Annotated in this window: 116 protein-coding genes, 1 tRNA gene and 2 pseudogenes (2 of these 119 cut by a window edge); 15 read left to right on the forward strand and 104 right to left on the reverse strand. The window is 36.3% G+C overall.

From position 1 onward, the window contains the following. Together AC4BC3_RS08125 and AC4BC3_RS08130 are read left to right on the forward strand one after the other, a co-directional pair. Positions 1-905: the end of an ATP-dependent Clp protease ATP-binding subunit gene (locus tag AC4BC3_RS08125; RefSeq protein WP_206909303.1), read on the forward strand. It extends 1,333 nt beyond the left edge of the window; 905 of the gene's 2,238 nt are visible here — the last part of the coding sequence; its start codon lies off the left edge, out of view; it ends in the stop codon at positions 903-905. A 213-nt stretch (positions 906-1,118) separates the two neighbouring features. Then, a complete protein-coding gene (locus AC4BC3_RS08130) occupies positions 1,119-1,442 on the forward strand; it encodes a DUF1827 family protein (RefSeq protein ID WP_206909125.1) in 324 nt (107 codons plus the stop codon). Between the two features lie 142 nt (positions 1,443-1,584). Here AC4BC3_RS08130 and AC4BC3_RS08135 read toward each other — a convergent pair whose 3' ends face one another. The 12 genes from AC4BC3_RS08135 to AC4BC3_RS08190 all read right to left on the reverse strand — a co-directional run bounded on the left by AC4BC3_RS08135 (position 1,585) and on the right by AC4BC3_RS08190 (position 10,682). Then, positions 1,585-1,839, reverse strand: a complete 255-nt coding sequence (locus AC4BC3_RS08135; RefSeq protein WP_242589911.1) for a flagellar motor switch protein — start codon at positions 1,837-1,839, stop codon at positions 1,585-1,587. A gap of 305 nt (positions 1,840-2,144) precedes the next feature. Then, positions 2,145-2,345 (reverse strand): hypothetical protein, encoded by a 201-nt coding sequence (locus tag AC4BC3_RS08140; RefSeq protein ID WP_490466233.1) that lies wholly within the window; start codon positions 2,343-2,345, stop codon positions 2,145-2,147. Between the two features lie 26 nt (positions 2,346-2,371). Next, entirely contained in the window at positions 2,372-2,623 is a 252-nt protein-coding gene (locus AC4BC3_RS08145) for a helix-turn-helix domain-containing protein (RefSeq protein WP_490467307.1), read from the reverse strand. Between the two features lie 311 nt (positions 2,624-2,934). Then, positions 2,935-3,477 carry a ClbS/DfsB family four-helix bundle protein gene (locus AC4BC3_RS08150; protein ID WP_490466234.1) on the reverse strand — a complete coding sequence of 181 codons (543 nt, stop codon included), beginning with the start codon at positions 3,475-3,477 and terminating at the stop codon, positions 2,935-2,937. Positions 3,478-3,650: 173 nt separating this feature from the next. Next, positions 3,651-4,028: an HsmA family protein gene (locus AC4BC3_RS08155; protein WP_206909121.1), complete on the reverse strand. Its 378-nt coding sequence runs from the start codon at positions 4,026-4,028 to the stop codon at positions 3,651-3,653. Between the two features lie 18 nt (positions 4,029-4,046). After that, entirely contained in the window at positions 4,047-4,466 is a 420-nt protein-coding gene (locus AC4BC3_RS08160; RefSeq protein ID WP_206909119.1) for a DUF2871 domain-containing protein, read from the reverse strand. 9 nt (positions 4,467-4,475) lie between these two features. Next, positions 4,476-4,886 (reverse strand): hypothetical protein, encoded by a 411-nt coding sequence (locus AC4BC3_RS08165; protein ID WP_490466235.1) that lies wholly within the window; start codon positions 4,884-4,886, stop codon positions 4,476-4,478. A 44-nt stretch (positions 4,887-4,930) separates the two neighbouring features. Next, complete coding sequence (locus AC4BC3_RS08170) at positions 4,931-5,485, reverse strand: TetR/AcrR family transcriptional regulator (protein ID WP_490466236.1); 555 nt, start codon at positions 5,483-5,485, stop codon at positions 4,931-4,933. 252 nt (positions 5,486-5,737) lie between these two features. Continuing rightward, positions 5,738-6,064 carry a hypothetical protein gene (locus tag AC4BC3_RS08175; protein ID WP_490466237.1) on the reverse strand — a complete coding sequence of 109 codons (327 nt, stop codon included), beginning with the start codon at positions 6,062-6,064 and terminating at the stop codon, positions 5,738-5,740. Positions 6,065-6,318: 254 nt separating this feature from the next. Continuing rightward, the gene (locus AC4BC3_RS08180; protein WP_206909111.1) at positions 6,319-7,896 is read right to left on the reverse strand and encodes a peptide chain release factor 3; all 1,578 of its coding nucleotides are present in this window, start codon (positions 7,894-7,896) and stop codon (positions 6,319-6,321) included. Positions 7,897-8,058: 162 nt separating this feature from the next. Further along, positions 8,059-9,435, reverse strand: coding sequence for a hemolysin family protein (locus AC4BC3_RS08185; protein WP_206909109.1), 1,377 nt, complete (start codon positions 9,433-9,435; stop codon positions 8,059-8,061). A gap of 128 nt (positions 9,436-9,563) precedes the next feature. Continuing rightward, positions 9,564-10,682, reverse strand: a complete 1,119-nt coding sequence (locus tag AC4BC3_RS08190) for an AI-2E family transporter (protein WP_490466238.1) — start codon at positions 10,680-10,682, stop codon at positions 9,564-9,566. 148 nt (positions 10,683-10,830) lie between these two features. Here AC4BC3_RS08190 and AC4BC3_RS08195 point away from each other — a divergent pair, with 148 nt between their 5' ends. Then, positions 10,831-11,274 (forward strand): GNAT family N-acetyltransferase, encoded by a 444-nt coding sequence (locus AC4BC3_RS08195; protein ID WP_206909107.1) that lies wholly within the window; start codon positions 10,831-10,833, stop codon positions 11,272-11,274. A 51-nt stretch (positions 11,275-11,325) separates the two neighbouring features. Here AC4BC3_RS08195 and ntdP read toward each other — a convergent pair whose 3' ends face one another. The 3 genes from ntdP to recX all read right to left on the reverse strand — a co-directional run bounded on the left by ntdP (position 11,326) and on the right by recX (position 13,933). Continuing rightward, on the reverse strand, positions 11,326-11,859 hold the full coding sequence (gene ntdP / locus AC4BC3_RS08200; RefSeq protein WP_206899103.1) for a nucleoside tri-diphosphate phosphatase: 534 nt from the start codon (positions 11,857-11,859) through the stop codon (positions 11,326-11,328). A 93-nt stretch (positions 11,860-11,952) separates the two neighbouring features. Continuing rightward, positions 11,953-13,140 carry an A/G-specific adenine glycosylase gene (mutY, locus tag AC4BC3_RS08205; protein ID WP_490466239.1) on the reverse strand — a complete coding sequence of 396 codons (1,188 nt, stop codon included), beginning with the start codon at positions 13,138-13,140 and terminating at the stop codon, positions 11,953-11,955. Next, positions 13,133-13,933 (reverse strand): recombination regulator RecX, encoded by an 801-nt coding sequence (gene recX / locus AC4BC3_RS08210; RefSeq protein WP_490466240.1) that lies wholly within the window; start codon positions 13,931-13,933, stop codon positions 13,133-13,135. The genes mutY and recX overlap by 8 nt, the downstream gene beginning before the upstream one ends. Positions 13,934-14,040: 107 nt before the next feature. Between recX and rlmD the strand changes: the two genes are divergently transcribed. Further along, positions 14,041-15,417, forward strand: a complete 1,377-nt coding sequence (gene rlmD, locus AC4BC3_RS08215; protein ID WP_490466241.1) for a 23S rRNA (uracil(1939)-C(5))-methyltransferase RlmD — start codon at positions 14,041-14,043, stop codon at positions 15,415-15,417. A gap of 92 nt (positions 15,418-15,509) precedes the next feature. Here the strand turns inward: rlmD and AC4BC3_RS08220 are convergent, their stop codons facing one another. The 8 genes from AC4BC3_RS08220 to AC4BC3_RS08255 form a co-directional block, all read right to left on the reverse strand. After that, positions 15,510-16,754: an LCP family glycopolymer transferase gene (locus AC4BC3_RS08220; RefSeq protein ID WP_490466242.1), complete on the reverse strand. Its 1,245-nt coding sequence runs from the start codon at positions 16,752-16,754 to the stop codon at positions 15,510-15,512. Positions 16,755-17,150: 396 nt separating this feature from the next. Then, on the reverse strand, positions 17,151-18,152 hold the full coding sequence (locus tag AC4BC3_RS08225; protein WP_490466243.1) for a WxLIP family cell surface protein: 1,002 nt from the start codon (positions 18,150-18,152) through the stop codon (positions 17,151-17,153). A 33-nt stretch (positions 18,153-18,185) separates the two neighbouring features. Next, a complete protein-coding gene (locus AC4BC3_RS08230) occupies positions 18,186-18,794 on the reverse strand; it encodes a WxL domain-containing protein (RefSeq protein WP_490466244.1) in 609 nt (202 codons plus the stop codon). A 24-nt stretch (positions 18,795-18,818) separates the two neighbouring features. After that, on the reverse strand, positions 18,819-20,183 hold the full coding sequence (locus AC4BC3_RS08235) for an adhesive domain-containing protein (RefSeq protein ID WP_490466245.1): 1,365 nt from the start codon (positions 20,181-20,183) through the stop codon (positions 18,819-18,821). 33 nt (positions 20,184-20,216) lie between these two features. After that, on the reverse strand, positions 20,217-21,704 hold the full coding sequence (locus AC4BC3_RS08240) for a Mur ligase family protein (RefSeq protein WP_490466246.1): 1,488 nt from the start codon (positions 21,702-21,704) through the stop codon (positions 20,217-20,219). Between the two features lie 29 nt (positions 21,705-21,733). Then, entirely contained in the window at positions 21,734-21,973 is a 240-nt protein-coding gene (locus tag AC4BC3_RS08245) for a hypothetical protein (RefSeq protein WP_490466247.1), read from the reverse strand. Beyond that, complete coding sequence (locus AC4BC3_RS08250) at positions 21,973-23,658, reverse strand: hypothetical protein (protein ID WP_490466248.1); 1,686 nt, start codon at positions 23,656-23,658, stop codon at positions 21,973-21,975. The genes AC4BC3_RS08245 and AC4BC3_RS08250 overlap by 1 nt, the downstream gene beginning before the upstream one ends. A gap of 72 nt (positions 23,659-23,730) precedes the next feature. Beyond that, positions 23,731-26,649, reverse strand: coding sequence for an adhesive domain-containing protein (locus AC4BC3_RS08255; protein WP_490466249.1), 2,919 nt, complete (start codon positions 26,647-26,649; stop codon positions 23,731-23,733). Positions 26,650-27,131: 482 nt separating this feature from the next. On the opposite strand from AC4BC3_RS08255, the gene AC4BC3_RS08260 reads away from it, so the two are divergent. Next, positions 27,132-28,580, forward strand: a complete 1,449-nt coding sequence (locus AC4BC3_RS08260) for a helix-turn-helix domain-containing protein (RefSeq protein ID WP_490466250.1) — start codon at positions 27,132-27,134, stop codon at positions 28,578-28,580. Positions 28,581-28,712: 132 nt separating this feature from the next. Here the strand turns inward: AC4BC3_RS08260 and AC4BC3_RS08265 are convergent, their stop codons facing one another. From AC4BC3_RS08265 to AC4BC3_RS08275, 3 genes are all read right to left on the reverse strand, one after another. Next, positions 28,713-28,913 (reverse strand): cold-shock protein, encoded by a 201-nt coding sequence (locus AC4BC3_RS08265; protein WP_067480755.1) that lies wholly within the window; start codon positions 28,911-28,913, stop codon positions 28,713-28,715. Between the two features lie 136 nt (positions 28,914-29,049). Further along, the gene (locus tag AC4BC3_RS08270; RefSeq protein WP_206909089.1) at positions 29,050-29,658 is read right to left on the reverse strand and encodes a superoxide dismutase; all 609 of its coding nucleotides are present in this window, start codon (positions 29,656-29,658) and stop codon (positions 29,050-29,052) included. Positions 29,659-29,772: 114 nt separating this feature from the next. Next, entirely contained in the window at positions 29,773-30,231 is a 459-nt protein-coding gene (locus AC4BC3_RS08275; protein WP_206909088.1) for a GtrA family protein, read from the reverse strand. 246 nt (positions 30,232-30,477) lie between these two features. Here AC4BC3_RS08275 and AC4BC3_RS08280 point away from each other — a divergent pair, with 246 nt between their 5' ends. Together AC4BC3_RS08280 and AC4BC3_RS08285 are read left to right on the forward strand one after the other, a co-directional pair. Beyond that, positions 30,478-31,287: a DUF1189 domain-containing protein gene (locus tag AC4BC3_RS08280; RefSeq protein ID WP_490466251.1), complete on the forward strand. Its 810-nt coding sequence runs from the start codon at positions 30,478-30,480 to the stop codon at positions 31,285-31,287. A 123-nt stretch (positions 31,288-31,410) separates the two neighbouring features. Beyond that, positions 31,411-32,358, forward strand: a complete 948-nt coding sequence (locus tag AC4BC3_RS08285; RefSeq protein WP_490466252.1) for a phosphoglycerate dehydrogenase — start codon at positions 31,411-31,413, stop codon at positions 32,356-32,358. 132 nt (positions 32,359-32,490) lie between these two features. Here the strand turns inward: AC4BC3_RS08285 and AC4BC3_RS08290 are convergent, their stop codons facing one another. From AC4BC3_RS08290 to mltG, 7 genes are all read right to left on the reverse strand, one after another. Next, on the reverse strand, positions 32,491-32,790 hold the full coding sequence (locus AC4BC3_RS08290) for a HesB/YadR/YfhF family protein (RefSeq protein ID WP_067480740.1): 300 nt from the start codon (positions 32,788-32,790) through the stop codon (positions 32,491-32,493). 18 nt (positions 32,791-32,808) lie between these two features. Further along, positions 32,809-33,474, reverse strand: a complete 666-nt coding sequence (locus AC4BC3_RS08295) for a potassium channel family protein (protein ID WP_206909083.1) — start codon at positions 33,472-33,474, stop codon at positions 32,809-32,811. A 217-nt stretch (positions 33,475-33,691) separates the two neighbouring features. Next, the gene (locus tag AC4BC3_RS08300) at positions 33,692-34,324 is read right to left on the reverse strand and encodes a response regulator transcription factor (RefSeq protein ID WP_206909082.1); all 633 of its coding nucleotides are present in this window, start codon (positions 34,322-34,324) and stop codon (positions 33,692-33,694) included. A gap of 6 nt (positions 34,325-34,330) precedes the next feature. Beyond that, positions 34,331-35,398 carry a sensor histidine kinase gene (locus AC4BC3_RS08305; protein WP_490466253.1) on the reverse strand — a complete coding sequence of 356 codons (1,068 nt, stop codon included), beginning with the start codon at positions 35,396-35,398 and terminating at the stop codon, positions 34,331-34,333. Next, positions 35,395-36,126, reverse strand: a complete 732-nt coding sequence (gene liaF, locus AC4BC3_RS08310) for a cell wall-active antibiotics response protein LiaF (RefSeq protein WP_206909080.1) — start codon at positions 36,124-36,126, stop codon at positions 35,395-35,397. The genes AC4BC3_RS08305 and liaF overlap by 4 nt, the downstream gene beginning before the upstream one ends. A 155-nt stretch (positions 36,127-36,281) precedes the next feature. Beyond that, entirely contained in the window at positions 36,282-36,761 is a 480-nt protein-coding gene (gene greA, locus AC4BC3_RS08315; protein ID WP_206909079.1) for a transcription elongation factor GreA, read from the reverse strand. Between the two features lie 134 nt (positions 36,762-36,895). Continuing rightward, positions 36,896-38,068 carry an endolytic transglycosylase MltG gene (mltG, locus tag AC4BC3_RS08320; RefSeq protein WP_490466254.1) on the reverse strand — a complete coding sequence of 391 codons (1,173 nt, stop codon included), beginning with the start codon at positions 38,066-38,068 and terminating at the stop codon, positions 36,896-36,898. A gap of 168 nt (positions 38,069-38,236) precedes the next feature. Here mltG and AC4BC3_RS08325 point away from each other — a divergent pair, with 168 nt between their 5' ends. Beyond that, a complete protein-coding gene (locus AC4BC3_RS08325; protein ID WP_490466255.1) occupies positions 38,237-39,394 on the forward strand; it encodes a serine hydrolase domain-containing protein in 1,158 nt (385 codons plus the stop codon). Positions 39,395-39,466: 72 nt separating this feature from the next. Here the strand turns inward: AC4BC3_RS08325 and AC4BC3_RS08330 are convergent, their stop codons facing one another. From AC4BC3_RS08330 to map, 26 genes are all read right to left on the reverse strand, one after another. Then, complete coding sequence (locus AC4BC3_RS08330) at positions 39,467-40,417, reverse strand: NAD-dependent epimerase/dehydratase family protein (RefSeq protein WP_490466256.1); 951 nt, start codon at positions 40,415-40,417, stop codon at positions 39,467-39,469. Positions 40,418-40,553: 136 nt separating this feature from the next. After that, positions 40,554-41,972 (reverse strand): lipopolysaccharide biosynthesis protein, encoded by a 1,419-nt coding sequence (locus AC4BC3_RS08335; RefSeq protein ID WP_490466257.1) that lies wholly within the window; start codon positions 41,970-41,972, stop codon positions 40,554-40,556. A gap of 78 nt (positions 41,973-42,050) precedes the next feature. Continuing rightward, complete coding sequence (locus AC4BC3_RS08340) at positions 42,051-43,436, reverse strand: O-antigen ligase family protein (protein WP_490466258.1); 1,386 nt, start codon at positions 43,434-43,436, stop codon at positions 42,051-42,053. 66 nt (positions 43,437-43,502) lie between these two features. After that, positions 43,503-44,558, reverse strand: coding sequence for an NAD-dependent epimerase/dehydratase family protein (locus AC4BC3_RS08345; protein ID WP_490466259.1), 1,056 nt, complete (start codon positions 44,556-44,558; stop codon positions 43,503-43,505). An 8-nt stretch (positions 44,559-44,566) separates the two neighbouring features. Then, positions 44,567-45,268, reverse strand: a complete 702-nt coding sequence (locus tag AC4BC3_RS08350; protein WP_490466260.1) for an IspD/TarI family cytidylyltransferase — start codon at positions 45,266-45,268, stop codon at positions 44,567-44,569. Between the two features lies 1 nt (position 45,269). Next, a complete protein-coding gene (locus tag AC4BC3_RS08355; protein ID WP_490466261.1) occupies positions 45,270-46,235 on the reverse strand; it encodes a glycosyltransferase in 966 nt (321 codons plus the stop codon). Continuing rightward, positions 46,228-47,061 (reverse strand): LicD family protein, encoded by an 834-nt coding sequence (locus AC4BC3_RS08360; RefSeq protein ID WP_490466262.1) that lies wholly within the window; start codon positions 47,059-47,061, stop codon positions 46,228-46,230. The genes AC4BC3_RS08355 and AC4BC3_RS08360 overlap by 8 nt, the downstream gene beginning before the upstream one ends. A gap of 20 nt (positions 47,062-47,081) precedes the next feature. Next, the gene (locus AC4BC3_RS08365; protein WP_490466263.1) at positions 47,082-48,164 is read right to left on the reverse strand and encodes a glycosyltransferase family 1 protein; all 1,083 of its coding nucleotides are present in this window, start codon (positions 48,162-48,164) and stop codon (positions 47,082-47,084) included. A gap of 15 nt (positions 48,165-48,179) precedes the next feature. After that, a complete protein-coding gene (locus AC4BC3_RS08370; RefSeq protein WP_490466264.1) occupies positions 48,180-49,220 on the reverse strand; it encodes a glycosyltransferase family 2 protein in 1,041 nt (346 codons plus the stop codon). Positions 49,221-49,241: 21 nt separating this feature from the next. Then, positions 49,242-50,630, reverse strand: a complete 1,389-nt coding sequence (locus AC4BC3_RS08375; RefSeq protein WP_206909065.1) for a sugar transferase — start codon at positions 50,628-50,630, stop codon at positions 49,242-49,244. 236 nt (positions 50,631-50,866) lie between these two features. After that, complete coding sequence (locus AC4BC3_RS08380) at positions 50,867-53,005, reverse strand: glycosyltransferase (RefSeq protein WP_206909062.1); 2,139 nt, start codon at positions 53,003-53,005, stop codon at positions 50,867-50,869. Between the two features lie 36 nt (positions 53,006-53,041). Beyond that, positions 53,042-54,622, reverse strand: a complete 1,581-nt coding sequence (locus AC4BC3_RS08385; RefSeq protein WP_490466265.1) for a class I SAM-dependent methyltransferase — start codon at positions 54,620-54,622, stop codon at positions 53,042-53,044. Continuing rightward, the gene (locus AC4BC3_RS08390; RefSeq protein WP_206909059.1) at positions 54,612-55,832 is read right to left on the reverse strand and encodes an ABC transporter ATP-binding protein; all 1,221 of its coding nucleotides are present in this window, start codon (positions 55,830-55,832) and stop codon (positions 54,612-54,614) included. The genes AC4BC3_RS08385 and AC4BC3_RS08390 overlap by 11 nt, the downstream gene beginning before the upstream one ends. Positions 55,833-55,843: 11 nt before the next feature. Beyond that, entirely contained in the window at positions 55,844-56,650 is an 807-nt protein-coding gene (locus tag AC4BC3_RS08395) for an ABC transporter permease (RefSeq protein ID WP_206899868.1), read from the reverse strand. Positions 56,651-56,896: 246 nt separating this feature from the next. Next, positions 56,897-58,159, reverse strand: coding sequence for an EpaQ family protein (locus AC4BC3_RS08400; protein ID WP_206909056.1), 1,263 nt, complete (start codon positions 58,157-58,159; stop codon positions 56,897-56,899). Between the two features lie 52 nt (positions 58,160-58,211). After that, positions 58,212-60,212, reverse strand: a complete 2,001-nt coding sequence (locus AC4BC3_RS08405) for a DUF7657 domain-containing protein (protein ID WP_490466266.1) — start codon at positions 60,210-60,212, stop codon at positions 58,212-58,214. A gap of 45 nt (positions 60,213-60,257) precedes the next feature. Beyond that, complete coding sequence (gene rfbD / locus AC4BC3_RS08410) at positions 60,258-61,109, reverse strand: dTDP-4-dehydrorhamnose reductase (RefSeq protein WP_490466267.1); 852 nt, start codon at positions 61,107-61,109, stop codon at positions 60,258-60,260. 78 nt (positions 61,110-61,187) lie between these two features. Then, positions 61,188-62,216, reverse strand: a complete 1,029-nt coding sequence (gene rfbB, locus AC4BC3_RS08415; protein WP_206909049.1) for a dTDP-glucose 4,6-dehydratase — start codon at positions 62,214-62,216, stop codon at positions 61,188-61,190. Positions 62,217-62,238: 22 nt separating this feature from the next. Next, complete coding sequence (gene rfbC / locus AC4BC3_RS08420) at positions 62,239-62,811, reverse strand: dTDP-4-dehydrorhamnose 3,5-epimerase (RefSeq protein ID WP_490466268.1); 573 nt, start codon at positions 62,809-62,811, stop codon at positions 62,239-62,241. 13 nt (positions 62,812-62,824) lie between these two features. Next, positions 62,825-63,691 carry a glucose-1-phosphate thymidylyltransferase RfbA gene (rfbA, locus tag AC4BC3_RS08425; RefSeq protein WP_206909046.1) on the reverse strand — a complete coding sequence of 289 codons (867 nt, stop codon included), beginning with the start codon at positions 63,689-63,691 and terminating at the stop codon, positions 62,825-62,827. 95 nt (positions 63,692-63,786) lie between these two features. Further along, a complete protein-coding gene (locus AC4BC3_RS08430; RefSeq protein ID WP_206909044.1) occupies positions 63,787-64,500 on the reverse strand; it encodes a glycosyltransferase family 2 protein in 714 nt (237 codons plus the stop codon). Positions 64,501-64,504: 4 nt separating this feature from the next. Next, entirely contained in the window at positions 64,505-65,332 is an 828-nt protein-coding gene (locus AC4BC3_RS08435; protein ID WP_490466269.1) for a glycosyltransferase, read from the reverse strand. Further along, the gene (locus tag AC4BC3_RS08440) at positions 65,332-66,132 is read right to left on the reverse strand and encodes a glycosyltransferase (protein WP_206909040.1); all 801 of its coding nucleotides are present in this window, start codon (positions 66,130-66,132) and stop codon (positions 65,332-65,334) included. The genes AC4BC3_RS08435 and AC4BC3_RS08440 overlap by 1 nt, the downstream gene beginning before the upstream one ends. Beyond that, complete coding sequence (locus AC4BC3_RS08445; RefSeq protein WP_206909038.1) at positions 66,133-67,263, reverse strand: glycosyltransferase family 4 protein; 1,131 nt, start codon at positions 67,261-67,263, stop codon at positions 66,133-66,135. 89 nt (positions 67,264-67,352) lie between these two features. After that, positions 67,353-68,276 carry a YihY/virulence factor BrkB family protein gene (locus AC4BC3_RS08450; RefSeq protein WP_490466270.1) on the reverse strand — a complete coding sequence of 308 codons (924 nt, stop codon included), beginning with the start codon at positions 68,274-68,276 and terminating at the stop codon, positions 67,353-67,355. 23 nt (positions 68,277-68,299) lie between these two features. Continuing rightward, a complete protein-coding gene (gene map, locus AC4BC3_RS08455) occupies positions 68,300-69,064 on the reverse strand; it encodes a type I methionyl aminopeptidase (RefSeq protein WP_206909034.1) in 765 nt (254 codons plus the stop codon). Between the two features lie 163 nt (positions 69,065-69,227). Between map and AC4BC3_RS08460 the strand changes: the two genes are divergently transcribed. Then, positions 69,228-69,677: a flavodoxin gene (locus AC4BC3_RS08460; RefSeq protein WP_490466271.1), complete on the forward strand. Its 450-nt coding sequence runs from the start codon at positions 69,228-69,230 to the stop codon at positions 69,675-69,677. Positions 69,678-69,864: 187 nt separating this feature from the next. Here the strand turns inward: AC4BC3_RS08460 and AC4BC3_RS08465 are convergent, their stop codons facing one another. Then, positions 69,865-70,437, reverse strand: a complete 573-nt coding sequence (locus AC4BC3_RS08465) for a TetR/AcrR family transcriptional regulator (RefSeq protein WP_206910389.1) — start codon at positions 70,435-70,437, stop codon at positions 69,865-69,867. 259 nt (positions 70,438-70,696) lie between these two features. Here AC4BC3_RS08465 and AC4BC3_RS08470 point away from each other — a divergent pair, with 259 nt between their 5' ends. Further along, entirely contained in the window at positions 70,697-71,929 is a 1,233-nt protein-coding gene (locus AC4BC3_RS08470; protein WP_490466272.1) for an aminopeptidase, read from the forward strand. Positions 71,930-72,139: 210 nt separating this feature from the next. On the opposite strand, the gene AC4BC3_RS08475 is transcribed toward AC4BC3_RS08470, so the two are convergent. Further along, positions 72,140-72,211, reverse strand: a tRNA-Arg gene (locus tag AC4BC3_RS08475). 213 nt (positions 72,212-72,424) lie between these two features. On the opposite strand from AC4BC3_RS08475, the gene AC4BC3_RS08480 reads away from it, so the two are divergent. Further along, a complete protein-coding gene (locus AC4BC3_RS08480) occupies positions 72,425-72,583 on the forward strand; it encodes a hypothetical protein (protein ID WP_490466273.1) in 159 nt (52 codons plus the stop codon). Positions 72,584-72,691: 108 nt separating this feature from the next. On the opposite strand, the gene AC4BC3_RS08485 is transcribed toward AC4BC3_RS08480, so the two are convergent. The 11 genes from AC4BC3_RS08485 to sfsA form a co-directional block, all read right to left on the reverse strand. Further along, entirely contained in the window at positions 72,692-73,873 is a 1,182-nt protein-coding gene (locus tag AC4BC3_RS08485) for a GNAT family N-acetyltransferase (RefSeq protein ID WP_490466274.1), read from the reverse strand. Positions 73,874-73,998: 125 nt separating this feature from the next. Beyond that, positions 73,999-74,412 carry a DUF3284 domain-containing protein gene (locus tag AC4BC3_RS08490; RefSeq protein WP_206910393.1) on the reverse strand — a complete coding sequence of 138 codons (414 nt, stop codon included), beginning with the start codon at positions 74,410-74,412 and terminating at the stop codon, positions 73,999-74,001. Further along, positions 74,412-74,591 carry a DUF3188 domain-containing protein gene (locus tag AC4BC3_RS08495; RefSeq protein WP_067480612.1) on the reverse strand — a complete coding sequence of 60 codons (180 nt, stop codon included), beginning with the start codon at positions 74,589-74,591 and terminating at the stop codon, positions 74,412-74,414. The genes AC4BC3_RS08490 and AC4BC3_RS08495 overlap by 1 nt, the downstream gene beginning before the upstream one ends. A 30-nt stretch (positions 74,592-74,621) precedes the next feature. Beyond that, the gene (locus AC4BC3_RS08500) at positions 74,622-74,843 is read right to left on the reverse strand and encodes a hypothetical protein (protein WP_206910395.1); all 222 of its coding nucleotides are present in this window, start codon (positions 74,841-74,843) and stop codon (positions 74,622-74,624) included. Between the two features lie 76 nt (positions 74,844-74,919). Further along, complete coding sequence (locus AC4BC3_RS08505; protein ID WP_206910396.1) at positions 74,920-76,380, reverse strand: PTS sugar transporter subunit IIC; 1,461 nt, start codon at positions 76,378-76,380, stop codon at positions 74,920-74,922. Positions 76,381-76,521: 141 nt separating this feature from the next. Next, positions 76,522-76,842 (reverse strand): PTS lactose/cellobiose transporter subunit IIA, encoded by a 321-nt coding sequence (locus tag AC4BC3_RS08510; protein WP_206899996.1) that lies wholly within the window; start codon positions 76,840-76,842, stop codon positions 76,522-76,524. Between the two features lie 29 nt (positions 76,843-76,871). Continuing rightward, a complete protein-coding gene (locus AC4BC3_RS08515; RefSeq protein ID WP_067480601.1) occupies positions 76,872-77,189 on the reverse strand; it encodes a PTS sugar transporter subunit IIB in 318 nt (105 codons plus the stop codon). 165 nt (positions 77,190-77,354) lie between these two features. Next, complete coding sequence (locus AC4BC3_RS08520; protein ID WP_206910398.1) at positions 77,355-80,054, reverse strand: sigma-54-dependent transcriptional regulator; 2,700 nt, start codon at positions 80,052-80,054, stop codon at positions 77,355-77,357. Positions 80,055-80,117: 63 nt separating this feature from the next. Continuing rightward, positions 80,118-81,398, reverse strand: coding sequence for a DEAD/DEAH box helicase (locus tag AC4BC3_RS08525; RefSeq protein ID WP_490466275.1), 1,281 nt, complete (start codon positions 81,396-81,398; stop codon positions 80,118-80,120). Further along, complete coding sequence (locus AC4BC3_RS08530) at positions 81,398-82,411, reverse strand: Gfo/Idh/MocA family protein (RefSeq protein ID WP_206910400.1); 1,014 nt, start codon at positions 82,409-82,411, stop codon at positions 81,398-81,400. The genes AC4BC3_RS08525 and AC4BC3_RS08530 overlap by 1 nt, the downstream gene beginning before the upstream one ends. An 18-nt stretch (positions 82,412-82,429) precedes the next feature. Next, positions 82,430-83,167 (reverse strand): DNA/RNA nuclease SfsA, encoded by a 738-nt coding sequence (gene sfsA / locus AC4BC3_RS08535; RefSeq protein ID WP_490466276.1) that lies wholly within the window; start codon positions 83,165-83,167, stop codon positions 82,430-82,432. Between the two features lie 170 nt (positions 83,168-83,337). On the opposite strand from sfsA, the gene AC4BC3_RS08540 reads away from it, so the two are divergent. From AC4BC3_RS08540 to zwf, 3 genes are all read left to right on the forward strand, one after another. Beyond that, entirely contained in the window at positions 83,338-83,694 is a 357-nt protein-coding gene (locus AC4BC3_RS08540; RefSeq protein ID WP_490466277.1) for a DUF4828 domain-containing protein, read from the forward strand. Between the two features lie 219 nt (positions 83,695-83,913). Then, entirely contained in the window at positions 83,914-84,561 is a 648-nt protein-coding gene (gene efaR, locus AC4BC3_RS08545) for a transcriptional regulator EfaR (protein WP_206910406.1), read from the forward strand. A 14-nt stretch (positions 84,562-84,575) separates the two neighbouring features. Further along, the gene (gene zwf / locus AC4BC3_RS08550) at positions 84,576-86,099 is read left to right on the forward strand and encodes a glucose-6-phosphate dehydrogenase (RefSeq protein ID WP_490466278.1); all 1,524 of its coding nucleotides are present in this window, start codon (positions 84,576-84,578) and stop codon (positions 86,097-86,099) included. A gap of 110 nt (positions 86,100-86,209) precedes the next feature. On the opposite strand, the gene ileS is transcribed toward zwf, so the two are convergent. From ileS to AC4BC3_RS08640, 18 genes and pseudogenes are all read right to left on the reverse strand, one after another. Continuing rightward, the gene (gene ileS / locus AC4BC3_RS08555; RefSeq protein ID WP_490466279.1) at positions 86,210-89,002 is read right to left on the reverse strand and encodes an isoleucine--tRNA ligase; all 2,793 of its coding nucleotides are present in this window, start codon (positions 89,000-89,002) and stop codon (positions 86,210-86,212) included. Positions 89,003-89,257: 255 nt separating this feature from the next. After that, a complete protein-coding gene (locus AC4BC3_RS08560; protein ID WP_206910412.1) occupies positions 89,258-89,962 on the reverse strand; it encodes a DivIVA domain-containing protein in 705 nt (234 codons plus the stop codon). A gap of 20 nt (positions 89,963-89,982) precedes the next feature. Then, complete coding sequence (locus AC4BC3_RS08565) at positions 89,983-90,765, reverse strand: YlmH family RNA-binding protein (protein WP_067480574.1); 783 nt, start codon at positions 90,763-90,765, stop codon at positions 89,983-89,985. A gap of 19 nt (positions 90,766-90,784) precedes the next feature. Further along, positions 90,785-91,048, reverse strand: coding sequence for a YggT family protein (locus tag AC4BC3_RS08570; RefSeq protein WP_430733290.1), 264 nt, complete (start codon positions 91,046-91,048; stop codon positions 90,785-90,787). Between the two features lie 20 nt (positions 91,049-91,068). After that, positions 91,069-91,443 (reverse strand): annotated as a pseudogene (locus tag AC4BC3_RS08575) (cell division protein SepF); the annotation flags it as partial. Between the two features lie 122 nt (positions 91,444-91,565). After that, a pseudogene (locus AC4BC3_RS08580) lies at positions 91,566-91,662 on the reverse strand (cell division protein SepF); the annotation flags it as partial. 13 nt (positions 91,663-91,675) lie between these two features. Further along, positions 91,676-92,353 (reverse strand): YggS family pyridoxal phosphate-dependent enzyme, encoded by a 678-nt coding sequence (locus AC4BC3_RS08585; RefSeq protein WP_490466280.1) that lies wholly within the window; start codon positions 92,351-92,353, stop codon positions 91,676-91,678. A gap of 17 nt (positions 92,354-92,370) precedes the next feature. Continuing rightward, on the reverse strand, positions 92,371-93,609 hold the full coding sequence (ftsZ, locus tag AC4BC3_RS08590; RefSeq protein ID WP_206910418.1) for a cell division protein FtsZ: 1,239 nt from the start codon (positions 93,607-93,609) through the stop codon (positions 92,371-92,373). A 22-nt stretch (positions 93,610-93,631) separates the two neighbouring features. Further along, positions 93,632-94,954 (reverse strand): cell division protein FtsA, encoded by a 1,323-nt coding sequence (gene ftsA, locus AC4BC3_RS08595; RefSeq protein ID WP_206910420.1) that lies wholly within the window; start codon positions 94,952-94,954, stop codon positions 93,632-93,634. Positions 94,955-95,104: 150 nt separating this feature from the next. After that, positions 95,105-96,244 carry a cell division protein FtsQ/DivIB gene (locus AC4BC3_RS08600; protein ID WP_490466281.1) on the reverse strand — a complete coding sequence of 380 codons (1,140 nt, stop codon included), beginning with the start codon at positions 96,242-96,244 and terminating at the stop codon, positions 95,105-95,107. A gap of 15 nt (positions 96,245-96,259) precedes the next feature. Further along, positions 96,260-97,351 (reverse strand): undecaprenyldiphospho-muramoylpentapeptide beta-N-acetylglucosaminyltransferase, encoded by a 1,092-nt coding sequence (gene murG / locus AC4BC3_RS08605; protein ID WP_490466282.1) that lies wholly within the window; start codon positions 97,349-97,351, stop codon positions 96,260-96,262. 20 nt (positions 97,352-97,371) lie between these two features. Then, entirely contained in the window at positions 97,372-98,733 is a 1,362-nt protein-coding gene (murD, locus tag AC4BC3_RS08610) for a UDP-N-acetylmuramoyl-L-alanine--D-glutamate ligase (protein ID WP_490466283.1), read from the reverse strand. A gap of 13 nt (positions 98,734-98,746) precedes the next feature. Continuing rightward, positions 98,747-99,709, reverse strand: coding sequence for a phospho-N-acetylmuramoyl-pentapeptide-transferase (gene mraY, locus AC4BC3_RS08615; protein ID WP_206910429.1), 963 nt, complete (start codon positions 99,707-99,709; stop codon positions 98,747-98,749). A 25-nt stretch (positions 99,710-99,734) separates the two neighbouring features. Then, positions 99,735-101,930, reverse strand: a complete 2,196-nt coding sequence (locus AC4BC3_RS08620; RefSeq protein ID WP_490466284.1) for a penicillin-binding transpeptidase domain-containing protein — start codon at positions 101,928-101,930, stop codon at positions 99,735-99,737. Next, a complete protein-coding gene (gene ftsL / locus AC4BC3_RS08625; RefSeq protein ID WP_206910433.1) occupies positions 101,931-102,323 on the reverse strand; it encodes a cell division protein FtsL in 393 nt (130 codons plus the stop codon). A 4-nt stretch (positions 102,324-102,327) separates the two neighbouring features. Beyond that, on the reverse strand, positions 102,328-103,290 hold the full coding sequence (gene rsmH / locus AC4BC3_RS08630; RefSeq protein ID WP_206900047.1) for a 16S rRNA (cytosine(1402)-N(4))-methyltransferase RsmH: 963 nt from the start codon (positions 103,288-103,290) through the stop codon (positions 102,328-102,330). Positions 103,291-103,309: 19 nt separating this feature from the next. Further along, complete coding sequence (gene mraZ / locus AC4BC3_RS08635; RefSeq protein WP_206910434.1) at positions 103,310-103,741, reverse strand: division/cell wall cluster transcriptional repressor MraZ; 432 nt, start codon at positions 103,739-103,741, stop codon at positions 103,310-103,312. 166 nt (positions 103,742-103,907) lie between these two features. After that, the gene (locus tag AC4BC3_RS08640) at positions 103,908-104,276 is read right to left on the reverse strand and encodes a DUF3397 domain-containing protein (protein ID WP_206900049.1); all 369 of its coding nucleotides are present in this window, start codon (positions 104,274-104,276) and stop codon (positions 103,908-103,910) included. Between the two features lie 345 nt (positions 104,277-104,621). Here AC4BC3_RS08640 and AC4BC3_RS08645 point away from each other — a divergent pair, with 345 nt between their 5' ends. Beyond that, the gene (locus AC4BC3_RS08645; RefSeq protein ID WP_067480532.1) at positions 104,622-104,738 is read left to right on the forward strand and encodes a DUF4044 domain-containing protein; all 117 of its coding nucleotides are present in this window, start codon (positions 104,622-104,624) and stop codon (positions 104,736-104,738) included. Positions 104,739-104,784: 46 nt separating this feature from the next. On the opposite strand, the gene recN is transcribed toward AC4BC3_RS08645, so the two are convergent. The 14 genes from recN to AC4BC3_RS08715 all read right to left on the reverse strand — a co-directional run. Next, a complete protein-coding gene (gene recN, locus AC4BC3_RS08650; RefSeq protein ID WP_206911042.1) occupies positions 104,785-106,470 on the reverse strand; it encodes a DNA repair protein RecN in 1,686 nt (561 codons plus the stop codon). Positions 106,471-106,486: 16 nt separating this feature from the next. Beyond that, positions 106,487-106,936: an arginine repressor gene (gene argR / locus AC4BC3_RS08655; protein ID WP_067480526.1), complete on the reverse strand. Its 450-nt coding sequence runs from the start codon at positions 106,934-106,936 to the stop codon at positions 106,487-106,489. An 81-nt stretch (positions 106,937-107,017) separates the two neighbouring features. Next, complete coding sequence (locus tag AC4BC3_RS08660; protein WP_490466285.1) at positions 107,018-107,836, reverse strand: TlyA family RNA methyltransferase; 819 nt, start codon at positions 107,834-107,836, stop codon at positions 107,018-107,020. Between the two features lie 8 nt (positions 107,837-107,844). Then, positions 107,845-108,735, reverse strand: coding sequence for a polyprenyl synthetase family protein (locus AC4BC3_RS08665; protein WP_490466286.1), 891 nt, complete (start codon positions 108,733-108,735; stop codon positions 107,845-107,847). Next, a complete protein-coding gene (locus AC4BC3_RS08670; RefSeq protein WP_206911037.1) occupies positions 108,735-108,959 on the reverse strand; it encodes an exodeoxyribonuclease VII small subunit in 225 nt (74 codons plus the stop codon). Before AC4BC3_RS08670 ends, AC4BC3_RS08665 begins: the two co-directional genes overlap by 1 nt. 3 nt (positions 108,960-108,962) lie before the next feature. After that, entirely contained in the window at positions 108,963-110,303 is a 1,341-nt protein-coding gene (gene xseA / locus AC4BC3_RS08675) for an exodeoxyribonuclease VII large subunit (protein ID WP_490466287.1), read from the reverse strand. Then, a complete protein-coding gene (locus AC4BC3_RS08680; protein WP_490466288.1) occupies positions 110,304-111,158 on the reverse strand; it encodes a bifunctional methylenetetrahydrofolate dehydrogenase/methenyltetrahydrofolate cyclohydrolase in 855 nt (284 codons plus the stop codon). 94 nt (positions 111,159-111,252) lie between these two features. Next, entirely contained in the window at positions 111,253-111,702 is a 450-nt protein-coding gene (gene nusB, locus AC4BC3_RS08685; protein WP_206911033.1) for a transcription antitermination factor NusB, read from the reverse strand. Continuing rightward, positions 111,695-112,120 (reverse strand): Asp23/Gls24 family envelope stress response protein, encoded by a 426-nt coding sequence (locus tag AC4BC3_RS08690; protein ID WP_206911032.1) that lies wholly within the window; start codon positions 112,118-112,120, stop codon positions 111,695-111,697. The genes nusB and AC4BC3_RS08690 overlap by 8 nt, the downstream gene beginning before the upstream one ends. 18 nt (positions 112,121-112,138) lie before the next feature. Next, positions 112,139-112,696, reverse strand: coding sequence for an elongation factor P (efp, locus tag AC4BC3_RS08695; RefSeq protein WP_206911031.1), 558 nt, complete (start codon positions 112,694-112,696; stop codon positions 112,139-112,141). Positions 112,697-112,853: 157 nt separating this feature from the next. Next, complete coding sequence (locus AC4BC3_RS08700) at positions 112,854-113,918, reverse strand: M24 family metallopeptidase (RefSeq protein WP_206911030.1); 1,065 nt, start codon at positions 113,916-113,918, stop codon at positions 112,854-112,856. Positions 113,919-114,113: 195 nt separating this feature from the next. Continuing rightward, positions 114,114-114,359: a GlsB/YeaQ/YmgE family stress response membrane protein gene (locus AC4BC3_RS08705; protein ID WP_490466289.1), complete on the reverse strand. Its 246-nt coding sequence runs from the start codon at positions 114,357-114,359 to the stop codon at positions 114,114-114,116. 130 nt (positions 114,360-114,489) lie between these two features. Further along, positions 114,490-114,864, reverse strand: a complete 375-nt coding sequence (locus AC4BC3_RS08710; protein WP_206909914.1) for a DUF956 family protein — start codon at positions 114,862-114,864, stop codon at positions 114,490-114,492. Between the two features lie 121 nt (positions 114,865-114,985). Beyond that, on the reverse strand, positions 114,986-115,343 hold the 3' portion of the coding sequence (locus AC4BC3_RS08715) for a 4'-phosphopantetheinyl transferase family protein (RefSeq protein ID WP_206909915.1). The gene runs 299 nt beyond the window's last position; only the last 358 of its 657 coding nucleotides appear in the window; its start codon lies off the right edge, out of view; the stop codon is at positions 114,986-114,988.

Genomic DNA, 115,343 nt, shown 5'->3' on the forward strand with positions numbered 1-115,343 from the left:
GTCAAGACAATGCGGTTGAACGCGTTGCAAAAGCCATTCGACGTAACCGTGTCGGCTTAAGTAAAAAAGACCGCCCAATTGGTTCATTCTTATTTGTTGGACCTACTGGTGTTGGAAAAACAGAACTTGCTAAACAGTTAGCTTTCGAGTTATTTGGTTCTGAGGATTCAATGATTCGTTTCGACATGTCTGAATACATGGAAAAACACAGCGTATCAAAATTGATTGGTTCCCCTCCTGGCTATATTGGTTATGAAGAAGCAGGTCAACTAACTGAAAAAGTCCGCCGCAATCCATATAGCCTAATCTTGCTTGATGAAGTTGAAAAGGCACATCCAGATGTCTTACACATGTTCTTGCAAATTTTGGATGATGGTCGTTTGACAGATGCACAAGGTCGGACAGTCAGCTTCAAAGATACGATCATCATTATGACAAGTAATGCTGGCACAGGTAAAGTGGAAGCAAATGTTGGTTTTGGTGCGGCGAGAGAAGGCGTTACTCGTTCTGTCTTGAATCAATTAAACAATTATTTCACACCAGAATTCTTGAACCGTTTTGACGGTATCATTGAATTCAGTGCTTTATCAAAAGAAGATTTGATGTCAATCGTTACTTTAATGCTGAACGATGTGAATGATATGTTAGCAGTACAACAACTTCATATTGAAGTACCAGAAAATGTCAAAGAAAAATTAGTTGATCTAGGATATGATCCATCCATGGGCGCACGTCCACTTCGTCGCACAATCCAAGAACAAATTGAAGACGGAATCGCGGAATTTTATCTAGATCATCCAACCATTCATGACTTGAAAGCCAAACTAGATAAAGAAAACCGAATCGTTATTACATCGAAACCTGAACGTTTGGCAAAAGAATCAAACTCTGAAACTGCCGAATAGTCAGCAACTAAAAATTTTTGCAGTATTCACTCGAAAAAGAAGTCGAGCTTTCTTCCATTTGTTTTACAAATTTCTTAGAAAGTTCGGCTTTTCTTCTTCATTTATTTTCAAATAACAATGCAAATTACTTTTCATTTTATGAGAAAAAAATTATAATTAGGTAAATAATTCTGTTACTTATGTACTTATGCGTAAAGAAGAGAGGTGAGCGCCATGAAATTAGTAAACGTGACGAATAGCCATTCACGCCTTGTATTAAATCAATTAGAAAATACCGACGCACATATGGTCAAAGTTTATAGCATGGGAAATACCACAGTTGTCTATACTGAAGCACCTGGACACAATGAAATTTTGCTAGTGAATCATAAGCGAAATATCCGCCAAAATGAAATTCAAGAAGTACAAAAATACTTCTTGAATAAACTCCATGACGCAGACTATCGCAAAGAAGACATCACAGTTATCGAACTTGAAGGTATGGTTGAGATTTCTATTCCAAAACAACCATTGGGACAAGAATTAGCATATAATTAAAAAATAAGCCTGATCTACTTGAATTGTTCATCAATTCTTGTTGATCAGGCTTATTTTTTCTGTTTTTCTTAATTTGAGATAATCATGTTTTTCTATATTACCATTCATGTATACATATAATGGTAGCTAGTCGATTCTTTTCTCACTGATTTTCTTTTACAACATTCGGCTTATCTCTTGATTTTTTTGTTTCTTTGAAGCTTTGTTCTTTTTGACTTTTCATATCCTTTTGATTGTTAACTTCTGGCTTTCGAGTTACTCCGCTAACTATTTTTTTGATTTCGCTACTGATTGCCTGATTTTGATCCCAATTTTCAATATCCAATAGTCGGCACAGTCTTAACATCTCCGTTTTTTTCTTCAATTTTCGTTCTCGTTTTTGCCACTCTGTCTCCATTATTTTCCACCTCACTTTCCTTTTTTAAGTTTATATACGCAAAAAAGAAAAAATTTTTTTCTTTTTAAATTTTTTTTTGAGAAATCGTATAAAAAAATCAATACTCTTATTCCTAGTAAAAAATCAAGAAATATTTTTTACTATTGTGATTGTGTGAGTTCCAATTTATTTTATAGTAATTGATTCTATCTCGTCGGTTTATTCGATTAAACCAAAATAAAAAGGTTGGAATTTAAATTCATCCCAACCTTGTGTAACAAAATTTTAATGTCCTTGGTATCAATCTCACACTTATTAATCATTGCTTATTTTTTGGTAACTACTAGCCAGATTTCACTAGCCAAATTCTCTTGATCATTTGTCCAGCCAATCATAGGGGCCAACCTTCTTGTTTCTGCTAATCTTCCCTCATCAAAATGATAAGAAGCATTTACTACTTGGTGAGAATATAGGTCACCTAATTGGTCCATCTCTTCCCGCTGTTTTTTGGTGATTGATTGTGCCAATTCAACAATTCTTTGGTTTTTCTCCCTCAAAACTGGATGGATACACGCTTAGACACACCTACCAGTTGAAATGCTACTTTCTTTTCAATTTTGAATTCCATCGAAATTCCTCCTCTTACTTCAATATAAAATGAAAGTTTAGGAAAAGATTTTTGGATTTCTATTTTTCTAATCTCTGAAGGCAAATAACCACTCCACTTTCGAAAAGCTCTTGAAAAACCTTCAACTGTCTGATACCCATAACAAAATGCAACTTCAGTAACTCTCCCCCCTGAAATTAAGTCTTGATTTGCTCATGCCAGTCTTCGATTTTTGATGTATTCCGCTAAAGTCATGCCAACAACAAATGAAAAAGTTCGTTTTAAATGAGAGTCAGAAACCTCATCTGTTGAGCAATTTCAGTCAACAAAAGTTCGCCTATTAAGTTTTCTTCGATATAATCAATTAGTTTGTTTAAGTTTTGAAACATCTTTTCCTCCTAACTTCATTAACAGGTTACTCTTTTGTCAGTGACTATACTTGATTTTAGCTAGACATTTTTAGTCGATTTTTCATGAATGAAGTAGTTTAATACATTTAAATATCAAATTTATTGCTTATTTTTGATATGTTGCTTGATTTTTTTTATTGCCCACTCATAGTGACTAGAAGTCGAAGAGATGCAATAACTACCTAATGTCGAATTTCCTGTCCAGCTTAACTGATTTTTTACAAATAATTCTTCATTTGTAAAAGAATTGATTACCGTCATCACTTCATGATGACTCTGCTTCAACAAATCTTTTGCTTGCTCCAGAGAAGTGGTTTGGTGCTTTTCAACAAATGCCTCATTCATTTCGCCATACGTTCGCCAGTTATACGGTGATGGTAGAAATGAAACTTCTTGACCAGCTTGATTTTTTTTCACCCAATTTACGAGTAATTGATGCCATTCATATAAATGAATAAAAACGTCTCGGATATTTTTATCTCGACGCCAATGTTTTTCTTTTTTCTTGGACAAAAATGCTTCGTCAAAAGTAAATGGTGCCTTCTGTTCCTCTTCGGTCAACGTATTTACCAACTCCATCAATGCAACAAATTGTTCCTCCGCAAGGAACATCAGATCTGTCTTCTTTTTCGGCCTCGCCATTCTTAATCACTCCTTGAAGTCTATTCTTGATAAAATCATAACAAAAAAGTGCGCTATTTGTCGCTTGTTAACTAATGAATTCAACCTTTAAAGAATAGAAAAAGAGAAGGAGATTTTTTTATCTCCTCCTCTAATACTGTTTTTTATTTCTTACACTTTTTTGACAAAACTCCTTATTGATTCATCCCAATAAAAATACCTAAAACAAAGGGAACTAACCATGCAATCCAGACAAATAAACTAAATCGATGAAATGTCTGCTTGGCTTTGTCGTCTTTTTTGATCAAAATAATTGTTGCCCAAATTGCATGGAAAGCCATTAATAATAATGCAATTAATCCTGTTACGCTATGTAAGTTAAAAGTAAAACCACGACCAAAAATTTTACTCATAATCGTTGTTCCAGCAGTATCAAAAACAAAACCAAACCAGAAAATCAATGCGTGCCAGTTCAACAATATACCTGTTTTTCTTTCGGCAAATACTCCAATCGTATAAAATGTTAAGGCTAAAACCATACAACTAATTGCGGCAATTAATAAAGTTGACATCTACATTTCTCCTTCTTCCTACATTTCATTAAGTATTTCTTTTTTTATTGCTAATAACACCATCAACAATGCCACTGCGACTCCAATATGCGATAAGCCTGCAACTCCAGAAATCATTGCATCCATACTCGTAGAAATCACTCGTTGCTGAACTTGGAGCATCCCTCTAACAACCATCATTACAATCATCAAAGGAAAAGAAATGTTATACAATAGATAGAACTTTTTGTACAGTTTGTTTTCTTCCATATGTGTCAGTTTTAAAAAAACTGCCATCAATAAAAAGAGTCCTGTTCCCAAAGCAAATAAATGAGTATGGACAACTGCCAAAACAGTTTGCCCCGTAAAATCATTCAACTTGGTAATTTCTCGATAAAAAACACCGCTACTCATTGCTAGAACAAAATAAACAATTGCTGTATTCATCACTTTTTTCATATTTTCTGCTCACTTTCTATTTGTATTAAAGTAGTTATACCCAAAAACGATACCTGCCAAAAACAATGCAGATCCCAGACCACTATAAAAAATAGCAATAAATTGCTCAGGTAATAGCTGAAACTTTCGGATACCAAGGCCTCCAAGAATCATGATTGCCATGATACTAAATGATTTGGCATCAAAAAAATTTAAAAAGAACTGCTTTTCTTCGTTCAGTTCGCTGATTCTTTGGGTATGTTTTTTTACCAAAGGTCCAAATACCATGAACCAAAAGATCAAAAAAACACAAGTGGATACACTTATATTCACTATTTCAACATAACTTTGATAAGCATCTATTCCAATCTTTGCGACATTAAAACCTGCAAATAGCCAAACTAAACTTGCAATTAATAATAATTGTGTTTTTTTTACCATAAGTACTCCTTGTGAACAACGTTCATTTTGCTTTAAATTTTTTACTAATAAATTGAGTTGCGAATGAGTTGTAATAAATTTTCGTGTTGTTTTTCGCTAATCATCGTATAAAGAAATAGCTCAAATATATAATCAACATATTCTTCCATCGATAAGTGATGATTGAACACATTGCCTCGAACCTGTGAATCTTTTTGTAATGCCTGGAGCATGCCTTGCTTGATATGGTTCCAATAAGTTTCCATCAATTCTGAACCCATTGCTTGATCTTCCACGGGCATAACTAACGCATGTGCCGTAAAAAAATTGGGATACGTTTTTTTTCCTTCTTCGATACTTTTTAACAAAGCTGCTAAACAGTCAAGAAAGTTATCAAAGTCGAAAGATGTTTCAGACAAATGAAAGATTTCCGCCCAAATACTTCCAATTGTTGCAGACAGTAAATGACTTTTTGAAGGGAAATAATTATAAACAGCGCCAACAGAGATGCCGCTTTTTTTTGCTAAAGAACGGATATTGACCGCCTGAATTCCTTGCTCTTTCACAATTTTTTTGCAGTAGCTGATCAGTGCTTCTTTTGAGCTAACAGCATTATTCATTACTCTTCCTCCTTCAACATGAACAACGTTCACATTGATGATACTAGAATTTCTTTTAGACGTCAACTACAAAAAGTTGAATCATAAGCGAAAGTTGTTTTTCATTTGCTCATTTTATATTCTAAAAAAAAGATTGCTTGTGACCATTTCAATTACACAAAAAAAGCCCATCATAATTGGACTTTTTTATAACAACTTTTAGTTAAATATTTCTTTTGATCCATTAAGTTAAGGCTTTTTCAATCACTTATATTAGCGGTGTCCCCGACTTTTGATTTCTACTGCACCAATCGTTACGATCGTTGCTATCAACAGAGTGATTCCACCAATGACCATGAAAGAAGTATAGTCAACATAACTATGATCGAAAAACATTTCAATACTAAAAATACTAAAGAAAATCAAATAGACCAAGATAAACAGTAGCCAGTTTGGCAAACGGAGTTTTGAAACAAGCGACATCCCTGCATAGAGCAATAAAAATGTGTATGTTGTTCGCATGTTACGAAATAAAAAGCGATGATTAATCAGGTTGAACAAAGCTTCACCTGCTGCGACTATCGTAACAACTACGATCATTCTATAAATTGGCGATTTCTAAAAAAAATGATCTATTTTCCGAATCATATTTGAACACCTCACACATTTTTATTCTGTGTATCCAATCCCAATCAAAACGCAGTTCTTTTATACTTTGATTATTTATTTCATTATAGCACGGGAATGTTTCGGTTAGTTCAAACAAAAAAGTCCTTCTTCATCAAAACATGATGAAGAAGGACTTTTTATTGGTGTAGCATTTCTATTATTTAAAGCTGATTTATCAGCAATTTTTATAGTAAACTTTTCAGTTCAACATCTGGATATTTATCACTGAACCAACGCATCGCAAATTGATTTTCGAACAAGAATAACGGTTGATCAAAACGATCACGTGCTAAAATATTTCGACTGGAACTCATCTTTTCATCCAAATCTTCTGGATTGATCCAACGAGCAATTTTGTTCCCCATAGGTGTCATGATAACTTCTGAATTGTATTCATTCATCATCCGGTATTGGAAAACCTCAAATTGAAGTTGTCCTACAGCTCCAATAATATATTCTTCAGTCAAATAAGTTTTGTATAACTGGATCGCACCTTCTTGAACCAATTGTTGGATTCCTTTGTGGAAAGATTTTTGTTTCATCACATTTTTCGCTGTGACTTTCATAAACAATTCTGGTGTAAATGAAGGTAGTTCTTCATAAGCAACTTTCAATTTTCCTTCATACAAAGTATCTCCAATTTGGTAATTTCCGGTGTCGTAAACCCCAATGATATCACCTGCTACTGCATTTTCGACGTTTTCCCGTGCATCTGCCATAAACTGGGTAACATTACTTAATTTTAGTTTTTTACTTGTACGTTCTAAAAAAACATCCATCCCACGTTCAAATGTTCCTGAACAAATTCGCACAAAAGCAATTCTATCACGATGTGCAGGATTCATATTTGCTTGAATCTTAAAGACAAACCCTGAAAATTCTTCTTCATAGGGACTAATGACTTGTTCATCCCGAGTTTTGTGTCCATGGGGTGAGGGTGCTAAGTCTACAAATGTTTCCAAAAATGTCTGCACACCGAAGTTCGTTAACGCTGAACCAAAGAAGACAGGTGTTTGATCACCACGTGCAATTTTTTCCGCATTGAAAGCATCGCCAGCTTCTTTAACTAACTCGACTTCTTCTAATACTTGTGAATAGATTGAATTTTGAGTCAATGGATGATTGTCTGGCAATAAGCCGTCTTCATCTAGTTCAACTAAACGCTCATCGTTATAGTTTTCAGGACGGTAAAATTCTACACGATTATGGTAGATATCATACAAGCCTTCCAATCCTTTTCCCATCCCAATTGGCCAGTTCATTGGGTAAGACTCGATATCTAATAATTCTTCTAGTTCCTCAAGTAGTTCAAGTGGTTCGCGACCATCACGATCGAGTTTATTGATAAAAGTAAAAATCGGAATACCACGTTTTTTGACAACTTTAAATAATTTTTTTGTTTGTGCTTCGATCCCCTTTGCACTATCGATTACCATCACTGCACTATCGACAGCCATCAATGTTCGATAAGTATCTTCAGAGAAGTCTTCGTGTCCCGGTGTATCCAAAATATTGACACGTTTTCCTTTGTAATCCAGCTGCATCACTGAACTGGTAACTGAGATCCCACGTTGCTTTTCGATTTCCATCCAGTCAGATTTAGCAAAGTTCCCTGTTTTTTTCCCTTTGACCGTACCGGCTTGGCGAATTGCACCACCAAACAAAAGTAATTGTTCAGTGATCGTCGTTTTCCCCGCATCCGGATGGGAAATAATCGCAAATGTTCGGCGATTATCAACTTGTTGTTTTAATTCCTTGTTCATAGATTAACTCCGTTTCTTCATCATTTATTTACTGTTTCTGCGAATACCTAATAGTCTCGTCTTACAACTAGATTAGTATATCATGTATTTCTTGAATGAAACAGTCAGTGAGTGGATAAATTCAAAAAGAAGCCGTGACTTTCATCACAGCTTCCCTTCATTTTATCTTCTAAGCTCGTCATCTTCGAACTCTTTTCTAAAATAACGACGTTCCTCTTCTGGCTCTATTTCGACTTCTTCTGGATCATGGAATTGCACACGAATTTTTAAAATTCTTGATCCTTCCATTTCTTCTGAAATCAAAGTCACGTTATCCACATCAAATGAAAGCTTTTCACCTTCATCAGGAATCAATCCTAACGCTGTAATCAAGTAACCAGCCATCGTGTCGACATCGCTCATGTGAAGATCTGTGTCAAACGCTTCATTGAATTCGTCGATCAGCATCCGTCCTTGAATGATATATTCATGTTCTGCTACTTTTTCATAAAGGTTTTCGACTTCATCTGATTCATCATCGATTTCACCGACGATTTCTTCTAGCAAGTCTTCTAAAGTTGCTAAACCTACTACGCCACCATATTCGTCAAGTAAAATGGCCATTTGATTTTGTGTTTTCTTCAATTCATACAACAAATCATCAATAAAAATCGTTTCCGGAACAAACAATGGTTCTTGCATGATTTTACGAATCTCTAAGTTAGCAAAGCCAAATCTATGAGCAGCTTTTAATAAGTTTTTCGTATGAAGAATCCCGATTACTTTATCCTTATCTTCGTTGTAGACAGGTATTCGAGAATAGTTTTCAGACAAAACTTCATTGATATTATCTTCAACGGAATCATTGATGTCGATCATAAAAGCATCCGTTCGAGGTACCATCACTTCTCGCGCAACTTTCGTATCTAAAGAAAAAACACCTTGCAACATTTCTAGCTCTTCATTATCCAAGACACCTTCTGTTTCCAACATATAACGCATTTCGTCTCGAGTCATCTTTGAGTCTTCGTCGTCAAATGTCATCGGAGTGATTCGGGCTAACAAACTAGTTGAAGCAGACAACAACCACACAAATGGTTTTGCTACCACACCGATTGCTCGAATAAAACCAGAAGTTAATTGTGCCACTTCTTCAGATTTATTCAAAGCGATTCGTTTTGGATAAAGTTCACCAAAAACAATCGATACATAAGTTAAAATTGCCAAAACAATCACACTAGCAAGATTTTTTGCTGCTGCACTGCCACCCAATACTGGTGCAAGTTTCTCAGACAACGTATTGGCCAAAGAAGCACCAGATAAAATGTTGACCAACGTGATCCCAACTTGGATCGTAGATAAAAAGTTGGTAGGGTCTTGCAATATTTTCAAAAGTTTTTGTGATTTTGTATCTCCTTCTTCAGCTTTTTGTTCAACCCGGTTTTTATTGATAGATACAACCGCAATCTCTGAAGCAGCTAAAAAAGCATTGATCAATGTCAAAACGATCAATAATAAAATCTGCGCTAACAGCGACTGACTCTCAGGGTCAGCATTCATAATCGCATTCTCTCCTTGTTAAGTTAAATTTTTTTTTAGTTTACGATAGAAAAAAACGTGGCTAGGTAGCCACGTTAAAATGGTATCACAAAGCAATTTTCTTTGCAATAAAAACAGTAGTGCAGGTCTTATGGTGTCGTTGCGATTTTCTTCGTACTTTCGTTTCGCTGATCTTCCTTAACGATTTTGATAACATAAGAAATAATTGTTTTACAAATCGCGTAAAAAGGTACACCTAAGAAGATTCCTAGTAGTCCAGCAATATTTCCGGCAACTAACAAAACGATAATAATTGTTAATGGATGAATCTTCAATGATTTTCCAATAACGTTTGGATAAATGATATTTCCATCTAGTTGTTGAACGACGAGCACAACAATACAACAAAGCAATGCTTTAAATGGTTCATTGAAAACCGTCACTAAGAAGGCCGGAGCTAATCCTAAATAAGGACCCAAGTAAGGAATCAAATTGGTCAAACCTGCAATCACCCCGAATAAAAAGGCATAATCAATACCCAAAATAAAATATCCTAGGAAGGTAAACGTACCAACAAATAAACATTCTATTGCTTGACCACTAATATAGTTGGCTAATGTCTGGTTCAATTGACCTAGTAACTCGACGATTTGACTTCTCCGTTTGTCTGGGAAAAAGCGCTCAATATTGGGTACTAGTTTTTCGCCATCTTTTAGCATATAGAACAAAATAAATGGTGCCGTCACGATCACAATCGTTGCTGAAGCAATTGTTCCAACAATCGAGCCTAGGCTAGAAGAAATTCCACTTAAAAATTGTTGAATGATCTGACCATAAGAAATATCTAACTGGTCTAAATATTTGCTGATATTCACTTCTTTAAAAATCGGCCATTCTGCCATTTCTCTTAACCAGCTTTCAACTTGTTTGATGAAGTCAGGCATGTTTGAAGCCAATGAAGAAATTTGTTGTACCAGATTTGGGATCACACTCAGTAAAATCCAAATAATTGCTGTCAGTAGCATCAGCAATACAAGCACGACTGCCCAGGTTCGTTTGATTTTTATTCGCATCAGCAGTTTAACAATGGGATTCAAAATATAATACAAGAATCCAGCAATTAAAACTGGCGCAAATAAAGTTGAAAAAAATGTCCCAATGGGTTCAAATATAAAATTGATTTTTGAAGAAACCAAAATCAATGTAGCCAAGATCAATAATTCAAAAGACCAAAACATCAATTTGGAATTTCTCAGTTTTTCAAACAATCGATTTCCTCCTTTTCTCTTTTTTATAGTATAGCGCATCTCGTTTGAAAATTCTTCTCTAACTTTTCTTTTTTCTGGAATGATTATTACGACTTTTCATTTCAGAAGCTTTCCAGTATACTAAAAAACAATAAGAGGTGATTGTAGAATGAAAATCGTACAAACAAGAGATACGTTAAGTGGGATTTATTTAGATGCTGTTCGCATTCGACATCAGGTATTTGTCGTTGAGCAAGGCGTTCCGCTTGAACGAGAAATCGATAAAGATGAGGCAAGATGTATTCATTTTGTCCTTTATTCTGAAAAAAAAGAACCATGTGGGACAGTTCGTTTACTGCCATTAGACAATGGAAAAATGAAGTTGCAACGAATGGCGATCCTTCAAAATTTTCGCCAACAAGGTCTAGGAAATTACTTAGTGAAGGAAGCAGAAGAATTCACTAAAAATCAAGGCTACAACACCATTCTTTTAGGTGCTCAAGAAACTGCTGTGAATTTTTATTCCAAGCTAGGCTATGAAATTTATGGCGAACCATTTGAAGATGCAGGAATGCCTCATCTACATATGCGAAAGAAAATGTCACAGCAATAAAAAAACAGCGGGCTTAAGAATTTTTTCTCTAGCCTGCTGTTCTTTTTTGTTTTACTTTCGCGACAATTGCTTATAACGATCATACCAAATATCAATATAGCCTTCAGAAAAAGGTCCTTGTTCATTATTGATCCAGTCAACTAAAATCTTCACATTCTCTTTTAAAATGAAGTCGATGTCATTAGGATAATGCATGATTTTACTGTGCATTTCATATTCATCAACATCTAACAAACGTTTTTCTCCATCAGGAAATACCTTGATATCTAAATCATAGTCGATATACTTCAAGGCTTCATCGTCTAATAAAAAAGGTGAAGCTAGATTACAATAATAGGAAACCCCCTTTTCACGAATCATTGCTATTACATTAAACCAGTATTTTTTGTGGAAATACACAATTGCTGGTTCTCGCGTTACCCAACGCCGACCGTCAGACTCGGTAACTAAAGTGTGATCGTTCACGCCAATCATTGAGTGTTCGCTTGTTTTTAATACCATGGTATCACGCCACGTTCGATGCAATTTGCCGTCGTGTTTGTAACTTTGGATCGTGACAAACTCTCCTTCTTTTGGAACTCCCATAGCAACCCTTCCTTAAGCAGCATCTTGTGCTTTGTGTTTGGGTGTTCATTACACCGACATCGTAATTATTATATCAATAAACTTTCTCTTTGCCTAGGAAGGATTACTATTGTTTCGATTTTTCTCAAGTTGGTCTACCAATTTCATTTGAACTTTTGGAAAAACAAATTGAGCAAACTTTGCTTCCTCGATCCACAAAGTGGCTTCTGATTCTGGCAACAGTTGAGTGGTCACGTTTGTTGCTCGTCCGTAAAACAAAAGGACATGCCATTTTAAGTGACTAAACACATGAACTACCTCACCTAAATGTCGCGTTTGCCAAACAACTGTCTCCTGGTGAGCAAAAGGTAAATTCCTCTGTTCTTCTGCAATCAGCAACTCATCAAATAAACTCGGTTGATTGTCAATGGCTGATGCCCATTCCTGCTGAAGTTCCTGATACCGTTCAAGTGTGACTTCAACTAACGGAAACGTCCACATGTCTGCCAATAACTTTTGGCTTGTCCGTTTTTCCAAATAAAAACTTCCTGCTTGATCTTGAATTGCTGCTGCCACGTAATACACATCTTTTGGCTTAGCTTTTTTTGTTTTCACAGGAAAGTTAGTTTGAATTCCACGCTCATTTGCTAAACAAAAAGATTGGATGGGGCAACTCTCACATTTTGGAGAAGTTGGTGTACAAATAGCTGAACCTAAATCCATGAATGCCTGATTGAATTCTCCCGGATGTTCTTCGTCAATAATACTTCGAACTGCTTCATCGAAAACTTTTCTACTAGACGCCTTTGCAATGTCGTCTTCAATACAAAACAAACGACTCACAACTCGCATCACATTGCCATCAATTGCGGGCTCAGGCAAATCGAAGGCAATACTAGCAATCGCTCCCGTCGTATAAGGACCAATTCCTTTTAAAGAGCTGATTTCAGCAACTGTTTGCGGCATTTCCCCGCCAAATTCACTCATGATTTGTTTCGCTGCTGCTTGAATATTTCGAGTACGAGAATAATACCCTAGTCCTTCCCAAGCCTTCAATAATTTTTCTTCTGGTGCATTAGCTAGCGCTTCAATTGTTGGAAACCACTCCATAAACCGATAAAAATAATCGATGACTGTATCGACGCGCGTTTGCTGTAACATAATCTCTGAGATCCAGATACGGTATGGGTCGCGATTATAGCGCCAAGGTAAATTTCTTTTTTCTCTTTCATACCACTCAATAAATTTTTTCTGAAATTCTTTTGTCTGTTCTGTTGACCAGTTTTCCCACTCTTTATTCACTGATTTCTGCTTCCTTTTCTGAAATAAATCGTTGAATCAAGTCCATATTAAATCCCTTTTGATAAAGACTCTGTTTGACTTTCATCCTACGTTTTGTTAAATCAAAACGTGCATTCTTTCGCCATAATTTTTCGCCTTGGTTTACCAACAATTCATACTCTGCTTCCTCATCCACTTCTTGTGGCAATTGGGCAATTGCCTGCTGGATCACTTCTGAGTTGAAGCCTTTGGTCATTAAATTTTGTTGAATTTTTCGTAAGAGCTCTTTCTGGCTTTTTCCATGATTTTTTTTGTATGCTTTTTGTGCGGCGATACTGGCAACTTCCACTTGGTCTTCAAAAAGATATTGGCTCAATGCTTGCTCGATGATTTCTGGTTTTAGCCCTTTTTGCTGTAGCTGCTGGTTCAACTTTCTGGGTCCTTTGTCACTCAGACGCATCTGCGTTCGGACGTAGCTTTCCCCATAAACAAGATCATTGATCAAATCTAATTCTTTCAATCGTGCAACGATTTTATTTCGATCTTCTTGAACGATTTCTTTTTCTTTTAAATAAGTACGAATTTCTTTTTCTGAGCGTAATTGGTAACTCAAATAATTCAATGCTTGCTGAAAACCAAAGTCTTCTCCACTACTTTTTTTGATTTCTTTGATTAGTTCCTCATCTAACTCTCGTCCTTTTAGTAAACGATAACGAATTAAAACATCTTCTGAAACATGTAGTGGCTCGCCAACAGATAAATCGACTTGGTAAAAAGGGCCCTTGCCTTTGCTGATCCTCGTCACTGTTATCATGAAACTCCTCCTCGAACATATATTCTCTATCATATCATAGAAACTCCCCGCCGACAGCGATTTTGTGATAGAATAGACCCACATCAAACGAAAAAAAGGAGATACCTATGACAGAAACAATTGTCAAAACCGGACAAACAGTTCCTTTAAAAATTAAACGACTTGGTATCAATGGTGAAGGCATTGGCTACTTCAAACGATTGATTATTTTTGTTCCCTATGCTTTACCAAAGGAAGAAGTACTTGTGAAAATCACCAAGGCGACATCTCGTTATGCAGAAGCAGAACTTGTGAAAGTAAAAAAATCAAGTAGCCAACGCGTCGTCGCTCCCTGTCCTGTTTATTACGAGTGTGGTGGTTGTCAATTACAACATTTAGCCTACCATGCACAACTCGATTTCAAAAAAGATTTGCTTTTACAAGCACTTGAAAAATTCAAACCTGCTGGCTTCCGTCATTTTCCTTTATTACCAACGATTGGCATGGAAGACCCTTGGCGCTATCGGAATAAAGCTCAATTTCAGTTAAGAAAAAACAAAAAAACCAACCAAATCGAGGCTGGTTTATATCAAGCGAATTCACATAATTTAGTTCCACTGACTGATTGTTTGGTTCAAGAACCTCGAACACAAAAAGTGATGAATACAGTCGTTCGCTTGTTAAATAAATATGATCTACCTATTTATGATGAACGAACAAATAGCGGTATTTTTCGGACAATCATGGTTCGTGTTGGGATCCAGACAGGAGAACTGCAAGTTGTTTTTATTACTCGAAGTCAAAAGTTTCCACAAAAAAATGCACTGATTCGTGAAATCAACGAACGGTTGCCTGAAGTAGTTTCCATTATGCAAAATGTTCAACCTCAAAAAACTTCTTTAGTAATGGGTGACGAAACGATTCATCTTTGGGGAAAAGAAGCAATCGAAGAACGAATCAACGAAGTCACTTTTGATTTATCACCGCGCGCCTTTTTCCAACTGAATCCAGAACAAACAAAAATTCTTTATCAAGAAGGAATCAAAGCGTTAGCCATCGAAAAAGATGAAACAGTTGTGGATGCGTATTGTGGTGTAGGAACAATTGGGTTAAGCGTTGCAAAATATGCAAAAGAAGTTCGCGGAATGGATGTTGTTCCCCAAGCAATTGAGGATGCGAAAAAAAATGCAACACGTTTGGGCTACGACAATACTCGTTATGAAGTCGGAACGGCAGAAGAACTTTTACCTAAATGGCTCGAAGAAGGATTTACTCCTGATGGAATTATCGTTGATCCACCCCGAACTGGTTTGGATGCTAAATTAATTCAATCTTTATTGAAACATCCAGCCAAAAAATTAGTTTATATCTCTTGTAATGTTTCAACCTTGGCTCGTGACTTAGTTGAATTAACCAAATGTTATGAAGTCGACTACTTGCAATCAGTCGACATGTTTCCACAAACTGCTCGCTGTGAAGTCGTTGTCAAATTAACTAAAAAATAAACAGATAAAAATTGTCTCATTTACGATCTATTAATAAAAATCGCCCCACTAAAAATCGGCTGACGACTTTTAGTGGGGCGATTCATTTTTATTTAATAATTTCCATTATAATTGTATTGATTCGTATCTTCCGGTGTATATTGTTCATAATTTTCTTGATTATTGTTTTGATCGTAGTTATTTTCAGTACCATATCCATTGTCTTGATTGTAGTCTTGGTTATAATCCCCATTACCATCTGAGTAGGTGGATGAATAATTGTCTGAATAACTGTTGGAATAGTCATTTGAATAATTATTTGAATATTCATTACCATCGGTGACAGTGCTACTTGAAGTTAGACCCGTCCCATCTTCTGAGTCATCATAGAACATTTGATACGCATTATCATTTTTCAAATTAGGCAACGTGCTACTTGTTTTCAAATCTAATTGTTTTTTCAATTTGTTTTGAACTTTCAATAACTCATTTTGACCAAGAATTTGATAATAAATTTCATTAATTGTTGTGCTTTCCCCTTGTAGCTGTCCTTGGTCGATTTTATTGAATGCTGCAGTATAATTCGTTGCAACATCTAACATATCGTCCCATTCCAAATCCGTCTTCACATTGTTTTCAACTGCTTTTAAAATCTTTTGATAATTGCTCACACCATCTAGACTTAGAACTTTATTGACGATTTTCGTGACAACTTCACGTTGACGGCGTTGACGACCGATGTCCCCTTCTGGATCTTCATGGCGCATTCTGGCATAGGCTAATCCTGTCTCACCGTCTAGCTTTTGTTTGCCAACAGGTACGTGGACTCCATCTAGTGTGAAGTCAATTTTATTATTAACTTCAATCCCACCAACTGCATCAATCAAATCTTTCATTCCATCCAAGTTGATCGTCACATAATGATCAAGTGGTATATCCAACAATTGCTCAATCGAATCCATTGCCATTTCGACCCCACCAAATGCATAGGCGTGATTTAATTTGTCCACTGTTCCATAACCAACGATATTCGTATAAATATCACGATCCAAGCTGACAATTGTTGAAGTTTTCTTTTCTGGATTAACTGTTACAACCATCATGGTATCTGAACGACCTTGTTCTGTCCGTCCTAAGCCACCAGTGTCTAGTCCGAGTAATAAAACGGAAAATGGTTCTCGATCGTCAATACTGACTTTGTCCGATCGTTTAGTTGAAACTCGATTTAAATCCTTTGAAATTTTGTTGACTGTTTGATTTGCTTCACCCATAAATTTGATTCCATATGCCGAAAGTCCGACAATCAAAAGAACAAAAACTCCGAGAAAAGCTAAAACTACTTTTTGCCACCGCTTCATAGTACACCTCTGTTTCACATTTTCTAAAATATTTTCTCATACAACAATTTATTCAGCAATTCCCCACTTTAATCATAATAAAACTTTAAAGAACAGATCAGAAATTATGTAAATTTTCAAAATTCTTCATTATCATACCATAGCACTACTTTCGAGAAAAGGCAGAATTGTGTATAAATGAGTGATAAATTGCATAAAATGAAAAATTTATGCTTTTTTTGAATAAAAGTTATAGTGCCAAGTAGTCAGCTTCTACTAAATGCGCACTATCATACAAAACACTTTCTCTTTTTATCCTATCTTAAGCAAGAACACTTTTATTTTAAAGAACTTTCTAAACGCCACACAAAAAAACTGGAACACCACACTGTCCCAGCTTTCTGATTCAAACTTTATTCATTTTGTTTGTTTATTTCGTAACTTGTTTAACAACCAGACAATTACTGCAATCAATCCGAAAATTATTCCAATCCCTAGCCACATCAACCATGGAAACGGATTTTTGGGTTCTTCGATTGAAACATCTTTTCTATTGTAAGAGTCAGATGTCTTCTTAGTCACCCTAAATAATGTTTCCTCACTCCAATGAAACTCTTCTTTACTAACCGTTGTTTTTAAGCGGTATGTTCCCTCCTCGAACTTTTGCCCCTCTAAAAAGATCAAGTATGTCATACCGCTATTAGGAGCAAATCCAATCGCTTGATTTCCACTTAATCGAGGAGTTTCTTCTTTTTCTTTAAATAACTCATACTGAATATCTGCTGTTGATAAATACGTTGCCTTCGTATTTTGTAACCCTACTTTCACAGCATTTCTACCGTTAACTTGAGTTGGGGAAGCTTCCTTCATTTCCAGAACAGGCGCCATTTTTTCTCGTTCATTTTGTAGCAAAACAGCGATTTCTCGAGAAAAAACATTTTGAATGTTACCTTCTGCTTTTTCTCGTGGCTTTTCTTGAAGATAAATTCCACCAGCAAGCACACCTTCAAATGGTTTATTTGGCATTTTGACAGTTAACACAAGAATTTTTTGCTCATGTCCTTTTAAAAGAAATTCTTTTTGTGACAATTGGACTACTTGTTCAATATCGGCTGGTAACGCTTGTGTTGTATCCTGATTTTTTCCAGAATACTCGACAACACCAAGTTGATTCGTTCTTGCGCGATTAAAAGAAGAAATAATTGTGACTGGTGTCTCTTTTAAATTCGTCACAACTACTTTTAACTGTACTTCTTGTTCAGGTGCTAGTTGTAAATCAAAATAAGCATCATTTTGGGTAGTTATTTCTTGATTCGGTTGAATTTGCGCATCAAAACTTTGTAGTGATTCTCCCTGAATCGGCACCACAAATCCCAATCCTAATCCGACTATTCCCAATATTCCAATCAACCATTTCACAATTATCCCTCCTTTTTTCATCTACTCAACTTTTTATGGTTCGGGTGTTGAAGAAAATGTCCAATTCAAGGTTGTCATATACTCTGCTGCAACTTTATTCGTATTAGCTGGTATCGCTAAAGAAAACTGATTGATTGCCAAGGAAGTATCTCCAGAATTCTCCCCAGCCGTTGCACTTAAGACCGTAAATTCCTGGTTAAATACCTGAATAGCTAATTCATCATTTTCATATGTGCTCGTTGGGCTTAAAGATAAGTTATTTGTAACTGAGCCAAACGACAAACTTAACACTGCATCTGTCAATTCTACTTCGTCACTCGTTTGAAATTGTTCGACTTGTGCTACTTTCACCAACCAAGTTCCCGTAAGATTTCCTCGGTTATCTCGGACGTCGACCGCTCCAGTTGTCGCTGGTGCTGCCTGTTCACCTGTTGTCGTTGCAATCCAATTTTCTGCCGTTACAGTTTGAATTGGGTGTTCACCAAAATTTAAATCAGTCGGAATCTCACTCGTATAATCAAATTCTAATGTCCCCGGAAGATAATTCACTTCTCCTTGTGTCTGTGCGTCTGCAAAAACAAATTGACTAGAAAGTAAGCACAGACCTAACATCGTTAAGCTTGTAAATATTTTCTTTTTCATAACCATTCTTCCTCCTTTAGCAATCTAACTAGGTGTATCTGACAACACCCACTCCAAAACGGTTTGGTAAGTTCCCGTCGATTTCACAGCCTCTTTCGGAACAAATAATTGAAATTCACTAAGATTTAACAAAACATCACCTGGTTGCGTCGTTCCATTTAACTGGATAAGGGGTTGTTGAACACCAACATTTAATCCAACAATCTGGTTGGCGGTGCTACTAACTGAACCTGCAGGAAAAGTTGAAATCAGGTCAGCGTTCTTAATTTGTAATTGTGCCAAAAGTTCATTCGTACCTTGGTTCCATGAAGTTAACTGCTCCACTTTTAACTGCCAAAATTTTTCTACCAATCGCGTATCACTGATTTGAACAACACCTGTCGTTACTTGTTGATTTTCTTTAGCAATCAGTAACTCATCCATTTGCGTTTGAATAACATGTTCACCAAAATCCAAGTTACTTGGAAGAAATGTCGTTTCCATAGCCAACGCTCCTGCAGAAAAATAAATTACCGTCTGCGCAACAGATTCTCCTAGCTGAATCAATGCTTCATCTGTCTGCATAAACATTCCTGTAAAATTTGCAACATAATCACTTGTGGTTGCAGGCGAAGAAACTAGAAAAGGGAATGATGCTTGCGTGTTTCCTAAAATTGAGCCAGCTACCAAGGCACGACTATCAGCTGAAGTTGATGAATTTAAATTATTGATTAATTGATTTAAGGCCGTTGTAAAGGGAGTCAATAACACACCCAAAATCGTTCCAATTAAAGGAATAGACGTAACAACGGTTAATAGATTTTGAACACGATTTTTTAGCGTTGTGGCTAAAATAGGGAATAAACCTTGACTAATGGCTACTTCAAATTGTGTGTTCGTTCTCGGCGTAATCGCAAGAGACAGGTTTTGACTACCAAAATTTTCCGAGGTTAGTTCCGTTAATGCTTGATTCGCAGCTGTTTTATTTGCTGCGGAGACCAGTGGTGAATGAACAATCAAAGAGATGACTGAACTGATTGTCGGCATCAACGCTTGCAATGGGGATTGGCTTAAAGGAACAGTCACCGTCGTCTGTACAATTGCAGATCCATTAACTTGAACATAACCAACCATCTCCATTGGAATTTCAAGTATTCCATATTTTTCACCCGTCGTAATCGCTCCGACTCCTACGCCATTTTCTCCCGTGAGCACAAAAGTAACTGGCGTATTTTCCACATGTAAAAATGGTTTTTCGGCAGTGGTTTCGCTGTTATTTGAAAGTGTTGTTGTCCCAAATAATTCTAGAGAAAGTGCTTGAACGACATGGGTCTGGCTTAAAATAATCCAGATCAAACAGAAAGTCATTCCAAATGCCTGCCAAACTTTTTTTCTTTGAAAAGAACGCATCTAACCCCCTCCCTCACATCCATTTGAATTTAATCAATGAACCATTTGACCGTTGAAACTTCTTCCTAATTTACGGATATACTGATCAATTTGCTGGAAATCGCTTCCTGTTACTGAGCCTTTAGCTAAAATCAAACTATCGTCACTCAATAGCGTTTCCAATTGTTCTGATAATTCTTTTAACGTAGCAAACCAGTGAAACCTCGAATCATTTTGTTGCTCCAAAGCAAAGATTTCTTTGAACTGTTCACCATAACCAAAGATATAATCAGCCTCGGCATCTTCCATATCTTGTTTGATTGCAAGATGAACAGATTTCGCTGCCTCTCCTAAATCAGCAATTTGTCCTAAAATGAGAAAACTTTTTCCTAAATAATAAGGACGTACATCATTAAAGTAGCTAATCGCATTTCTCATAGCCGGTAATGAAGCGTTGTGGGTATCATCAATAAACGTAAATGTTTTTTCTGGTGCAATCATTATTGATGATTTTTCTAAAATTTTGTGCAGTGGTCTAAATGTCTCGAATTTTCTAAGATAAGGTTCGATTGTCCCCTCCATTTCATAAACCACCAGTAACGTTGCTAACGCATTGGAAATCATCCCAGCAGAAGAAACGGTTAGCTTGACAGTCCTCTCTTCATCTAAAAAAGAAATTACTAACTCACAGTACTCTCTTTTTTGTTGCCAGTGCTTAACATAAACATCTGTTAGTGTATCTTGTAATGAATAAGTGTAGATTTTCGCCTCTCTTTTTCTGGCAGCATCAACTAAAATAGTGAACTCTTCTTGCCCCATATCTTTGTTGATAATCGCCGTTCCACCTTTTTTTAACCCCTCAAAAATCTTGGCTTTGTGAATTGCCACACCTTTTGTATCCTTCAATGAACTAAGATGTGCTTCACCAATTGAGGTCACCAATGCAATATCCGGTTCAATCAATTTTGACATAGAACCAGTATCATAGGAATTCAACGCATTTACCGAAACTTCTAAATTAAAGACTTCTGGATCAGTTAATAACTTGCTCATGTACAGTGGAATTGCAAAACGTACATTGTGATTTCCTCGGTTCTCTAACACTTTCTTATCTTTAAATAAATGAGAAATCATCATTCGCGTCGATGTTTTTCCCGCAGAACCAGTAATAGCAATCACGGGTTTAATAAACTCTGCTCGAAGCTTAGCTGACAAATTCAAGAGAAATTCCCAGCTATTCGGAACGATAAACTGTGGTACCTGAACTAAATCATCTGTGATTGGACGTTCTGTTACAATCAAACCAAACTCATTTTCTCTTCCGGCAATTTGTTCATTGCCATCTAGCCATTTAACCGGTTTTCGATTAATATAATTTCTTCTTTCTGACGTGATACAAACAAAAATCGTTGAAGAATAATCACGGTGTTTCTTTAAGTGTCCTGAAAAATATTCTAAATCAGTTATTTCTTGATCCAAATTTTCATACTCTCTGAAATAATTCCCTTCGATTTCCGTTAACACTGTTCGAATGGTCTTCATTTTTTCACCCCGCCTTCTTCATTTATCGATTACCAGCGACCACGTCTTGGACGTGCTTGATTCACGTATCTGGTAGCTGTTTTTTTGATTCTCTCGGGCGAATCATTCCGGTCATTTTCCCAAGGATACAAACCATTTTCATCTTTCTCATACCCAGTTAAATCTTCTGGAGGTTGCTGGTCTTTCCACCCTTTTTTCCGACGTACTTTAAAAATAAAATAAGATAAACCAATCAAAGATAACGCAATGAAACGAATCGTTCCAACCATTAGAATTCCTCCTCTTTATTGGTATGCATTCGATAATTGATCAAGCCTGACAGAAAATGCTCCGCATCGTCAATCCGCATACGAAAACGATCATGTCGGGCAAAGAAGCCATAACAAACAATAGCGGGCTGTTTAAAAAATTGTGCAAATTCCGGGAACATCACACCTGTTGTTATTTCATGTAACACTCTTTTTTCCATCACATGATTGATTCTAGTTTTTGCTTGAAAAAAATCTTTATCCAGTGGAAAGATTTCTTTTCTAAACGGACTCACTTCTAATTTAGTCATCATTTTTGATGCCGCAACTAATAATTCCAGCATTGTTGGATAAGCAGTATCACGTTTATCAATGAAATTGATGTTTTCCAGAGCATTTTTTAATCCAAATTGGTAATATTCCTTTTTCTGTTGATACTTCAGTAATTCATTTGTCGCATAACTTAACCAATGATCGTGATATTTTTGATAATTATTGGCAACGAACTGTGTCATTAGACCTTCACAGATTGTCAAAATTTCTCGCTGCTTCAAAATCTCATAAGCACGCAATAATGCAAATAAAATTTCACCGTCATAGTAAACGATTCTGAACTGTTCTTTCACTTGCAACTGACCATCTAACACATGAATGGTTTTCTTTTCTGCAGTCAGAAATTTATCTTCAACTACTCGGATCAGCTCTTGTAAGAATGAATGAAAGTACTCATCTTGAGTTAACTCGACGTACTTGGCAACAGCGAGTATTGCCGTTGCTTGTGCGCCTAATTTATACTCCACATCTTTTGCTAGTTGCTCTTTGACCAAGAGATACTCATCTAGTTCATCTGTTAAGTGTTTCATTCCCCAAATCAATCCATCTTTTACTGATGTCAACATCTTTTGATCAGAAAAGTATTCAGCTGCTTCTGCTAACGCATATAAGGAAGAAAAATGTCGAACTGAATTGTAGCCTTTAATTGGTTGGTCATAGCAGGGATAATAACCATAAATAAATTTCCCAGTAGAAGTCAGCTGATTTTCTAAATAACTACTTCCTTTATCAATAACTAAATCTGTCATTTGCACTAAATTTTCTCGAGAGATTTCTCGTATTCGATTTCCATTCCCATAGTCCTTAATTGGTAACAGTTGCCCCTTTTCAAAGTAATATGACTTCGTTTCAAACAAATAAAAATCTGAGCGTTGTAAGTAACTTAAATCTTGTTCATTTCTCCCGTATTTTCGTTTGACATAGCCACGATAATTTTGTTCATCGATTTGTAAATCTGGAAGATTTTTTCCCACTTTATGTGCTTTACTTGGCTTCAAAATTGCATTAGCCACAAGTTCTTCCATTAAGAAGCTTCGTTTTCGTAAACCATCGATCCTGACATTAAAATCAACGTAGTTATTTCGACGAACTTTTTTTAAACCTGTTAGGAACTGGGCAAAATCGATTCTCGTTTCTTTTGTCAAAATATCAATTCTTAAATAAGGGGCTTGATTGAATTGATTGATTTTATATGCGGATAAAAAGTTGTTCCAGATCGTCTTGAAATTGTTGCCATAAAATTCAATGACCCGTCCGCGTTCACTAAAATCACCGGTACTAACAATCAACAGTTTATTAGTTGCATTCGTTTCAACTTGATCAATGATTTCTTTTATTGAAGCCAAAACATTTTCGGTCGTCTGAACAAACATATCCTCACCTCATGAAAGATTGATGAAGAGAATGCTCCTCTTCATCAATCTATTTTATTTTGCTACTTAGCTTTATTTATTCTTTTTTCCTTTGCGAATTCTCCAAATTCCTAGCCCAGAAATGAACGCTGTTATTGCTCCTAACAATGAGGTTGAAGCACTTGTTTGATCAGATGTTTTTGGATAATTTTTTGGACTTGTCTTCTGCGTCATGTTAATTCCAGTCCCACCTTTACCACTTGGTGGATAACGGTCATTACCAAGTTGAAGTGGTAATTTTGGCGTCGGTCCTGTTTGTTTAACTGGCGTAGGATCATCTGAATCAGAATCAGAATCTGCATCGGCGTCGGCATCCGCATCGGCATCCGCATCGGCATCCGCATCGGCGTCGGCGTCAGCGTCGGCATCGGCGTCGGCATCTGAATCAGCATCTGAATCTGCATCCGCATCAGCATCCGCATCCGCGTCTGAATCTGCATCTGAATCGGCGTCGGCGTCTGAATCGGCATCTGCGTCTGAATCGGCATCCGCATCCGCATCGGCATCCGCGTCGGCATCCGCATCAGCGTCGGCATCCGCATCCGCGTCAGAATCCGCATCGGCGTCTGAATCGGCATCCGCATCAGCATCCGCATCGGCATCCGCGTCGGCATCTGAATCCGCGTCGGCGTCGGCGTCTGAATCTGCATCTGCGTCGGCGTCAGCATCGGCGTCAGAATCTGCATCGGCATCTGCATCGGCATCCGCGTCAGCATCTGCATCCGCGTCGGCATCCGCATCAGCATCGGCATCCGCATCGGCATCCGCGTCTGAATCTGAATCGGCATCGGCATCCGCGTCAGCATCTGCATCGGCATCCGCGTCTGAATCAGCGTCGGCATCTGAATCGGCATCGGCATCTGCATCAGCATCAGCATCTGAATCTGCATCGGCGTCGGCATCCGCATCGGCATCGGCATCCGCATCGGCGTCGGCATCAGCATCTGAATCGGCATCTGCATCCGCATCGGCGTCGGCGTCTGAATCTGAATCTGCATCTGCATCGGCATCGGCATCAGCATCGGCGTCTGAATCGGCATCAGCATCTGAATCCGCGTCAGCGTCAGCGTCTGAATCGGCATCAGCATCTGCATCCGCGTCGGCATCTGCATCCGCGTCAGAATCGGCATCTGCATCCGCATCGGCATCCGCGTCTGAATCTGAATCGGCATCGGCATCCGCGTCGGCATCTGAATCCGCGTCGGCATCCGCGTCGGCGTCGGCGTCTGAATCTGCATCTGCGTCTGCGTCAGCATCGGCGTCAGAATCTGCATCGGCATCTGCATCGGCATCCGCGTCGGCATCTGCATCCGCGTCGGCATCCGCATCCGCATCTGCATCCGCATCGGCATCCGCGTCTGAATCTGAATCGGCATCGGCATCCGCGTCAGCATCTGCATCGGCATCCGCGTCTGAATCAGCGTCTGCATCTGCATCTGCATCGGCATCTGCATCAGCATCTGAATCTGCATCGGCGTCGGCATCCGCATCGGCATCAGCATCGGCGTCGGCATCCGCATCTGAATCGGCATCTGCATCCGCATCCGCGTCAGAATCGGCATCAGCATCTGAATCCGCGTCAGCGTCAGCGTCGGCATCTGCATCATCGTCATCTTCATCCGGAATAAATGCTTGCGTTGGTAAACTTGGAATATCATTTTCATCGTAAGCGATCAACTGAATTTCATCTAATGGATTAACATCATCTGAAGAAATGGGAATAGTAAAGCTTCCTGTTACTTCATCTGCCGATCCTTCACCAATTAATACACCATCTTTATAAATTCGTACTGTAGCACCAGGATCAGCCATCCCCGTGACTTCATAGCCATCAGCTACATTTCCAGTTACCACAACATTGTAAGGAGCAGTTACATTACTTGCCTCATAGAACACCGGTGTGTACCCGTCATAATTTGAAGCGATGTCAATCGACAACAGATTTGTTTTAATCATCGTTGCTAAAAAACCTGCTTCATATGGATTAGAGATGTCTACTCCTGCTGTCAATAAATCTTGATATGTTGGATCTTGGATCATCGTTGGAATGGTCACAGTTGTTTGACCAAGCACACTGCCATCCACCAAATTACCAATCAACGAAGAGCCTACGTTAACTAGAGCCAAGGCTGTATTGAAAGTAAGAGTAAAAGCTGGTTTAAGTGTAGTATTCAGAGTTGTATTAACTGCGGCTGCCGCGAACGTACCTCCTAGTCCTGAACCAGCAGTCGGAACAGCATCAATAGATTGTACCGCGTTATTCAAATCTGTTAAAATATCCGTCAGTGATTCACGAATGATTACTTCAAGAATCCCTTCTAGTTCAGCATAGATGTACTCATCACCTTGTGCTTCGAGCTGTAGCGCGACATCAGCAGCGGTTAGATTAGTTAAATTATTCAATAAATCTAACTGCGTATAAACTTGTGATAAATCTATTGTTGCTAACGGATTAAGGGCTATCGCTGCATTTATTCCATTTACTAACGTAGTTACTGCACCATTTACAACTGTTAGCAACGGATCTAAGGCATTCGTAGGCAATAGGATTTCAGTTGAGAATGTTCCATCACCGTTTGGCGTTACTAGCCCTTGCATTTCTTCTGGAATTGCTAGAACTGCTAGACGATTTCCTGGTAAAACACTTAAATCAATTCCACTATCCGCTGAAATGATAAAATCAACAGCACGACTGACATTTTCTAAAGGAAAAGGGGCAGAGCTGGTAGTTCCACTTGTGTTAGATGAAGTTAAATTACTGAATAGCTGTCCGTTAATCAAATCTGCATAAACTTCGTTCGTTTCAAGAGTAAAAAGTGGCGTAGCAATTGAAATTGGGGCTAACCCTAACAACATACCTGTTGCCAACGACGTTCCCACAAGCAAGTATTTTTTTGATCGGCGCTTAGTACTTGCTTTTTGGTCCATTAATCTTCGGTAGTCCTTTTTCATGTTTATCCTCCTTTTTGAGACACATCTCCTAACTGTCCAGTCCTCCAACAAAAGAATAAATATGTGAAGCAGCTAACGACCTCCCCTTTATACCCGATTTTTATACCTAAAAGGCGCCTTTTCAGGTATTTTTATTCACTAGCAACTTAAGTTATTCGGAGTTTATCAAGGGTGTATCATAAAATCTATTTTTTTGCTCGTTAGTCAATAAAATAACCACCATTAAACGAAATCGTTACTTTAAAATTAAAAAATAATCAAAAATGTATTATAATATTCACCATAAACAGATAAGAACTCTCATAAAACAAATAAATCTATAACATAAAAAAAAGATAAAATATCATAAGATATTCCATCTTTTTATAGTTCTATGTTATTTCTTCTTATTTTTTGTGTTTATTTATCGACTAAAAATGAGAATTTTTGATAAGTTTTACTAGTCTTATCTAATTTAAATACTTTTTGAAGGAGTAACTTGTATGAATCAATTTTTTAGTTTAGAACGTCCAATCCAGATGCAGTTAGCTATTCTTGAAACACTTTACTTTTCAGAAAAGCCTTATTCTTTGGAGAAACTTGCTCGTTCACTCTCCTCTGACAAACGATCAGTTGCCCAATATTGTCAAAAAATTCAAGAATTACCAAATGCGATTCATTTTGCCAAAACTTCATCTCATTATCATTTCACAGGTGATTCAAAAGAATATCAACTTCTATATGCAGATATATTAGCTTTATCTCCTATTTTTCAATTAATTTATCAATTGATATTCGTCTCAAAAATCCAAATAAAGGACTTTTTGGTTTCAATTGAGATCAGTGAATTTATTTTACGTAGACATATTACACAATTAAATAAAAAATTTGCTCCTTATGATATACAAATAAAAACCAAAAATGGTGACATTTATCTAACAGGAAAGGAGACACAAATTCGTTATTTTAGTTATTTAGTTTTGTGGGAGACTTATCGTGGAGTAATTTGGCCTTTTGCAACCATTGACTTCGCACAGACACTATCTGATGTAGAAAACCTTTTCAAAGCTGTAGGCCAGCAACCAAATAAAATAAAAGTTCTCCAATGGTGCTACATTTCTGCTATTAATTTTTTACGGTCTTCTCAAGGACATTTAATTGACAACAATATTTTACCCACGTTTACCACACAAATCTGGAAAGAATTTTCGGAAGAAGCACAGATTTTTCAGGAGGTAATCGGCGATAAGCTTTCAGAAACAGAATTACGTTTTTCCTTTCTTTGGATGCAGTCGAAAACAAATTTTTATTTAGCAAAAAACTTTTTGGAAAGAGCATTAAAACTTCATTTAGCAAAACAAACCTCTGCAAGATTATTTTTGATCAAATTTTTCTCTTATTTAAATACATTAAAACGAAATCAATTTAATCATATCAAAAAACGTAAACTGTTAAATGCAACCTTATTAGCGAACTCAATGCACGCAATTTTATTTCCGAATTTTTTAACGTTAAACAAAGAATTTATTTTTGATATAGAAGAAAAACATCCGGAGCTTTTGGGAGAAATGTCTCGAGTCTGTACTGAATTCAAGCATCAAGAGGAAGCGCTTTATTGGTTACGTCCTTGGATCTTAACGGAAGCATTTTTGATTATCGCTCCTCCAACGTATTTTGACAAGCAGCTCAATGTCAAATTTGAAAGTGACCTTCCGCATTCGCTAGAACTAGCAGCCATGAAAAAGATCAATGATTCTTTACGTCCTTACATCAATCTATTTATGACCAATGACCTTTCCATTCAACCAGATTTGATCATCCGAACAACCGATACGTTACTTACTATGCCCACATTTGAGGAAGAACCTATAGTTGTCACAATTTCCATCCAAGATATTGAAAAACAAATCCATTCACTGGTTCACTTTATTAAAGAACATTTCCTTCTGTAACTCATTCATTTATACAAACTAAAAAAGGAGTCGTAGCACAAGCCACAACTCCTTTTTTGTATAATCTCGTGAAACAAATCTAACTTTTTTCAAAGGGATTTATTTTTGATAAGATCGTTTATTCAACAAATATTATAATTTAGTCACTTCAGCAGCTTGAGGTCCGCGTGAACCTTCAACAATTGTGAATTCAACTTCTTGACCTTCTTCTAAGCTCTTAAAGCCATCTCCTTGAATTGCTGAGAAGTGTACGAATACGTCATCTCCGCCATCTACTGTAATAAACCCAAATCCTTTTTCATTGTTGAACCATTTAACTGTTCCGTGTTCCATAAGTGTATAGCCTCCAAAAAATGTTCTTGTAAGAATTCCTCTTACAAAAATATTATACCGAATTTAGAAAACGCTCGCAAGGCTGTTTTTTACTTTTTCCGGAAACAACTAAAGATGGAACTAACATATGAACACGTTATTTTGCTTGTTCAAACTGTTTATTTACTTCATCCCAGTTCACAAGATTCCAGAACGCTTCGATGTAATCAGGACGTACATTTTTATATTTCAAATAATAGGCATGTTCCCACACGTCTAAACCTAATACAGGCGTTTGACCTTCCATCAAAGGTGAATCTTGATTAGCAGTTGAAGTAATAACTAATTTACCATTATCAACAGCCAGCCAAGCCCAACCAGAACCAAAACGACCAGTTGCTGCAGTTTTGAATTCTGATTTAAATGAAGCAAAGTCACCAAAAGCAGCATCAATTGCTTCTTTGATTGCTCCTGTTGGTTCGCCACCAGCATTTGGTGCCATGATCTTCCAGAAGAATGAATGGTTTGCATGTCCGCCACCATTATTGCGAACTGCAGTTTTGATATCTTCAGGAATAGCATCCATATCAGAAATTAATTCTTCTATTGATTTTTCTCCGAGTTCTGGATGTTTTTCGATTGCTGCATTTAGATTAGTCACGTAAGTGTGATGGTGCTTGTCATGATGAAGGTGCATTGTTTCTTCATCGATATAAGGTTCCAAAGCATCATATGCATATGGTAAATCAGGTAATGTGTAAGTCATTGAAAATCTTCCTCCTCAATAATCCTGTTAGTCTTTACACTCAAAAGAGTAACAAAGAGTTGAGAATTCTTCAAAAGTTATGCCTACGATTTTTGTTATTGTTTTTCGATTCGATTATTTGGTTTCTTTGATTTCATCAATTACCTCAGTTTTTTTGAAAATAAATAACTTGCTGAATATATAGTTAGCCAAAACAACTAAGATTTGTGTAATGATTTTAGCCACATACTCGTTACTATTTAACCCCTGAATGAGTAAAATCATAGCGCCCATGTCCAGTCCATAGGAAACAATTCGATAGAAAAGAAATTTTGCAAATTCTCCTACCATATGCCAAAAACTTGGTGATTTAGAATGAAAAACCCAAATTTTATTTGTTACAAAAGCAAACAACACCGAACAAATCCAGGAAATCGTATTTGAAACGACCATGCTTAAACCAAATACTTGTAATGCTAACGCAAAGGTCACAAAGTTTACCACTGTTGCTAACCCACCAAAAAAAATATACACAAAAATTTCCCAGTACCCTTTTTCTTCTAAAAATTCTTTGATTTGCAAATATACTTTCATTTTTGAACCTACCCTTATTAAAATTCTTATTTATCATACGCTATTTTCAAAAAACTTTCAGCCAGATTATTAAAAAATTAGTAAACAGTTTTGTTGATCCATAAAAAAACAAACAATTACTTTCTGTAAGGATAACATTTTTCCGATTAACAGCCAATCAATCTTGTAATTTTGCCTCCTTCTCTTGTATTTCCAGCTATACTTCGCTAGAATTGCTGTTGAAGACAATACTAAAGAGGAGCTATTATGACAACAAAACAATTAATATTCAATTCATTTACAAAATTCAAAAATCTCAAAGAGGCACGACAAACTCCTTTTTGGAAATCGATTCTTTATCTCTTAGTGCTAAGTGTGATCATGGCATTACCAATTTCATTCCAAGTCTTTCAAGTTTTGGATAACATCAAGACTGACGGACAACAAATCGCCAAAAAGATCCCTGATTTTGAAATCAAAGATGGGCAATTAGATGCCCATGACGCTAAAGGTTTCATTTATCAGACAAATTCCATCATTTTTACTTTTGATCCTGATGGGAAACGTTCTGAACATGATATTTCTACTGATTTGATGGGGAATTTTATCAGTGTTGGCATGCTGAAAGATCAGATGGTTATTGCCTTACCAAATACTGGTACGACTACTTCTTTGTTAGGTAGCAATGAGATGGTCTTAAGTTATTCAAATGAGGCATTAGCTAACTTGAATGGGCAACAAATGCGCGAAGTTTTGGCAAACTCAACGATTCCATTCTGGATTAAAGCAGTGACTTTTATTATCACAATTTATCCAAGTTTTCTTAATCTACTGATTACATTGATCATTGCGAGCTTTGCAGGCTATATCTATGCTCGTCTACGTTTAACTAGGGCAACATTCCTTGACTGTTTAAAAACAATGATTTATGCGATTACGTTACCAACCCTACTTTCCACTGTCATTTTAATTTTTGTTCCAACATTTGATACAAGCATCTTCATCACATTAGTCGGCTTATTTATTTTCATTCAGGCATGTAAAGGTTGGCCAAGATTTCAATTACCAAAACAATAATTCACTTTAAGCCATGACAGCTGTCATGGCTCTTTTTTTATTTGCTGTTCTCCTTCCTCATCAACTTACTTCAAACTTTGCGCACTTTGCGCTACACTTAAGACAAGAAAGGTGGTCAAATCTATGAAACAGCCAATCATTTACTCCACTCGTCCTTTTCGTGAAGAATTTATCGAAAGAATCGAGACGCTTGCACCAAATTATCAATTCAAAACAGAGCTAACCACTGCTGAACTTTCACAAGTTGAAATCAGCTTGGGCTGGAATCGTGAATTTCAACCCGAACTACTAGCAAGCAATAATTTGAAATGGGTTCAATCCATTTCTGCAGGTGTCGACACCTTGCCCTTAGAAGAATTTTCAAAACATGATATCTTACTTTCGAATGGTAGTGGTATCCATAGTGAATCAATTGCTGAACATTTGATGGGTGTCATTTTTGGGTATTCTCGTGGTCTTTTTCAGGCACAAAAAGCACAAGTTGCTCAAAAATGGCTTGGTTCTGACATTCACTATCAAGCGATCCAAAAGAAAAAGTTACTGATTATCGGTACTGGGCATATCGGTAAAATGGTCGCTCAAAGAGCAGAAGTTTTTGGAATGGAAATCTATGGTATCAATACGACCGGTCGACCAGTAGAACATATTAAAGAGACCTTTCCGTTAGCAAAACTTAAAGAGGTCTTACCAACGATGGATATCGTAATCAACATCTTGCCGCTGACCGAACAAACCAATGGCCTATTTGATCAAGAAATGTTCACTTTCTTTTCACCAACAGCGCTCTTTATAAATGTTGGTCGTGGACCATCTGTTAAGACCGACGAATTGATTGACGCGCTGAATCAAAAGAAACTAGCTTTTGCAGCGCTAGATGTTTTTGAAGAGGAACCATTACCAGAAAACAGTCCGCTTTGGTCAATGGAAAATGTGCTGATCACACCACATATTGCTGGATTGACTCCCCATTTCCAAACTAAATTTATGGACATTTTTCTCAAGAATCTTGAAAGTTATCTTTCAGATCAAGCTCTTACAGTTAATCAAGTACAGTTACTTTCTGGTTATTAAAATAAAAATTCATTGACTTCCTAAAATCCAGTAATCATATAATTTTTATTTTGCGAACGAAACAGATTAGAGTCATTCATCCAAAAAAACGGCGAAACCAATCAATGATTTCGCCGTTTTTTTGTTCTATTTTTAATCATTTTTTTCAAAATGATAGGCCGGTTCATCTTTTTTGGCATCATAGTCGACAACCAAATCATATCCTTTGAAAAACCATTCATCTGCTTCTTCAATAAAAAATTTCATGCCATCAATCAATTCTTCTTCAATCACATTTTCTGGTTCTTCAACTGATAATCCAATCGAAAATCCTTCGTGTACCTCTGTTTTACCATAAACTTTTCCGAAAAAGCGAATACCAAGATTTTCAGGTGGATTCACTTCTTTTTTGAACCATTCTTGTGCTGCAGGTGTTACTGTTAATTTAGTCAAAATCATTCACCCCTATAATTATTGATTCATTTTATCGTCAAGCATCTCTACATCTTCTGTTTCTCCGATTACTAATAAATTGTCATTTTGGCGGACAAATTCATCCGCTGCTGGAGAAACAACGACTGTTCGATCAACTCGACGAATTGCTACAACAGTTAAATCAAACCGTTGTCGGAAATTTAGTTCACCAAGTGTTTTATTGAAAAATTTAGGATTGGATACTCGAATCTCAGCTAAGGAGTAAGCATCCGTCAACTCTAAATAATCTAAAATATTTTTTGAAACTAAATTATGCGCAATACGAACCCCCATGTCTCTTTCCGGATGTACTACGCGATCTGCGCCAATTTTTTCTAAAACGCGTGCATGATATTCATTTTGTGCCTTCACCAGTATATTTGGCACACCCATCTCCTTGACCATTAGTGTTACTAAAATGCTGGCTTGGATATCTTCACCAATTGCCACAATCACATGATCAAAGTTACGAATGCCTAACGAACGTAAAGTCATTTCATCTTGTGCATTTGCCACCACTGCATGCGTAGCAATATTCATATATTCATTTACACGATCTTCATTGCTGTCAATTGCCAAAACTTCTTGTCCTGATTCAATCAACGTGCGACAGATGCTGCCACCAAATCGACCAAGACCGATGATTGCAAAATTCTGTTTCAAGTCATTACTCCTCTTCATTCTTATTTCTTTTCAAGTATAGCAAAGCCTTTTCAAAAACAAAAGAGGCGAGACTTATTCAAAGCCTTATCCTCCGAAACTTTCTGATCTCACTTCACAAAAACAAAAAAGCAGGACAAAACACAATTAGTCTTGCCCTACATTCTTTTTGATTTTAAGCAGTTGTTTATGATCAGCTGTCTTTTTATTTATCGATTCGTTATTTGATCAAACCATGTTTGAATGCATAAATTGCTGCTTGAGTACGATCCTCAACCTCAAGTTTTGCTAAAATATTTGAAACATGGGTTTTGACTGTTTTTAAAGTGATAAATAACTCATCTGCAATTTCTTGATTACTCTTTCCTTCAGAAATCAACATCAAGATTTCATTTTCTCGTTTCGTCAGGTCTTCATGCAAAATAGGTTCGTTTCGCCGACTCATCTTTTCCATCATTTTCGTTGTTACTTCTGGTTCTAACACTCGCTCGCCACGTTGCGTTGCACGAATCGCATCTGCGATCTCATGTGCAGTCGAAGTTTTTAATAAATAACCTGCAGCGCCAGCCTCAATCGCAGGATATACTTTTTCATCATCAATAAAGCTGGTGACAATAATAATTTTTGCCTCTGGCCAATCTTTTAAGATCGCTTTTGTTGACTCGATTCCATCCATTTCTTCCATCACTAGATCCATTAGAATAACATCTGGTCGCAATTCCATTGCTTTTTCATAGCCAATTAAGCCATTCTCAGCCTCTCCAACTACTTCGATGTCGTCTTGAATAGATAAGTAAGAAGAAACACCTAAACGCACCATCTCGTGGTCATCTACGAGCATTACTTTTATCATCCGTCGTTATACCTCCTTAATTAAAGGAACTTTGATCTCGACACTCGTTCCCTGTCCTTTAAAGCTAATAATCTTCACTGTGCCACCAATTCCTGCCACACGTTCTTTGATATTTACTAGACCGTAACTTCCCGTTTTCGTTTCGTTCATATTGAATCCCGTTCCATCATCAATAACACGTAGTAATAAATTATTATCGATCCGATGTAAATAGACCTCTAATTCATTTGCTTTTGCATGGCGTAGTGTATTTGAAAGCAGCTCTTGCACAATTCGGAAAAGGTGGTCTTCAATTGAACTGGATAATTGAACGTCTTCAATCTCCCACTTCAACGAAATTTGAATTTTGTTTTGTAACTCTTTTAATAATTGTTCAATTCCTTGTTTCAAGCTTTTCTCTTCCAAATTAACAGGACGTAAGTGTAACAATAACGCGCGCATCTCGGATTGAGAAGCATTGATGATATCCGCGACCATACGTAATTGTTTACGAAAAACTTCTGGGGTGTCACTTTTTTCTGCTTGTTCGGTCAAAGCAGACATCATCATCATGGCAGCAAATAACTGTTGTGAAACAGAATCATGCAACTCACGGGCTAACCGGTGTCTCTCTAATTCTAAGATTTCTTCTTTTGTTTGTCCATTTACATACTGTGGTCGACTTGTTAAGATCTGAAGCTCACTTGAAACTTCAATCATTTTTTCTTTGATTTTAATGATTTCTTGGTCAATATCTTTGATGTATTCATTATCGGTTGGTGTTACGATTGGCTGATCCAAAATTTTCGCATCATAGTTGCCGGAAGAAACTGCTCGTAACTTTTCTTCGATTTTACCATATCTTGCTTTTTGAACAACTGATACGATCAAAAAAGTCAATAAACCTACACCTAAGGAAAGAGCAAATAAATGAAAAATCAGTGGTACATAAAGCAATCTTGCTTGCAATAATTCCGCCCACCAATGCGTCTGTTTGCTTGCATAAAAATAGGTGAACATAGCGAATAAAATAACCATAAATGTGCCTAGTGAAGCATAAAAAGCAATCATTGATCGGGAGATTTTTCCAATCATACACGAATCACCTCAACATCACCAAGCAACGTATTCGTAATGATTTTCAACCGCCGAGGGTTTTCATCATAATCATTACTATAGATTTTGATTGACTCATTTTTCAATGAAAATTGTTCCTCTTCAAAATAAACATTTCCAAATAATGTCGCGTGCTCAAGACTAATGGCTATCCCTAATGGAACAAGAATTCTTGTTCGGCCTACACCTTTTCGGACAATCACAATATTATCATCCTTAGGTAACAAGGTATTTCCTAAATCAATGATTGTGTCACCTGAGGCAATTGCAATATTGATGTCATCCCATTCATACACATCTGAACCAATTCTTTGATTTCCAATTAGTTGTTGTTTAGTACGTTCGTTGTTATGAGATTTCAGCTGTTCCGTTTGAATCATCATCATTTGTTTTTTTCGCCAAAAAGCATTTTTGGTTAAATCAATACCAGAGATTTCAACACCTTTTAATCCAATAAACAACACGGCAAAAATCAGCATCAACCAAAGTGCTGGACTACTAATCAAACTGAAAAAGAGGATCAAGCTCCCTAAAATCAATTGAAATTTTTGAAATTTTTTGCGTGGTTTCTTGCGCAGTGCCAAATAAATATTGAGTATACCAAAAACCACGAAGATCAAGATTTCTGTATTATTAACAATTTGCCAAACAGCAAATAATAGCAATAAGGTTTCGACTACGAAAAAAAATCGTAAAGAACTATTCATCAGCTTGCTCCTTTCCTACTCACTTTCTTCATCATACCTATTTTTTTGAGGCTTTACTATAGGTCTCTGGTTGTAAAATTTATTTTTCTATCAAATAAACCAAAAAGAAAGACCTAGACGAATCAACTGATTACGCTCTAGGTCTGTTAACAAAATTAAGCTTGTTCAACTTTAACGATTTTAACTAACATATCTCCACCCGGTGTAGTGATTGTTACTTCATCGCCTTTTGACTTTCCAATCAACGCTTGTGCAATTGGAGAGTCATTTGAAATCTTACCAGAAAATGGATCAGCTTCAGCACTACCAACAATAGTATATTCTTCTTCGTCCCCGTCCGGAAGTTCAACAAATGTAACTGTTTTTCCGATTGAAACTTCGTCAGAATCAACGCCGTTATTATCAATGATCTGTGCAAAACGAATCATTGTTTCAATCGTCGTGATACGTCCTTCTACAAAAGCTTGTTCGTCTTTTGCTGATTCATACTCTGAGTTTTCTGACAAATCGCCAAAGCTTCGAGCAATTTTGATACGCTCAATAATTTCTCCGCGTTTAACTGTTTTTAATTCTTCCAATTCTTGTTCTAGCTTTTCTTTTCCTTCTAGCGTCATTGGGTAAACTTTCTCTACCATTCGTAACGTCTCCTTCATCTCAATAGACTACCACAAAAGGTAACCCTTTATGGACTATAGTCCAAAAAAGATTACCATGCTTTTTCTAAAATGTAAATGTTTTTCTAAAAATGAATCAATAACACTAATTTATTTTATGATTTATTGACATATTTTTCAACTAATTCTAAGTGTTCTTCATATGTTTTAGCAAAGTATACATTTCCTGTACTGATATCTGCTACAAAATAGTAATAATCATTATCTGCAGGAGACAAGACTGCTTTGATGGATTCCTCACTAGGACTATCAAATGGTCCAGGACCAAAACCTGTATTTGTATATAAGTTATATGGAGAGTCAACTGCAGTATCTGTATAACTAACGGTTTCTTTGTGTTCGCCAAGCGCATATAAAACGGAAATATCCGTTTGCAACGGCATATCTGACTCAATTCGGTTGTAGAAAACTCGTGCAATATTCTTGCGGTCGTTCTCTTTGACACCTTCTTTTTCAACTAAAGAAGCTAATGTCAACACCTCTTGAACAGTATGATTTTGTTGTTTGATTGTCGTATAGTAATCTTGCATAACTGAGTCTGTTTTTTCAACCATTTGGATAACTAAATCTTTCAATGACGTATCCTTGTAATAATCATAAGTAGCTGGGAATAAATAACCTTCTAAATGATACTTTACATCTTTAGCTTGAGACGTGCTTTCCAATAGTTCTGGGAATTTTTGATACAACTCTTTTAAGAAAGCTTCATCCGTCATTAAATCTAGAAATTCTTGCTTATCTTTCCCAGTTATTTTAGCCACTCGACTCGCTATCTGGTCTATATCATAACCTTCAGGAATCGTGATTTTCCCATCGGCAACTGCTTTTGCTTCAGCAGTTCCGCCTTCTTGCAATAATTTACCAATCTCATCTAAAGTCATGTCTGGAGACATTTGATAAAATCCTGCTTGAAAACCAGTTAAATTTTTAAATTTCGTATAATAATTAAAAACGATACCGCTTTTGATAACATGATTCTTTTCGAGGATTTCGCCAATTTGTTTATTCGAAGAACCAGTTGGAACTTCTACTTGAACTAATTGACTATCCGATTTATCTAACGGTTGCAAGCCACTTTCAACATATTTGTAAGTAGTAAAGCCAAATACGCCTACAATTGCCAATAAAGTAATCACAATCACTAAAATGATCTTGCCGACGATCTTATCTTCTTTTTTACGCAAATTTTTACGTTTGACTATAACTTCTTGCGTTGTCGTGTGTCCATTCTTATTATTTTCTTCTGGATGTTGTTTGTTTTCTGACAAAACAACTCCTCCTTACTCTCAAGTTCATAACTCCATCTATTATACATGAAATTTCTTTCAGAGTGAATTCTTTTCATAAAATATTATATTGCAAAATTGTTAGTAGGAATCTCCTTTACTCACGTATTAAAATAAAAGTGTTTTAAAAATATCAGAAAGGATAATCCTATGCACACTATAAAACATCAAAAAAAGCAAGCTAGGAAGAAAACAATTCTTCTTTCTATCTTAACTCTTCTTCTGGGATTAGGCGTAGCCACAAGTTGGTATCTGCTCCTACTTTCTGACACAATCAAGCCAGTTACGGATTCAGAGCCAACAACTGTCGTAAAATTGACCGATTCCGAAGAAAAAACAGTAACACAAATGGATCAATTCTTAAAAAAGTCAGATTACATTGGCACAATCTACGTTCGAAAAAATAATCGAATTATCTTAGAAAAAACTTATGGTTATGCGAACAAAGAAACAAATCAATTAAATTCTTTATCACTTGACTATCAGATTGGTTCAATCCAAAAAGCGATGACTGCTCTGCTCATCCTAAAGCAAATCGAACAGAAAAAAATTAGTTTTACCACACCTCTAGCTACCTTTTATCCACAGATTCCAGGTAGTCAAACAATCACGATTCATGACTTGTTGGTGATGCGATCTGGTCTGCATAAAACCGAACAGCCTTCTATCCCACTGAATGATCGTGACATCGTTCAATTCACCGTAGAGCATTTAAAATGGACTGATTATCAAACCTACCATTATGAACCACTAAACTTTACTTTATTGGCAGGAATTCTAATGCAGTTAACGAACAAAAGTTATGAAGAATTGTTATCGGAATCATTAATTCAGCCTCTACAATTACACCATACTGATTTTTATGAAAATGTCAAAAATTCTCCTCAGCACGCTAAATCTTATCAAATGACAGCTGATGATGACTACTGGAAAGCATTAGATGAAAATGAAACTGCGATTCATAATGAACTAGGAACAGGAAATATCAGTATGAATACGTATGATCTAGCAGCCTTTTTCACGAAGGTGCTGTCTGGAGAACTTATTTCAAAAAAACTACTCTTTTCACTTTGGCAAAACAATCAGTTAAAGAATCCCTATAGTGGTGGTGTTTACAGTGGAGAAGATTACATTCTAGCACAAGGAAACATCAATCGGTTTCACTCTGTTGTTGCAATGACAAAAGATACAAAAAACGCTATTGTTATGCAAAGTAATATCCAATCTGACACAAAAATAAAACCCGGTGCAGTCGCTATTAGAAATCAACTTTATGAAATGCTGACAGGAAAAAAACTTCCTTCATAATTTTAACTACAAAAAAATAGCAAGGTGGTATTTTTATTTACCACTTTGCTATTTTTTTAGAATATAAAAGCTTTATTCATTAAACTCACTTTCAATGTAACGTTGCATACCATCCAAAATATCAAACTTTGGTTGATAACCTAACGTTTTGATTTTTGAAATATCTGCCAATGAATCATGAATATCACCTGAACGCTCTTCTTCAAATTTTAGCGCTAACTTCACATTCAAAATCTTGTCAATTGCCTGAATAAGTTCAAGTAATGTTGTACTATTACCTGTTCCTACATTAAACTGTTTTCCTAAGGCTTCGTCTTTCGTTGCCACCAGCAACAACGCTTGAATCACGTCTTCAATATAAACGAAGTCCCTTGATTGGCTCCCATCACCGAACAAAGTGAAAACAGCTGGTTCGCCCGCTAACTGTTTCTTGTAGCGATCGATTAAAATCGAGATAACCCCGCTATAGGGTGAGTTAGGGTTTTGATTTGGCCCAAAAACATTGAAGAAACGAACCGCACTAGTTGGTATATCGTACAAATGGTAGTAATCCAAAGCATACTGTTCCGCAGCAAATTTATCTACGGCATAAGGTGTCAACGGACGAATCACTGACTCTTCTTGTTTTGGCAAAGTCAATTCATCTCCATAGACAGCAGCCGAAGAACTGAAGACTAAACGTTTTAGATTAGGCTGATACTGACGAATCAATTCCAATAATATTAGTACACTTTCAAAATTCACACGGTGTGTTGCAACAGGACGTTCCACAGAATCAGCCACACTTGCAACCGCAGCTAAATGAAAAATATAAGCAAATGAATATTCAGAAAGCAACTGTTCCATTAACACTTTATCTGCTACATCGCCTTCTACGAACTTAATATTGTTTGATGAAATCAAATTTTCTTGTTTTCCCATGGATAAATCATCTACAACAATGATTTTATTTTCTTTACTTAAATAATTTGCTAGCGTAGAACCAATAAATCCGGCTCCGCCAGTGATTAATATGTTGTCCACTTTTTCACCTCAATTAAATGATCCTTTGATTATCCACGTTAAGTTTAACATTAAAAAAAAAATAAAACTATGTAAATTTATTTCGCAATATAAAAATGAACGCAATTATCAATTGCGTTCATTAAAAAAATCTATATCAATTCTTTATCAAATAAATAAATTTATTTTTATTATCCATGATTTTTTTCCAAGAAATAGCAATATAAACTATAAAAACAATAATATACAAAATAACGCTGTTCCAAAGAGATAGATATAAGTTTCCTGTAACAAATGCAATTGTTACAAAAGTTTCAAGTATCTCATTTTTCCACAAACTGATTTTCATGTATCTACTTAACAATAGCTCAGCTACAATACATCTAAAGGCCAAACTACACATGATAAGAACCACTGCTAAAGTCAAATTTCCCATCACAAAAATAATAATTAAAGATGCTATTAAAGTTGTAATAAGGGTTAGGACATTAACAAATAAAATCGTTTTTTCCTGACGTAAAGTTTTCAAATAGGTATTTATTAACAGTGACATTCTTCCTTCATAAATGACGATTGGAAACAAAATACCCATAAATTTTAAACTTTCTGCATATTCTGGAAGCCACATGCTAAGGATATACCTTGCAGGTCCATAAAAAATGAGAATTGAATAAGTCATAGGAACAAATAATCCTCTTAATATTTCATAAAGACTAGGTAATTTCTTTTCATTTGTTCTCCTTAAGAGTGGGAACATGACTACACCTACTGCATTGATAAACGTTAGAAACATATTCGAAATACTCAAGGTAAAGGATAATTTACCAAATACTTCAATAGTCCAGCGACGTTCCACAAAAAAACGAATTGAACCAATAATAAACATACTCGCAATATTAGATAACATTAATTTACTACCCACATTTATATTATCTAATATTTCGGTAAAAATCATCTTATGAGTGATTAGTTTCACCGAAATCATATCTCTAATATGATACATTCCCCATAAAGTCATAATTAATTTCGATAGAATATCCATGATAATCAGCCAATAAAAATTTCTGCCACCTAACAAAAAATAAAAACCGATCATGCAAATATAAATATATCTATCACTTCTTGATAATTGAGCATATTCTTTTATTCTGTTTGTCGATTGTAAAATATACTGTATGAATGTTTTAGCAATCGTAATGACAGAAACAATAGCAGTTAGAAGTAAAATTACTTTTTTGTTCGAACTAGGAACCATTATCATTGTTGCGATAATTACACAACAAGAGATAATCACTTCCATACATATAAGATACCAGTACTGAGAACCTAGGTTCCTTTTGTCTAATTCATCATAATTTTCTCCACCAATTTTCAGATAAATACCATCAACCCAACCAAAATGTAAAAAACCAACGTAAGAGGAATAAAATACATATAATTGCCAATAACTATATTCTTTAACTCCCAATAATTTAGGAACAAATAGATTAAGCAATACAGAAATAGCTAAAGTAACAAAATTGGCTGCCACGGTATAATAGAGATTTTTTATGATCATTTTAGCTTTATTATTCACATATGAAGCTCCTTTAAATATAAAATAGAAAATTTCTACTTTAGCTGTAATTTACCAATTCAACAACCCAATAAATAGTCATTCTTCCTCATTATCCATAACATTATTCACTCCACCCAAGAAGACCCAGAAGACTAGTGGAGAGCTTGTTGTCATAAAGAAAATTTCATTGTGGAATAAGCCAGACAAAGCAAGTGCTAGTACTGCCAGTGCATAGTACAGAAACTCAGTTTGCCTAATATTATTTTTAAATGCATATCTTAACATTCGTATTACATTCTTAAGAAGAAAATACCCTGCTAATACTGCTCCAATAATTCCGGTACAAACAAGAACATTCAAATAAGCATTATGGACTGCTAAATTAGTTTTTGCAAGATACGTATTAGGGAGTTCTTTCTTTGCATAATCATGAATAGATTTTGGTGCTACTCCAAAGAGAGGTCGTGTTTTAAAAATCTCAAATCCACTTTTCCATAGAGTAAATCTCATATTTGAAATATCACCGCTCTGTGCGACGTCCTCTCGTGACAAATTAACTTCATCTTTATTATTTACTTTAGTATGGTTCTTCTTAATACTAATTTCTTGAGTTAATTCTGGTAGTTTACTCATTCCATTTTTTGAAACATCTACTAGAAGAAACATTGCAGAACTCACGACAGCGGCAACTAGAAAACCATAGAATATATTTTTAAATTTTGAAAGTTTTTTATACTTGCCGTAAAAGACTTGAAAAAATGTATAAACTGACGTAAGAGCTAAAAGAACAATTAAACCATTTCTAGAACCCGATAAACCAATATATAAAATTTGTATAATCATATTAATGATTAATAACAAACGCGTAATCCAACTTTTACAAATTTTATTAAACAAGTATACAGAGAATAATATTACTATCGTTGACATTACAGCCGCATAGTTTGGATCAGCATATGCTCCGAACAATCGATTTTCAACAAATCCTAGTCTTAAAGGGTTAGTTTTATTTACTAATGGTGCTATATATGAAAAATTGAATACAAACATCAGTAATGAAACAAATGACATAATGAACCCAAAAGCTACTAAAATTACTTGGAATTTAATAAAAAAACTTTTCCTTACCTCTGAATTTTTTGCTAGACTAAATATTGTTAATAAAAATAACGCTTCCCAACAAAAATTCTTAATATTAGCAAAAAATGCATATTGATAGTTTAACAAAATCGAAATTAAAAAAGCAATTAAAAACAAAACCAAAGAAATATCATAATCGAATTTTTTCTTTTTAGTAATGATTTCAAAAAACTCAGCTAATAAAATCAGACCTCCTACTAATCCAATAACATTAAATAACAAAGAGTCAATAGAGTTAGGCATTAGACTCCAAGCTCCAATTGATCTTAATAAGGTAATTGAATATAGGATTAAAACATATAATTCTTTATGAAAAATTTTTTTATTCACTTGGTTCTCCACTTTAAAATAATCCTCCTCATTTTAAAACAAATAATTTATTAGTCTACTTTTAAATCAAAGATAGATTTATACTTTTTGAAGGATTTCAACGGTATGTTCCAATGACTCTTCTAAATCAAATAAGGGCATCCAGCCCACGTTTTTTATTTTCGTATTATCCAAAATAGCTGTATTTGCTTTCGAAAAGCCTTTGCTTTCAACTTCGTCTGGTAGTTCAAAAATAACCGTTTTCCCACTGATATTTGCTATTTTTTTGGCTAAGTCTTTCAAATACAAATCAAATTTCTCACTTGAAACATTATAAGCTTGGCCACTTTCACCATGTAACAGTAAATATAAAATTGCAGAAACCGCATCTGCTACATACACATATGAAAAATATTGATTTCCTTCACTTTTTAATACAATATCTTCATGATTCACTGCATTTAGAATGAATTGAGAAGAAGCTTTTGTGTCAGAAGCCAACATAGTTGGACCAAATGTTCGACATAAGCGTGGAATGACAATGTCTAAGTCGTATTTTGTAATATATGCTTGGCAAAGTGACTCGCTCACTCGTTTCCCTTCTGGATAGCCAGCGCGTAATGTATTGCAATCAATATAACCACAATATTCTTCATTAAATTTTTCAACGTCTCCACGATTTTCACCATAAATTTCAACCGTCGACAAAAAGAGTGTTCTTTTAACATTGGTTGCTGCTGCATGCTTTAACACCTGATCTGTTCCAGACAGATTCGTCATGATTGTCCCAATTGGATCTGTTGCATATGCCTTTGGATGCGTATTACTTGCCCCATGAATCATATAATCAACCATAAGATCTTCTGGTAAAGGTTCCGTTACGTCACCTTCCACAATCTCAAAAAATGATGAATCCAGATACATTGAAAAGCGAGTCTCAAGTTTTTTACGATTTCTTCCCATTGCAAATATTTTGATTTTCAATCCTAATTGCTGGTTTGCCAACATCAGAGTATCAATTAAAAATGAACCAATCATTCCAGAAGCGCCAATCATTAAAATTGATTGACCATCCAGTTTTTTCAATTCAGGTAAATTGTCAACTACCTTGGCCAAATCAACTTGATACATAGGCTGTTCAACTAATGTCATCATACTCTCTCCTAATCCTTCATTTTTAAATAAGCCTTAAATAACTCCAAGTCATCGGTTGTTGTTAGCTTGATATTTTTATCAGAACCAGCTGCAAAATACAATGTTTCACCAAGATCAACCATCATTGTATTTGTGTATGAGGAATCAGACATTCCAATATTTTCTTCTACTGCACGATTATAAGCTGCTAGCAGTTTACCATATTGATAAGCTTGTGGAGTTGATACTCTTCGTAATGTATTACGGTCCACATATTCAACCGTTGTGTCCTCAGTTTTTTTAATAAAAATTTGTTCATTGTATGGTAATGAAGTCACGCCGTTTCCATATTCCTTACATTTCACAATGACATCAGATAATACAAGTTCATCAACCAGTGGACGGATACCATCGTGAATAATGATCGTATCATCTTCATCAGAATAATCTTTCAAAAACTGCACACCATTGTTGATTGATTCTTGTCCTTTTGAACCACCTGTTATTACCCATTGAACTTTGCTTATATTAAATTCTTTAATATAAGCCCACATCGTTTCTTCCCATCCTGATTTACAAACTACTAAAATGCGATCGATTTGTGGATGCTTCTGAAAAGATTCAAGTGTATAAATAATGATTGGCTTACCTTCAATATTTATAAATTGTTTCGGGATATCTTGTCCCATTCGTTTACCGACTCCGCCGGCAATAATAATTGCTGTAATCATGTCAGTGTTCTCCTTTATTTTTTAATAGGAAATAAGTATCTGCAATAATTGGATGTAAAGAAGTATATTGAGGTAAATTCAAGACGATTAGAGATAAGCTTCCTTCTTCAATTGCTACAATTCTTCTATCATATTCATTTATCAAAGCATTTAATTGCTCAATTTTAGTTTCTTTATCTTTAATGCTTTGCTTTGTATTTTTAATATATAGAATATCTGAAATAGTTATTTCTTTTAGCCTATTCAGTTTTGCTAATCTAATTTGTTTTTTATTAAATACACTCTCTTTCCCATTCTCTTCTCGAATAGCACTCTCTCCATGCTTTCGCCAAGTTCCAGTTACTTGATTTAAATAGTAAAGACTATCGGTTAATACTGCTGTCGACCACATTGTTATATCATGAACTGGAGTAATTGCTGTCTCTTTGTACAAATTGATTTCTGCCATAAAACTTTTTCTAATACCGTAAACCCATCCAGGACGATTAAGATAAACATTTTTCTTGGTAAAAAGAACTTGCATATCTTTAACGTTCCTTATTCTTCTCTTACTGCAAGGATAGGATATACCTCCCTCTTCAATCAGCTCATCGTAATTAGAGATTACAACATTTGCTTTAGGAAATTTTTTAAAAAACTGAACCATATTTTTTATTTTATCTTTCTCCCAAATGTCATCCTGATCTGATGGAAATATTAGCTCGCCACTCGCTTGATTTAATCCTACAAAGAAATTTTCTCTCCATCCAAGATTTCTTTGATTTTTCTCTATTTTCCAATTTTTTAAGGAATATTTACTAATATATTCTTGAACAATTTGTACCGTATTATCGGTAGAACCATCATCTTTCATTATTACTTCATAAAGTGGGTAGCTTTGAACTCTCAATGATTCTAACTGTTCAATAATGTTTCTTTCGCCATTATAAGTAGGCATAATAATTGAGACTTTTGTAATCTCATTCATTGCTAGAATTCACCCCATTAATGTTTTTGTAAATTTTATAATGTGCAGGCACTTGTTGTTCAATTGGTGGCAATTCCATATAGTTGCCGTATAGATTTACTAAATAATTTTCATAGCCTTTTGGCATGTAAGTTTTTTCTCCTTCAAATTCCACTTCTATTTTCTCAGAAAAAGCAGCTTTAGGTAGGAATTCTTTTGTTCCGTGGGTAGACACAACCATCACTCCAGCTGTATTTGAATCACTATACTCACGATTGATTTTTTTAGCATATTTATCTATTTTTTTAGCATAGTAATTTGGTCCACGAAAATCAGCATAGGGCTTAATCATTTTCTTTATTCCTAAATGTTGTTCAGATGGCCTGAATTTTTTCTTTGTTCCCGAGCCTCTAAGCAAGTCTAAAAATTTAATTTTTCTTGTTATTTTTTTTTGTTCTTTTTCATCATCAGGTAGCATATCTATAGGAAAAATATCCAGGAATAATCCATGTTGAACTACTCGAAATTCATCCTTAATAAATGTAGTAGGCAGGTCAATTTTGGCAAATGGATACTGCCAATCTGGTGTTAATTCAAGACAGTTCATTCTGTATTTTTGATTTAGCTCTGAGACGTTAGCGATCAATTTTTCGTAATCTTTTCTCATCATCATCAAATCTAGATCATCATCCCAAGGAATAAAACCTTTATGTCTAACTGCACCTATCATAGATCCACCAGATAAATAGTAAGTAATTCCCAATGTTTCACAAACTCTATTGAACTCCTCTAAGAGTAAAAGAAGTTCTTGATGCACTTCTTCCAATTCCAAAACTTTCTCTTTCATTTGTTAACACGATTCCCTTCTCAATTCAAATATATCTGTTCCATTTGTTTCACTGTATAAGATACGTCATAGGTCTCCAATTCAGAAGTTAATTTGTTATCAAATGGAGATTTCAGAATCTCATCCACCCATTCATGATTGCTTGCAGATAGAGGTACAAATTTAACGTTTGGCGTTACCTTAGTATCCTTCGAAATTTCACTAGACAATACTAATTTTTTTCCAGAGGCTTGTGCTTCTAAACCAACCATTGGTAATCCTTCATATAAAGAGGTCATAACAAAAACATCCATTAAAGATAATAATTCTGGAATGTCATTTCTCTCACCAGTCATAACTACAGAATCTTCAATTTCAAGCTCGTTTATTTTATTCTCCAGTATATTTCTTAGACTTCCTTCACCAATTAATAGTAATTTTGCATTTCTTTTTTCATGCTTGACATCTTTAAAAATATCTAACAAACGTGATTGGTTTTTTTGTTCTTCCAAGCGTCCAATATTTCCAATAATAAAATCAGTTGCTTCAAAACCCATTTGCTTTTTCTTATTTTTTTTTTGCTCGTCAGTAAATCTGTAATCAGAAATTTTTATTCCGTTGTGAATAATGACAAATTTAGAACTACCGAATAAGCTTTCACCTGCTTCTTCACTCACAGCAAGTAAATCAGTAGCATTATTTTTTAACATTTTATCAAGAATAACTCGCAACCCTTTCATAAGAAAATTATTAGATTTTCCATCACTAGTTGCATGACTATGTGCAATTCTTTTTTTTATACCATGAAGTTTTGCTAGTTTCAGATTAATGCCGCCTCCAAAGTATACTTCGTTATGTGCAATATCAAATTTTTCTGTCTTTAAAAGTTTATTAACTTCAAAAAGATATTTAATAATATTTTTTTTAGGATTGGTGACAATAAATATTCTGCCACCAAGTTGTTCAATCTCTTTATTGTAATCAGTTACGCTCTTATAATCATCGTAGATTAAGAAATCGAACTGAATCTTCGAGCGGTCAATCTCACGGTACATATTCATCATAAATGACTCTGCTCCGCCTTTGCCCATCCTCCCTTGAAAATGCAATACTCTTTTACTCATTATGCCTCTCCTTATTTAATAGACCCTCTTCAAAAATGACATCAACCCAGGTAGTTTTACTTCAACAAAGGCACCTATTTTTATAGTCAATAAAAAAAGCGTTATTGGCATATTATATAAAAATTTAGTAACCTTTTTTGCTGTGGAATCTGTCAAAGCAATTGCTTTCGCTTCAATGATCACTGGATCATGCAAGATTTCAACCGCTTCTTGTTTCTTTTCCTGTTTTGTTAAGGTTTCAGTTTCATAAATCGAGAAGATGACCGATGTTGCACCTTTTAGCAACAAAGCAGCCATTCCAGATTTATCTTGATTCTTGGTAATAAAATTAGTTAACTCATAAAATTCTTTGAATGTTGCGAATTTATTTTCTTTATACTGATTAGTGATTCCCTTACCACCTTCAAAATCATACGTATATACAAGCGAAGAATTCATAACCACTTGTTGACAATATTGATAATAATCCAAATTAAATATCCGATCTTCACAACTACTATAATTTTTAAAACGAATTTGATGTTGTTCTAGTATCTCTCGTTTATAACATTTGTTCCAAACAACATACATCAACTGCTTACTCATCAATTCATACATATCATTTAAAAAGCATTGATTATCTTGATAAACAAAATCAGAAACTAGGTATTCTTTTTCAGAAATAATTTCAGTTCCATTCAGTGTTCGAAAAACAAATGAGCTGATAATCAAATCAGTTGCTGGATGAGTAGAAAGTATTTGTTCATAGTTTTTTAGTACATCTTTTTTAGGTGTATCATCTGCATCAAAAAATAGAACATATTCTCCGCGAGCATATACAAGGCCTTCATTGCGAGCAGCTCCAGGGCCTTGATTTTCAGTCGTAATAAAATGAAAATAATCATTGCCTTGAACTAGCTCGCTAATCACTTGTTCAGTAGCGTCTGTTGATCCATCGTTAACAATAATCACTTCATAATCGTTAAATTCCAGTTCCATCAATAAAGAAATGGTATGAGAAATGGTTTTTTCAGCATTATAAACAGGTATGATAATACTAAACTTAGGAGTCTTCATCTTTCCTACACCTTTCACCTTTTATCCATAAATCTTATCTTCTGGAAAATGCAGTTCTGCTAAAGAACAAACAGCTTCTTCATCCACACCTTGAGAAGACATTTTATCGAATAAGATTTTAATTGTTTGTAATAAGATTTTCAAATCCAACAATAATGAGTACTTTTTGATATATAACAAATCAAATCGTAACTTACTATTGTAGTCAGAAACATACTTACCATAGACCTGCGCATAACCAGTGATACCAGCGCGAACATTATGACGTAAATAATAATAAGGATTTTCTTCATTAAATTGATCAACAAAGAATGGTCGTTCTGGGCGTGGTCCCACAATTGACATATCTCCTTTTAAAACATTAAAGATTTGTGGTAACTCATCAAATCTTACGGCACGAATGAATTTACCAACTGGAGTTACACGTGCATCATTGCTTTTAGCAAGGACTGGACCCGATTTGGATTCAGCAGTCACACTCATTGAGCGGAACTTATAAATTGAAAATTCTTTTTGATTTTTTGTGATACGTACTTGTTTATAGATAACAGGACCTGGTGAAGTCACTTTTACCAAAATCGCTGTTAATAACATAAATGGTGACGCTAAAATCAATAAAACCAGTGAAACAACAATATCAAATAATCGTTTGAAAAGTTCATCTTCTGAAGGGATTCTAAAACCAGACGATTCAATAATGCTTTCATCCTCAAAATTCATGATATTTGGATTGATCATGATCAAATTTTCAAATGTTGTATTTAAAAATAATTTTTTCTCTTTTTTTGTCACTAATTGGTAGATTTTAATTTTTTCTTGTTCATCAATTTCGGAAGCCAAGTACACAATATCAATTTCATCAATCAGTTGTTTCGCATGTTCATAGAAATGATCTACAATAACTGCTTCGACTTTATGTTTATTATTTTTCTTTGATTGAAAATTTTGGATAGCTGGTGCAACATCTTTTTCTAAACCAACAATGATCACCTTTTTATCATTGCTGAATTTTAGATAAAGCTTATAAATAAAAATACGATACATACTGATTAAAATGGTTCCGATTATAAAAGAAAGTAAGATGACTAGACGTGGAAAAGCAAACCAGCGTCCAGCAAAAGTGACAATCATAATCCCAAAAGTCATCAATACTTGACCAATAACTGTCACAAAAATAATGTCACTGATCATTCGATTATAAAAGACATAGGCTCCTAATAAAATATTAAGAACGATAAAGATGATCGAAATAAAAATTGCTGAATTTTCAAAGGTTTCAAAGTTACGCATCGGTATTTCTCCTTGAAACTTCAATAAAAAGCTTAAATAAATTGCAACGTTATAAACAATAACATCCATCAAAATAATAAATATTCTGCGAGCGGCGCTCCACTCCCCATTTTTATTCATATATACACTCCTAACCTCAGAATAATGCCTTTATCATCTTACCATAGCAAGGCTTAAAAGCCTAGCGAGTAACCAAAATGTAAAAGAAATTAAAATATTCTAGACAATAAATTATTCTACTTTATATTCTTATTTTTATTTCTAAAATCTATATTCAATGTTTTTATTTTTATAGACATGATAAATAACAAAAAGTGATCAAAGTATTCCATTTCAATACTTTGATCACTTTTAATTTAATCTGGTCTTAAAGAAAAATCACCAATACCTTCTTTAGTCAAATTATCATTATAAAAAGGGTCATGGGCAATGTAAGTTGGCCATTTATCTTGCATTTTTTTGATTTCACCAGCAAACCGTTTTTGTTTTTCCGGTGTATCTTCGTATCCTCTAGATTTCGATTCAAAATGATAAAGTTCTACTTGATGTGCATACACGTTATTACGTCCTAATTCATAGACTTTCAAGCATAAATCGACATCATTAAACGCAACTTCTAATGTTTCATCAAATCCTGAAACGGCATGAAAATCAGTCGCTTTAACCATCATACAAGCCGCAGTAACTGCTAGATAATCAACATCAATCACTAAGCGGCCAAAATAGCCACAGTGTGTTTTATCATAATTATTCAATGCATGACCTGCCACACCACCAATGCCGACGAGGACACCAGCATGTTGTGTTGTTTCATCTGGATAATACAATTTTGCTCCAACACAGCCAATTCGATCAAATTGTGCGTAAGAAACCATTGTCGTCATCCAATCTGGCGCAATAACTTCAGTATCATTATTCAAAAACAAGAAATACTTTCCACTAGCTTTTTCAGCCGCCAGATTATTAATTCGTGAGTAATTAAAAGGAATATCAATTAACTCAACGATGAATCGATCGTTTAAGCGTTCTTTATAGTCTGCAAATAATTCTTGCATTTTTGGATCTGTGCTGCCATTATCAGCAATAATAATTTCATAGTTGGGATACGTTGTCTTCTCAATAATGGAATCAACACAAACTTTTAAATCTTCATAACCATTTTTAGTCGGAATAATTACACTCACTAAGTCTTCATCAATTACGTCATACATGATTTCATAAAAACCTGAGATTCTTCCTGGGCGCACATGTCCTTTGATTCCCCGACGATTCAGTGCATCGGTCAGAGCCTTTACACCAGAATCATAAATATAACTTTTCGCTTCGCCATTGCTTGCTGTAGAACCGGGAATTGTTCGCCAATGATAAAGAATTTTATCAATATGATAAATGTGATCTGCTGGGATTTTTTCTGTCACGCGTAAAACAAGATCATAATCTTGTGAGCCTTCATACCCTTTACGAAAGCCACCTAATTCTTTCACGATACTTGTGCGATAAACACCTAGATGAGAGATATAATTGTTTCCCATCAGTGTATCTGGTGACCAATCAGCTTTAAAATGAGGATCAAAACGATTGCCATCAGAATCGATTTTATCTTCATCACTATAAATCAGATCAAGCTCAGGTCGTTCATTCAACACCTTGGCTACTTCGTAAAGTGCTGAAGGCGGCAATTCATCATCATTATCCAACAAAGCTAAGAATTCCCCAGATGCTAATTCTAAAGCAGAATTAGTGGCTAAGCTGATATGGCCATTTTCTTGTCGAAAGACGACTTTTATTCGCTCGTCTTTTGCTTGATAAGCTTCCAGACATTTACGAATAGCCGGATCTGTTGAAGCGTCATCACTAATGCACAGCTCCCAGTTTTCATAAGTTTGTCCTAGGACGGAATCGATACATTTTTCTAACCATTTGATTTCAACATTATAAACAGGCATAGCAATCGAAATCAACGGACGATATTCTAAGTCAGTAGCAGCTTTGCGTTGTCCTGCTAAATCTACTTTTTCGTGACGAGTAATCCATTCAGCATAATCAACTGAACCAGGTTTTAATTCTAGCTTAACGCGACGGATGGCTTTTTTTAAACCATGTGTTCTTGTGTAATTGATCCCTTTTTTAAGCAAACGTTTTTGTTTTTGCCAAGAGGTCTCAAAACCATCATCAAAAGGATAGTGCCCGTTTAACTTCACTGCGATGCCATTTTGGTGAGCAGTCGTTTGAAAATCTAAAATAGCTCTTCCTTTTAATTTTCCAGATAGTCGAATTTTAAATCCACTTTGTGTTTTGACATCGAGTTCATATAAATGATTAATGTCTAAACGTACTACAGGGGTTGTTTCAATCGAAACTTGGTTCTTTTCTACCTTGACTGAGGGGATTTCTTTGGTTACTTCATCAATTGCCCAGCCAACAATAAGCAAGTCTCCAGTAGCTCGTTCCCGAGTGATCGTATCAATAAATACAGCAATTTCTTTCTTTGTCACTGTCCAGTTACTCCTTTATCAAGTAGGTCCAATGAATTACATTTCAATAATCCAAGTTTGACCATTTTCTGCTATTACTTCAATTAAAAATGTACGTTCTTGTTCACAAAGAATTTGTAATTCGAACCCAGCAGAGACATTTTCCGCAAGATTTTCAGCCTCATTCACTTCTTTGCGATAAATCGGTTTAGCATCGAAAAACGGTGATTGATCTACAGATAAGTGATAAGATAATGCATTTCGATCTACTTGGGAGATTCCCCAACCAGTAATTGTTAAAACTTTCGTTTCTTCATCCCAATGTTTTTCATCAATACATAATGCTAACTCTTTTGCTTGAACTTTTTTCGGTGTTTCTTTTGCTCGACGTATTTTCTTTGATTTAATTGTCCATTCATCGCTATCTAAAAGTGAACAATAACGCGTGGTCGTAGTTTGCAAGTAACGATCAAGCTTAGCATTTTCTTCTCTGATTTGATAATTATCCTTTTCTAAATCAGTTATTTTTCCTGACAATTCTTGTTGAACAGCCATCATTGGTTGAACAGTTTCCAACACTTCTGAGAAAGTTTGGGTAAGCTCTCCAATAAAACGATAGTGGATATTTACCGTTAATTCCTGACCAGCAACATTTTTTACTGCCAATTCTGGTATGCTTTTACCGTCAAACAGATAGCAATCCGTATCTGTTTTTAATGCGGCATTTGACCGAATAAAATCAATTTTTTCTCCCACAACCTCGGCAGTGAATTCAATAAAACTTGGCTGTTTTTCAAAACGGAATAGCACCGTTTCGACGTTTTCAGTAATTGGAAATGTCAAATGTTGATTTTCGCCCGTGTAATTGTTAATGGGAATCTGTTGACTAGTTTCTCCTTCAACCGTTTGTTGGATTAAGTCAAAGACTTTCACGTAATTTGAATTTTGTGGCTGTGCAATTTCAGGTACTGCCTGTTTTTTCAACGAAAAGAAGTATTGATAAACTTCTCCAAATGGACGCATTTTGAAATCATAACGAACCGCTTCTGGCAAATCTTCATAGCGGGAAGAAAGTTCAGTGTCCTCTACCGCCAAGTATAGATAGTCTTCGATGTTGATCATTAAGCCAGCTTTTTCAAACACTTTCTGAAAACCATCATGCGTATAAAACGAATTATGTGTTTCATCTAACAACCCATAAGAAGTCCACGGAAGTTGATTATTAAACAAATCGATCATTACTGAATTATGTGCTAAGTTAGGAAACGTAATTAAAATTTCTCCATCTTCACTCAAAAATTCACTGACTTTTTTTAAAGTTGCACCCGGGTCAACCAAATGCTCCAAAACATCTGCAAACAAAATATAATCAAATGCTTGACCTTCAAAATAGTTCGCCCATTCAAAGCTTTCGATGTCTCCATAGAAACCATCCTGAGCAAATTCACTTACGAAATCGAATAGTTCTTTATCGAGTTCCACAATGCTAACTTCACATTGCTTCGCACCAATCAAATGTTTTGTCAATCGGCCATTTCCTGGGCCAAATTCTAATACTTTGCTACCTGGCTTAATTTGAGCTGCAATCTTTCCTACACTACTTTGCTCATCTAAATCCATTTCAAAATCATATTTCATCTTTTTGACTACCTTCTTCCCATTTGTGATCCAAGATGACAATACCTTCGCCGATATAAGAACCGCTAACAAATAAGTTCATATACTTCGTCTTATAAACTAACGGAACTGTAGCATTTTCTTCAAAAATCGCCACATCAAAATAATATTCACCAGCTAACAAGCCCAGCTTTTCATATTCAAGATAAAAAACATTTTTTCCTTTTTTCCAAGGAATCGTTATATCATCCAATAATGTGTTCAGACCACAAACATAAAAATTATCGACTGTTCGTAACGCAATCCCTAAAACTGGCTTTTTGATTGAATCATCTTTTACATTGTAGGTAACTTTTACGAAGAGTGTCTCACCTTGTTCAATCATATCCACTGGTTTCTTCTCTTTATCAAGCAACTCAGCGCTTAGCACATCCACGATGTCTGGTGCAGCGTGACGTTCAACTTGACTCTTATTACGGTCAACTGTTTTTACTGATTTTTTCTTCAAGAAGTTTTCATAATTTGTCGTAACGTCCATCGTGTCCCCATACTCTACGACTTCACCGTTTTTCAACCAATAACTACGATCACAAAAACGACGAATTGAGCTAATATCGTGAGAAACGAATAAGATCGTTTTTCCAGAATTTTTGATTTCAGTAAATTTTTCCATACATTTCAGTTGAAACTCTAAGTCGCCAACTGCTAAGGCTTCATCAACGATCAAAATATCAGGGTTAACATTGATTGCTACCGCAAATGCCAAACGGACAAACATCCCGCTTGAATAAGTTTTTACTGGTTGATAAATATGATCTCCAATATCAGCAAAATCAATGATATCATCGACCATGCCTTCAATTTCTTCTCGTGAAAAGCCCAACACCATCCCATTTAAAAAGATATTTTCATAGCCAGAATATTCTGGGTTGAATCCAGAACCTAGCTCAAGCAATGCTGAAATTTTCCCATCGATTTCCATTGTACCAGAGGAAGGTGTCAAAACACCGGTAATGATTTTGAGCATCGTCGATTTACCTGAACCATTTTCACCAACAAAACCAATCATCTCGCCTTTTTTAATTTCAATATTAACATTTTTCAATGCATAAAAGACGTCATGATAAGATTTTTTGAAAGGATTCAGTGCCTCACGAAAACGATCACTCGGCTTTGCGTACATATTATATGATTTGGTGATGTTTTCTAATTTAATCGCATATTCTGTCATTTCTATTCTCCTTACAGTACATCTGAAAAATGTGGTTTCAATCTACGGAACACTGCTGAACCAACCACAAAGAATGCTAATGTAACTACCCAAAAGTATAAAGTATACATGCCATGTTCAAAGAACCAGGCTTGACTCAAGAAAGATTCACGATAGCCTTGAACGATATAATAAAGTGGGTTTAATTTCAAAATTTGAACAATTGTCGGGTTAAATTGACTTGGACTCCAAAGAATTGGTAATGTCCACATAATCAATTGCAACAAAATCGTAATGAATTGGACGATATCTGGTAAAAACGGTTGGATAGATGCTGTCAACCAAGTGATACCTGTTAAAAATGCACACATGCAAAACAGATAGTAAATCAATTGTAGCGTCATCACAGTTGGAAAGATTCCATGTCCAATCGTCACAACTAAACCAATCACGATAAAAAAGAGATGGGTATATAAATTAGATAAAATTTTCGTACTTGGTAAGATACGAATGTTGAAAACGACCTTCTTGACTAAATACGTGTACTCTCGAAAGACTAACGTCGTTGAGGTAAATGCATCTGAGAAGAAGAACCAGGGAACCATCCCTGTAATCAGATAAACAATGAATGGATACTTACCATCAGTCATCGCAGCTTTCAAGCCGAAGCCAAAGACTAACCAGTAAATCAACACAGTAAATATTGGGTTGATAAATGCCCACATGATTCCTAAAAAAGAACCAGCATAACGTGATTTAAAGTCATTTAATGAAAACTGAATCAATAATTTTCTGTTCTGATAGATATCTTTCATAAATAAAAACAGATCTTTAAACATTTGTGTTCCTCCAAGCGATTTCTGTTAATTACAATCAACTGCCATTTTACCATATTTTTACTAGCTGACTGCGATATTATTTATTTCTTAATTTTCTATTAAGTAACAAATACTCGAACGTTACTATTCTACAAAAGATAGTTTCTAATTGCAATAAAGCGAGGTATCACTCTATCTCTGATACATAATTATTTTTATAAAAAAGAGGGTGAAACAAAACTGTTTCACCCTCTCTTTGATTACTTATCAATGATGATACTTGCTCATCCGTGAATACTCATTATGATTTTCTTCCGGATGTTCCACTGCTTCATCCGTTATTTCCAATTCATCAGGTACTTGCTGAATTTCTGTCGGCTGGTCAAAACGATGAACGCTCATTCCTAGTAAAAGATAAATAATCGGAAGCCAAGCAAAGGATGTCAACGTATCTTCCATAAAAGATTGTGTCATTATACCAAAGAAAGCCCAAATAAAGGTCAATTGTCCATTTGTTAAATCACCTTTTAATGTTCTTCGGCCAATAAAAATCAGTAACAAAGTAACCACGATGGCTAATCCAATCACTCCATAAAGATTTAAGAGAGAATTATAACTATTATGGTTACCCAAAATTTGGTTTGCTCGTTTCGTATAGAAAAAAGGCTTCATTCCTACCAATACTTGTTGCGTTTTAGTAGCTAAAGTTTGATAAAACTCTGCCCAAATTTCTTCTCTTCCGGTAAAAAGATTCACTTCTTTTGAAGCTGCTGCAAAATATGAAAGTGGCAAAGCAAATACTGCGGTCACCGTATAAATGATGAATGGCGCACGAGTCACACGCATAAATGATTTAGGTAGCAAGTTCAAAAGAACAAAAACAATCAATGCAACTAATGCACCTCTTGATTGACAAACCCAAATCGTAGCGAACGCTGCAACGACCGCTAGCACACTTAGCAATCGAATGTACCACTTTTCAAATGAACTAGCAAAACCACTAACCAAGAAAGCGAGCGTCATCACTGATGCACCTATCGTGTTAGTATTGATCCAAATATCAGAAAGCTTATTCCCTGGCGACCAGATACTTTGCCCTTCCCGAACCGGAATTTCTGTAAAAACACGATAAACCGTCACTGTTAAAATGAACGAAAAGAACAATAAGAAAACAGCTCGGTCTATTTTCCCAAATTCAATCCATTTTAGCGACAATACAAAAGCAATAATCAACGGTATCATCATATCCGTGTAAAACGAAGCACTTCGCGCGTCTCTGAAATATGAAAAGAAGAAAAAGAAGAAAAATCCTATCCCTATAAAGAGAAAATCAATTCCTCTTGCTTTGTAAACATTTAGTAAAAACAAAACGGCTATGCCGCCCAAAATTAATTGCGAACTATTTTCATATAAAAATAGTGCAGTGTTGTTGCTTAGCCCAACGGTCCATATGAAATACAATGAGCCTACTAATAGGAGAAGCCAAGCAACACTCATCTCATTGATCATTTTTCGCAGGATTCTTTGCATTTCTCCACTCTCCTGTACTAGCTTATCTCTTTTGTTTAATTGCATAACTTTGTTATTGCTGACTAATGACTTGTCCATTCACCGGATAATCTACTTCGAATATTCGATAGCCATCATTGTCCGGACCATATAATTGAGTAAATTGAGCCTGATTTAATTCATTGTAGTCTGCTAAAGGTCGCTTGCTCACAACATAACGTATGCCAAATTTTTCGGCATCAGCAAAATTCAACGTCACAGAGAACATATCTGGCCGATCAAGAATGAACGTTGTATCTTCTTTCGCGATAAATGCACGCGTGTGGGCATAACGATTATAGTATTTCTCATAGGTTCCATCAGGATCAATGATTTCCCATGCTTTCATATCTGGATAAAATCGAACCGTATTGAATGATTTTACTCCTAATGTTGGCGTAAAGTTGTATAGTTCATCTTCAGATAGCCACAATTGATCTGGATTTTCATCATTAATTTTTTGAATTTCTTTTGCTAAAGTTTTTTCAAAAATGGCACCCGTTCCTTCAACAATCGGATTGACAAAAAAGCCAGAAGCTATAATTAATGCCGTGAATGAAACATAAAATAATTGTCTTTGACGAAACAAAGCAAATCCTAGCAACAATGTACCTAGTACAACAATCCCTGCAATTTCAATCTCTGAAAAATAATTAATCATTCTAGAAGTGAAAATTGCCACAGCAAACGTTCCAGCGTTAACAACTAATAAAACAACTTTATACCAAGTTGGAATAACATCTTCTCGCCAAACATAAGCAATGAACCAAATGGTTAACAAACAAGCTGCAAAACCAAACGTCGTAAATGCTCGTGATGCTGGAACATAGGAAAGAAGCGTAATTTCAGCTAATCCTTTCGGCAAGCCAATCGTAATCCAAAAAATCGCGAATAGACAAAAAATCATCAATATTCGCCCTAATAATTTCTCCTCACTATTTTTCTTACCAAATAATACAAATGGACTAGCTAAAAGAACTGTTGGAAAGAAATGATAGAAAAAGGCCACTTCTGAATTGTTTGAAAAAGTAATATCTTTAAATGGAATCTTCCAGTTAGTCAAAAAATAAAAGAATTTGCCAAAGGTGAATTTTCCCCCGGTACTGATTCGTTTCCCTGGATACAAGGTTTCTAGTGAAGCCATCAAGGCATCCTTCGAAACGAGCCAAAAATGAACCATGATTCCACCGATGATCGCAATCGCCCCGACAATCAATACAGCATCCAACAAATCCCAAACAATTTTTTTCCTGAAATGGATTAGTAAACCAATAAAATAAAAGACGAGCAAATAACCCAACATTACTTGATGCGCTGGGTAAATGACTAGAATAAATCCTAAGCCAAAAATAACCACCAGTAACATCATCAGGGTTCGCAGCCCTTTGCGATCATGTTGATAGAAGTAGTGATAAAAAGCCACCATCAGACCAATCGTGAAGAAAATCAGATCCCCTACATGTTGCATGAACCACCATTGAACAGCCGGAGCAAAAGTTAGTGCAAGCGAACCAATCAATGATAATCCCTTTCGTTTTTTAGTGATGATCATCAATAATTCAAAAGATAGCAAGAGCATACCGACGATTTTCATTCCCCAATACCAGGATAGCCCTCGATCACGCCCTAGGAAAAAAAATCCCCAGTTAAATGGTTTACCGATAACCGTGATATCTTTCACCGGTGAATTATAAGCAATAATCATATTTTGACCATTTAAGGAATAATCATCATTAACTACAGGATAATCATTTTCTGCTTGCGAAAGATAAAATGGTGTCTGTACCAGCCATTCATCTGAACGAACCTCACGATCTTTGCCAAACAAAACATCTGTTTCTTTTCCATCATCTCGTTGCGAAACGTATTTATCCCACATGCCAATTGAGCTACCATTTAAATTAAGTGTGACAACTATGATGATTGCCAGTAAGCCAAACAAATAGCGGAGCCGAAGTAATGAGTCAAAAATTGTCTGAGGTGCACGACTTGTTTTATGATTACCATGTCGTACACTTCGTGTTTGTTTTTCCATAAAATTCCCCAATTTCTCTTTTGTTTCTCAAATGGCAGAAATAAATTATGCTTTTGCGTTTTCAGCAGCAAGTAGCATCTGCGCCAAAGCTTCTTGCCAAGTTGGAATAGAAAAACCTAAACTTTCTGCTTTTTCTAAACTCATCACAGCATACTGTGGCCGTACGGCTTTTTGTGGGAATTCTGCTGATGTAACTGGTGCCACTTCTACATCAGAATTTTTTAAAATTTCTTTTGCGAATTCATACCAAGAACAACTATTTTCATTTGATAGTTGATAAATGCCATAAGGTGCTTTTTCATTGATAACATACACCATGAATTCAGCTAAGGTACGTGTCCATGTTGGACGACCAAATTGATCGTTAACGATTGTCAAACGGTCATGTGTCTCTGCCAGACGTTGCATAGTAAACACAAAATTATGGCCATAAATACCGAACACCCAAGAAGTCCGAATAATATAGTAATCTTCCAAGATTTCTTGAACAGCCTGTTCACCTAAAAGTTTTGTGCGACCGTACTCATTTAATGGATTTGTTTCATCATCCACTTGATATTCTTCATCTTTTTTCTTTCCATCAAATACATAATCCGTACTGATGTAAACAAGCTTCGCATGAACAGCTTTGGCAGCGAGAGCAACATTTCGTGTACCATCGACGTTGATTTTTTCATCTAATTCTTTGCCCTCATCTTCTGCTTTATCAACTGCAGTATAGGCTGCACAATGAAAAATCACATCCGGTTTTAATTCCGTAATATATTCCATTGTTCCTTTTTCATCTGTAATATCTAATTCCTTGGCATCTGTCGAAACATAAGGCAGATTTTTTTCATCTAGTAGATGGCGCAATTCTGTACCTAATTGACCATTTCCTCCAGTTAATAAAAACATTATTATCGCTCCTTTAATTTTGTTTGAAAAAAGAGACAGGCTAGCGCCTGCCTCACACTTTTATCTCATCAATAATTATTATTGACCATTTTGGGCGTATGCTGCTTCAACGGCTTCTTTTTCTTTTTTCCACCAATCTTCATGTTCTTCATACCACTTGATTGTGTCAGCTAATCCATCACGGAAATTCGTAAATTCTGGCTTCCAGCCAAGTTCTTCACGTAATTTTGTTGAATCAATAGCATAACGTAAATCATGGCCTGCACGGTCTTTCACATGATCATAGGCGTCTTTTGGTTGACCCATCATCTCTAAAATCAATTCCATTACTGTTTTATTATCTTCTTCGCCGTCGGCACCAATCAAATAAGTTTCACCAATTCTACCTTTTGTCAAAACCAACCACACAGCAGAAGAATGATCATTTGTATGAATCCAGTCACGAACGTTCTTTCCATCACCGTATAATTTAGGACGAATGCCACTTAAAACATTTGTGATTTGGCGTGGAATAAATTTTTCGATATGTTGATAAGGACCATAGTTATTTGAACAGTTAGAAATAGTTGCACGTAAACCAAATGAACGTACCCATGCTCTAACTAATAAATCAGAACCTGCTTTAGTTGAAGAATAAGGACTTGAAGGGTTATAAGGTGTTTCAGCCGTAAATTTTTCTCCTGGACCCTCACCATGACCTGGAAGATCTTCAACTAATGGTAAATCACCATAAACTTCATCTGTGGACACATGGTGATAACGTACATCATATTTCCGACAAGCTTCTAATAATGTATACGTACCAATAATGTTTGTTTGAACAAATGGAAATGGATCTTTAAGTGAATTGTCGTTATGCGATTCAGCTGCATAATGAACAACTGCATCTGCTTCTTTAACTAAACGATCAACTAATGGTGCATCCGCAATATCGCCCACTACAAGTTCTACCCGATCACTTGGTAATCCCGCTAAATTTTCTTTGTTTCCTGCATAAGTTAGTTTATCTAAAACAGTTACATGGACTTCCGGATGGTTCTGTACGATATAATGTACAAAATTGGAACCAATAAATCCGGCACCACCTGTTACAATGATATTTTTCATTAAAATGGTTCTCCTTTAAAGTTTAAATTTCGCCATAAACGAATGGATTTTCTGCTTCAAACTCTTTTAACGTTGGATGATTATGATCTTTTTCTGACATGATTGCTTTACTGATGTCAATTGGCCATTCAATAGCTAAATCAGAATCATCAAAAGCGATCCCGCCATCTGCAGCAGCATCATAATAGTTGTCACATTTGTAAAGGAAGTTAACATTTGGCGTCAAAGTGACGAAGCCGTGTGCATATCCTTTAGGAACAAGTAATTGACGATGATTATGTTCAGATAAAATAAATCCATCCCATTGACCATAAGTTGGACTACCCTTACGAATGTCAACAACTACATCTAGTACTGCTCCAGTGACTACACGAATCAATTTTGTTTGTGCAGATTTACCTTTTTGGAAGTGTAAGCCTCGTAACACCCCGGCTTCTGCAGATAAAGAGTGATTATCTTGAACAAAGTCATAAGTCAAACCATGTTCTTCAAATTTTGCTTTTGAATAGCTTTCAGTAAAAAAACCACGGTGATCACCAAAAACATCCATTTCGATAATCTTGACATCTGTTAATTTTGTATCAGTTACTTTCATTTTGTCAGACTCCCTATTCAGCGGCCAAAGCTAATAAATATTGACCGTATTGATTTTTTTTCAATGGTTGCGCTAATGCAAGCAATTGTTCTTTCGTAATGTAGCCCATACGATAAGCAATTTCTTCTAAACAAGCTACTTTTAAATTTTGACGTTTCTCAATTGTTTCAATAAAAGTTGAAGCTTCAAGCAGAGATTCATGTGTGCCTGTATCTAACCAAGCAAATCCGCGCCCCATCAATTCAACAGATAAATTTCCTTTTTCTAAATATGCTTTATTGACATCCGTGATTTCTAATTCTCCACGTTCAGATGGCTTGATGTCTTTTGCAATTGAGATGACATCGTTATCGTAGAAATAAAGACCTGTAACAGCATAGTTTGATTTTGGTTGAGCCGGTTTTTCCTCGATGGATAAAGCATTCATGTTCTCATCAAATTCAACCACACCAAAACGTTCAGGGTCATTTACGTGATACCCAAACACAGTTGCGCCACTTTCTTTTGCTGCAGCGCGTTGCAACATTTTAGATAGACCGCCACCGTAGTAAATATTGTCACCTAAAACTAAGCAGACACTGTCATCACCAATAAATTCTTCACCAATGATAAAAGCTTGTGCTAAACCATCAGGACTTTCTTGAACAGCATACTCAATATGGATTCCCAAGTCATGGCCGTCCCCAAATAGTTCTTCGAAACGAGGTGTATCTTGTGGTGTTGAAATAATCAAGATCTCTTTGATTCCAGCCAACATCAAAGTTGACATTGGATAGTAAATCATTGGTTTGTCGTAAATCGGCATCAACTGTTTTGAAGTTGCCTTTGTCAATGGGTACAAGCGTGTTCCGCTTCCCCCAGCAAGAATAATTCCCTTCATGGCTTTTAAGCGCTCCTTTTTTCAAATTTCACTTTGTTATTATCTCATCAATCTAGAGATTTGTCATGAGCTATTTAGCATTTAATACTTTTTTATTAAACTTGGCGTCGACGCCACTTTCTTTTTAAATAGGATACTAATAGGTGGTATCGCCATGTCAATTTTTGTTGAAAATTAGAATGTGTTTGAATTTCGCTCGCATTCAAGTCGTGACGCCGATATAACGTTAACGGTTCACGGATAAATCCAACCTGATTTCCACCCAATAAACCAATCCACATGTCATGCATAGGCACATCTTCTGGAATGGGTAAGATTTTTGGCTTCAGGTTTGAACGAAAAGCCATACCAGCTCCAATGTAATGACTACGAATAAAATTATTCAACCATCCTTCTTTCGAATGACGATAAGTAAAATAGGAAGGATAAATCGTTTCGAGATTCTCATCCACGATCACCAAGTCCGAAACGACAACTTGTCTTTCCGGATGAGCTGCAAAATCAGCCGTTATCCTTTTTACCTTGTTGTCTAACCAAACATCATCTTGATCAGCCAAAAAAATGATTTCACCATTTGCTTTTTCAATAGCATGGGAAAAATTTTGAATCAGTCCACGTTGAGGTCCCTTTAATAGTTTGATACGTGAATCTTGTTGTGCATATTCCATCAAAATATTCCAAGTGTTGTCAACTGATCCATCATCAGAAATAACTAGCTCATCTGTTGTAGAAAGCTGTCGTAGAATGCTATTTAATTGTTCTCTAAGATATCTTTCGCCATTAAATGTGGCCATGCAAACAGATCGCAAAAATTTACACCTTCCCCATCTCAACATAAGCGCGTAAAGTTAAACGCCAAATTTTTCGATTTTCCACTGTCAAAAATTGTTTAACGCTTCTCAAAAGTAATTGTTTACGATGCTTTTTCCAGTGAATCCGATCATACTCACGATAAAATTTTGTTTCAGCAGCTAAAATCGACTCATATCTGGTTGTCGACACTTTTTCATAATTGAGCACAGATAAGTCATGCTCCAAACGAATAGGCAACACTTCAATTTTTTTGTGCAGCTGATGAACTTTCCAAAAAAACCAATGATCTAAAAAATCTAAAGAAAAAGCAGGATCAAACCCGCCAATTGTTTGTAAAAATGAAATTGAAAAAACTGTTCCCGAATTGATTGCCATCACTCGCTGCTCCGTCATCCCTACCTCAGAAACTGCTTGATAGGTACGATTAACATACTGATCAGCATAGACAGGTGAGATTTGCTTTCCTTGATCAAAGATCATCGGTACAGCGACAACGCAGTCATCTGAAAATTCAAGCTGACGAACTCGTTCTAAATAACTTTCATTTAAAACAGTGTCTTGATCCAATGTAATCAGTTGCTGAACCGTGGGGAGAGCTTGCGACAGTGCATAATTGTAGGCCGCCGCCAATCCCGGATTTTGCGCGTCATGATAATAATTCACTAACCTATTTTCAAACAATAAATGATATTGCTCTGTTAGACTGTTATCAAAAATAACGAGTTGGATATTTTGATCCACCACAGCTTGTGATAACAGAGCAAAAGAAGGTGTTTTTTCTATTGATTGCTGATACAATACAACAACAACTAAACTAGTTGGCTTCATTAGAAGAAACTCCACCCCCACTTATGGAAAAATTTTGCCATGGAAGACATGAAAATTCGAAATAATTTAAAGTTACGATGTGCGCCTTTCCCATATAAATGAACGACTGAATGAGTTGGGGTATACAGCAATTTGTACCCAGCTTGTTCAAACTTCAAACACAAATCATTGTCCTCAAAGTACATAAAGTATCGAGAATCAAAACCTGCGACCTCAGTAAACTTTTCTGTATCGATTACCATAAAACTCCCTGATATCATTCGAACATAACTATTTTTATCAAGTGGAAGATCACGACACTCAAACTTAGCCAAGCGTTTATCAAACATTTTTTTCACCCATTTAAAAGGAATGAATCGCAACATATAATCAAAAACGTCTAGGTGTTCACGAATCAAATATTGAGCAGAACCATCCTCATTTAAAATCTTAGGGGCTAGCATCGCGCATTCGGGATGTTCCATTAGTAATTCAACAACTTCCACGATTGTTTGCTCGTCTACCAAAATATCAGGATTAAAAATAACTGCATAACGATAGTTACTATTCAATAAGTTTTGATTATGTCCATAACCAAATCCACTGTTTTCCTGATGGAAGTTAATGTGTAGATATGGATATTGTAAATACTCCTTCAATTTCGCCTGATATTCAGGTAAGGAATTATTATCAAAAATAACGATCTCAATTGCTGGTTTTTCACCAATCGTTGCAATCAAGGTATCTAATGTACGAAAAATCTTCTGACTATTCGCGGTCACTATACTGATTAGGACCGGCTGTTCTAATTTTTTATTCATCTAATGATGGTCCCATTTCTTCAAATATTTCTGCAGTACTTGCGTACGATATTCTTTATTTCCCAAAAATCGTAAAGTTTTCAAAATAAATTGGTGCTTTTCACCAATCAATCCAATTAACTCCAGTAACAAAATAATCGCAAATAACATTACCAGTACCAGAACAATTGTCCCGACTTGACCAGCATAATTCATGATCATTGCTGTGAAAGAAAACATTAAAGCCATCGCATAAATCGCCAAGACTGCTCCTTTGTGTGTGAAGCCTAGACTCAACAAGCGGTGATGCAAATGTTTTTTATCCGCAGTCGAAAAAGATACCCGATTTGCTTTTCGACGAACGATTGCAAAAAAAGTATCCGTCACTGGAACACCTAAAACAATCAATAAAGAAATTGATGAAACAAACGTTACATTTTTTAACCCTTGTAAAGATAAAACAGCCAACATAAACCCTAAAAATAATGCACCCGTATCCCCCAAATAAATCTTGGCGGGATAAAAATTATACGGAAAGAAGCCGATGATGCTTGCTACTAAACAGAAAATAACGATAGGAATGTACACAGTGGATGAGTGAAGAAAGAAATACCCAATGATTCCAATTGTAATCAATCCAATCAGTGATACTCCTGCAGCTAAACCGTCCAATCCATCAATCAAATTCACCGCATTTGTGATACCGAAAATCCAAAAAATCGTTACTGGAAAGCTTAACCATCCTAGTTCAAAATGACCAAAAAAGGGTAAAGTGAACGAATCGATGTGAATATCTGCTAGAAAGTAGATGACAAGTGAGGCTAGTAAAATTCCGATGCTTTTTTGCTTCGGCGTTAGCTCGAAGCGATCATCTAGCACTCCTGTAATAATAATGATCAACGCTGCTAACAAAATAGGTACAATATAAAATCTTGGAATAATATCATGAAACAAAATCAACGTTGAAATAACAAAAGATATGAAAATCGGCAACCCTCCCGCACTTGGCATCGGTACTTTATTGATTCTTCGCGCGTTCGGTTTATCAACCATTCCTGTTTGGACGGAAATTATTTTAAATATCGGTGTTAAAATCAACGATAATACTATCGTTAGGAAAAATCTAACGACCATACTAAACGAAACAAGCATCTGGACACCTACTTTAACTTGAGAGTTTTCCCGTTATTATAAAACACTATCATTAGTTTACAATAAGTCGAGTAAAAGAACGTAAAATTTTACGCTTTTTTATTAGAAATTTTATTTTTTATTTTTTCAACCCAACGATTGAGTGGTCCTTTTCGACGTGTTGCCTGACTGCCCAATACATATTCTTGGACCACAGCATTGATGATTCCACCAAGAATGACAATGGTTGCAGCAAAATTCAACCACAGCATCAAAACGATGAAACTTCCGATAATTTGATACCCGCTGACGCGTGAAGCAAAGTATTTCGCATAAATTCCAAAAACTTGCGACAACAACATCCAGCCCACTGTAGCAAAGATCGTCCCTGGCAAAATCGTTTTTAATTTCAATTGAGCATTTGGCACGATCAAGTAAATCAAGAACAAAATAACGAATAAAGCAACTAATGTGACAGGCCACTTCAGCGCTTGAAACTGATCGATCAACTGTAGCGGAAACTGAAAAATCGGTTGAATTGCTTCCAGAATCAGGTTACCTAATCCTAAGACAATGGTCACTCCACCTATTGCGACCATAAATAAGACAATAACAACTAATGAAACAAGGCGGACAATCAAAAAATTCTTTCGATTGTCCACACCATAGGCTTTATTCATTGCAATTTGTAATGCATTGATACTTTGACTTGCTGACCAAAGTGCAGCTAAAGCAGAAATTGAAAGCAAGCTGCCAGAACTTTGAGTCAGCAGATCTTTGACTGCAGGGCCAATAAATTGGTAAATCGTTTCAGGCATAACCTCTCGAACATAAGTTAACACTGTATTTGGATCAATATTCAAAAAAGGCAATACATTGCCAAATGCAATAATCAGCGGAAACAACGATAACAATAAATAATAAGCAACAACAACAGAAGTTGTCCCAATTTCAGAATCATTCATTCGATTTTGAGTTGTTTCGATAAATCGCATCAATTCCTTATTTTCTTTAATTTTCTGCCAAATCCCCATTTACTTCCCCTATACTCTTATTATTAGTATGTGCCTTCTTCACCTTGTGAAGTTAAAATTTTCGGACCCTCTTTCGTAATAGCTAAAGTATGTTCATATTGACAAGATAGCCCGCCATCACGTGTATATGCAGTCCAACCATTTGGATCCATTTTCATCTTCCAAGTTCCCGTATTGACCATTGGTTCAATTGTAATAACCATGCCTTCTTTCAATCGAAGACCTTTGCCTGCTTCACCATAATGAGGGACAGCTGGCTCTTCATGAATAGTTGGGCCAACACCATGGCCGATAAAATCGCGTACGACAGATAAGTTTTCAGATTCAACGTAAGTTTGGATTGCATGACCAATATCTCCAATGCGATTGCCAACTTTCGCTTGTTCAATCCCAAGATACAATGCTTTTTTCGTTACTTCCATTAAACGATCGATTTCGGGTGTTGATTCCCCAACAACATAAGCCCAACAAGAATCAGAAATGCCACCTTTTAAATCGATACACATATCGACTTTAACTAAATCACCGCTTTTTAGCGGTTTTTTCCGAGGAAATCCATGACAAATTTCATCGTTGATACTAATACAAGTTGCATATTCATAACCTTCAAAACCGATTTGGGCAGCAATTCCGCCATGACTTTCAATATAATTTCTGACAAAAACTTCAATGTCCCAGCTTGTAACACCAGGCTTGATAAAGTTGCGTAAGTTTTTATGCACGTCTGCCAATAAGGCGCCAGACTCTGCCATTGTTTCAATTTCACGTGCTGATTTTAATGTGATCATTCTCTCGTCTCCTTTTTACAAATCGTTCTCATTTTACCATAGTTATCAACGTTTAGCCAAATTGCAGTAATCATTTTATCGAGTTCCATTTCCTTTTTTTATCATCGTTTGGTATAATTCTTACGTATTAAGTTAAAATCGTTGATAAATTAGGAGGCAAATCATGGCTTTAGCAAAAATCGTTTATGCTAGCATGACCGGCAATACGGAAGAAATTGCTGATATTGTAGCAGAAGCTTTTGAAAATTTAGATATTGATGTAGAAATTAATGAATGTACACAAGTCGATGCAGATGAATTTGAAGATGCAGACATTTGTGTTGTCGCAACCTATACATATGGTGATGGTGAACTACCAGATGAGATCGTTGATTTTTATGAAGATTTAGAAGATGTTGATCTTGAAGGAAAAGTTTATGGTGTTTGTGGTTCTGGTGATACATTCTATGATGAATTTTGTAAATCCGTCGATGACTTTGATGCTGTCTTTGCCAAAACAGGCGCAACAAAAGGGGCAGAAAATGTTAAAGTTGACTTGAATGCCGAAGAAGAAGACATTGAAAATCTTGAAGCCTTTGCTAAAGCACTTGTAGCTAAAGCTGATTCACTCTAGATGCTTCATTTAAACAAAATTAAAAACCGCTAAAAATCGAATAATGATTTTTAGCGGTTTTTAATTTTGTTTAATACTCACTCAAAGCAAAAAATAAAAAGGTCTACCAAACTCTTGGCACACCTTTTCAAAAAAATGATGCAACGATTTTATGTAAATACAATGGACAGTTCAGCGTGGTCCAATACTAATAATCCACCTTGATTGGTTCTTCTTGTACAAGAATGGCATCGATACTGTCTTGAATCAATTTTTCAATTTGAACATCAGTTGGGTGAATAATTCCTGAAGACATCAATGCAGCAATCCCAGTTGCTACGATCCAAGTACCATTATGAAGTGATTCGATTTGTTCATTTGATAAATTTGCATATGCAGCATCTTCTTTGACTGCGTTCGTGAAATAATTATAAGAGAATTCTTGCATCTCTTCTCCTCCGCCATACTCTTCCAAGTATAAAGAACGGTACAATTTTTTCTCACTGTTGGCAAAATGAATATAATTGTATGCTAAGTCAATGATTTTATGCCCCGTATGTTCAACTGGAAAAATTTCATTGCTCAGATAACTATAAATTTGTTCAAATAACTCTTTTTTTAGCTCATCCATATTTTTAAATTCCAAATAAATTGGTTGTGTCGAGCATTTCATTTTACTAGCGATGTTTCTTGCAGTAAATCTTGAAAAACCCTCTGTAGCAACCACTTCATACGCAGCAGCTAAAATTTGCTCTCTGGTAATCGTCTTTTTTCTTGCCATAATTTTTTAATCTCCTCAAAAATTATTTATAACGCTTCCACCTATTGGTTATTTTAATTGTAACACGTTTTTTTTGATATGCAAAATTTGTTTTTTACTCTACATCTACCCTTTTACTACGGTAATAATCTTAATTTCTATTTTTATAAAAATCATGAAACTAAACATTTCCGTTCGCTATTTACCAATTGTTTCTACTATTAATAAATGTTATCATATTACTGGTTATTAAATCAAATAATGAGGGGGAGTAATATACATGTTATCAAATTTTAATAAATATATGGAGAAATATGCACGCCTAATCACTGAAACCGGAATCAATGTTTCAGAAGGTCAAACAGTTGTTTTACAAATCAGCGTTGACCAAGCACCCTTAGCACGCCTGATCACGAAAGAAGCATACCGATTAGGAGCTGCGGAAGTCATCGTACAATGGACAGATGATACTATTCAAAAAGAATTTCTAACTCACGCAGCAACAGATCGCATCGAAAATGTTCCACAATATAAAATCGATCAAACAAATGATTGGGTAGCAAAAGGCGCGAGTCGGATTAGTGTCGTTTCTGCTGCCCCTGACTCTTTAGCTGGCGTCGATGGCGACCGTGTAGCAAGCTACCAAACTGCTGTTGGTAAAGCGATGATGAATTTGCGTAAAGCAACTCAAGCAAATAAAGTTAGCTGGACAGTTGTCGCTGCTGCAGGTAAACAATGGGCAGCTAAAGTTTTTCCTGACTTACCTGAGTCAGAACAAGTGGATGCACTCTGGGATGAAATTTTCAAAACGACTCGCATTTATGAAGATGATCCTGTGCTTGCTTGGAAAAATCATGATGAAAAATTAGCGAAAAAAGCCGATGAATTAAATCAAGAACAATTTACCGCTCTACATTACACGGCGCCGGGAACCGACTTGGTTATTGGTCTACCAAAAAACCATTTATGGGAGGGTGCTGGTAGTTTGAATGCACGCAACGAAAAATTCATGGCAAACATGCCTACCGAAGAAGTCTTTACAGCTCCTGATAGTCGTCGTGTGGATGGATTTATTTCTAGCACTAAACCTTTAAGCTACGCTGGAACTATTATCGAAGGAATGAAATTTACCTTCAAAGACGGAAAAGTCGTTGAGTTTTCTGCTGAAAAAGGTGAAGAAGTTTTAGCAAAACTATTGGATACAGACGAAGGTGCACGTCATTTAGGTGAGGTTGCTCTTGTTCCTGACCCCTCACCAATTTCACAATCTGGAATCATTTTCTTCAACACCTTATTTGATGAGAATGCTTCAAATCACTTGGCACTTGGATCGGCTTACGCATTCAACTTAAAAGGTGGAACAGAAATGACTGAAGAAGAACTAGCAGATGCTGGTTTGAACCGTAGCCAAACTCATGTAGACTTCATGGTTGGCTCAAATAAAATGGCGATTGACGGCATTCGTGAAGATGGCTCAACTGTTCCAATTTTCAGAAATGGTGATTGGGCATAGTTTTCCTAGATTATTCACCTGATAAAAAGCCCCTCTACAGCACTATGTGGAGGAGCTTTTGACACTTTTATCTAAATTTTAGATGCAATTTAGTAAGTTGTAATTAATAGCCTGCTGATTAAAAGCTATTAATTGAAACAGATGGGGAACCTTTTGAACAAAAACACCAACAAAGAAGCTTCTAAACATTGGTTTAGAAGCTTCTTTCTACGTTCCCTGCCGGAATCGAACCAGCAACTAATCCTTAGGAGGGACTTGTTATATCCATTTAACTAAGGGAACTTTTTAACGATTGATTAAAACATAAAAATTACTTTGAACAACTTAAGTCCAACAGAGTTATTGTAGCTGTTTTGATTTTTTCTTGCAAGCCTTCCCCTGATAAAAGACAATATTTCTTGATTTTCCCTCCCAAAAGCAAACTATTCGCCATCTACTACTCGCTGATGCTACACTTAGAATATAAATAAAACTTATGCTTAGGAGGAATTTTTGATGACAGAAGAGCCAAAAGAAAAAATTTATGCGGAACGTTTCGACGCCTCAAAGAAAGATGAAGAAAAAATTTCAAAAGCTGCTATTCAAGAACATAAAGAAGATCACCCTCAATCACCAAGCAAAAAATTCAAATTTAAGAAAAAACCGACTCAGTAGGAACTGATTGTGTCCGTGATAAAACATGAACAAAAAATTTCATAAACAAATGAAAAAGTAAAAAGAGTCAGGCAAAGCGCGTACGCATTTTGCCTGACTCTTTTTCTTTTAGAAATAATCATTTAAAACAGGTTTTTGATCTGGAATCAGTTCCGCCAATTTTTCAACTAACGCTTCTGAACAAGTCAATTTTTCTTGGAAAACCAATTCTTGAACTTTTTTATATCCCATGAATAATTGCGTTACACTTTGGATCGTTCCACTGACTCTTGGTAACATGGAGTTTGTTACTTGCTTGACCCGAACTTCCCCCTCCACTAGGACCACTTCAAAAATACCTTCATTCCATTGTGCATAAGCATCTTCCGTTACTTCAATAGCGAAAGCACCTTGTGTTTTCGGGAACGGATATTCGGTTAAAAATTTAGCTATATCAACAATTCTTCCCATCATATCAGGTGTGATTGTTGTTTTTGCAAAAGGATTTGCAAGTAGTGCATTCAGATTATTCCCAGCATAGCCACAAGCAAACGCAAATGTTTCAAACGCCCCACTATGTGAACCAATAAAGCGAGCAAGTGCTTGAAACGCAGTATGTGTCAAATAACCCCATTCGACAATAGTAAAAATTGGTGTTTCCAAGCGATAAACTAAATACCCTGCCACTGCACCAGACTCATCATAGTATAACGCAAACTGGTGACCTTTCTTTTGGCGGAATTTAAAATCAATCCACCAAGCTTCTCGTGCTACTGCACCACGTTGATTGTCTGCCATTTGGGGATAAATCTCAGCTATTGCTTCTTGGGCTTTGTCAAATGAAGTCCTAACCATTTTTCCCGGTACTTTTTTGACTGCAGGAAAGTCACGGCTAGCTAATTCATAATGAACCTTTTCAAACAATAGTTCATAGCCATAACGACGATAAAAAGGATAAGAAAATGGTGCTAAATAAGACAATGTCACATCTCTTTCTCGACAATCAGTAAGAATTCGCTCCATGATTTGATTGATTCCGCCTTGTCCTCTCGCCTCTGGATATGAAGCAACATAGCCGATTCCAGCCATCAACAGGTCTTTTCCATGAAAAGTAACCGGAAATGGTGTGGCCATCACTTGACTCATCAATTGTTCTTCTTCATTAAAAAAACCATAATTCCACGAGTGTTCTGCGATGGTTTGAAACCGTTCTCGACGTTCAAATGTATCTTCAAAATTAAATGCGTAAGCAGCCAAATCAAACATCTCATCGATTTGTGCACTGCCTAATTCTTTGACCTTTTTATTCATTCTTGCTACTCCTCCTACACAAAAAACTGATTGATGACTTGCTTGAAGTTTTCTTTGCAAACTCCAATCCACGCTCAATCAGTCCATTTACAACTTGCTTTTTCTTTTTGTCATATAATGATAACCTAATAGGTTTCTTCAATCATCGTCAACATTTTTTTGAATTGGCGACGTTTGAAGTACATCAAGATTGTGCCCAAAACCATATCATTTAACTTTTGTAATAAACCGTGCGAAGTCATTTGTTCCGTGTAATGGATTTCACACGAGGAATCATCAATTGGTTTGATTTGATAGTGAACCACAAAATCATTTTTAGTCGTTGATGTCCGAAATTTATAAGACTGGTTTTCAATGACTTCCTCGATTTTGATTCGAGCACGGCTAGATTTAGAAAATACTTTTACATATTCAAAGTTATTTAGCTGTTTACGTGTGATACTTTTCCCCGTTGCTTTACGTACATCAAAAAGAACAGAGTCCATAACTTTATCGTAAAAGAACGATGCCGGAATATTCAATTTTTTCGTAAGTTCCATTAGTTATTTTTCTCCTTTACTTCTTTTTTCTTTCCTTTTTTAAAGAAATAGATACCTAAGCCTAACAAAAACAAGCCTGTAACCATGCTATATAAATCATAACTTTGGGTATTGGGATTTAGACTATACAATAACACTAAAGAACCAATACTACATAAAAATAAGCCATTTTTTATCATTTAAACCATCCTATCTTTCAAACACTTTTATTATACTGCAGTTGCTTGGAAATATAAAACTGTGCCCCAAGGTTGTGCTTTGATCAGCTCTTTCGCTTTTTTAGCGGCTGCTTCCGGATCACTTGCCGTTGTTTCAAACATTAGCTTGATTCCTTGTTTTTCTTTAAATTGGAAACTGATTCCATCTTCGTTGAACCCTTCTAAAAGTTCTTTGATAGCATCTTGTTGCATTGCACTTGCGATTGTAATCATTGATTTATCCTCCTAATATTTACAAAAAAGACTGCTTCCACCTCACTGGAAGCGTCAGCAGTCTATCTTTACTTCATTATAGTTGTTCCCCTGCATTAGGGTCCATTTTGTTTGCTGCAATAACAAATGGTGCCCAGATCAAGAAGGTTACGATCATACATACCAAGGTTACGATTGGCGCACGCCAGTCAGCTCCCGTTGCTAGGAATGATAGTAAGAATGGCGGTACAACCCATGTTACTTGTTGTGATACCGGTGCGACCAGACCTAGGTAAGTTGCTACCCAACCAATTGCTGTCGCAACAACTGGTGCAATCAAGAAAGGAATAAACATGATTGCGTTCAATACGATTGGCAAACCAAACATTACTGGTTCATTGATATTGAAAAGACCAGGTCCAATTGACAGTTTTGCAACTGTTAAATAATCCGCACGTTTTGAGAAAATCAAGATAGCAATCAAGAGAACGATTGTCCCACCTGAACCACCGAACCAAGCGAACGCATCAAATGAACCACGAACCCACATATAAGCTTTGCCGTCTTCAATAGCATCTAAAACTGCTGGTGTCCCTGTTTTTCCGTTGTATCCTTTTTGGAAAATATCGATATTGATCAATTGTGCTTGTCCCCAAATACCTTCTAATACTGGCGCCAATACGTTTGGACCATGAATCCCGAAGAACCAGAAAATTTGCACAAAGATCGTAACGATCAATACAGCACCGATCCCTTGTGATAAACCAAGGAATGGTTCAGCAATGTATTTTTGAACCAAGTCAATAATCAATTGACCATCAGTAAAACGTCCGACAACATAGTTAATAATTGCAATTACATATAAAGCGATTGTTGCTGGCAAAATAGCTGCGAAGGCTTTAGAAACTGCCGGAGGTACTGAATCAGGCATTTTGATCGTAATGTCAGCTAACATCAATTTACAGAAAATAATAACAGAAATGGCACCCATGATCATAACAGTGAAGTAAGCATTTCCATTTAGGTGATTGATATTCAACCATCCCCATAAACCAACAGACAATGTTCCATCTGCTACAGTCGCACCAACACCACTGTTGTTGATTGCTTCTGCTACGTTTGTTGGAACATCCACATTTAGTGCTGCTGATAAGGAAGGACCAAACGAGATCCCTTGAATCAACGTTGCTAAACCTACGATACCACCTGCTAGGTCATTAACGCCATAAGCACGCGCTAAGTTATAGCCCCAAGAAAAGGCAAAAATCAGACCCGCAATAGCTAGTGTTCCGTTCCAAACAAAACCGTTGATCCCAATAATAACATTTAATACTGCATAGAAACCTTTGTCTGCTGCTAAACTATCTGCATAAGTACTAATAAATTGCTGTGGCAAATCACGAATGATTGCATTGATCATTACAGCAACAGACCCTGCCATCGTTGCAGGCATTGTGCCGATAAAAGCGTCACGTAAAGCAACTAAGTGCTTCTGCGCGCCAATTTTAGCGGCAACCGGTAGGATGTGTTTCTCCATCCAAGCTGTTAATCCGTTCATTTTATTGTTCCTCCTATAAGTTTATTTATACAAAGAGTTGCCTCCCTATACCAAATTAAAAAAATCCGTTCAAAATTTTTTCTTCTTCCGTTCAAAAAAGAAGGTGTTGGCGTATAACTTCTTCCGTTCAAAAAAGAAGTGTTACTCATTTCCTAAGCGACGATAAATATCAATAATTTCTTTTGCTAAGTCTGTAAACGCAATTGAAGTCATCAGATGATCTTGACTATGAACCGTTAATAAAGTCACTTGTACATGATTCCCTTGCGCTTCTTGAGTTAACATTTCTGTTTGTGAATGATGTGCTTGGACTAATGATTCTTCAGCATCCGCGATTTTTTGATCTGCTAAGGTAAAATCACCTTTTTTTGCTGCCGCAATTGCTTCCATTGCATCACTTTTTGCGTTCCCACCAAACATGATCAAACCCATGATTGCTTCTAAATTTTGTTGATCTTCCACGTGCGTTTTCCTCCAAATGTCTTAATCAGTTATTTCATTAAACTTTCTGCTTGTTCAAGCACTTTTGCACCATTCATCATACCGTAATCTTGCATGTTGATGACATCCAAAGGAATGCCTTTTGGTGCTAATTTTTGTTCAAATTGGGATTTCATGAAGCGGACTTGAGGTCCTAATAAGAGTACGTCTACATTTTTTGCTTCCAAATTGTTGTCTGCATCTGAAGCTGAAACTGCAAAGATGTCTGCATCGATTCCTTTTTCTTCAGCTGCTTTTTGCATTTTTGTTACAAGTAGGCTTGTGCTCATTCCAGCGGAACAAACTAACATGATCGTTTTTTTCACCATTTTCTTCACTCCTTCTAATTTGTTTTACACTTTATTATAATGCAAGAAGTGTGCCAATAAAAAAAAGGCTAAAATAGCGTTTTCACGCTTTTTAGCCTTCTGTTTCAGTGCGCACACTACTGTTTTTGTGTGCAAATAAGTAATTAGTGTGCCGTACTGTATATATTATTCATTTTTAATTTTATTTTCCAGAAACATCTGTGTAAGATAGGCGATCTCATCTTCCGAGATTTTGATTTGATATTTTCTTTCTAATGGCATTAAATTCGTACGAACCATATCCATCTCCAGTCGATATTTCTTGGCAAAATCAGGAAGCTGCTTAAAGACCCTACTTTCTTCGTTTTTGATAAGAGCATCAATCATAAATGCTAAATGAATCAAGATGCCTGCATCAACACCTGGCTCCACAATGATTGAAATATCTGTTTGAACTTGTTGAACTACCTTTTGCAAGGAATAAATCAGTTCATCCATTGCTGGAATAGATGACAACGAGTCTTTTAACGAATAGACAATCTTATCAATTGGGATTTCATCGTCAGCCATTCGTTTCAATGTGTTTAATTTCTCATCATTGAAAATATCGTATGCCGAAAAGAATGGGATATTTTGATAATCCACATCTACTGTTCCTGCAATTGCTTTGATCTCGTATTCTTCTAAAAGAGCATCGATATGTTTTTTGAAAGATTCTCTTTCTAAAAACTGCATTTGGATCAACTCAACTTTTTGTTGATTGATAACTGGTGCAATTCGTTGGTAAAGCTTCGCGGCTACGCCTTCCCCAGTAAAGCAAGTCACGATAACTGCTTTTTTACGTTGTGTATCCGCCGCATCACCTAACTTGAATTGGTCACGAACAATTGATTCAAAGGATAGTTGGATATTTTGATAAATATCTTCTAAACTTCTTCCAACATTTGCCATTCGGATTGCTTCAATCACAATCATCGTACTTGTCATCGTGATTGCTTTTGTCCGAACACCGGTCTCTTCATAAATCAAATTACTAAATGTGTTTAAGGAACCCATATCAGTTAATAACAGCAAACCATTGCTTAATTGTGCTTGACGAGCTTTCACATAAGTTAAGACTTCTTCATACATCGTTTGAACTTCCATGGCAAGTGGCATATTAAATGCTGCCCCTATGTTCGTTCCAAGCAGTTCTTGTGCCATCTCCAACATACTAGAAGCTGTTTGGCGCCCGTGCATCAATACAAGAACATCCACATTATTTTCTTTGACTCGCTCACTCTCCCCTAAATTAATTGACAAAAACATGCTGATGAAGCCTATTTCATCAAACGGAATCTCCACTTCGCATTCATCTTCAATAATAGTAGACAAATCAATGGCGACTTGGAACTCTTTCTTAAAGTGTTTGCGGATATTATTCAAATCTGGATGAACGATCATGTGACCATCACGTACCCGATCTAAGGTACTTTGTAAATGTAAAGCAAAAGCAAATCGCGCTTTTTCATTATAGATCCGATCCAATCGTTCTTCTGCCACGTCATATAGTTGATTCGTCAACTGCCAAATATCATCTGGCAACAAATCTTTAGGAATATTGCTTTGCGTCAATTCTTCGACATAGGTTTCAAAGTACTCGTCGACATCTTTTGAAATCAGTGCTTCTAAATCAATACTTTCCACACCAGTTTCAGACAAACTAGCTACTTTTTCTTCAATATCATTATAAACTTGCATATTACGTTCAGGATCTTGTGACCAAACAACATCTGCCAATCCCGGCTCAAAGGTTAGGTACTGGCTTTTGCTTTCGATAAAATGATCTAAGCGTTCTGGAAGTTCCTTGATTTTTAACAAGCCCTTTTGAACTTGCAACGAAAGTTCTTCTTTACGAATAATCAATTTTTGCTCGTTATGCGTGCGGTAATGCAGAAATGATTTTGCACAGACCAGTTTTAAATCACGTTTCACTTGGCCGATATTTCCTTCTGCATCATAGAGCATAAACGCTAAAATTGCTTCTCGCTCAATGTCGATTCGTTGATTCAAACGATTCGCCTCTTGTTTAATGAAAAGCGAAATGATTTCATACCGTTCATCCAATGAACGGGAAGCTAAGTTTGGCAAGGTAATTGCCATCGGAATCCGACGATTAAACGTCGTCAAGAAACTTTCAGAAGACTCTGTCGTAGCTCCTATGATTTGCACGGCTGCTTCATGAACTTGTGCACTTTCCCCTAATGGTCGATAGATTCCTTTATCAATAAAAGTGAACAACATTTCTTGTCCTTCTGGTGGAAGGCGATGAATTTCATCAAGGAATAAAATCCCGCCATCTGCTTTTGCAATCAAACCGGGACTATCTTCTGCCGCTCCTGTATAGGCGCCTTTTTTGATCCCAAAAATGTGTCCAAACAATAACTGAGGATTCTGCGCGTAATCTGCACAATTAAATGAAACAAACGGTGCATCGGGTGCCAAAGTTTCAGAGTCCATTGCAAAATGATACATACATTCTGCAAACATCGATTTTCCTGTACCTGTTTCCCCAAAAATAATCGTATGTAAGCCTCTTGGTGGATAGAGAATCGCTGCTTTTGCTTGTTGGATACTCACTTTTAGCGACTCATTTTCTCCTACTAATGTTTCAAATGTCACTTGTGTTGATGAGTCGACATGGACTTCTTCTTTTGCTTCTTTAGACATAGAATAAACCACCGGGCGACCAGCGGTTTTCATAATTTGTCGCTCTTTATATAGATCACTTAAATAACGGCTTGCATTACTTCGATCAATGTGAAGATGTTTAGCTACGTCACTTGCTGTTAAGCCGTGTTGATTGATTGTTAATAAATGGATGATTTCTTTCTTGCGAGCATTCATACAAACCCTCCTTTAGTGAGTTTTCATTGATGCCGTTTTCAACATAATAACACAAAAAGGCGCTTATTTGCGCCTTGCTCCTTTATTTTTTTGCTTTTTTGTTTTCTTCTTGTTCTTGCTTTTTTTGTTTAATTTTTCTGTTTCAGGAAGCATTTTTGTGTGTTTCGAGACTGTTCGATCCGCTTTTTTTAGTGGACGTTCTGTTTTTTCTTCTTTTTCAGCGGGCTCATGATGCAACATCCCACCGTACAAATAGATTTCAGTTATTGTGATGTCCGCCTCACGCGCAATTTTCTTCATATCTCTTAACTGATTGTCTTGAACCAAAGTAATGACTGTACCAGCATTACCCATTCGTCCTGTACGACCTGAACGGTGAAGATATGTTTCGACATTGAACGGCACTTCCGCGTTGATAACATAAGGTAATTTAATAATATCTAAGCCACGAGCAGCCACATCTGTCGTCAACAAAGCTGTTGTTTTACCTGCCTTGAAATAGTCTAGTGCTGCTTTTCGAAGCAATTTGTTTTGGTCTGAAGCTAAACTTCCCACCGTTACACCACGAAACGTTAGTTTTTCTTCCATCAGACCTAATTCACTTAATTGGTTAAAAAAAACTAATCCTTGAAAGCCATCCACATGCATCAAACGGCGCAAGTAGTCATCCTTTTTACGTGCAGGAACACGTAAAAAGTAATGTTGCAGACCCTTTCTTGACTCGTCTTTGTTAGAAACATCTATTACTTGAAGTTGTTTTCCACTAATTTTTTCAAACATTTCCAGCGAGCGATCAGCCGTAGCAGAAAAGAAAGCGAATTGATAATCCACTGGTGCTTGATGCAAGATTTGTTTCACTAATTGAACACTACTTTCATCAAATAACTGATCAGCTTCATCAAATACCATTGTTTGGATTTGATGTGCTTTCAATTTTTTAGCCTTCATCAATTCTAACACGCGCCCGGGTGTTCCTATTAAGATTTCCGGTTTTTTCTTCAGCCCTTCGACTTGTCGTTTCACATTCGCACCACCAAGTAATGATTGAACTTTTAGATCAACTAAGGCTGCCCATGCGCGAGCCACTTCCGTTACTTGGATTGCCAGCTCTTGTGATGAAGTCAAAATAAGTAGACTGCTACCAGCTTGTGGTTGGACATTCAGCAGTAATGGCCAGAGATAAGCTAATGTTTTGCCAGAACCAGTTGGGGAAATGGCTACCAAGCTTTCTTTTTCACGTAATTTTTGAAAAACAGCTTGTTGAATCAAAGAAGGTTCTTCAAATCCTTGACTCGTCCATTTTTCTTGCCATTTTTCGGGAAATGCTTGTATAAATTCATTCATTAAATTTCTTCCTCATTATCTGCATCAAAAGTGATGCCTCCATTTTTTCTTAAGTCATAAACGACTTGATTCACATTTCGTGCTAATTCGACCCATTCTTCATACAATAAGCCCCATGCACGATCTTCACGATGGTTCAATACGTTCGCAAAGTCTTTCGCTTCTTCTACCATTGGATTTTCAGCAACTTGAATTGCTAGATCCACGATTTCTTGGTGATTTCGATCGTGAAATTCTGCTTTCTCAATCGCATTTACACCATTTAAAACTAAAGTTCCTGAATCAAAATAAATTTCAGACGGCATAAATGAATCGCCAATTTTTCCAGGTTGGATTGCAACATCAAAAGAATCATAGCGTAAAATTCCCCAGCCAAGACCATCGACCCCAGTTGAAATTTTTCTTGAAAAATAGTGGACTTCTTTTGGCATACCGAACCAAGCAACTGCCGCATAAACTAAATAAACGCCTAAATCCATCATTGCCCCACCAGAAAAATGAGGAGAGAATATGTTTGGTTCTCCACCATCTAGAACTTGATCATAACGAGAAGAATACTTCATGTAGCTAAAGTTCGCACCAATGATTTCGTCTTTTGAAGGTAAGTGATCTGTAACTTTTTTAAAGCCTTTTTCATGAATATTGCGAGCAGCTTCAAAGAAATACACTTTTTGTTCATTCGCTAGATGAATGATCTCATCCATTTCTTCTGGCGTTGAAAATGCAGGTTTTTCAACGATTACATTTTTACCAGCTAAGATTGCTTGTTTAGCTTGTTCAAAATGAAGACTGTTTGGTGAAGCAATATAAACAGTATCCATATGGGCAATTCCAAAGAATGTTGTTAAGTCTGTCGCAAACTCGATATCCCCCGAATACTTTTCGCCAAATGTTTGGGCTTTTTCCAATTTTCTTGAATAAACTGCTGTTAACTCATATTTTTTCGTACTTAAAGCTGCTTCAACAAATTGATGTGTGATCCAATTCGTCCCAATAATACCTAAATGAATCATTTTCTCGTCCCCTTTTCTTTACTGATTTTCAATCACTGGGTTTTCAAATGGTGCCTCCAAATCAAAAGGAATTCTTTGCTTTAATCGCACACTATTCGCGTTCACCACACAATTATACGTAAGAACTTGAACCCCTGCTGCTTGAGCCGATTGAATAGCCAATGCAAATTCTGGTTGCATTTCTTGATGAATCGTTGAGACTGTTACTTGTTCAAATTGAGCAATAAACAAAACATACGTCAAGTACCCTTCTTTGCGTGCATCGATCAATTCCAAGATATGTTTCAGTCCTCGCGTCGTTGGCGCATCTGGGAATGCTCCGACAGCTAAGTTTTCCAACGTCATCCCTTTAACTTCCACAAAAATTTTTTGATTCGTCGAAGTTTCCAAATAGATATCAAATTTTGAATGATGATACACAACTTCCCGTTTCAAAAAAGTGATTTCTCCTGCCAACTCAGGCAACTGGATAAGCCCATTTAAAATGCCTTCAGCTGCTAATTGATTGGGTAATTGACTATCAATATTGAACCAAACATCTTTTTTCTTCACCGCAATCAAATCATAATCGGTTTTTCTTTTAGGACTTGGCGTGTAAGTCACTGCAACTTGCGCACCTGGAAGAAACACTTCTCTTCCGCGTCCTGTATTCTTGACATGAGCAGTGATGATCTCACCATCTGCTTTTTGACAATAGGCAATAAAACGATTGGGTCGTTCAAGAAAAGAAACGACCTCGACTTGTTGATACTCCACTTGTTGTCACCTGTCTTTCTATCTAGTATCCTATCATAATTTCACTAAAAACACTTGAAAAACCAGTCGAAAGTCTTAGAGAATTTTTATCCTTTTTTCGGTAGAATGAAGGTAAGCATAAAATTGACGATAAACTTTCCCATTCACTTTAGTTAAGAAGGAGCGATTCAATGAAAAAAAGAATTTCGTATCTGATTGGCATGTCGTTGTTAACTTTACTCGGCGGAGTCGCTGTGCAAAAAAGACAACAAAAAAAACAAGAAAAAACAATCGATGCTACGACCTACGTTCGCACGTGGTATTTTCAAGATCATCATCAGCAACCCCATCAACTCACTGTCCTTCCTGAATATACATTAGTTTTGGATCAGCAACCAATCCAAGCGACGATCATCGAATTAAATACCCAAAAATTTGTTGTTCGCGATCAATATGGTTACCACCTCATATTGACAAACCAATCACCAATGACATTTTACGATGAGGCTGAAGATGTTTCATATATTTTGAGTAAAAAAGAGCAATAATTTATTTCAATTTTCTTATCACAAAAATCACTTAGGAAACCAGTTCAAACAATTAAAATGATTTCAATAAATAATCCAGCTGACCAATTTGTGTCAGCTGTTTTTGTTTGGGTAGAAAGCACAAAAATTCCTCATTTTTTCATTTAGAAAAATAGTCATTTTCATTTTTTTTTGTTACACTTACTATTGATGGTTTTTACCATGAAAGGATGATCGAACATGACACCAAATCGAGAGGATTACTTAAAAATCATTTTAGAATTGGGTGGCGATACAACAAAAGTTAATAACAAACAAATCGTATCCAGCCTGGATGTCTCGCCGGCGTCTGTTAGTGAAATGATTTCAAAACTTGTGAAAGAGCAATTAGTTGAACATTCACCTTACCAAGGCGTACAATTAACCACTGCGGGACTTTATAAAGCTAGTAGCTTGATTCGTAAACATCGTTTATGGGAAGTTTTTTTAGTTGAACATTTAGATTATCGTTGGAATGAAGTACATGATGACGCTGAAGTCTTAGAACATGTTACCTCAGAACAACTTGCAGATCGTTTAGAAAACTATTTGAATCATCCTAAGCATTGCCCTCACGGCGGCATTATTCCACAAAAAGAACAAGTCGTTCATGAAGAACGACGCCAAACATTAGAGTCTTACCCACTTGGCACATATATTCGCATTGCGCGTGTATTAGATGAAAAGGAACTACTTGACTACCTTGTAACCATTGATTTAAATATTGATGAAGAATATGAAATCATTGATATCGCAGCTTATGAGGGGCCGATTACGATAAAGAACGAAACCAAACAAATTTCCGTCAGTTTCAAGGCGGCTAGTACCATTTTTGTTGATAAACTATAAAGGAGGACATCTGCATGTCAAATGAAAAAAATGTTTTATTTACGATTTTTGGCGGTACAGGCGATTTAGCACAACGTAAGCTGTACCCTTCATTATTCCGTCTCTATAAAAAGGGGAATTTGAATGAACACTTTGCAGTGATTGGTACCGCGCGTCGTCCTTGGTCAGATGAACACTACCGTGAAGTAGTCAAAGAAACCATCCAATCATTGAATCCAACGGCTGAAGAGGCAGAAGACTTTGCTGACCATTTCTACTATCAATCACATGACGTCAATGATTCTACGCATTACCAAACACTGAAAGAATTGGCAGACAAATTAGATGAGAAATATCAAATCAATGGGAATCGTGTGTACTACCTAGCAATGGCGCCACAATTTTTTGGAACGATCGTTACACATTTGAAATCAGAAAAAATTGTTACTGAAACTGGCTTCAATCGTTTGATTATTGAAAAACCATTTGGTGCAGATTATCAATCTGCTTTTGACTTGAATCAACAAATTCGTCAGGTTTTCCCAGAACAAGACATTTTCCGGATCGATCACTATCTCGGAAAAGAAATGATTCAAAATATTTCAGCCATTCGCTTTGCAAATAATATTTTTGAATCACAATGGAACAACCGCTACATTGATAATATTCAAATCACGTTCGGTGAAAGCCTCGGTGTCGAAGATCGTGGTGGGTATTACGATCACAGCGGTGCATTAAAAGACATGGTGCAAAACCACATTTTACAAGTTGTCGCTTTGTTAGCCATGGAACCACCTGTTGCCTTTTCTGAAAAAGAAATTCGGACAGAAAAAATCAAAGCTTTAAAAGCTGTTCGGATCTATAACGAAGACGAAGTCAAAGAAAATTTTGTTCGTGGACAATATGCAGCAGGAGAATTAGATGGACAAACTTTCAAGGCATATCGTGATGAAGATAAGGTGGATGAACATTCTGAAACAGAAACATTTGTTGCTGGTAAATTCACTATTGATAATTTCCGATGGTCGGGTGTTCCTTTTTATGTCCGAACTGGTAAACGTCTGACGGAAAAAGGAACCCGGATCAACGTGGTCTTCAAACAAGTCCCCGTCAATGTTTTTAAAACTTCTGTCGATGAGGCTTGTGAAGAAACAAACCTTCCACCAAATGTTTTGACCATCTACATTCAACCAACTGAGGGGTTTTCTCTTTCACTTAATGGGAAAGAAGTTGGCCAAGGTTTTGATACTGAACCAATCAAACTTGCCTTTCGAAATAGCGCGGAAATGGTTGAGAACAGTCCTGAAGCTTACGAAAAATTACTTTTAGATTCATTAAATGGTGATGGAACAAACTTTTCACACTGGGAAGAAGTTGCTCAATCTTGGCATATCGTTGATGTGATTCGCAAAACGTGGGATCAGATCCAACCAGATTTCCCTAATTATAAAGCTGGTTCAATGGGACCTGATGAAGCATTTGAACTTCTAGAAAAAGATGGATTTGAATGGATCTGGCAACCAGACCACTGGTACCGTGAGCGTGGAAAATTGAATTAACTAATCAAAAAAACACATTTCTTATCAACTGTTGAGGATAAGAAATGTGTTTTTTTGATTAGTTAGTTTACATAAAAAAGAACTACCCAACCAAATGGGTAGCTCTTTTTTTATTCGAATCCTTCTGCAACAGCTTCTGGATAATTTTCTTCAACGATTTTAGCACAACGTCCGCATAAATGTGGTAATTTTTCATCTACACCAACATCTTTACGAATTTGACGACAACGATCACAAACTTCACCATCTGCTTTTTCGACTAAAATCGCGACATCTTCAAAATCAACTGCTTCAACTGGAACAGCATCTTTTGCAGAGGCAACTTCAAAATAGTCCGGAGAAATAATCAATAATTGTGGAATATCGGCATCTACTGCTATCAATAATTCACGAACTTGTTCATTTGGATAAACAGTTACTTTTGCTTCTAAAGATTTACCGATCAACTTCGCATTTCGCGCTTCTTCCAAAGCTTTCAACACTTTATCACGGAAATCCATAAATGCTTCCCAAGTATCCATTAATTCCTCTTGATTTGAAAATTCTTCATAGCCAGGCAATTCACTCAATTGTACATAGTCTTCTTCTTCTTTTAAGAATGACCAGATTTCTTCTGTTGTATGAGGAATAATTGGTGTTAATAATTTTGTCAATGCTACAGCAGTTTGATAGAAAACAGTTTGCATACAACGACGTTGATAGTCATTTTCTGACTCAATATAAACAACATCTTTGGCAAAATCTAAATAGAAAGCAGATAGATCAACAGTTAAGAAATTCATTACTGTACGATAAATATGCATGAAGTTATATTTTTCATAACCTTCATCACGAATTTCTTTAATCACTTGATTCAAGCGAACAGTCATATATTTATCAACTGAACGTAATTCATCGTAAGAAACTGCATCTTGTTTTGGATCAAAATCTTCTGTATTAGCAATCAAGAAACGCATCGTATTTCTGATTTTGCGGTATACTTCAGCTACTTGACCCAAGATATCCATTGAAACGCGAACATCAGCTTCATAATCAACACTTGAAACCCATAAACGCAGAATATCTGCACCAAATTGTTTGATAACTTTATCAGGAACAATCGTATTTCCTAAAGATTTACTCATCTTGCGTCCTTCACCATCAAGTGTGAAACCTTGAGAAAGAACGGAGCGATATGGTGCTACACCATTGATTGCTACACTTGTTGTAATACTTGAATTGAACCAACCGCGATATTGGTCAGAACCTTCCAAATACATATCCGCTGGAAATGACAATTCTGGACGTTGACGTAAAACTGCTTCGTGCGAAGATCCAGAGTCGAACCAAACATCCATGATATCTGTTTCTTTGGTGAATTCGCCATTTGGTGAGCCAGGATGTGTAAAGCCTGCTGGTAAAAGATCTTTTGCCTCTTTTTCAAACCAAATGATTGAGCCATGCTCTGCAAATAATTTTGCCACATGCTCAATTGTTTCTGGTGTAATGATTGCTTCACCATTTTCCGCATAAAAAATTGGTAATGGTACACCCCAAGCACGTTGACGAGAAATAACCCAGTCACCACGATCACGAATCATATTGTACAAACGAGTCTTACCCCATGGAATAATCCAATTCACATTTTCAACTTCATCCAAAATATTTTGACGGAAGTCATCAATCGATGCAAACCATTGTGGTGTTGCACGATAGATAACTGGTTTTTTTGTACGCCAGTCATGTGGATAGCTATGTGTAAAGAATTCTAATTTTAAGAGCGCACCTTTTTCTTCAAGTAATTCTGTAATCATTGGATTTGCTTTGTCATAAAAAATACCTTCAAAACCTGGTGCTTCATCAGTAAACACACCTTTAGAATCCACCGGTGAAACAACTGGTAATTTATATTTATTCCCCGCAATGTAGTCATCTTCCCCGTGTCCAGGAGCCGTATGAACTAAACCAGTCCCTGCTTCTAATGTTACATGGTCACCTAAGATAACTACAGAGTCACGATCATAAAAAGGATGCTGTGCTGTCATAAATTCCATGTCTTTACCAGAAATTTCCTTCAGTACAGTAACGTTTTCCCAGCCAATTTCAGCTTGAACTTTTTCTAATAGATCTTTTGCTACAACAAATTTGCGTCCATCAGCTTCAACCAAAACATAAACAAAGTTTTCATTTACAGCGATTCCTTGGTTTGCTGGTAAAGTCCATGGAGTTGTTGTCCAAATAACAAATGAAGTATCATCGTCTAAGATTCCTTTGCCATCTTTCACTTTAAAAGCAACAAAGATTGATGGTGATTTTACATCTTTATATTCGATTTCAGCTTCAGCAAGAGAAGATTCACTTGAAGGAGACCAATAAATTGGTTTTAATCCTTTATAGATATACCCTTTTTCTGCCATTTTTCCAAACACACGGATTTGTGCTGCTTCGTATGATGGATCCAATGTTACATATGGATGTTCCCAGTCCCCAGCAACACCTAGACGTTTAAAATCCTCACGTTGTTTGTCGACTTGAGAAAGTGCGTACTCACGACATTTTTCTAAATACTCAGTGATTGGCATTTCTTTACGTTTGATACCTTTATTTGCTAAGACTTGTTCAATTGGCAATCCGTGTGTGTCCCAACCTGGAACGTACGGCGCATGGAACCCAGACATTGATTTTGAGCGAATGATAATGTCTTTACTAATTTTATTCAAAGAGTGACCTAGATGGATATTACCGTTCGCATAGGGAGGCCCATCATGTAGGATAAAACTTGGTTTGCCTTCATTTAATTCTTGTCTTTTCTGGTAGATGCCTACTTCTTCCCACTCTTTTTGCCATTCACCTTCACGGTTAGGCAAGTTCCCACGCATAGGAAATTTTGTTTTTCCTAATTGTAGTGTCTCTTTCATTTTCATAAGAGAACCTCACTCCTTTGATTTTTTTCTAAACGCAAAAAAGCATGTGCATCCCAAAGGGACGAACATGCCGTGGTACCACCCAAATTTAAGTTACAAAAAGCATAACTTCTTCGAGACCAATAACGAGGTCAGCCGTTACTTCTTACTTTTATTTCAGAAATAATTAATGTAGAGGATCTTTCACTTTGGAGGGTCTTGCCAAACTCACACTACCATTGGCTCGCTAAAAAGAATTCAAAGTGCTTTTCTGTTCTACTCGTTTTTGTCAGCAATAACAGAGAGATCAATTTCTCTCGTATCAAATGTTTGAACTGCTGGAGATTCTAATGTTTCTGGTTCTGAGTTTACAACAGGATTATTTTCATTGTCAAGTTGTTTTGCCAAAACTTCTTTGATTACTTCATGACTGTCATTTACATAACTTGAGAATGGTTGTAAAATTTCATCCCACTCAGGACTCTTAACTTGTTCTAATTGTGATTCTAACATCAAACTAATACGTTGATGGAAGACACGTGTGCGTTTTTTCAAATCTTCTGTTTCTGTTGCAAGTTGTTTTGCTTTTTCAGTTGCATCTGTTAAGATTTGACGTGCTTTTTCTTCTGCATCTGTTGTTAGTTGGTGTGCACGTTTTTCAGCGTTAGCAACTAATTCATCTGCTTTATTTTGAGCAGATGTCACAATTACTTCTGATTCTTTGCTTGCACTTGTTTTTACTTTATCAGCTGTGTCCTGTGCAACAATAATCGATTGATTCAATGCATCTTTTAATTCATTGAAGTACTCTAATTTTTCTTCAGAATGTTTAATTGCTTTTTCTAATTCGCGATTTTTAGTTGTTGCTTCCTCGTAGTCGCGAACAACTAAATCTAGAAAATCATCTACTTCATCTTGATTATACCCACGCATTTTCGTTGGGAATGTTTTATTTTGAATATCTAATGGAGTTAAAGCCATGAATAAACCACCTCTTTGTTTTATTTGCGTAATACACCAAATAATACCCTATATTTTTCTTTTTTTGTTTTTCCCTCAAGCTCTTGAATCTGGATTCGTCCATAACCACGAATCGAAACAATATCTAATAATTCAAGAATAAAATCTGGTCGTGTATTTTCCGTCCAGTTCACTTTCACTTTACCAGATTCAATCAATTGTTTCGACCTTTGTCTAGAAATATTATAGATTTCTGAAATGACGCTATCAAGCCGCATCGAAGTAACTGTTCCTCTTTCTTGTGTCCAACTATCTTTTGGCAATAACATTTCTGTATAAGCAATTGGTTCTAAACGAGCCGTTACTTTTCCAATTTTCGTTATTTGGGCAACAACAAAGTGTTCAATCTCTCTTGCAACAAAGATTTGCCATCGTTCACCATCAGAAATAATATCTCCAAAATAAGCACGCTTAATGCCGGTACCTACCAAAGTACCTAATATCTTTCCATGGCTTAAGCTAGCAAACTTACTTGGATAGTGTACCTCGTACAAGCTCACTTCAAAATCGTCTTCAGTAGGTTCGTAATACTCTGGATAAATCAAGCATCGCTTTCTCTCTGCTTGTTCATACCCACCATAAAACGTGAAACGTAACTCACTGTCTTGCCGAATCAAAGTTTCCAAAATATAGGCTTGTCTTGGATCTAAGAAATCAGTTAAGTACGGTGCGTATTGACTTTGTACTTGTTCAATCCAATCACCCACCGAATCAATAAAAGTTCGTTCTTCCGTTCGAAAATGTTGGTAGATATTTTCATCCATGATACTCACCTCCTAAAAACTATAAAAGTGAAACAATAATCATCGTTAGTCCTTGACTAGCTAGATTCAAAACGATAACTGCCACCATGATTGTAAGATCGATTGGTCCAAAACGTAAGTTTAATCGATCAAACAAGCTAAGATAAGGTTCACAGATTCTCGATAAAAATTTCCCAAAAGCCGATTGATACCCGCCAGGAAACCAAGATAACAACGCATAAATAACTAATAAAATAGTATATAGATAAACTGCATCATTAAGTAAATTAAGCAAACGATAAATTAAAATGGTCCTTCCTCCTCTTACAGATCAAAAATATTTGCATCTGCGAATGTTTGAGCAGTTGAACTATCAATTTCCATGCCAGTTGGTGTACAAAGAAAAATTTCATCGCCAACCCGTTTGATATCTCCATCCAATGCGTAAACTGTTCCAGTTAAGAAATCAACAATGCGACGCGCTTGTTTTTCTTCTACTAAATGAAAGTTCACTAATGTTGCTTCACCAGCAATGATTTTTTTTGCAATCATCATTGCTTCTGAATACGCACGTGGTTCCATCACTGTAATTTTATTTGCCAAATTGGTTTTAGGTTCATAAGATTGACGAGCAACTTTTTCTTCTTGTTTTACTGGTCGTGTTGGAGCTTGACGAAGCTCAATTACTTTCTTTTGCTCAACAGTTGGTTTTTCCTCACGTGTCGCGTACTGCGATTGATTGGTAACTGTTTGAGTCGCCTCACGTGTTGATTTGTTAACTGTTGGCTTTAGTGTTTTTTGTGTTTGTGACTGAGTCACCGTTTGTTTTTTTGTTTCAGGAAAATCTGGATACTCGTACTCTTCTTCATCGGCTAATCCGAAAAAATTAGCAATTGCTCCTCTATTTAAAAGTGGCATGACTCTTCCTCCCTTATTTGTCCTTGAATAGTGCTGTACCTACACGGATAAACGTTGCTCCTTCTTGTATCGCAATAGGAAAATCTTGACTCATTCCCATACTTAATTCTTCACACGGTGCATGAGTAAATCCTTGCTGATGAACAAGGTTACGTAAGTCTTCAAGTGTTCCAAATACTTTGTGGATTTGTTCAACAGAAGCATCTTTTGGGGCCATAGTCATCAAGCCAATGACCTTGATTTTTGAATAATTACCTAAAGAATCAACAAATGAAAGTAACTCATCGGGCGCAATTCCATGTTTGGACTCCTCACCTGATACATTTACCTCAATAAAACAAGCCAATTCTTTCTGAACCCTCTTTTGAATTTCTTCTGCTAATTTCAAACTATCCAGCGCATGAAAATAATCAATTTCATTTACAATCAATTTTACCTTCCTACGCTGTAAATTACCAATCAAATGCCATTTTATTTCAGGAAAATTAACTAAATCTTGCTTCTTCTGTAATAATTTGTCCACACGGTTTTCTGCACAATGCAAAACCCCCGCTTCAACAAGTTGTTTGGTTGTATCTGAATCAACTGATTTTGTTACAGCAACTAATTGAACTTCTTTCGGATTTCGATGAACAAGAGCACACGAATCCTGAATTTCTTGCTCAATTTCTTGCAAGTTGTCAGCAATCATGTGCTCTTTCCTCTCCTTTATCGCTTACGACGGAAGAACGGTGGCGTATTTAATTCGTCATCGTCATTCGCTTTTGTTTCTTCACGGCTGAATGTATCAAAATCTTTTTTTTCAACATGATCAAAATTTGATTCTTCAACTTTAGGACGAACATTTTGTTCACGTCTGATATCCCAGTCACCAAAGCTGTTTTCATCTTCAGTCGAAGTCGGTTTTGCTTGGTCCATATCTAAGATAGGTTTTTGAGTTTGTGATTGCATTTGTTGTCTAGCTGGACGGCTAGACTTACGCTCCTTTTTTGACTCATCAATACCTGTTGCAATAACCGTTACGCGGATTTCATCGCCCAATTCTTCATTAATTGATGTACCCAAGATAATGTTTACATCACCTGTAGCAGCATTAGCAACAATATCAGAAGCATCTTGCGCTTCAAATAAAGTCATGTCTAGACCACCAGTAATGTTCAACAATACTTGTTCTGCTCCATCGATGGATGTTTCAAGAAGTGGAGAAGAAATAGCTTTCTTCGTTGCTTCGACAACACGTTCTTCACCGCTAGCAACACCAATTCCCATTAGTGCAGTTCCTTGGTTTTCCATCACTGTTTTAACATCAGCAAAGTCTAAATTGACATAACCTGGTGCAGTGATTAAATCAGAGATACCTTGAACTCCTTGTCGTAAAACATTATCTGCTTCACGGAATGCTTCAAGCATCGGAGTCTTTTTATCAACAACTTCAAGTAAACGATTGTTTGAAATAATCAATAATGTATCAACATTTTCTTTCAAACGAGCGATACCTTCAGCAGCAAAACGTCCTCGTTTAGGTCCTTCAAAAGTAAATGGTCGTGTAACAACACCCACTGTCAAAGCGCCTAATTCTTTGGCAATTCCTGCTACGATTGGTGCAGCACCTGTACCAGTCCCGCCGCCCATTCCAGCAGTGATAAAAATCATATCTGCGCCATCTAAAGCTTCGCGCAATGATTGTTCACTTTCTTCAGCAGCTTTTTGGCCAACTTCTGGTTGAGAACCAGCACCAAGACCACGTGTATATTTAGGGCCTAACTGGATAACAGTTTCAGCCTTTGAATTTTTTAATGCTTGAACGTCTGTGTTGGCTGTGATGAACTCAACACCTTTTACGTTTTCTTCAATCATACGGTTTACAGCATTACCACCGCCGCCACCGACACCGATGACTTTGATAACTGCGCCGTCATTGATATTATTATCAATTGAGAATTCCATGTTTTATTCCTCCCAGGATGAATTAATCAAAAATATTTGTAAAGAAACCTTTGATTTTACTTGTTACGTTTTCACCAGATTTTTTTTCTTCTGGTTCTTCATAAGTTACTTCTTCAGCTGATTCATAAGAGTCATAAGAAGGTGCTTCATGTTCAGTAACTGATACATGCTGAACAGCTGTTTCGCCAGTAACTGCTGATTTAGCAAGTTGATATACCTCGCTTAAGTTTGCTGAGTAATCAACAATACTAATGACGTTTGTAAAGACTGGATTTCTTAGTCCCATATGATTAGGAACATACAGTTTTACGTTAACACCAAAAATTTCTTGTGCTAGTTCAACCACGCCTGGCAAGCTAGCCGCACCACCTGTTAATATGATACCACCAGGTAATTCCAACGCTTCAATTTGATCCAAAGCATCTTTTGCTTTATTAAATATCTGTTCCATACGAGCTGAAATTACTTCTGATAGATAACGTTCATCAACTTTCACAGGTTCTGATTGTCCAATTACATCCACAGGAAATTCTTCGTTTTCTGACGTTCTTTCTGGATATGCATCACCATAATTGATTTTTAATGCTTCTGCATTGTTGAAGGAAGTATTCAAAACGATAGAGATATCTTTAGTGGCAAATTCGCCACCTTCTTGATCTGTGTTTGTAAATTTCAATTGTTTGTCATGCATAACAGCCGTTGTAGTTTGGCCACCACCCATATCAATAACAATCGTTCCAAAATCTTTTTCCCCATCAGAAAGAATCGTTTCCGTTAAAGCTAACGGTGTGATGACTAGTTCGTTGACAATTAGACCTGCTTTTTCGACACATTTTCTGATATTATGAACAATTGTTTTTGGTCCAGTAAATAATAGACCAAACATTTCTAATCGCACACCGATCATTCCTCGAGGATCTCTAATCCCTTCAAAACCATCTACAGTAAAGTCTTGTGGCAAAATTGACACGATCTGACGTTCAGGAGGAATTGAACGAACAAGGGCAGCTGAAGCCACATTTCTGACATCTTCATCGGTGATTTCTTTTGAATCCCCATTTACTGCAATCATTCCTTGGCAATTTTCGACTTCAAGCATATTTGCAGGTAACCCTACGCTGACACCCTTGATTTGAATGCCTGCTTTTTCTTCTGCTTGTCGAACTGCACGTTGAATCGCTTGAACTGTTTTTTCAATATCAACGATGATGCCGCGGTTAATCCCTTCTGATTTTGCGTTTCCTACTCCAATAATATTCATTTGGCTGTCGATATATTCAGCCACGACAACTTTAACAGATGTCGTTCCAATATCAAGGCCTACATACATTCCTGTTTTTGCCATGAATGGGATTCCCTCCTACTTACTATTCCATATACAAGCGAACAACTAACGTTCGTTTTTAAATATACTATATTATAGATATTCACTGCTTTCAATTCTACCATAAATTTATAGTTTTTAGAAAGTAGATTATCACTTTTTAAGGTTGTTTTATTGATTTTCGATTGAACTGCTGGAAGATGGTGTTGACTCATCAGCTTGTTGGCTGGACTCACTTGACTCTCCGGACTCTATTTCTGTTGATGTATCAGTATTTTGAGTTCCTTTTTCATCAGTAGAGGTTTCTGCTTGCTCTTCTTCACTATTTGAGTATGGATAAGAAAAAATTCCAACCTCCATATCAATCACACCATTTTCTTTCATTTCTTTGGCAACTTGTGGATAATATTTCATTTGGCTAGCTAGATTCGTAATATTCACAAGTACTTGATTACCATCGTTCATATTCATCTGAAGTAAGTTTTCATTACTTTCTGTAGGTGCATACTTGATCTCTGAAATAGCTTTTTGTAGTTCGGCAGAAAGTTGATTATATTGCTTTACCAATGCCTTGATTTTTGCATCACTTTTAAATCCTTCAAGAATCGGTAAATTTTTTGTCGGATTATCCACTTTTTGATCTAAAACAATGCCATTCTCAAGTACTGGATAATATTTGTTTTCCGTAGCAATCAGTGCAATATCTTTATATTCTGTGATAGCTAATTCAAATTGATTAATCGAATGGAAACTGATTTTTGCTGTTTTCACTCGAGGCTGTTCGGTTTTCAATTCTTTGACGTATCGATCCTTGTCCCAATATTGTGTCCACAAATTGTCGCCAATCCTTAATTTTGATTCAGTAATGACCGTTTCACTAGGAATGAGCTCATTTCCGGTTACTGCGACTGCTTCTAGCTTACTATACGGAGAAATATAATAAATCAAAAATAACAATGGGATTCCTAAGATCGTAATAATCAATGATAATCTACGCGTCAAAACTTTGTTGCGCTGGTTTTTTAAATTAGGCAATCGATTTAAGAAGGAACCGTTATATGGTCCTGTCTGTTTATTTGATTCTTCTGGTTCTCTTAAAAATGCTGGAAGTTCATCCACCTCAACCTTGTCGGACGAAGCTTCTAACTGTTTTTCTTGATTCTCATCAGAATCATCTGAATGATTGCGAAGATCGTTTTCTTTTTTGTGATGTTCAGCTAAATATTTTTGGTTGGCCTTTTGCCACGGAGTTAATTCATCCTGGTTATCAGATGATTTCGGTAAATCATTTGGTTCTTTCTTTTTACTCACTAAGACCACCACCTTTTACTTTTTAATAACAGTTTGAACTAGTTCATATAAACGCTCAGATGCATCAGGCATTCCTTGTTCTTTTGAAGCTTTGGACATTTGTTGCTGCACAGTTTCATTTTTCATGATTGCAGTGATTGCTTTTTCTAAAGATTCTCCTGTTAACTCACTATCTGCAATCATTTTTGCGGCACCTGCGTTCACTAAACTTTGCGCATTCTTCGTTTGATGGTCATTGGTAACGTAAGGGCTTGGAATCAATATTGCTGGTAATCCTAGTGCTGTAAATTCAGCAATAGAAGTTGCCCCAGCTCTTCCTACAAGTAAATCACTATTTGCCATCACTTCAGCCATTTGTCGAATATATGGCTGGATACTAACATTGTTTTGCTTGGTAACATCGACTTGATTTTTTATTTGTTCATAGTAACGATCACCCGAAGCATATAGTACTTGATAACTATCATCATCAAAATTTTGTAGAAAATCCATTACTGCTTCATTTAACTTCAGAGCGCCTTGGCTTCCGCCAAAAATCAGAACCGTTTTTTTGTCTGTCGCTAATCCAAAATCGGCTAAAATAGACGATTTTGGTGTATCAGCAACTTCTTGTGCTCGGGGATTACCAATCAAACTTGATTTTTCTTCTGGAAAAAACTGTGCTGCATCTTGGAAAGAAAGAGCGATCTTATTGACATAACGACTAAGAAATTTGTTCGTAATTCCTGGAACGCTATTTTGTTCATGAATGATTGTTGGAATGTTCAACTTTGCCGCAGCATATACAACAGCACCTGAAACATATCCACCTGTTCCAATCACCACATCTGGTTGAAAATCTTTCAAGATTTTTTTTGCTTGGCGAATACTTTTCAAAAAGAGTTGGATTGTTTTAACATTATCAAATGACAATTTTCGTTTGAATCCTTGAATTTCTAAAGTATGAAAAGGAATACCAGTCTCTGGAACAATTTTATTTTCTAATCCTCGATTTGCCCCGACATACATAAACTCAGCATCTTGATCTTGAGACTTCACATAATTAACAAAGGCTAATGCTGGATAGATATGACCACCTGTTCCGCCGCCTGTAACCAAAATTTTCATTTTTATCGCTCGTTTCTTTTCTATTTTAATTTATTGACAGCTTCCATGAAGCGTACACCACGAATCTCGAAGTTAGGATATTGATCCCAACTTGCATTAGCTGGAGATAACAAAACAACGTCCCCTTCAGCGCTTAACTCTAATGCAAGTGGCACAGCTGTCTCAACATTTTCTGTTATTTCAATCACTTGAATACCAGCCTTTTGACCAGCTTTAACTAGTTTATTTTTCGTTTCACCAAACGCAATCAATGCTTTTAGATTTTTAAGAGAAGGAACTAGTTCATCAAAACTATTGCCTCGATCCAATCCACCAGCTAATAAAATCATTTTTTCTGGAACAAAACCACTTAGTGCCATTTCCGTTGCTAAGATATTTGTTGCTTTAGAATCATTATAAAATTTTCTTCCATGGATTTCTCCTACATATTGGGTACGATGAGGTACACCATGGAACAAATGTAGTGTTTGCTTAATTGCTTCTGTCGAGACATCATATAGTTTAGCAACCGTAATTGCCGCCAAAGCATTTTCAATGTTGTGCGCGCCAGGAACACCCAAATCTGAAGCATCCATAATTTTTTCTTGATTATAGTAAATGATACCATCTGCACAATATGCACCTTGTTCTAGCACTTCTGTTGTTGAAAAAGGAAGGACCTGTGCTTGAGTTGTTTGAGCCAACATTCGTAGTTCTTCTTGGTTCCAATTCAAAATTAGATAATCTTCCGTTGTCATATTTTTTTGAATTTCCCATTTTGCTTTTACATACTCTTCACGTGTTCCATGATAGTCGATATGAGCTTCATAAATATTTGTAATAACTGCTATATTAGGATGAAAATCTGTAATGCCCATTAATTGGAAACTTGACAATTCCATAACGATTTTATCGTCTGCTTGTGCTTCCTGGGCTACACTGCTTGCTGGATAGCCAATATTTCCAGCTAGGCGAGCCATTCCTTTACTTTCTCCTGCATTTAACAATAATCCTGTCATTGTTGTTGTTGTTGTTTTTCCATTCGTTCCAGTGATACCAATAATTGGACATTCCGCTACCTCGTAAGCTAACTCAACTTCCGTAATTACCGGAATACCCATTTCTTGTGCCTTCGCTACCAATGGATGGTTATATGGAATGCCAGGATTTTTTACCATTACAGAAAAATCTTCATCTAATAGTTCAATTGGGTGACTTCCTGTAACCACTTTAATTCCTAAAGCTAATAAATCTTGTGCATCTGGATTTTCATCGAAAGGTTTTCCGTCATTAACGGTGACAAGTGCGCCCAATTCATGTAACAATTTGGCCGCACTAAATCCGCTTTTTGCAAGTCCTAAGACTAGAACTTTTTTATTTTCATATGTTGTGATTTTTTTCATTTTCTGTCATCTCCTACCAAACAAGCCATAATGTAATGAGTGAAGTTGCTACACTAACTAACCAAAAAACAGTATCAATTTTCCATTCGGACCAACCACTCATTTCAAAGTGGTGATGAATTGGTGACATTTTGAAAATTCGTTTCCCGGTTAACTTAAATGAAGTTACTTGTAACATTACACTTGCTGTTTCCATAACATAAATCAAGCCAACTAATAACAACGTCCATTCTTGATTTAGCATCATTGAGATTGCTGCTAACAAACCACCTAAGGCTAAAGAACCCACATCCCCCATAAAAATTTTCGCAGGTTTGTGATTGTAAGCAAAGAAACCAATCAGACCGCCAACAACACTTAAGCAAATAATCAAAACATCTAGTTGATTTTGATGCCAAGCAATAAGAGCATATGTTGCAAAAGAAATTGTTCCTAATCCTGCAACTAAACCATCAATTCCATCTGTTAAATTGACTGCATTTGAAAAACCAACTAACCAGAAAATCGCGAATAAACCATAGAAAATCCCTAAACTGATTTCTAATCCAAAAAAGTTAAGTACACCTGGATACCCTTCTGAACGATAAACAAGATAAAAAGCTACCCCACCAATAATTTGACCAATCAATTTTTGTATGGAATTTAATCCCATATTTCTTTTTTTAAAAACTTTAATAAAATCATCTAAAAACCCAATCGCACCATATAACGCTAGAACGAATAACAATATAAAAAGTATTGGTGTTAGCTGATTTTGCCACGCTCCTACCCAAATACCAGTTAAAATTGCTGCAATCAGGAACACTAAGCCACCCATTGTTGGAGTCCCGGCCTTGATATTATGCCATTTAGGTCCTTCTTCACGAATCGCCTGTCCTTGTTTTTTCATTTGAAAGTAACCAATAAACAATGGCATTACTGCAACTGTCATTGCACAGCTACTCACAATGGGGATTAATGCTTGTGTCCATTCCATGCTTTTTTCTCTCCTATTTCTTTTCTTACTCTTTTAAAGTAAAGTGTAATTTTTTATCTGTAATTTTTTCATACGGTGCAAGACTTTGCTTGGTGCAATAGCCATCACCATCAAAAGTAACTTCGATGCCAAGAATTTTGCCTAATTTCATGATATCAGCTTTTGACCAACCAGTAACATCGGGCATTAGCTCATCGCCACCTGTTTGTAGAATCAATTTTTCTCCCAAAATGAGTTTATCACCGTTGAAAGTTGATTGTTTGATAACTTTCTTTCCATTACCAATCACTACTGGCTGTAAGCCACTTTTTTGTGCGTCGGCTGCAGCAACGTCTGAATCTAAATTGCGGTAATCAGCAACCACTACTTTTTCTGTCTGATCTGTCTTTTCTTTAGTCTCGCCTTCTGTTTCTTTGAAGTCCATTGCTCGTTTCATCAACGGGTTAGCAATTTTTGCCAAGGCCATTCGATCGTAAGTTTTTGGATGTTTCATTGTTAAATAAAGAACGTATTCAGGATCTTCTGAAGGAACCATTTCAACGATTGAATAAAGATAAGAAGTATCTCCTACTTGATAACCGCCAGAATCAGAGGCAATTTGTGCTGTACCAGTTTTTGCTGATACATTATATCCTGGTACGGAATAAACGCCATAGGCACTTCCATAATTTTCACTTTCAACAACATCACGCATATATTCACGTACTTTTTCTGTTGTTTCTTTTGAATAAGGTTGTCCTAATACTTCTGTTTGAGTTGTTCGCTCTTCTCCTGTTTGTGGATCAACGATTTTACTGATGAATCTAGGTTGAAGCATCGTTCCATTGTTAGCAATTGAAGAAAATGCCTTCATCATTTGGAAGTTAGTTACACCAATTGCTTGTCCATATGCACTCATTGCACGGTCAACAATATTTTCTGTTGGTAATGTACCTGCGTTTTCATCATCTAATCCAGAGTGAGTACTTTGACCAAAGCCAAGTTTTTGAAGATAGTTATACCAACGTCCACCTAGTCTTTGTTCTAAAATAACCATCCCAACGTTACTTGACCAAGAAAGAGCTTGACGCATCGTCAATACACCTTTTTCTCCAAAGTCATGGTCGTTGATGGTTGCATCTGCTACATCGATTTTTCCAGAAACAAATGTTTCGTTTTCGTTATATTCGCCTTCCTCAATAGCCGCAGCAGTGGTAAAGACTTTCATTGTCGAACCAGGCTCATAACGATCTTGAACTAAGAAATTACGCCAAACAGCATTTTCGTCTTTCAATCCCTCCATTGTTTCAGGGTTAAAGGTTGGACGTTGACCCATTGCTACGATTTCACCAGTTTTTGCTTCCATTAAAACAGCAGTCAGCTCTTCAGGTTGGTATTCTTGATTAACTTGATCCATCAATGTTTCTAAATAACTTTGTAATCTACTATCTAGAGTGGTGTAGATATCTTGCCCATCTTTAGAAGCAACCTCATCAGCAACAGTTCCTGGTAAAGGGTTTTGATATTTATCTTTTTGATAAACAATCTTCCCGTCTTTCCCAGTTAAAATGTCATTATAAGCTGATTCTAGCCCCAAACTACCGACTAACCCATCGCCTTCTTTATTAGGAATTGCAAATCCGATAAAATGGGAAGAAAAGATACCATTTGGATACATACGCGATTTGTGAGCATCAAAGTAAAGACCAGCTAACCCTGCCTCTTTCATTTGTGCCTCAATCGTCTGCTTTGTTTCCTGAGTGATATTCTGTCCGTAATTTCCAAATTCAACTTGATATAGCTCATTATCTGCTCCATTTTTCAAAATTTTAAGTGCCGCACTTTTCTTAATTGATAAATTATCACTTAAAATTGTTGCGATTTTATTAAAATCTTTTTCTTGAGCATAAAGTTTTTTATTTTCAGATGTATATGTTTTTGAAAGAATCGCTTTGATGGAATAAGAGGTCGCATCTTCAGCAATTGCAACACCATTTCGGTCATAAATTGTGCCCCGTTTCGCCTGCACAACTTCACTACCTCTGTAAAGTTGTTCTGTTTTTTCAGATAACGAAGTACCAGCCACATGACCACCTATTATAATGTACGAGAAACGGACGGCAAATAAAAAGAACAACCCAATACTCGTAGCAAATAAAATGATACCTACTTTTTTGCGATTGTTCATCGGATTTTGATTTTTCTTTTCCATAAACCGCCGAAATTTATTTTTAAGACTCATTTACTTCACTTTCCTTAAATTGTCATCATTAATGGACAATCCTTTTTCTTCTGCGATTTGTTTTACGCGTTCTGTACGCGAAAGTTCATTCTTTTCTTGTTCTAAAGTTGTTTTTTCTGTTTTCTTTTCAGTAATATCCGCTTGAATTGAAGTAATAGCTTGCTCTGCACCGCTAATATTAGTTCTTAACATAATTGTTAAGACAGACAAAGAAATTAACGCAACAATCAGGCCACTGATAACTAATTTTTCTAAATTAGAGATTCGTTTCAACCGTCTAGCTGGTGATTGAGGTAGAACAATCTCTTGATTAGAATCTGGCAGTTGTTCAGCTTGATCCACCATGTCAGGGAAATCATATGGATATTCATGTGCTCTCTTTAGTTCTGCCATTGTTCTACTCCTCTTTCACTCGTATTTTTTCCGCAATTCGCAGTTTTGCACTACGTGAACGATTATTTTCAGCTAATTCTTCTTCAGATGGAAGAATTGGCTTTCTGGTGATTACTTTTAGTTCTGGTTGAAACTCATCAGGAACAACCGGTAATCCCGGTGGTAGATCTTTCACTGTACTGTATTCCTTAAATAAGCTTTTAACAATTCGATCTTCTAATGAATGGAACGTAATCGCACTGATTCGACCATTTAATTTCAATAGTTTGATTGCTTGTTCCAAAGAAGTTTCCTCTGCTCCAAGTTCATCATTTACCGCAATTCGTACTGCTTGGAAAATTCTTTTTGCAGGATGGCCACCTTTTCTTCTAGCAGGAGCTGGAATCACACGTTTGATGATTTCAACTAATTCACCAGTTGTTTCGATTGGTTTTTCTTTTCGTACTCGCTCGATTTCACGAGCGATTTGTTTCGAAAATTTTTCTTCACCATAACGAAAGAAAATTTTTACCAGTTCTTGATAAGAATATTCATTGATAACATTAAAAGCAGAAATTGGTGCTGACTGATCCATCCGCATATCTAATGGTGCATCTTGGTGGTAGCTAAACCCACGTTCTGCCTCATCTAATTGAGGTGAAGAAACACCTAAGTCATACAAGATTCCATCGACTTCTGTCACTTCTCGTTCAGCCAACTGGAGTTCTAACTCTCTAAAATTGGCTTTGATAAAAGTAACCATTCCTTTTTCAACATATGGCGCTAACCGTTGTTTTGCATGATCAATTGCCTTTTGATCCTGATCAAAAGCATAAAGATGCCCATCGGTGTTCAATTGGCTTAGTAAATATTCACTATGTCCGGCACCGCCTAAAGTACAGTCTACATAAATTCCATTTGGTTTAACATTCAAACCATCTACGGTTTCCTTCAACATGACTGTATAGTGTTGAAATGTCTCAGTCATTGGTCAGCCTCTTCCTATTCTATAGTCCAAAATCAATCATATTTTCAGCAATCTCATCGAAGTTACTTTCAGCTTCATCAGAAAATGTTTGCCAACGTGTTTCGTCCCAAATTTCGATTCGATTTGAAACACCAATCACTACGCATTCCTTTTCTAAACTTGCATGACTTCTCAAAGTGCTGGGAATGTTGATACGACCTTGTTTATCAAGTTCGCATTCAGTGGCAGCCGAGTAAAAAAACCGCACAAAAGTACGTGCATCTTTTTTGGTCAACGGCATTTCGCTAAGCTTATCTTCTAAGTTTTCCCACTCGCTCAATGGATAGCCAAAAAGACAGCCATCTAAACCACGAGTTAGTACGAACTTTTCACCAAGCTCGTCACGAAGTTTTGAAGGCACGATCAGACGACCTTTTGTATCAATATTATGCCGATATTCGCCCATAAACATTGAAACTACCCCCATTCCTCCACTAACTAAAATTAGTCTACCACAATCCCCCACTTTCTACCACCTTTTCTGGAAAATCTGAGACGAACTTTTTTTACATTAACTATTTTTTAAAAAATCAAGCTGTGAAAAATCTTTTAAAAGACTCTTCACAGCTTTTTTGACGTTATAAATAACTCACAATGTTAAACACAATGAGCACTAAATACAAAATGATCGTTAATAAAAAAGTTAACCGCCACGTCATTTTCAGATAACGAGAATAAACAATTTCTTCATAATAGTATGCCTGAAAAACTGCAATACAAATTCCTAAAAGTAATACAGAAATAATAAAAAAGGGTAAAACCGAAATGGTTCCCATATTTCTTGAAAGTTCATGCATTCCTCCCCATAGGAATGGGATAGCCAAATCAGGAGCTTTTAAATTAAAGCGGCGATTTAATGCAAAGATTCGCACTAAAAATTGGCAACCAAATAAAACGATTGCCGGAAAGATATACCAAAATAAGACTATTGGCGTAAAAGTACCCATGTGATGAAAACTCCTTCTTTCTAATTGCTCTAAGTATACTGCAAATACTTTACACAACTATTTCATTTTATTTAATTTATTGTGATTATCATTTTTAGATGACCACTTTTGTTTCTTGTTTATTACAGTCAGATTGTTTTTAGACAACTAGCTAATCATTTGACAGCGGTCATTAAACAACATCTAAAAAAGAGCTTATCATAATTTTTCAGTCTGAACCACCGTTTTAAAAAAGACATTCTTAAATATTTTATTTTTAATATGAAGAAATTTACTTCGTAACTTGAACAAAAACATAAAAGGTTGTACACTATTGCTAATGAATCTAACTTAAGGATGAACGCGATGAATAATAAAAAGCAAACAAGTACTTTTTCTAAAGTAACAAAAGTAGTCATTTGGACAATGTTAATTTTAACTGTTGGTTCAGTCGTACTAACCGCTGTCATGAGCGTACTATAAAAAAGCGTTGGCTATCTCTTATTTCTAAGAGATAGCCAACGCTTTTTTAATTGTGATTTTTTTTTGCCATTTTCAATAACTCTTTCGCATGCTCAATCGTTAATGGCGTAATTTCACTTCCAGCTAACATCCGAGCAATTTCTTCAATCCTTTGTGGTTCAGCAAGCTCTGAAACTGAAGTTTGTGTTCGACCCGCAATAACATCTTTCACAATGTAGTATTGGTAATCCGCAACTGCGGCAACTTGTGGAAGATGTGTGATACACAAAACTTGAGAGTACTTTGATATTTGGGCAATTTTATCTGCAATTGCTTGCGCAACTCGACCACTGACGCCAGTATCCACTTCGTCAAAAATAATACTTGTCACACCTTGTTCCGAAGAAAAAATCGTTTTTAACGCTAATAGCATTCGCGATAATTCTCCTCCAGAAGCAACTTTTACTAAAGGTTTTAATGGTTCACCAGGATTTGTCGTTATGTAAAATTCAACTTGATCAAATCCATTTTGGTCAAAAATTGTTTCTTCTTGTGTAAAACGAACTTCAAATTCTGTGTTTTCCATGTACAACCCTTTTAGTTCTTGTAAAATTGACGCCTCAAGTTCTTTAGCAATTTTTTGTCGTTGCTCACGCAGAATCATCGCTTGCTGATGAAGTTCTGTTGTCTTTTCTTCGAGTTCTTTTTTCATTTTCTCTAACTGACCCTCAGAAAAATCAGAGTCACCTAACTCTTTGGTAATTTCCTCATAGTAAGACAAGATAGCTTCAATCGACTCGCCATATTTTCGTTTCAATTGACGGATTACTTCTAATCGTTGATTTACCTCTTCCAAACGATTGTCATCAAGTTCCAAATGATCAATTTGGCGACTCATATCTCCTACTGCATCTTGTAACAGATAGTAAGCATTTTGAATATTATCAAAAATCGCTTCATACTCTGGATCTAAATGCGCAATCCCCTGCATTTCTGAAACCGCTCGTCCAATACCGTCAACGCTACTTTGCTCACCATTATCTAGCGCACTATATCCAGCGTTCAAGCTATCTACGATTTTCTGATAATTACTTAATTTGTCACGCTCTTCAACCAATCGCTCTTCTTCACCTAATTGAAGTTTAGCTGCTGCAATCTCTTCTTGCTGAAAGTGAAGCATGTCCATCCGTTGAACAAAAGACTTCTCATTTTGTTGAACTTTACGAACTTTTGCTTCTAACGTTCGATAATTTCGATATAATTTTTGATATAATTTTTTCTTTTGTTGGAAAGCTGCATCACCAAACTGATCCAGTAAGATTAGATGTGATTCAGGTTGCAACAATTCCTGATGTTCATTTTGTCCTTGAATATCAACTAAAAAAGCACCAATTCGTCGCAAATTCGCCAAAGTCACAATGTGTCCATTGACACGACAAATATTTTTTCCTGTCAATGCCATATCTCGTCGAACAATTAAGTTATCCTCATCTGATTCAATTCCTAACTCTTCCATTAGATCAGAAAAACCTGGCTGTTTAGGTAACTCGAACAGTCCTTCAAGAATACACTTGTCTGCGCCCTGACGAATATAATCACTTGAACCACGACCACCTGCTAGTAATCCTAAAGCATCAATAATGATTGATTTTCCAGCTCCCGTTTCACCAGTCAGTGCCGTCATCCCTTCGTGAAAAGACAATTGCAACTCCGGAATAATTGCAAAGTTGGTAATACTAATTTCTTGTAACACAGCAATCACCCCTTAATTACAAGTAATGTAAGAAATCTTTTTTTAATGAGACTGCATCTTCTTCTGTACGTGTAATCATCAAAACATTGTCATCATCATTGATAATCGAAAACAGTTCCTTCTTGTAACATTTATCAATTAGATTCGCTGCTGCAGAAGCATTTCCAGGTAAAGTTTTCAAAATAACAAATTTTTCCATTTGATCCACTGCGACAAAAGCATCTTTTAAAATTTTTTCTAATTTTGTTTGAACATCTTCGCTTGTTTCTGCTGGCAAACTATACCGGTAGCCACCATCAGAAGCGGGAACTTTAATCAACTTTAGTTCTTTAATATCCCGAGAAATTGTGGCTTGAGTTACAGAAATTCCTTTGTTTTTCAAAATTTCGACAAACTCTTCTTGTTTCCGGATATCACGCTCGCTCAATAATCGAGTAATCAAACGGTGTCGATCTTTTTTTCTCATTGCTTTTCGCTCCTTAGCTCATTCTTCTTGTTAATGATAGCTTATTTTTTCGGCTTAAGAAAGAAGAAATCTGCAAACCGCTTACTTTTGTTCAAATTGTTCATGCGCATTGGTGACAACTGCTGAAATATCAATTGTCGGGCTCATAGTTCCTTTACCAGAAACTTTTTGGAGATGTGCTAGAAATTCAATATTTCCTTCGCCACCTGTAATTGGTGAAAAACTCAATTCTAAGACATCATAGCCACTCTCCATTGCAAAAGCTAAGGTATCTTCTATTACTTTTTGATGTGTCTGAGCATTCCGGACAATCCCATTTTTCCCTACTGCTTCTCTCCCAGCTTCAAATTGAGGTTTGATCAACGTAACTACTTCTCCGTGATCTGCCAAAATCGCATGTAACGGTGGCAACATTAGTTTGAGTGAAATAAAAGATACATCAATCACTGCTACCTCTGGTACACCTTGTTCGAAGTCTTCTGGTTTTGAATAGCGGAAGTTAACACGTTCCATCACAACTACTCGTGGATCTTGACGAATTTTCCAAGCAAGTTGATTGTAGCCAACATCTAAGGCATAGCTCATCTTTGCCCCGTTTTGTAACGCTGCATCAGTGAATCCTCCTGTAGAAGCACCAATATCTAATAACACTTTATCTTGAACAGTCAGGTCAAAAACTTTTAACGCTTTTTCTAGCTTAAGGCCCCCACGAGAAACATAGGGCAATTTTTTCCCCTTGATTTTCAGTTCATTCGTAACAGGAATCTTTTCCCCCGGTTTGTCAAAACGTTCATTTTTTTCGTTATAAATCAAACCAGCCATAACCGAGCGTTTTGCTTGTTCTCTGGTTTCAAATAGTCCTTGTTTAACGGCTAAAACGTCTACACGTTCTTTTTCCATTTTTTTCCTCATTTCTCTATATCAAATTGTTTAATTAATTGACGTAGCAGATCACCATCAAACACTAAAACATCTTTTTCCAACTGTGTAACTAATTCCTTTGCTTGTTGGATTTCGTTTGCTAAAGCTTCATACGTTTTTTCAATTCCTAACAAACGTGGATACGTATTTTTTCCTTCTTGCGCATCCTTGCCAGCAGTTTTACCTAATTTTTCGGTTGTGCTCACCACATCTAATAAATCATCCCGTATTTGAAAAGCAAGGCCAAGATGTCCAGCCAATTTTTGTAAACAAAGTAGAACTTCTTCAGGTTGATTGGCTAAAACACCACCTGCTAACAACGCATAACGAATCAAACGACCCGTTTTTCGTTCATGGACAAAGGCAAGTTCGTCTATAGTCAATTCTTGCTTTTCACCTAAAATATCTGCCGTTTGTCCAGCAACCATTCCTTGAGCTCCACTACTACTTGCCAATTGTTGAATAAGCAATAATTTTTTCGAAGGTTCTAGTTGTGTCAAACTAATCAATTGAAAGGCACCCGTCAACAGGCCATCGCCAGCCAAAATAGCAATTGCTTCACCAAAAATTTTATGGTTTGTTGGTTTTCCTCTACGTAGATCATCATTATCCATTGCAGGTAGATCATCATGGATCAATGAATACGTATGGACCATTTCAAGAGCACCTGCTACTTGATACATCGGAGTGGTCAATGTTTCGCCAAAAGAATTTATTGCTGCTAAAAGCAGTAATGGTCTAATTCGCTTCCCACCAGCATTAATCGAATAAAGCATACTTTCTTTCAGCGTTTCATCACTTGTATATTCCATTAAAAATTGGGTGATTTCTTGTTCAACTATCGGCAAATTAGTTGCTGTAAATTTGGTTAATTGCATCAAGCTTCCTCGCTCTCACCAAAAACGACTTCTTCCTCTGTTTCAGTCATCATTTTAGTCAAAGTTTCTTCTGCTTTTGCTAATGTATCTTGACATTGCTTACTTAGCTCCATCCCGCGTTTAAATGCATCCAATGCTTTTTCCAGTGGGACATCGCCTTGTTCTAATTGTACGACGATTTTTTCTAATTCTTGCAATGATTCTTCAAATGTTGGATTTTCCATCGGTTATTCTCCTTCTTCGATTTCTTGGACTTTTGTAATAACTCGCCCATCTTGATAGTGAACAGTCAGTAGTTCTCCTTGTTGGACCTCTGTCACACTCTTAGCTACTTGATTAGTAGGTAATGTCGTATAGCTATACCCTCGCCCCATGATTTTCAGCGGACTTAGTAAATCAAGTAATTGAACAGCTGTTTGAAAATGATTTTTTTGTTGTTGCATATATTGTTCCATTTTTTCTTTCAAACGTTGCTGTAGATAATCTGTTTCTTGTTTAGCTGTTTTTATCCGATAATCAGGAGCTACCTGTTCGAGTTGGTGATTAAGAGAAATAACTTGCTTTTCCTTTTCATAATACACTTGTTGTGCAGCTTGTTGTAACCGTTGCTTGAAGTGGTCTAACTTAATCGTTTGTCCCTCATATAGTCGTTCTGGTTGCCTGAAGACATAAGACTGCTTCAAATGTTCAAAACGTTGTTGCTTCGTTTGGATTTGACGCGAAAAAGCCTGCTCTAAACGGGCTTGGCGTTCATTGATTTTCAACAAAACTTCTGATAATACCGGCACCGCTAATTCAGCCGCTGCCGTTGGTGTAGCAGCACGCACATCCGCAACTAAGTCAGCAATTGTTGTATCTGTTTCGTGTCCGACAGAAGAGATAATTGGCGTATTTGCCGCATAGATTGCCCTAGCAACCCGTTCTTCATTAAAAGGCCAAAGATCTTCAATCGATCCCCCGCCCCGGCCAATAATCATCGTATCAAAATTCCCCAGAGCTTCCACTCGTCCAATATTTTTCACCACATCGTCTGCTGCTTGGTTTCCTTGAACCACAGTAGGAAACAATACTAACTGAGCAATTGGATAACGCCTCTTTACCGTCGTAATGATATCTCGAATAACTGCACCACTAGGACTAGTTAGGACAGCAATTCGTTTAGGAAAACGCGGTAATGGTTTTTTTGGTCCTTGGAACAGACCTTCTTTCATCAACTTATCTTTTCTTTCTTCTAACGCTTGATACAACGCACCGATACCATCTGGTTCCATATGCTCCACATAGATTTGATAAGAGCCACCAGCTTCATAAAGTGAAATTCGACCGACAACGAGAACTTTCATTCCTTCCTTTGGTTGAAATTTCAGTTTTTGAAACGCGCCTTTAAACATAATTGCCGAGATTTTTGCATGATCGTCTTTCAAGCTGAAGTATTGATGTGCGTTTGCCCGCAGGCGAAAGTTAGAAATTTCACCAGTCAGATATACTCGTTCCAAATAAGGATCTAAATCAAACTTTCTTTTTAGATATTTAGTCAACGAGGTTACTGTTAAATATTCTTGTGCCATTTATTCACCTGCTCCAAAAGCTTTGGCAGACTTAACTGTTTGATACATCAGCATCGTGATCGTCATGGGTCCAACCCCTCGAGGTACTGGCGTAATATAGCTTGCTAACGGCTCAACTTCATCAAATTTGACATCTCCAATTAGCTTGCCTGCTTCATTTCGATTCATCCCTACATCAATCACTACTGCCCCAGGTTTAATAAATTCTTTTGTTACAAAATGACCGCGTCCAATCGCAACAACTAAAATATCCGCTTCGCGAGCAAGCGCTGGTAAGTCTTTTGTTTTTGAATGCGCAATGGTGACTGTCGCATCTGCCATCAATAATAGCTGCCCCATTGGTTTACCAACAATATTGCTGCGCCCAATCACTACTGCACGCTTTCCAGCAGGATCAATTGAATAAGCTTCAAACATTTTCATGATCCCATATGGTGTGCAGGGGATCATATCTGGATCACCAGCAAATAAACGTCCAAGGTTCATCGGATGGAAGCCATCGACATCTTTTTCAGGTTGGATTGCCAATAATACTTTTTCTTCGTTGATATGTTTTGGTAAAGGTAATTGTACTAAGATTCCATGGAACAATGGATCTTGATTATATTTTTCAATTTCTAAAAGTAATTCTTCTTCAGAAATGGTTTCTGGATAACGTTCTACTTTTGAGTGGATACCAATTTCTTTTGCAACACGTTCTTTATTTCGAACATAAACTTGACTCGCTTGGTTTTCTCCCACTAATAAAACGACTAGGCCAGGATGGATACCAACTTCATTGAGTTCATGCACTTTTTCGGCAATTTCTGTTTGCATTTTTTCTGCTAATTCTTTTCCATTGATTGTGACTGCCATATAACCACTCCCTGAACTTTTTGTCTTTTTATTCTACCATATAATTTGATTACCCAATAACAATGATTTTTATTTCTCAAAAAAAAGCTAGGGCCTATGCCCCAGCTTCCATTTCATTTAAAATATTGGATAATACGCCGTTTACGAATTTACGTGAACGATCGTCACTAAATGTTTTCGTTAACTCTATTGCTTCATTTAAGGCAACTGGAGCAGGCACATCTGTCACATATTTCATTTCAAAAATTGCAATACGCAAAATCACTAAATCCATTTTTGAAATTCGATTGATACGCCAATTATTTTTCAAATGTTTTTCAATCGTTTGATCTAATTCATCTTTCTTCGCACACACACCACCAACTAGTGTGTCCAGATAAACCGGAACAAACTCCGATTCTTCTTCATTGATCAAGTCACGCTGATCTAACTCAATGGCATGCATGATTGCGTCTTCTTTTGTTAAATCTGCATTGAAATCTAGTGGAAACAGTGCTTGCAACGCCATTTCACGAATCTTATGTCTCGATATTTCTTTATTCATTTTCGTCCTCATCGTCTTCAAAAAGTTCTTCCAGTACGGGTTGTTCTAATTTTTCAGGTACCACTGCTACCACGTGAACATTCACTTCAGCTAAAGCAATGTCTGTCATAAATAAAACTTGTTGGACTACACGCTCTTGCATATCCATCGCTACTTTAGGAACAGATACTCCATATTCTAAATAGCAATAAATATCCACTTTCAAGCCATCTTCTTCATTTGCAAGATAGACACCTTTACCATGAGCTGCACGACCTAATAATTCAGTCACATTGCTAGCAAAAGTACCACGCATGCCATAGACACCTTCTACTTTAGATGCTGCAATCCCAATAATTACTTCAATTACTTCAGGAGCAATAACAATTTCTCCTAAGTCTTGATTTGCGTTTAAGACAAGATTTTTTTCATCTGCCATTTTTCTTCCTCCTTTTACCTAAGCACGAGATACATATGAACCGTCTCCGGTATTAACAATCAGTTTATCTCCTTGGTTCACAAAGAAAGGTACATTAACCGTTAACCCAGTTTCCATAATTGCTGGTTTCGTCCCACCAGAAGATGTGTCTCCCTTGATGTTTGGATCTGTTTCAGCAACCTCAAGGATAACTGTATTGGGTAACTCAAGACCTAAAATTTCTGCGTCGTACATGATAATGTTAACTTCCATATTTTCCAAAATATACTTCAATTCATCTTTAATCTGTTCTTCAGGAATTTCAATTTGTTCATAAGTTTCTAAATCCATGAACACATGGCTTCCTGCACTTTCATAAAGATATTGCATTTTTCGATTGCTGATTTGAGCCTTTGCTACTTTTTCACCAGCACGAAAAGTTTTTTCCTGTACGCCGCCTGTACGCAAGTTTTTTAATTTTGAACGAACAAATGCAGCGCCTTTTCCTGGTTTGACATGTTGGAACTCAATTACCCGCCAAATTCCACCATCCACTTCAATTGTTAATCCTGTTTTGAAATCATTTACAGAAATCATAAATAGCCTCCTAATTCTTTACGGAGAAAAACTCCCAGCTCTGCTATCTTCTACATGCGTAAAAGTCCTTCTATAGTGTATCACTAAATCTAGCTATTTTCTATAACAAAAGTCGGTGCGTTAAACAGGAAAAGAAATTTTTAAACATCAGGTGAAACTATAGAATAATCAATTCTTTTGGCGAATGAGTCAACACTCGATTCCCCTCTTTTGTGATTAGCAAATCATCTTCAATCCGCACGCCACCAATTCCTGGTAAGTAAATTCCTGGTTCATCTGTGATGACATTTCCAGGAACAAATTGTTTTTCTGCCCGAGCAGAAACATTCGGACCTTCATGGATTTCTAACCCGATACCATGACCAGTTGAATGACCAAACGCTTCGCCGTATCCTTGTTTTGTAATGTAGTCACGAGCTACTGCATCTAATTGGATTCCTGTTAATCCAGGTTTAGCTGCATCTAAGACTGCTAACTGTGCATCTAGTACGATTTGATAGATTTCTTTTAATTTCTCGCCAGGATCACCAATGGCAAATGTTCGAGTCATATCAGAAACATACCCTTGATAATAACAACCAAAGTCTAGTGTGATCAAGTCACCTTGTTCAATTACTTTGTCACTTGCTACACCATGAGGCATAGCTGAGCGCAAACCACTAGCAACAATCGTATCAAAAGAAACACTTGTTGCACCTAACGAACGCATGTAGAAATCCACTTGATTTGCTACTTCGATTTCAGTCATTCCCGGGCGAATCATCTTTAGAATATGATCATAAGCCATATCGGCAATGCTACATGCTTTTTCAATGATTGAGATTTCTTCTTCATCTTTTACTTCACGTAATTCTTCAATCATTCCACTAACTGGAATCAATTCTGCATTGATAATTTCTTCTAACACTGAGTATTCTAGGAAAGATACCGTTGTTTCTTCAAACGCTAAAGCATTTAGGTTTTCTCTCTTTACTAAATCAGCCACTTCATCAAAAATCGGGCCAACATTTTTTATAATTTCAAAGCCTTGTGCTTGGCTAGCAGCTTGTTCTGTGTAACGAAAATCTGTAATAAAGAACGCTTTGTCCAATGTGATAACTGCTAAACCAGTAGTGCCTGTGAAATTGGTCAAGTAACGAAGGTTATAGGGACTTGTAACTAAAAATGAATCTAAATTTTCTGCTTGCATTTTTTTGCGGAGTTTTTCAACACGTACCATCATCAATAAAATCCTTCTTTCTTTACTTTCTTTTTTCTATTATAGCAAATTATTATTGTTTCTCGTACGAATATGAATGAAAAAAATTTGTTAACTTTCTTTCCCTAAGAAAAAGAAAAAAGAACTTGCTTAGCAAATGCTAGACAAATTCTTTTGCAACAAAAAGTAATCACTTACTTGCTTTGTTTATTTAAAAGCTTATGCTTTTTTTCCAAAGAAAAATGAAACAACTGCAACTAAAATAACTGCACCTAAAATTGAAGGTACAATCGCCATACCCGCAGCGCTTGGTCCCCAATTGCCAAAAATCGCTTGACCAATGCTTGAACCAATCAATCCTGCGATGATATTTGTAATGCAGCCCATTGAATTTCCTCTATTTGTGATGGCGCCCGCAATTGCTCCAATGATTGCGCCAACGATCAATGTCCATAACCAACCCATAATCTAACCTCCTTCTTTACAAAATAATTTTATCATACTGATTTTCTTACAAGCAAATGATTGGATTTTACTGTGCAGATGATAGCAAAAAAACGAGTGATTTTTCTGTTAAGAAAAATCACTCGTTTTTTTATTTTCGTTTAAAAATGTTCTTAACGCCTCTCTTAACAACATCCAATAAACTCAAAGATTTAACCATATGATCAGGATCTACGTAGTTACGGATGGCTCTCAAAACAACTTTTGGTTTCTTTGCTGAAAAAGAATACGTTCCATTTCGTTTTGTTTGAATGGCAAAACGAGGAATCCATTTTCCTTTGAACATCACAGAAGCAATGACATAATCTACTTCCTCCCAAGGAATCTGAACAAACTTACGCGCATCTCTTTCATTGTAAAATTCAAACCCTTTGTCACCAATCATGATTTTCCCATATTCGGTAATTCCTAAATAAGAAGTAGCATTGACTGTTAAATCGACTTTTGTATTGATTGATTGTACCATGCTAATATTTACTCCATTCAAGTTATTCTCTGCTTTATCATAACAAAGCGTTCTTCTCTATCATTATAATTATAGACATTTCTAAAAAATAAAGCAACGCAGAATGAAATCACCAAACTTGTCAATTTTTTGAGAAAAATTCGCTAAAACTATCAAAAAATTCAATAAGTTCTTTTTCTGTTATTACTTGAAAATCTGGTTGCTCAGCACTCAAACTTGCTGTACAGATACATCCATTAAGAAAAACAAATGGATGAAGATAGACTTCCTGAATAACTGTGTCTTTTAGTTCACTATTATTGTAAATCAATTCTGTTGCCGGTGAAGAGTACCAGTCTTCGTTATATAATTTACTGATTGCTTCTTTGGCAGTCCAAAAAACCACTTTTAAAAAATCATCTTTAGTAACTTGAATTTTTTCTTTTTTTGAAAAGGATTCATCTATGATTATCTCGTCAATATTCGATTCTATTTCACAG

This window comes from Enterococcus sp. AAFC-DPL-6103, assembly GCF_058216595.1.

Coding starts and splice junctions, on each gene's coding strand:
- AC4BC3_RS08130 (WP_206909125.1), top strand. CDS start 1,119: ATGAAATTAGTAAACGTGACGAATAGCCATTCACGCCTTGTATTAAAT.
- AC4BC3_RS08135 (WP_242589911.1), bottom strand. CDS start 1,839: ATGGAGACAGAGTGGCAAAAACGAGAACGAAAATTGAAGAAAAAAACG.
- AC4BC3_RS08150 (WP_490466234.1), bottom strand. CDS start 3,477: ATGGCGAGGCCGAAAAAGAAGACAGATCTGATGTTCCTTGCGGAGGAA.
- AC4BC3_RS08155 (WP_206909121.1), bottom strand. CDS start 4,028: ATGTCAACTTTATTAATTGCCGCAATTAGTTGTATGGTTTTAGCCTTA.
- AC4BC3_RS08160 (WP_206909119.1), bottom strand. CDS start 4,466: ATGAAAAAAGTGATGAATACAGCAATTGTTTATTTTGTTCTAGCAATG.
- AC4BC3_RS08165 (WP_490466235.1), bottom strand. CDS start 4,886: ATGGTAAAAAAAACACAATTATTATTAATTGCAAGTTTAGTTTGGCTA.
- AC4BC3_RS08170 (WP_490466236.1), bottom strand. CDS start 5,485: ATGAATAATGCTGTTAGCTCAAAAGAAGCACTGATCAGCTACTGCAAA.
- AC4BC3_RS08175 (WP_490466237.1), bottom strand. CDS start 6,064: ATGATCGTAGTTGTTACGATAGTCGCAGCAGGTGAAGCTTTGTTCAAC.
- AC4BC3_RS08180 (WP_206909111.1), bottom strand. CDS start 7,896: ATGAACAAGGAATTAAAACAACAAGTTGATAATCGCCGAACATTTGCG.
- AC4BC3_RS08185 (WP_206909109.1), bottom strand. CDS start 9,435: ATGAATGCTGACCCTGAGAGTCAGTCGCTGTTAGCGCAGATTTTATTA.
- AC4BC3_RS08195 (WP_206909107.1), top strand. CDS start 10,831: ATGAAAATCGTACAAACAAGAGATACGTTAAGTGGGATTTATTTAGAT.
- ntdP (WP_206899103.1), bottom strand. CDS start 11,859: ATGGGAGTTCCAAAAGAAGGAGAGTTTGTCACGATCCAAAGTTACAAA.
- recX (WP_490466240.1), bottom strand. CDS start 13,933: ATGATAACAGTGACGAGGATCAGCAAAGGCAAGGGCCCTTTTTACCAA.
- rlmD (WP_490466241.1), top strand. CDS start 14,041: ATGACAGAAACAATTGTCAAAACCGGACAAACAGTTCCTTTAAAAATT.
- AC4BC3_RS08220 (WP_490466242.1), bottom strand. CDS start 16,754: ATGAAGCGGTGGCAAAAAGTAGTTTTAGCTTTTCTCGGAGTTTTTGTT.
- AC4BC3_RS08230 (WP_490466244.1), bottom strand. CDS start 18,794: ATGAAAAAGAAAATATTTACAAGCTTAACGATGTTAGGTCTGTGCTTA.
- AC4BC3_RS08235 (WP_490466245.1), bottom strand. CDS start 20,183: ATGCGTTCTTTTCAAAGAAAAAAAGTTTGGCAGGCATTTGGAATGACT.
- AC4BC3_RS08240 (WP_490466246.1), bottom strand. CDS start 21,704: ATGAAGACCATTCGAACAGTGTTAACGGAAATCGAAGGGAATTATTTC.
- AC4BC3_RS08245 (WP_490466247.1), bottom strand. CDS start 21,973: ATGGTTGGAACGATTCGTTTCATTGCGTTATCTTTGATTGGTTTATCT.
- AC4BC3_RS08250 (WP_490466248.1), bottom strand. CDS start 23,658: ATGTTTGTTCAGACGACCGAAAATGTTTTGGCTTCAATAAAAGAAATC.
- AC4BC3_RS08255 (WP_490466249.1), bottom strand. CDS start 26,649: ATGAAAAAGGACTACCGAAGATTAATGGACCAAAAAGCAAGTACTAAG.
- AC4BC3_RS08260 (WP_490466250.1), top strand. CDS start 27,132: ATGAATCAATTTTTTAGTTTAGAACGTCCAATCCAGATGCAGTTAGCT.
- AC4BC3_RS08265 (WP_067480755.1), bottom strand. CDS start 28,913: ATGGAACACGGAACAGTTAAATGGTTCAACAATGAAAAAGGATTTGGG.
- AC4BC3_RS08270 (WP_206909089.1), bottom strand. CDS start 29,658: ATGACTTACACATTACCTGATTTACCATATGCATATGATGCTTTGGAA.
- AC4BC3_RS08275 (WP_206909088.1), bottom strand. CDS start 30,231: ATGAAAGTATATTTGCAAATCAAAGAATTTTTAGAAGAAAAAGGGTAC.
- AC4BC3_RS08280 (WP_490466251.1), top strand. CDS start 30,478: ATGACAACAAAACAATTAATATTCAATTCATTTACAAAATTCAAAAAT.
- AC4BC3_RS08285 (WP_490466252.1), top strand. CDS start 31,411: ATGAAACAGCCAATCATTTACTCCACTCGTCCTTTTCGTGAAGAATTT.
- AC4BC3_RS08300 (WP_206909082.1), bottom strand. CDS start 34,324: ATGATAAAAGTAATGCTCGTAGATGACCACGAGATGGTGCGTTTAGGT.
- AC4BC3_RS08305 (WP_490466253.1), bottom strand. CDS start 35,398: ATGATTGGAAAAATCTCCCGATCAATGATTGCTTTTTATGCTTCACTA.
- liaF (WP_206909080.1), bottom strand. CDS start 36,126: ATGAATAGTTCTTTACGATTTTTTTTCGTAGTCGAAACCTTATTGCTA.
- greA (WP_206909079.1), bottom strand. CDS start 36,761: ATGGTAGAGAAAGTTTACCCAATGACGCTAGAAGGAAAAGAAAAGCTA.
- AC4BC3_RS08325 (WP_490466255.1), top strand. CDS start 38,237: ATGCACACTATAAAACATCAAAAAAAGCAAGCTAGGAAGAAAACAATT.
- AC4BC3_RS08345 (WP_490466259.1), bottom strand. CDS start 44,558: ATGATGACATTAGTTGAACAGCCTATGTATCAAGTTGATTTGGCCAAG.
- AC4BC3_RS08350 (WP_490466260.1), bottom strand. CDS start 45,268: ATGATTACAGCAATTATTATTGCCGGCGGAGTCGGTAAACGAATGGGA.
- AC4BC3_RS08355 (WP_490466261.1), bottom strand. CDS start 46,235: ATGAATGAGATTACAAAAGTCTCAATTATTATGCCTACTTATAATGGC.
- AC4BC3_RS08360 (WP_490466262.1), bottom strand. CDS start 47,061: ATGAAAGAGAAAGTTTTGGAATTGGAAGAAGTGCATCAAGAACTTCTT.
- AC4BC3_RS08365 (WP_490466263.1), bottom strand. CDS start 48,164: ATGAGTAAAAGAGTATTGCATTTTCAAGGGAGGATGGGCAAAGGCGGA.
- AC4BC3_RS08370 (WP_490466264.1), bottom strand. CDS start 49,220: ATGAAGACTCCTAAGTTTAGTATTATCATACCTGTTTATAATGCTGAA.
- AC4BC3_RS08375 (WP_206909065.1), bottom strand. CDS start 50,630: ATGAATAAAAATGGGGAGTGGAGCGCCGCTCGCAGAATATTTATTATT.
- AC4BC3_RS08385 (WP_490466265.1), bottom strand. CDS start 54,622: ATGAAATATGATTTTGAAATGGATTTAGATGAGCAAAGTAGTGTAGGA.
- AC4BC3_RS08390 (WP_206909059.1), bottom strand. CDS start 55,832: ATGACAGAATATGCGATTAAATTAGAAAACATCACCAAATCATATAAT.
- AC4BC3_RS08395 (WP_206899868.1), bottom strand. CDS start 56,650: ATGTTTAAAGATCTGTTTTTATTTATGAAAGATATCTATCAGAACAGA.
- AC4BC3_RS08400 (WP_206909056.1), bottom strand. CDS start 58,159: ATGCAAAGAATCCTGCGAAAAATGATCAATGAGATGAGTGTTGCTTGG.
- AC4BC3_RS08405 (WP_490466266.1), bottom strand. CDS start 60,212: ATGGAAAAACAAACACGAAGTGTACGACATGGTAATCATAAAACAAGT.
- rfbD (WP_490466267.1), bottom strand. CDS start 61,109: ATGTTTTTATTAACTGGAGGAAATGGTCAATTAGGTACAGAATTGCGC.
- rfbB (WP_206909049.1), bottom strand. CDS start 62,216: ATGAAAAATATCATTGTAACAGGTGGTGCCGGATTTATTGGTTCCAAT.
- rfbC (WP_490466268.1), bottom strand. CDS start 62,811: ATGAAAGTAACTGATACAAAATTAACAGATGTCAAGATTATCGAAATG.
- rfbA (WP_206909046.1), bottom strand. CDS start 63,691: ATGAAGGGAATTATTCTTGCTGGGGGAAGCGGAACACGCTTGTACCCA.
- AC4BC3_RS08435 (WP_490466269.1), bottom strand. CDS start 65,332: ATGAAGCCAACTAGTTTAGTTGTTGTTGTATTGTATCAGCAATCAATA.
- AC4BC3_RS08440 (WP_206909040.1), bottom strand. CDS start 66,132: ATGAATAAAAAATTAGAACAGCCGGTCCTAATCAGTATAGTGACCGCG.
- AC4BC3_RS08445 (WP_206909038.1), bottom strand. CDS start 67,263: ATGCTTGTTTCGTTTAGTATGGTCGTTAGATTTTTCCTAACGATAGTA.
- AC4BC3_RS08450 (WP_490466270.1), bottom strand. CDS start 68,276: ATGGGGATTTGGCAGAAAATTAAAGAAAATAAGGAATTGATGCGATTT.
- map (WP_206909034.1), bottom strand. CDS start 69,064: ATGATCACATTAAAATCAGCACGTGAAATTGAAACAATGGCAGAGTCT.
- AC4BC3_RS08460 (WP_490466271.1), top strand. CDS start 69,228: ATGGCTTTAGCAAAAATCGTTTATGCTAGCATGACCGGCAATACGGAA.
- AC4BC3_RS08465 (WP_206910389.1), bottom strand. CDS start 70,437: ATGGCAAGAAAAAAGACGATTACCAGAGAGCAAATTTTAGCTGCTGCG.
- AC4BC3_RS08470 (WP_490466272.1), top strand. CDS start 70,697: ATGTTATCAAATTTTAATAAATATATGGAGAAATATGCACGCCTAATC.
- AC4BC3_RS08480 (WP_490466273.1), top strand. CDS start 72,425: ATGACAGAAGAGCCAAAAGAAAAAATTTATGCGGAACGTTTCGACGCC.
- AC4BC3_RS08485 (WP_490466274.1), bottom strand. CDS start 73,873: ATGAATAAAAAGGTCAAAGAATTAGGCAGTGCACAAATCGATGAGATG.
- AC4BC3_RS08490 (WP_206910393.1), bottom strand. CDS start 74,412: ATGGAACTTACGAAAAAATTGAATATTCCGGCATCGTTCTTTTACGAT.
- AC4BC3_RS08495 (WP_067480612.1), bottom strand. CDS start 74,591: ATGATAAAAAATGGCTTATTTTTATGTAGTATTGGTTCTTTAGTGTTA.
- AC4BC3_RS08500 (WP_206910395.1), bottom strand. CDS start 74,843: ATGATTACAATCGCAAGTGCAATGCAACAAGATGCTATCAAAGAACTT.
- AC4BC3_RS08505 (WP_206910396.1), bottom strand. CDS start 76,380: ATGAACGGATTAACAGCTTGGATGGAGAAACACATCCTACCGGTTGCC.
- AC4BC3_RS08515 (WP_067480601.1), bottom strand. CDS start 77,189: ATGGTGAAAAAAACGATCATGTTAGTTTGTTCCGCTGGAATGAGCACA.
- AC4BC3_RS08520 (WP_206910398.1), bottom strand. CDS start 80,054: ATGAATGCTCGCAAGAAAGAAATCATCCATTTATTAACAATCAATCAA.
- AC4BC3_RS08525 (WP_490466275.1), bottom strand. CDS start 81,398: ATGAATGAATTTATACAAGCATTTCCCGAAAAATGGCAAGAAAAATGG.
- AC4BC3_RS08530 (WP_206910400.1), bottom strand. CDS start 82,411: ATGATTCATTTAGGTATTATTGGGACGAATTGGATCACACATCAATTT.
- AC4BC3_RS08540 (WP_490466277.1), top strand. CDS start 83,338: ATGAAAAAAAGAATTTCGTATCTGATTGGCATGTCGTTGTTAACTTTA.
- efaR (WP_206910406.1), top strand. CDS start 83,914: ATGACACCAAATCGAGAGGATTACTTAAAAATCATTTTAGAATTGGGT.
- zwf (WP_490466278.1), top strand. CDS start 84,576: ATGTCAAATGAAAAAAATGTTTTATTTACGATTTTTGGCGGTACAGGC.
- ileS (WP_490466279.1), bottom strand. CDS start 89,002: ATGAAAATGAAAGAGACACTACAATTAGGAAAAACAAAATTTCCTATG.
- AC4BC3_RS08560 (WP_206910412.1), bottom strand. CDS start 89,962: ATGGCTTTAACTCCATTAGATATTCAAAATAAAACATTCCCAACGAAA.
- AC4BC3_RS08565 (WP_067480574.1), bottom strand. CDS start 90,765: ATGGATGAAAATATCTACCAACATTTTCGAACGGAAGAACGAACTTTT.
- AC4BC3_RS08585 (WP_490466280.1), bottom strand. CDS start 92,353: ATGATTGCTGACAACTTGCAAGAAATTGAGCAAGAAATTCAGGATTCG.
- ftsZ (WP_206910418.1), bottom strand. CDS start 93,609: ATGGAATTCTCAATTGATAATAATATCAATGACGGCGCAGTTATCAAA.
- ftsA (WP_206910420.1), bottom strand. CDS start 94,954: ATGGCAAAAACAGGAATGTATGTAGGCCTTGATATTGGAACGACATCT.
- murG (WP_490466282.1), bottom strand. CDS start 97,351: ATGAAAATTTTGGTTACAGGCGGCGGAACAGGTGGTCATATCTATCCA.
- murD (WP_490466283.1), bottom strand. CDS start 98,733: ATGAAAAAAATCACAACATATGAAAATAAAAAAGTTCTAGTCTTAGGA.
- mraY (WP_206910429.1), bottom strand. CDS start 99,709: ATGGAATGGACACAAGCATTAATCCCCATTGTGAGTAGCTGTGCAATG.
- AC4BC3_RS08620 (WP_490466284.1), bottom strand. CDS start 101,930: ATGAGTCTTAAAAATAAATTTCGGCGGTTTATGGAAAAGAAAAATCAA.
- ftsL (WP_206910433.1), bottom strand. CDS start 102,323: ATGGCAGAACTAAAGAGAGCACATGAATATCCATATGATTTCCCTGAC.
- rsmH (WP_206900047.1), bottom strand. CDS start 103,290: ATGACTGAGACATTTCAACACTATACAGTCATGTTGAAGGAAACCGTA.
- mraZ (WP_206910434.1), bottom strand. CDS start 103,741: ATGTTTATGGGCGAATATCGGCATAATATTGATACAAAAGGTCGTCTG.
- AC4BC3_RS08640 (WP_206900049.1), bottom strand. CDS start 104,276: ATGGGTACTTTTACGCCAATAGTCTTATTTTGGTATATCTTTCCGGCA.
- AC4BC3_RS08645 (WP_067480532.1), top strand. CDS start 104,622: ATGAATAATAAAAAGCAAACAAGTACTTTTTCTAAAGTAACAAAAGTA.
- argR (WP_067480526.1), bottom strand. CDS start 106,936: ATGAGAAAAAAAGATCGACACCGTTTGATTACTCGATTATTGAGCGAG.
- AC4BC3_RS08660 (WP_490466285.1), bottom strand. CDS start 107,836: ATGGAAAAAGAACGTGTAGACGTTTTAGCCGTTAAACAAGGACTATTT.
- AC4BC3_RS08665 (WP_490466286.1), bottom strand. CDS start 108,735: ATGCAATTAACCAAATTTACAGCAACTAATTTGCCGATAGTTGAACAA.
- AC4BC3_RS08670 (WP_206911037.1), bottom strand. CDS start 108,959: ATGGAAAATCCAACATTTGAAGAATCATTGCAAGAATTAGAAAAAATC.
- xseA (WP_490466287.1), bottom strand. CDS start 110,303: ATGGCACAAGAATATTTAACAGTAACCTCGTTGACTAAATATCTAAAA.
- AC4BC3_RS08680 (WP_490466288.1), bottom strand. CDS start 111,158: ATGGCAGTCACAATCAATGGAAAAGAATTAGCAGAAAAAATGCAAACA.
- nusB (WP_206911033.1), bottom strand. CDS start 111,702: ATGAATAAAGAAATATCGAGACATAAGATTCGTGAAATGGCGTTGCAA.
- AC4BC3_RS08690 (WP_206911032.1), bottom strand. CDS start 112,120: ATGGCAGATGAAAAAAATCTTGTCTTAAACGCAAATCAAGACTTAGGA.
- efp (WP_206911031.1), bottom strand. CDS start 112,696: ATGATTTCTGTAAATGATTTCAAAACAGGATTAACAATTGAAGTGGAT.
- AC4BC3_RS08700 (WP_206911030.1), bottom strand. CDS start 113,918: ATGATGGTACGTGTTGAAAAACTCCGCAAAAAAATGCAAGCAGAAAAT.
- AC4BC3_RS08705 (WP_490466289.1), bottom strand. CDS start 114,359: ATGGGTTGGTTATGGACATTGATCGTTGGCGCAATCATTGGAGCAATT.
- AC4BC3_RS08710 (WP_206909914.1), bottom strand. CDS start 114,864: ATGGTACAATCAATCAATACAAAAGTCGATTTAACAGTCAATGCTACT.